Raw genomic sequence first — 115,343 nt, 5'->3', positions numbered from 1 at the left:
CAAGAGAAGGACGTCGTCAAGCAGACCTTTACCACGGCTGACCTAACATCCGTGGAGCAACTCCGCCAGGTGTTGCACGAGCAAGTACCGGCAGGGGCGCGCGTTCATCTGAATATAGAAGGACGCGGTGTACTCCCGAAGTCGGCTACGCCGGCAGCAGACATACGCCTGGACGTGTTGCAGAAACAGCTTTTTCCCATGATCCGCGAGGAGGATTTCGTAGCCCAGCGGTATCGCTCCGGCGCCGAGCATTTCCTGCTGATCCTGCGCAAGGATGTGCTGACTGCACTAATGCCGGCTTTTGCGCAGCATTCATTGATATCGTTTTCCCTGGGAGCGTTTGTTGTTGCACCGGTGCTCCCGTTGCTTCCGCCCGGAGAATTCGTAGCGCTGCCGTATTACACTTTACAGCGCCGCGAGAATCGAATCACGGCGGTACACGCGCGTGAAGCGGGTGCTGTCGCCACCTTTTCACTGGGAGAGGAACGTGTGTCTTCCGATATATTTCTGGCGTATGCCGGAGCCTGGTCTCTGCTGCTCGGCCATGCCGACCTGGACGTCGCCGGCTGGCCTGCGCTGCACGAAAATAACGATCGTTATCAGCGACAGGCACACCTGCATACTGCCGGTAAGTGGGCACTGGTAGCACTGTTGGTGCTCCTGCTCGTCAACATGGCGGTGAACTTCTGGCTGCAAGGAGCAAATGATGAAATGGAATTACACGCGGTGCAGGTAACAGACCGCCAGCAAAAGAATAGCCGGGAGCAGCATCAACAGACGAACCTCACGAACTTCCTCGAGCACGCAGGCTGGGAGTCGAACATCCTGCCGTTGTATTATGCCGACCAGGTAGGACAGCTCACAGGCGATGGCATCGAGCTGACGAGCCTGGAAATCGGAGTGATCGACGACGGAATCCTGAAGAGCTTACGCAAGCATGTATACCGTCCCAGCGTGCTTCGGGTGAAAGGCCTGGCCCGCGACCCACTGGCCTTACAACGGATGCTCCAGGCATTCATGCAACGTCCCTGGGTAAAGGCTATCACCGAGCAGCGCTACCAGCATGATGCGCGGTCGCAAAAAGGAGTGTTTGAATTTTACGTGCAGTTGCCATGAACGTGACATCGCTACAGCAAAATCCGAAACTTGTGTACGGCATAGCCGCTGCGATCGTCTGCCTATTGGTGTTCGTACCGTTGCGCAGCACGTGGACGCTATGGCAGGATCATCAGAAGCTAAGCCGGTCACTGGCGCAACACACGCCGACACGTGTTGCATCGGGTAAGCAAGCAATTGCCTGGGACGGGCCGCCCGAAGATGTGTTTGCCTCGGTAAGCCGGGCTGCGCAGGCGCACCACGTTATCGTAAAACGTTTTGATCCACCCCGCGAGACGGAGGAAGAAGGCGTAACCGTGCAAACCTGGCAAGTATCCCTCGAGGGTAGATTTATAGATCTACTCGGCTGTCTGCATAACACAGGCGAAGAATTGAAACGGGTAAAAGTCGTTTCGTTAAAATTCGACCGGGAAGAAGTCAATAAAAAGGCCGTGTTGATTGCACGTGTCGTATTTCAGTCTGCTAAACCGCTGGAAATCCATGAATAAATATTTAGTGTCGCTTTTGCTGTTTGTACTGACTTTGGCGGTGACATGCTGCGATGATATTTTGGAGACAGACTTGTCCGATGACACGGTCACGCTACGTCTGCCCGCCGACGGTGTTACACAAACCGACTCGGTCGCGGTGTTGTTCTGGTGGGAGGAATTGGAGGGGGCCTCGACGTATGAGCTACAAGTCGTATCACCGGACAATACAAATCCGCAAAGCCTCTTGATCGATACCCTTGTTACAAAGCCGCAGTTCTCGATGACGCTACCAGCAGGACAATACCAGTGGTGCGTGCGCGGAGTTAACAGCGGTTACAAGACAGAATTTGTGTGCCGCACAATTACCATTACCGAAACGGATCCCATACCGCCAAAAGAAATTGTAGTGCTTCAGTACCCGGCAAACAACGTTACGCTGAAAGGCACACAAAAGATAAACTTTACATGGAGCCCCCTGGTCGATGCCAGCGAATACAATTTGCTGATCGTATTCCCTAACCGTCAATCACAGCAACTCCTCAAGCTGGACTCCGCGCTCACCGGCACGAAAGTTCTCTGGGAGCTGACTCCCGGAGAGTACGAGTGGTGTGTAAAGGCAACGCACGAAGGGGGAGAGACTGACTACGTGTGTCGCACGCTCACGATCGAATAACAAAGGCATGGAGTTCCTCAAGAACAAAAAACTGTTGATCCTTTCCGTATTGGTGGTCGGTATCTGGGGCATCATCGGCTACCGCATCTACGACCAGATGCAGGATGATGCACCTGTAGCGGTACGGCCTTCGCGTACGCCGGTGCAGACCGTCGCAGAGACCAATACGTACACGTTGTCACTCTCGTATCCGGATCCTTTTCTCCGGCAACAGGTAAAGCCTGTCGTAGCCGTAAAGAAATCCGTTGCGCCGAAGGTTCAGCGCCCAGTAGTGGCAACTGCGCCGAGTGTCATGATCAATTGGAGCCTGTTGCAATATAGGGGCATGATCAGCAATGCCACACGTAAAAAGAAAACTGCGATCGTACAGTATAGTGGCAAAGATTATATCGTCGGAGAAGGAGAGGAGATCGATGGTTTCAAAGTATTAGAGGTTCATGCTGATTCGATCCGGTTCGGCATGGACTCGCAAACAAAGTATATTAAGAAAAAAGTTAATCCATAAACATTCGCTATGCGCTTACAGAAAATTATCCTGGCCGGTATCATTGTCCTAATCGTGGGAGTGGCAGCCCTCGCCGCCTACGTGTATCAACACCAGGCACCGTCGATTGTTTATATCCGTTCTCAGGAGCTGATCGAAAAATACCGCGGTACGATCGAAGCGCGCGCGGAATTTGAGAAGCGGAAAACACAGATGATGGCAAATGTCGATTCACTGCGTCAGGATTTTCAACGAGCGGGTTCGCGTTACATGAGCCAGGCCGCCGGCATGAGTCCTGCGAAACGGGCCGAAGAGGAACGCCGGCTGGGACAGCAACAACAACAGGTGATGCAATACGAAAATGCCATCGACGGGAAAATAAATGAAGAAGATCAAAAAATGATGCAACAGGTATTAAATCAGGTCAACAGTTTTGTTGAAATGTATGCCTTGCGCGAGGGTTATGACTATATCCTGGGCACGACACTGTCCGGAAACCTGCTTTTTGGCAATAAGTCGCTGGATGTTACGGATGCCGTCGTAAAAGAGTTAAACGAACAGTATAAAGGAAAATGAAAAAACTGTCTCTTATAGCAGCCCTGAGCCTGTTCGTGTTATTGTCGTGCGATCGCACACCCGGTACGTTGGCGCCAGAGGAATATGGCGCCTGGCTGGCCGATCCGGACAACGGATTGTATAAATCGCGGAAGATCAATGGTATAACGCTGGATGCCCGTTTTCTTCCCGCTGAATACCAGGCCTACCGTTCCTACCGGCCGGAGCAAGGCGTGCCGTTTGATTCTGTGGTACAATCGTATAAGTGTGGGCTGGCGTTCCAGGTGACGCTGCAGGCAGAAAAAAGTAATGTGACGTATAGCGACTTGATGTATTATAACGTACCGGATCAACAGGAACTATCCAATCGTATGCGTTTTCTGAGTTTTAACATCCAGGAGTTTATCACGCTGACCAGCGATAGCACCACGTATGAGCCGGTGCTTTCCAATTTCGAGGGATATAACGCACTGGCTAACAAGATAAGTTTTATTGTGGCATTTGTTTTGCCGGAATATCACTGCGGCACATTTGATAGTGTACGCGAACCGTTGCAATTGACGTTCCAGGATCCATATTGGGAAATGGGTACGAATCACTTCAGTTTTGAAAAAAAAGTAATCATGAACCTTCCGAAGTTGTCGAGGTAATGTTACTTTTGTACGTCTAGTGTGGGATTTGATCGACGAGTTGAAATTATTGTATACTTACAAAGTATAACAATGAGATAATTTACCGTTGATGCGCAATGATTACGTGCATATACACCAGATAACATCACTCTTTGTGTAATTACGGAGTGCCCAACTCTGTCAGGCTCTTATAGTTATAGTATAATTTTAATAGTATGATACACAATTCCAATATTGTGCACGATATACCTATGCGTTCTATTTTATATTTTAAGGTCATAGCGCTCGCGCTATTTACATTTCTAACCGGAGCAGTTGCCGCGCAGACGCTCTATAAAGCGAACTGGGTCGACCCGACCAGCAACATCACCATTAACGCAGACCTCTCCATAACCCGAGCCGTTGGTGCATCGACGTACAACGGCGGTGCTGTCGGCGACAACATTCTTCCTGCGGGGCAGAATGGGTTTGTTCAAGTCACCTACGTGGCCAGCACATCAAACCGTTTCTTCATGGCCCTCAATATATTGGAAGAAGGGGTTTCCTACACCAGTAGTCAATATGCGATACAGATCGACGGTGCGCAGGCCCGTGTTTTCCAGTATGACGTCGGTGCCATAGCAACAACGACTGCCGCAGCAGGCGATGTGTTCAAGATCGAGCGCGTGGGTACATCTGTCACGTTCTACAAGAATGCGGATGTGCTCATTACGTTGAATGGCATACAAAGTCAATTCAGCTTGCGACCAGAAGCCATACTCCGCAGCGGTACGATGCCGCCAGTGTATTGCTCATTCGACAGGAAAGTCCTTGCCAAGCCAACAATACAGTTGCCGACATACACCAACAATAACGGTGTCATCGCGATCACGCCGGAAGGTGGCCAGGCCCCCTTCACGTACAGCTGGACTCCTATTGAACTGCAACCGACGTCGTCGATTTCAGGCAAACCACGCGGCATCTATTCCGTTACGGTAACGGACGCTGTCGGACGCGAGGGGACGGCTACGTATGAGTTAGGATATGAGATGGCCTGGAAGAACCTCGTCAATACCCAGATCAATGCCAACAACACGCTGCAGGCCGTTACCGGTACAGACAGCTGGGAAGCGGGGGCTGCCGCCGCCAATGTACTGCCGGCCAATACAAACGGCTGGGTTGAATTTATAATGCCCGAGCTGACTAAAACTGCCTTTGCCATTGGCCTGGCAACAATGGACAGGGGCACCACGTATACCCCGTTTCCGTACAGCATCTATGTACATCCACTCGGCTATGTCAAGGTATTTGAAAACAACGTAGACCGGGGCTCGCTGACGAGCGTCGTTAAAGGCGATAGATTCCGCATCACCCGTAACGGTACCAGCATTATATATTCCAGGAATGACATCCCTTTTCGTACAGTAACAAACGTCACCGCTTCCCCGGAATACTTCGTAGATGTAGCGATCCATGCACCCGCCGGGCCGCTGCCGTTGGTCACCGCGAGTTTTCCTCCCAAGCTGACGCTGGGCGCAACGCTCGTGCCGGTCAATGATAACAATACCGGCGGCAGCGTAACCGTAAATGTGAAAGGGGCACTGGGCACACCGAAATTCCTGTGGACCACCGGAGAGACCAGCGCTACGCTCAGCAATAAAGGACAGGGCACCTACACCGTTACGGTCACGGATGACCTCGGCCAGACCGCTACAAAAACTTTCTACCTTGGCTATGCTGCTCAATGGACCAATCGCATAAACCTACGGGTCAATGAAAATGCTACTGTAACAAAGACGCTCAGCAATGTCTCCGCGTGGGATACCGGTGCCTTATCGGCAAACCGACTACTGGCCGGCGAGAATGGCGATGTTTCGTTCACTGTAGACCGGGTATCGCCCTCGGACGTTTTTATGGTAGGTCTCACTTCTTACAACATCGATGCAGCCTACAATTCCATGGACTACTGCTTCTATTTCCTAAACGATGGCACTGTGTCCGTACGCGAAAAAGCTGCCAATCCCGGGATTTCGCTTTTGCACCAGGAAGACAATATTTACCGCATCGAGCGGAAAGATCTTTATGTGCGGTACTACGTCAACGAACAAATCCTCCGCACGGTGACACTCGCAGATAATAACAAAGAACTATATGCCGACGTCTCCATTAAGGCAGCGTCTGCACCACGGGTTCTGACCTCCTTCAATTATGTTCCGCGCACCTTATATGCCGTGAAAAACGGAAACTGGACAGGACCGGATGTATGGTCGCTGTCGGAGGGAGGTACGTCATCCGGAATTACTCCGGTATATGGCGACAACGTGCGGATAAAAGGATACGCTGTTGCCATCACCGGTGAAGTCGAGTGCAAGTCAATTCAGATTATCGCGCCGAGTACGAACACCAACCTCACCGTTGACGGTGCCGCTGCAGTGCTCACGGTAAAAGAGCACGTGAAGGTAAAAGGGGAGGATAACCAGGAACCTGTAAGTGCTTTCCTGGTAAAGAATTTAGCAAAGTTCAAAGTTCAGTAGTCGCCACGGCGAAATAATGCAGTGTGTTTTTGAATTAGTTTAAGCCTATTATATGATACGGAATCCCAGGATTGTACGCGGTATTGCTGTGTATCTTCTTTTTCAGTTTGCGAGCTCAATCGTTGTGCCATCGGCCTCGTACGCGTTGACGTCTGGACCCTCGCAGCCGGAGTTCTCCAGCTTCGAGCCCGTCGCAACGACCAATATGGTGGATGAGTTCAGCGGAGATTTCACCTATAATCTACCACTGCTCGAAGTGCCAGGACCGAATGGAAGCGGTTATCCGGTATCCTTGTCATATCACAGCGGTGCTTCACCGGAAGAGGAAGCCTCCTGGGTGGGATATGGCTGGACACTGAACGCGGGGGCGATCAATCGCTCGTTGCGCGGACTGCCAGATGACTACAACGGTCAGAATATCACGTTTCACAACAAGATGCCCAAGAACTGGACCGGTACGGTTGGCCTGGGGGTAGCATTCGAAGTTTTTGGAAAGGATCTGGGACTTGCTGACCTTAGCTTGAATGTCGCGTTGCGTTATAATAATTACCGGGGCTTCGGGTATAATACAGGCGTTGGATTGAGTTTGGGTAAAGGGGTTGTTTCGCTTGGCTACGGCGAATCCGATGGTGAAAAGCGAGTTTCAGCGTCCGTAAACCCGTATGCAGCTTTGAACTGGGTGCATGGCGCGGGGGCCACGGCCGTTAACGGAGATAGGATGGTCCGCATACTTAAGAAAGGCGGACACCAAAGAAAGAATAATCACGCGTATTCGCCAGGCGTTGGCATGTTCGGCAGCACCTATGGTATGTTTTCCTATACGGAATCAACCTTACCGAACGTTGTCGGGAAGTATAATGGGAAGTCGTACAACGTTACCATTGGAATTGAAGGCAACCCGATTCCGCTGCCAGTTGGTGGAACCACAAACATCACGGGAAGCTATGCGTATCAGCAGAACGTTCCAATGCAGGATGTGCCTGCATACGGGTTTATGTATTCAGCAGAGGGTGCCGGGAACACGGCTGCGTTAATGGATTATCACGTCGAACAGGAAAGTGATTTTAATAAACGCGAGGTATTCCTGGGGGTGCCCTTTAACGACGCCGATAATTTTATCGTCACCGGCGAAGGCATAGGCGGCGGTTTCAGGCTTCATAATAAAACAGCGGGTCACTTCGGACCACGACACGTCGAAAGCCAAACCGAGTTGTATAACGTCGGCGGCGAGATTGGAGCTGGTTGGACGTTTGGCCCCGGTGCGGACGTTGGCAAAGGTAAACATACACTGACGGCGCGAGACTGGACTCCTGATCGCGATTTGTCGGTGTTTCAAAGTGCTTCGAACAAGCAGGTCGACGAACCGGTATTTTTTCGCTTCAGCAGTGATCTCGCGGGCGAGTGGGGGACAAACCATACAGACAAGCCCATCCGTGTGAAGCTGGATGACCATGATATTTCGCTTGACCCCAACTACGCGCGGTACAATCAATCGGATGAACGCGTTGGACGATCGTCGTATATCGGCTATCACCTAAATGGTGAAATGCAATACGCAGACGGCCGCCCCAAACGCGAAGCCTATTGCCGCGACAACCGCGTTAACGCCATACTGCAAAGAAATGCCGAGGAGTATAGGGGCCTCGTCGGCGAGATGTCCGTTACCAACACTGCGGGAAACCGATATGTATACGGGCTACCCGTATATGCTAAAGGCGAGCGTAAATTAAGCTATAGCGCTGCGTCTGGCGTGGGGCATATCGAAGCCGACTACCTGGCAGATGTTTCCTCACGGCCCAATGATGATATTAAGGTGGGCGAAGAAAAGCTCAGCCCTTATGCGACCACATACCTACTAACGGAGATTACTACACCGGACTACGTAGACCGCGGCACAGCGGATAACGGTTATTGGGGCTCCAGCCCGGATGACCTGGGGGGCTATACTTATTTCAGCTACCTCAAATCTGGCAGTGAATGGTATACCTGGCGGGCCCCGTATGCGGGAATGTTGTACCAAAAGAACTCCCATTCTGACCCGCTCGATGATATGGTAAGCTATGCGGAAGGACAGAAAGAATTGTACTACCTGAAATACATCGAAACAAAAACACACGTAGCTATTTTCGAAACATCCGAGCGCAAAGATGGATATGGAGCCAGCGCGAATGCTTTTAGTACTAACAGGAACCCAGGGCCAGGCCGAACCGAGAAACTTGACCGAATTGACCTCTATCTTTTAGCAGATTGTAAGCGTAATGTTGCCGACGGCAAAATTACAGGTCCCAAAAGCGGAAGGAAGCCTATCAAGTCCGTGCTTTTTGACTATACAAATGACCTGGCAACGGGTATTCCCAATGGTCTGACTGAAACAACCGGAAAGTTAACATTGACACACGTTCATTTCGAATACAATGGGACCAATCCCACTAAAATAAGCCCGTATGAGTTCGAATATGCATATCCCAAAGATAACACCTACGGACTGTATCCGGACCACTATAAAAATGGCGCGGACAATGTCGTAAGCTTCTACGCCAACATGAAGGGCAGTGAAAATCCTGTCTATGATCCGTTGATGACCGACGCCTGGGGCAATTACCAATTCAACGGTCGCGAGCGTTTCGCAAATGATCGGCCCTGGCTTAATCAGAAGGCGGTTGATACCTTCGATCCGGCAGCCTGGCAGTTAAAGGTAATACGGCTGCCGTCGGGAGGAGAAATTCACGTACAATATGAGCAAGACGACTACAGCTATGTGCAAAACCAGGAGGCACATGTCATGGTCGCATTAAAATACGATCCGAACGAACAGAATTCACCTACAAGCCAACTATTCCATCGCTACTACATCGACCCGAAATCTATTGGGATTGACGATTCCGACGCCATGGCCTTAAAGAACATGCGAGATATGATCGGAAAGCGGTATGTCGAGGGAAAAAAGAAAATATATTTTCGATTCCTCTACAGTTTGATAGGCAACGACGTGCCGAATATGACCACCTGCAACGCCGAAAAAGTATCGGGATATGCGTCGGTAGTATCTTGCGGTGCGAATGAGATCGGTACGTATATCGAATTGCTGAAAGAAGATAATAATCGATTGCCGCGCGAAGCATGTATAGACTTCGTAAAGTCGCAACGATTGGGTAAGGTTGTGCCATCCAATGATTGTAGCCCGTCAGGTATGGATGATCCTTCTGATCCGGGCGACCTGGTGAACCAGCTGTCGAATATGGTTCTGTCACTCGCCCTCCCGGGAGACGACAACCTCTGTGTTCACTTAAACGAGCAGTACTCGTATTTCAGAATTCCGACACCGCTCGCAAAAAAAGGTGGCGGCGTACGGGTCAAGCGTCTTCTGATGTTTGACAAAGGATTGGAAAACGACGCAGTACTCTACGGCAACGAATATATCTATCAAATGAAAGGCGAAGCGGGAATGATCAGCAGTGGTGTCGCCACGAACGAGCCCTTGTCTATGCGCGAAGAGAATATATTGGTAGACTTTGTCGCCCGCAAAGTACAGAAGTTTGGAAGTAAGCTGGTCGCCGGTGAGGACAAAGAGCAGTCGGAAGGGCCGATCGGTGAAACGATTCTTCCGGCGCCCTCGGTGGGATACGCGCGCGTGGTCGTCAAGAATATTTACTCGGGAAATACCGCACCGGGATATAGTATAAGCCAGTTTAACACGGCACGTGAGTATCCGATCCGTCAGGCGAACCCAGACGATGGCGAGACGATGACACCGATCGCCGCAAGTGTCGATAACCCCAAGCCTCAGGCGTTCCCTTTTTATACGAAGATACGCACAAAAACAAGTGCAGTTCAGGGCTTTAGCTTTGTCGTCAATAGCATGCATGGTCAGCCGCAGAGTGTGCTGAACTACCAGGGTACGTATTCGCCAAGCCAGGACCTCAGCGGAATTACGCCGGTAAGCGGATTCGTCAACACATACTTTAGTCCTGGCGCTAACATACCGGTCATGTCGTCCCGATACAGCGGCATCACTGGCAAGAAGCTGGGACGCGAAGTGGACCTTACGTTCGCCCAGCGGCAAGTCGTTGAAGATTCCGACGATGTAAATGCCGAAGTGGATTTACAAATCACAATCATTCCACTGGCGTTTATTGTCCTGGTTATTCCATATCCCACGGCTATTCCGACATTCAGTGACATACGCGGCGAGTTGAATACACACGCTACTACTAAAGTGGTTCATTATCCGGCGATTCTGAAGAAAAGAACACTTTTTCAGAACGGCATCAAACACACGGAAGAAAATCTGGCCTTTGATGAGCATACGGGCCAGGCAGTTGCCGTACGCGCCTCGGATGAATTCCAGGGTGCATACCTCACGCAGACCATACCGGCCAGTTGGGAGTATTCGGCGATGGCAGGAAAATGGAAGACAGAGGGTAAACGCGTCACAGGCACCTTCCTGTTCACGGACGATTATCTTACGCTAGGCGACGATCCTTGTAATCTCGCCTTCTTTACAGACGGCGACCAGGTTCGCCTGGGAGATGCGTCATCTGAATCGTATTACTATGTGACAGGGAAAGATTACCTGGGGAATCGACTTCAGTTAGCGCTTGCACAGGGCGCGACGGCAGCAACAGCTTCTGTTTCCGAAATTGAAATTATCCGTGCGGGGCGCACTAATCAACTCACCGCCCAGGCGGGCACCATTCAGTCGCATTACGAACGCGCGGAAAATGCAGCGTTGAACCCGGTAGACCAGGCCAATCGATATTCGGACGAATCGGATAAAATTCTAGCCGGTGCGCAAAGCTTCGCGCAAGACCTCCGGGACGCGGCAAAGGTGCTTTCCGGAAAAGGTGACTTTACGTTGCCTGGCCCCTATACCGAAATGGACATGAGCGCGTTTGCTGCGCAGGCTGGTACATGCTCGAAAGATCTCTCGAATATTACCATCCGAGAAGTGACGTTCCGGTATGAGGTGGGCGACGACAGCCAGGCGAAGATCGAGCTGATGGAGTTCTGGATGGATTGTTCCGGAATAAGAGACGGTCACGTGAAGGCCGAAGGATGGAAGGAATAACACGTACGGAGAATTGCATGAAAATGAAAACACAGAATCGATACGGCATAGTGGCAGGTCTACTCGCGTGGATGGTATTGACATGGGAGCCAGTGGCCGCCCAACAAGTCGATCAACTGCGGGAGAAGGCCACGAGCTTCGGCTTCATTGAAAATAAAGGGCAGATTATCGACCAGCAGCAACAGGGCAACCGTGAGGTGTTGTACATGTTGATGTTACCCGGTAACAATGTTACCCTGCGCGCAAATGGATTCAGCTACGATACATACCGCGTAGCGGAGGTTGATTCCGTTCGTAACACAAATAAGGATCTTCCTACACGTGGTCCCCGCATCCGTTCGGCCCGATATAAATTTCACCGTGTGGACGTATCGTTTGTGGGTGCCAGCCCCACCATGGAAATTGTCAGCAGCGAAGCGTCGGCGGATCCTATCGAGTACTCCACGATAGCAGGGGTAATGGTAAACCACTACGGTAAAGTGACGTACAAAAATGTATATCCCGGTATTGATATCGAGTTTGTAGCGCAGTCGAGAGATGACGGAAAACCGATGGAATATAATTTCGTGGTACATCCAGGCGCCGACGTCAGCCAGATAAAACTGCACTATGCAGGGGCGCTGGAGTACAATCTGTCAGGAAAGAACCTCACTTGCACGTTAGAGCATGGAACGCTTACCGAGCATATTCCGGCGAGCTTCCTGGAAGAGAGCCATACACCGGTCGACATTCGGTATGAGCAGATCGCCCGACGGTCGGATGGCATGGTTGTCGGATTCTCTTCACCGGAGAGGTCTCTGAAGGAGACATTGATCATTGACCCGGAGCCTTTTCTCGATTGGGCCACATATTATGGCGGTCCCAGAATGGAGGATAATGCGTCGGTTACCGTCGACAATCAAGAAAATGTTATTGTCGCGGGCGCAACGAGCTCCATTAGCATGATTGCCACTACTGGCAGTAGTCAGGCGTATTTCAGCGGTGGTGTCAGCGATGGTTTTGTCGTAAAGTTTAATAAAGAGGGGGTGCGGTTGTGGGCTGCCTATTATGGCGGTTTGGGTGAGGACTACTTCGTAGACGTCGCGATAGGTGACAATAGTAATATCTATTTGGTGGGCACAACAACTTCCAGTAGCGGAATCGCTTTTAGCAGTCCCGCGCAGCCAACCGGCAGCCCAGCCAGGAGCACATATTCTGGCAATAAAGATGTATTTGTAGCGAGCTTCAAACCGACCGGTGAGCGTCGTTGGGGTTTCTACTATGGCGGTGCCGGGCTGGACGAAGCAAATGCGATTGAAACAGATGGCGTGAACTATTTCTACATCACTGGATACAGTAATTCAGCTGGACTTTATGACGGCAGCATGAATGCCGGCGTAGTGCAGCGAAATCGTACAGATGGCGCAGAAGGATACGACGCATTCATCGGGCGATTTTTTATGATGGAAGAGAATAGTAATAGTGGGAAATTTCAATTTGGTACATACTACGGCGGCCCGGGCAATGACTACGGTGTTGATATAGCCCTGGATCACAACGAGAGCGTGATTTGGTTACTGGGGACTACCAGGTCCACTACAGGGATTGCCACATCGGGGGCCTACAAGACGCAACTGTCAGGGAGCGGCGACGATGCCGTCGACCTGTTTATGCGGAAACTTTCGATCAACCTCATAGATGTACCCGGTAAAACCTGGGGAACCTATTATGGTGGTGCTGCTGTCGAAAAAGCGTCGAGCATTAGAGTCGATCAGGGGTCGGATAATATGTATGTTTGTGGCACCACGCTTTCCACTGATGGAATCGCGACCACGGGCGCGTGGCAGACGACGAAAAGCGCTGGTAACGATGGCTTTATTCTAAAAATGAGTCCGACCGGGAACCCAACATGGGCCACCTACCATGGCAGCAGTGGCGATGACCAGTGCCTGGCACTTGCAGTAGGATATAATGGGTTTGTTTACGTCGCCGGATCGACGACCTCGCCGGATTACTTCTCGACACCGGGCTCGCACCAGCCCGATGCACCCGCATCGGCCACCGGCAACGCCTTCTTGTCAAAGTTCAATCAAAATGGAAGCAGAGTATGGGGAACGTTTTATGGCGGGACGGGGATGGACTATGCCTCTGGCATTGCCACACACAGCGGATCGAATAGCGTCTTCATCGTGGGTACCACGGAATCTACAAATGGTATTGCGAAGGGAAATATAGTCTATGGAGATGCTATTTATCAGGTGTCCTACGCTGGATCGAAAGATATTTTCATCGCCAGGTTCATGCAGTTCGACCCTTGCGAAGAAGCTTTTCCCGATCCGCATCTGACGGTGTCGGCGACCGAAGTGTTCGACGGTAAGTTGGTCACGTTCGCGGTTGCCACGCACGGCAGCGGGCGGTCATACGATTATTACTTCTACTATGGGCAGGGACCTTCGCGGAAAGAAGAAAAGATCGTGACAACCGACCCCACGCTTCAGTATAAATTTGTCGATCAAGACAACAATCACCCTGCGGTAGGGCGACACGAGGTTGTGGTCATTTTACATGGCCCTCAGAAATGTCAACGGAAGGAAATGTTTACGATTCGCGTAAAACCGATCCTTCCACTATGCGAAACCATCGTCCTCGTGAACCCTGTCGCGAATGTACGGCTTGATAAATTCTCTGGAAGCTATGTCATGCAATTAAATCAGGCCTGTGCAGAGGATATCGCCTTCGACTGTGTATATGGAAAGGTCGATCTCCCCAAGACTGCGAACATTGTCGCGGCGTCTGCCACAACGTATTCGGATTCCTGGAAATATGATTACCTGTCGTCGGCACAGATGAGCGGTAATGCGTTCGAAAGGGGAGAAGCCGGCAAATGGCGAGCCAGGGCACAATACGTTTATAATGGTGGGCGTGTTAGCGTGGATAAAAACTATAACTCCGGCACATTTGTCCTGCCGAACTTCGTCTGGCAAAGACCCGATGCCACTGTAAAGGCTGGCTGGCTGAATACCGCGGAGTTCACGCGATATTCTCCCAACGGCGACGTAATCGAGGAACGTAACGCGCTGGACATTCCCAGTACGGCGAAGTATGGGTATAACGGCACCCTTCCATACTTGGTGGCACAAAATGCGGATTACAATGCCGTGTTTTTTGAAAGCTTCGAGAATCGCTACGGAACAGTACTCGAAGACAATACGCCGTTGACCGGCACGCCGGATAAAACAACCTCGCACTCCGGACTCTATAGCCTGCGGCTGACGCAGCGATTTACTTCCCGCGCCTTTAACCCGGATCCGCAGTTATTGACCAAGGGCCTTCTTGTACGGGTATGGGCCAAGGGCAATAACCCGACAGGAGCGATAAGGCTGATTGTAGCATCGGATACACGCCAGGCAAATTTGTATGAGGCTGACTTCAAGTTCGTAGCCCGTTCGGGCGAGTGGGCGCTGCTGGAAGCAAGGATCACTCCCGGCGCTTTTACGCTGGACCCGGAGGAGACGTTTACCATTAACCTGGACAAGAAAACAACGGATGCGCCATGGATTGACGACATCCGCATTCAACCAGTAGACGCCGAAATGATTTGTTATGTATATGATCCCGCCACTTTACGGGTATTGACCATTCTCGACGATCAACACTTTGGACTCTTCTATCAGTACAACATGGAAGGGAAGCTTGTTCGGAAGATGCTGGAGACCGAAAAGGGAATGAAGACAATCCAGGAGACACAATATAACACTCCGGAGAAGCCGAATCCCTTTAACACACATTAAGCATAGTAACAAAACGATATGAAGAGTTTATTGGCAACTGTTTGCCTGATCCTTGGCAGCCTCTGCACGACGATAGCCGTACATGCACAGACACAGGCCGAATGCCAGGAATTGTTTACGAAAGCAACGGACAAAGTCAGATCGTTGCGTCTACTCTCAAAAAAGAACGCTTTTGAAATGACTGCTTCCGTTATCGTAACACCTGAGAAAGGAGTCGTTGTGCGAGAGCGCATCGAAGTGGTATCTTTGGGTGACAAATACCGGTATAAAACAAATCAGATGGAGCTGTACCAGGATGCAAAGACCATGGTTGTTCTCCAGCACGATCAGAAAAGTGTATTCATGACTCGCCCCGTGGGAGACAAGCAACGGCAGAACCAGTTTTCAGAGATGATGAAATTACAAGACTCCCTGCAACAACATCTTACTATCCGCCAGTGTACGCGTGAATTTGGAACCGTGCAGGCGAATGTGGGTTACACCAAAATTGTATTCGTGCCGGGCAAAAAGCTGGAGCGACTGGGCTTAAAATCAGTTTCGTATTGGATCGACGCCGGAACTGCCGAGGTGAAAAAAATCTCCATGGACTATGCACCCGGATCCAGCTATGGCATGAAGCGGTATGAGCTGGTGATCGAAAAGATGAATGCTCAAACCGAAACCGAGCCATTTAAGGGAACGGCGCTGGAGCAGGCGATGCAGCAGGACAAGCTCAAAAGTCAATGGAAGGCTTATCAGTTGATTGATAAGCGTGGTTAGTGATTCTCAGCGTGCCCATCTAAAAACTAAATCGTCCGACTCCTGGAGTTTGACGAGGGCACACCGCAATTTTAACGATATAGTTTTGAAAACGACAGTTCGGAATATGTGCATTTTTTTAAGAAGCAGTTTTATCACTAAGATTATCATGCTGTTTACCGGTATTTTACTATGCGGAGCCGCATTTGCTCAGGGTACAATAACCAAGTCCGTATCCCCCTGTCCTGACAGCCGTGAACTTTATATCGATATTTTATGGGATTCTCCGATCAAAAATATCGATGTGGACCCTAGTCCGAGTAATGGCTTTGAAGGACCTGCCACTATAGAAGTGATAGACGAAGGTCACACCATAATACACCTCACTTGCTCTCCTTCTGTATTGCCGAATCAAGTTATCAGGGCTGAAGTTACCTTCAACTATCAGGTTCCAAAGACTTCTGCATGGGTAATTTATGGTGACTCCTTTGCCTGGACATTTTCGCCCACTACGACAGTACAACGAAGTCTGGTGGTTCCTACGGGGTCGATCATAACCGGTATATCGTATCCTTTTAGTGCGCCCGGACCACCACTCACAACTGATGGACTTGCTGGCTTTAACTGGTATATCGATGGTATTATCCAAAATGTTACTGGAACTCCAGTCAATCTCAGCTTTGCTACGCCAGGGAATCATTTAGTAGTATGTAAGCCATTCAACCGCTGTGGACGGGAAACGTCGAATGGTCTTTCTCTCCAACGAACCATAACTGTAAAATGTCGGCCTACCATTTTTGCCATAAAACAACCTAGCCCTAGTGCGATTTGCGGGGGAGATCCCATTTCGCTTACAGCAGAGTCCACGTTGACACCACAGTCGATCGTTTGGAAAAAAGATGGTGTGACCATTACCAACGCCACTAGCAACACACTATCTATCAGTCAGGTCGGAAGCTATGAGGTAACTGCAACGTTCTCGGACGGCTGCATTGGACAGGACACGCGCGTGGTAGCGGCCAGCGAGTATCCCGCCCAGGTGATTACCAAGATCAATGGTCTGACCCAAGGCTTTAGCGGAGATCCCGTAGTCCTGGAGGTTGTCGGAGGGGGTGATGCAACCGATTTTCATTGGGAAGTAAACGGAGGCGGTAATCCCTTTACCGATGCCACCGGTACAGGCTCTTTCCGACGTGTGATATTCCGACCGGGTGCGGCATCGGATGTGCCGTATGAGATCGAGGTAACACCGCGACGAAATACGTGTCCCGGTGTTCCGTTTAAGCGACTCTTCACCGTACTGAGCCAGGCAAAGAAAATAGTGGATACTGTGAAGATGTATCATCCCGACCTGTCCGGCACCCCACTGGGCTATCTCTATTTGCCTAACCATACCCCTGAACGCAACAACGGTTGTTTCGGACAGCTTGGCCCTGTCACCATCAATGCAACGCTGGACCTGGGCAAATATTATAACCTGGGCAAGCATGCATTCAGTGCCGATGTCAAGCTGAAGATTGTCGCCCATGTCGATGCTCCCGCACAAAACCAGGAATGGATCTTCCCCTTACATATTGATCAAACTGCGCCGGAGCAGATGTTCTCCAAGCGCATTGATATCAACCCTGAACTAATCCGCTTTTTCACCATCGAGCGAGAGGGCAACAGCTACGTTTGCAACAGCACATCAGCCGCCAGCGCGATCCGTCTGATAGTCACCAGCACCGAGGAAGATGTTGTTGATATTTGGAATGTAAACGTATATCCGGACGCAGTTACTCAAGATCAAGCAAACAAGCGCTGGGAACAAACGTTTACCTGGACCACGACCTGCCCGGACGTAACCGACTATCTCTTCCTGATGGTAAAACAATACGGGGAGGTTGCTCCCAATAATTTGAAGAGCCCCGCCTTATGGAAAAATGCTCTCCGCATTCGTACAGAAAGCAGCGACCGGTCTGTGACGATCTCGATGGGAGAGGGCAGTGGCAAATACTATTGGCGTGTGATGCCCCTCGGCAGTCACGAGGGAGGTCTGGCCAATCCTGTTAACCTGGGAGATACTTCTGTCGTAATGTCGTTTACGTATACTCACCCTGAAGAAGACAAGAACTGGATCTATAGTCGCTCCTTTACTGAGGGGAATAAAGTTTCCGAACAGGTTGGCTATGCCAACGGATTGCTCCAGGCCAATCAACAGATAACAAAGATTCAGGGCGAAAATAGAATTATCGCCGCGCAAACTATTCCGGACTATGTAGGACGAAACGCCGTTTCGAGCTTACCCATTCCGGTGACCGATGTACGATCGCTACAGTATGTGGACAAATTGCTGACCGACAGTATCGGTAACCTCTATCGTGCTCCCGATTTCGATGGTCGGCAAAGTCCGAAAATGGCGACCGCGCGGGGTGGCTACTACAGCGGCGCGTTAGTCGAAGACGCGCAAAACGACAGAGTGCCTTCTGCCGAGGGATATCCGTTTACGCAAACTGACTTTTTAAATGACGGCACTGGACGCGTGAGTAAGCAGGCGGGTGTGGGGTATGCACACTCCAAGAAAGGCGGCCACACCATGCGTACTTTCTATACGCAAGCGAGCGAAGCGGAGTTGGTTGCGCTATTTGGCAACGAGGCTCCACAGGATTCCAGCGTGGAGAAGATTACGACATACGATGCCAATAATGTCGCCGGCATAGCATTCCAAACCAAGGATGGGAAGATTATTGCTTCGGGCCTGGCCATCACCGGCACGGATGGACCACTGGAGGAACTCTCTACAGCACCCAGTCCGCTTCCGTCCTACTACCAACGAGTTAAAAACAATCTGCGCATTAACGATGCTACGGTCGTAAGCCGCACACCACTATTTCTCACCATGCCAGGAGATGTTTCGGTAAACTACGAGATTACACCTGCGCAGCTACAGGAAATTTGCACTGGCAATGGTAACGCCGACCTCGTGGCGTATTATCCCTTCGAAGAGAATGCCCAAGATGTAAGTGGCCATAACAACCACGGCATCGTAGGACAGGGCGCTACAATCGGCAAGGATATATTGGATCGCAACAGCGCCTATGCGCTGACGGGAAGCTCAACCAGCTTTATCCAGGTACCCCACACTCCGGATATGAGGTTTGACGCACGCGACTTCACGGTTTCCTTTTGGGTAAAACGGTCGAATAATACCAACTCCACCTGGGCGAATGCACCTGGTGTAGGCAAGTGGAACAACTTAGCCACCACCGCACCGAGCCCCGGAACCAACGAGTGGGCCTTGATTTTACATTCAGAGGGCGGTAATACCCCTGCCTTTATGATCGAAGGTGGTACGACCCGCCACAAGGTAGTCGCTTCCAATGCCCCGCTTACGGCCGGCAACTGGTATCACCTGGTGGGTGTACGTCAGGGCAACCTCTTGAAAATTTACGTGAATGGTCGTCTGGAAAATACGCTTAGCACCGGCAGCACGCCTGTTAGCATCAATAACAAAGAATTACCCTTGCAGATTGGTCGAACTGGGACCTTTGGCACGGCTGCGATCTTTGACGATGTGCAAATCTATCGCCGGGCGCTCAGCGCTGAGGAGATTAATCAACTACGCGACCGCAGCACACTGTGCACCACGTGTGACTATACTGTCAGCTTCAAGCTATTGAAGAATGGTAGTGTCGTATCTGGCGCCCCCTTACCGGAACCATTCACTATCAACGCGGGATCGTGCAGCACGCAGACAAGCCGCAAGTACGTCATGCCGCCCACTATTTTAACGTTGGAGGGGGGCGTGAACTATACGCTAGAGAAATACCTAACGCTCAATAATAAAACCCGTGACAGCGCAACTGTTACGTTTATCGACTCAGCTACAGCCAAGGTGGAAGCGTTCTATCGGGCAAAAGCTAAGAGTCGTCTGGACGAGATTAACGGTTACATCAACCGACATGAGTATGATTTGTTGGAGCAGTACCTCAAAACGAATGCTACGGACGACGCCGCCAACAAGCAATATATATTGACACTGCTGCCCGCCGGGGCCGGTGGCTGCCAGCAAATCATTTATATTCCAAAGTGGACAAAATGCCCTGTTGAAATTAAGACAGGCAACAACTGCGGTCCGGACGGGTCGTCGTTCGAACAATATTTTGAAGACTATTATAAAGATCGCACAGATCTTTTAACCGTTGTCAACGGGGAAACGATTCTGAATTATGCTTACTTCACCAATCAATATCCTGGTGCCGCGGAACGTGAACAGCATTATAAACGCGGCGAGCTTAATGCGATGATCCGCAATCTCATAGCAGCCAATCCCCAGCTAGGTACCGGTCAAGCCGCCTGTGACAGCGTTTGGAAAGTATGGAAAAGCGAGGTCATGCGTTATGAAGCTGGTATCACGTACACCCCTGAGCCGCAAGAGAACACAATCGGCCTGGAGCCGGCTATTCCCGCAAAGTATACTTTGTTGCAGAGTTTCCTGACATCACTGGATGCACATCTACAACGCGAAGCAACAGAAGAAGAAGCTGATCTGTGTGTAGGAACAGGACGGCCTCTGTTTATTGAGCGTACCACGCTGTATGGCAAAATGGGTGATGCAATCGTCGCCCCCGACCTGGCACATGCCTATGCCCTGGTATATTACAACAGTGATGTAGCCGGCATGAAGGATATGCTGCGTTTTTACGCAAACATCCGAGATCCCGATCCCCAGCATCCCCGTGAGCCCGTATTACAAGATTTTGATGGTCTGCTTGCCTGCGATAAATATAAGATGAGTCAGTCCACCAGTATGGGTGATCTCGGATTTTCACAACAAGATTCGCAAGATTCGGAAGCTCTGGCGGAGCAGCAGATGAATGCACTGCGCAACCAGTGTGGTGAAGCTTGTGAGAATAGGGAGTCGGAATTCCGACAGGCCGTCATTGGTAAGTTAATGGCTATACCCGACACGAAAATTCAGCACTACAACGTTTATCGTGATGCTATATACCAGAATAACACCTGGGTAGGAATACTGGACAGCAGTCGCAACGTTACGTCGTACACTGTCAGCCAGTGCGACCTGGATGCCCTTACAACGGCGCTGGTGCAAAACTGTAGAAACAAATACTGCAACGTTACTTTAACGCCGCGTGACACGGTGATAACCAGTGCGGGGAGGAGTATCACCTATCGTACCTATGGCACGAACGAAGAGATCAGAAAGATTCAGAAGGCCGTCATGTATGATTTCGACCTTAGCCTCAGCGACGGCGAGCCGACATGCGATACTGGATGGGATTTGATTTCAAAAGCATCGGCCTCGAACAATACCTCACCCCGAATTGAATGGATGGAACCCCTAGAATTTCTATCTAATAGTAGTAGTGGTCTTGGCAGCGGTAGCGAGCAATTTGTCATGAACGCGGATCCGTATGGTAACCTTGTTTACCTCGGAGAACACAACGCAGAAATGATCAACATATACAAGCGTGCGCCGAATGGATCAATTGTTATGAAAAAAGCAATTCGAAGGATTGCAACGTTTGATCATGCAAGTCAAAGATCCGGCTTCTCGTTCTCTTTAGATAAAAATGGTAGAATTATCATCGTCGCGAAAACAGCGGCGGGTGACGTCTTTGACTTTGACCCAGGGGCCGGTATTACCGCTCTTGGAGATACCACCGGTTCCAGTCTGGTGATCGCCATATATGATATTAATGGTAAATTATTAATGGCAAAGAGTACGCCATTTACCCACAATGACGTTGATGCTCCTAGAATCAATATCGATCAGTATGGAAATATATACATAGTTTGTGGATATTCAACCGCAGACCTGGACTTCTCAATCACTGAAAAAAGTATCCAAAGTACCGTGCCGTTCGGTTTTGTTCTTGTGAAGTATGACGTTAACTTGACATACCTGTGGCACATCACGATAGATAATCAGCATTCCGAGTTCGTAGCTTTAACGGTTGATGAAACCGGCGCTCCCATTATAGCCACAGGCTATCGACGCCCGTTTAGCGTACGAAATTCCTCCGGCGACTTACTTGTTCCATCCGAAATGATTCCCGATGAAAAGTCAGCCGTTATCAAGTTCTCAGCGCAAGGAGCGCTGGATTGGATAAGGACGTTCAATTCATATCGGTATAGACAGTCACACTTGACAATTGGGGATAATAACAATGTATATATCACTGGAGCAATAACGGGGAATGTAAATGGTGGATTTGATTTTAATATTATCAAACTGAGCCCATTGGGAGACGTCATCTGGAATAGCACAGTAGGAAATGGTTATTCATTGAGCAAAGTTGGATATGACGCCAAAACAAATAGTTTAGTGATTGGCGGTTATCTTTCATCTGGTACAGATATCAATTTTCTAGAGGGAGAATTTTTATTACATGGTAATGAACCATATAATTCCTTCATTGCTAATTACTCGACCGACGGGCGCGTTATAAGTGCCGAGATTATACCTGGTAAAATCAGCTGGAACACCTACATCGTCGCGCAAGACGGCTCTGCATTTGTCAATAGCCTTTCCAAGCCTCCGTTCGATACTCGGTTATGCTTGAAATATACGCTGAGCTACAGCCGTTGCCCGATTTCAAAGAACCTCTGCTTTAAATTTACAGGTCCGCGTATCCAGGAGATAAAGCTCCCTAAGAACATGGAAGCGTACGCTTATGCTCCGGCATTCCCTGACTGCGAAGCGGAACTTGCCTCACGCCTGCACACGGCAATCGATCGACAGGTCGAGCAGCTCATCACGGCAAGGGCAACCGCTTACCGCGAACAGTATTATGGCACCTGCGGTAATCCATCCAGGATCGACGACAAGCTCACTATCCTGAAGAACGATGGACAATATCATTATACACTGTACTACTACGATCGAGCGGGCAACCTCGTCCGCACTGTTCCCCCTGAGGGCGTTGCAAAACCGCTCCCGGTAGGAAACGCTACTGATATCGAAGCTTCGAGAAAAGTGTTGCCCGACCATAAAATGGTGACAGAATACCAGTACAATACGCTTGGACAGCTCATCCGCGAGCATAGTCCCGATGGAAATTATCTATTGTTACACAATGAGCCAGGCACGACGGGAGAGCTTGCCCCTGGCTTTACCAAGCCAGCAGTAAACGACGAAACTGCATTAAATGCCTCCAAGTACTACAACACCCTTATTTATAACGACAAGGGGCAAATCCGCTTCACACGAGATGCTAAGCAAAAAGTTGATGGCTCATACTCATATGCCAAATATGATGCGCTTGGGCGTATTATAGAAGCAGGAGAGGGCACGACATACGACGCCGCCGCTCTTCTGGCCAGTCGAAATGAAATCGGATTGGATGCATACCCTAAACAATCCACCCGGTTTATTACGCGTACAGTCTACGACATATTGTTTGAGATCCCTGGCAGCATTGAGTGGCCGCAAGGGTATCAACAGCAAGGAGCTAATCTTCGAAATCGTATAAGTTATACATTTACGGACAAAGATGCGCAGGATGGAACAACGGAAGATAGGACTTACTCCGTATACGACTATGACGTACACGGCAACATACAATGGTTAGTTCAGATCCTTTCGGGTCTGGATCCGGTAGGTATGCGGTACGACTACGATCTATTAAGCCAAAAGGTAACGGCAGTTCAATATACTCCAGAGAACCAGAATACGTCCTTCTATCACCGATATGAATATGATGGCCGTAATCAATTAAGAAAGGTTCAAACCTCTCGTGACGGGCACCTCTGGGAGACAGATGCCGCATACTACTATTACTTGCATGGTCCGCTTAAACGTATGGTTCTGGGAGAGGATTTACTTCAGGGAGTAGACTATACCTATACGATTCATAGTTGGCTGAAGGGGATTAATCATGGTTTACTCAATAAAATCAGCGATCCCGGAAAGGATGCTGAAGGAACATCGTTGGTGGCCCGAGACGCCTTCGGTATGGGATTTTCCTATTACAACGGAGATTACACGTATGAAAATTCATCATTTTCAGGTGCTGGTAATCTTGCCCCCAACGCGGGGCGTGACTTGTACACCGGTCATGCTTCCAGTGGAACGTCGAATATGTTGTATCCAGCCAACAGCGTCACATCATATCCACAGCTTACCGGCCATCACTACAGGTATGATAAGCTAAAACGTTTGTTAAGCAACGATCTCCAGGTATATAATGGCGCCAATTTTGAAGGTTCTGCTGAATACGGGAATATATACTCCTACGATGGTAACGGCAATATCGAATCTGCAACCAATCGTGCAAATACGTCTACGCCAGTTAGCACCCTGACATATAAATATCAAAAGGGCACAAATAACAGGCTGAACTCGACTAACGCTCAGGTCGCATATAATTATCAGTACGATGCTATTGGAAATCTTGTACGTGACAAGGAGCAGAGCACATCCATTTATTGGAATTCTGCCGGCAAGGTCGAAGAAATACAGCGGCAAGACGGAGCGAATGCTTATAAGACCTTTTTCTCCTATGACGCAGATGGCAATCGTGTCGTAAAGACGCAGGTTAACCCAAGTGGTCTATCAACGACGAACTACTATATACGAGACGCCAGTGGCCAGATTATGGCAGTGTATGAAAGAAGAACGCAGTCGGGCTTGCCACCGGAAACGAGGCTATCTGAGCTTTTCATTTATGGCAAAGACCGAATGGGAGCACATATCCGCACGTTACCAACCAATGGTCTTGAAAACGAAACAGAGCTTGAACCCAATGAATGGCGAATTTCCGAAAATGTGACTAAAAATCACTATGAAGAAGTTTCTTATCTTGTCAATTCTGGCAGCGAGCTGACTATCGCATCTGGCTTTAGTTACAATTCAGCTACAGATGCAGGAAATACGTTTCATATCAGAGTAGCCAGTGACGAGGGTGATTCTGAATGGCCTCAGAACGACATCTATACCCGAACCCTAAATAGCCGGCGTTATGAATTGCACGATATTCTGGGGAACGTAAGAACTGCAATAACGGATATTAAACTAAGCACGTGGGCAGGAACATCCGCTACTGATTATCAACCTGAAGTCGTGGGAGTTTATAACTACTATCCCTTCGGGTTGGACATGCCCGGCAGAACATGGGAGAAGGCAGCAAAATATCGCTATGGGTTTAATGGCAAGGAGAAAGATCAATCCGGTGAATGGGGGAGCATAAGCTATGACTATGGGCTTCGAATTTACAACCCTGCCATCGGAAAGTTTTTAAGCGTAGACCCGTTGGCAAAGTCATTTGCTCATTGGAGTCCATACCAGTTTGCGGGGAACAGTCCTATAAACTTTATAGACCTGGACGGAGCGGAGATTCTTAATCCCTTGATGGATTTTATAATACAAGACGCAGCAATCACCATGAGTGAAAACCCTAATAGTGCGAAAGCGAAAGCGTATGGTATTGCCGCAGGAGTTGGTGGGGCAATATGGGCGATACCTGAGGGGGCGGTTATGCTGGTAAGTCACCCTATTGAGAGTTTAAAGGGTATTGCAGCGCCTCCATCAATGGTACCCGGGCACAGATATTTCTCATCATTATGGAGTCGATATCGCGATTTACCGCCCAGCGTACGAGATTATGCGATTAAGGCCCACTTAACAACTGATATTGCGTTGATTGCTATCCCAGAGCTAAAGGCCGCTACCGTGCGTCCTGCAGCAATAGCCGAAAGAACGGCGATTGCCACTCTCCCCGAACCTCCGGGTGCGGCACCGGTATCTATGGCCGTAGAGGAGGTCGCTGCAGCGAGCGCATCTGCTGAAAAAGGGACTACAATAGGCTTAGGAATTTTTGACGACTTGTATAACCATCGAGGCACAGGAGCAATAACTCATTTAGACGGAGGATGGCAAAATGCCGGCTTGACTGTGCGTGACTATTGGAAGGGAGTATACGATAGTTATTACTTTAGTACAACTTTTGAACAAGTTGCAGAACGTGTAAGTGCAATCAGATTCGATGTAACCAATTTTAATCCAGCAATGAAAGGATTTACCCAAATGGAATTTCAAACTATTTTAAGGAAACCTGAACTATTAAAAAAGACGACATTTATTAAAGATGGAAAAACGGTAACTTGGGATGGCTCCAATTTTGTTCCAAAAGTAGAATAGATGAACATGATAACAATCACTGATATAAACGAAGCCAATAGTCTTCTGAACAAATATATGGGCGGTAAAGCCGAGTTATTTGGTATAAGCGTTGGACATCAGCGTTTAGCAATACGGTTGTCAAAACTTGATCTTACCACTAATGTGGCCGTTATTGTTGTCGCTCAATGTCGACATATTAAAGGTCCTTTTCGCTGGACAAATGCCCAGATGTCTATTAGTTGTCAGGTAACAAATGGCGAGCGGGAAACGCTGATACATGACGACGGAGCTGATTTTGTCGCAATCGCAGATGGTGGCTTTGGTGTACTGTATGGAGAATGGAACGAGTTTGGGATGTTTTTTGATAGCTCATCCGGTAATATTGAGTGAAGCTAGTTAAATATCATGACCTACTTGTGATTTGCCCAACATATATAAGATGGATTGTAAACAAGAGAGTAGCAATATAATATGCCCAAGTTTTCAGTTTTGCAGTCCCCTCATGAAGGTTGTTTTGCTGTTCGAAAATATCTACGGCAAGTCGCGAATGATGCGTATAGGGAGGGGGGGTATGATCGTAATCATAGGCCTTTTGATTTTACTTGGATTCTTTTGGATTCGTGCTATTTATAGAGAGAAAAAAGTTGCGCTGGATTATCTTAAAACCACCGGTAGGATAGTTGGTTATTATAACAGCGATCCATCGGTGGAAGGTAGGGGACGCTCAATCACATACGAATACACAGTCGACACTAAAGTATATTCACGGGGATTGCATACAAGTATGGCAATCCCCGTTTGCGAAGATGTTGATTCAGCGCCCTGTAAGGGATTGCGTTTTGTCGTAATTTATGAGAGGGGCAATCCGGGAAATAGCTTGATCAATTTTAATGTAGAAGGTCGCGATTCGCTTAATTACAATATTAACACTGATGATTTTCAATAGGTGGTGAACCAAATGCTCCTGCTGCGTTTGTGTGCAATAGCCAGACTTATGTTACATAAGAATACTGTGCACTATTCCAATTCGTAACTTCGCTCAGATTTCATCACTATGTCCGTAAACCGCTTTTTCGTCTTATTTGTCCTGACCTCTGTGGCCACCGCTGCTTTTTCGCAGGAAAAAGCGCTCCGCGGCCCCTTATTCGACGATCTTCAGGTCACCAACGCCGTCACAAAAGCCTACGGCGACAGCACGTTCACTTTTCACGTAAATATGCAGGACGAGCGCCCAGAACCGGTTTCAACCAAACGCTATTACTGGTTCCACCAAGGGGCTATGACCAGCACCCAAGGCAACTACAGCGGCAAGTTGCTTCATGGCACCCTGGAAAAATTCGACCGCAAAGGCCGGCTCATTGAAAAGGGTATCTTCAAGAATGGCCTGAAAGAAGGGGAATGGATGCGCTGGCACACCAATGGCAACATCAGTAGCCAGTACCGTTGGAACAACGGCTGGCGGGTCGGCGACTTTCAGGAGTTTGCAGATGATGGATCACTGCTACGGAAAGGCTACTACCGGCAAAACAAACTCCATGGCAAGGTCTGCTATTACGCCCCAGGCGGGGAAACCACCCGCGAGGAAAAGTATCGCCGTGGGGAACTTGTAAAGGAAAAAGAAAAGAGAATTAAAGAGAAAAAGGTCAAGGGTAAGAAAAAAGGCGAAGATCAGCCGGGCGCTACAACCTCAGCCGGTACGACCGTAGTCCAACAGCAAACCGCGCCAGGAACAACGTCAGAACCAAAGAAGAAAGGCTTGTTCAGCTGGCTTAAGAAGAAAGATAAAAGCGCCACGACGATAACGACTACATCTGCTCATGAAAAGGACAAAAAGAGAAAGGCCAAAGAGTCCAAGCCTCCAAAGGAAAAGAAGATAAAGAAGGCCGATACCTCTACTGCTACCCCGGCTTCGTCACAGCCTGAAAAGACGAGGAAGAGAAGAGAGAAAGAAAAGAAAGAACGCTGATATGCCCCATTGCCTACACCATCTGGCCGAAGGTTGGCGTGGTCTACTGCGTAAAAAAGCCAACGCCGGCATTCTGCAGTTGACATTAGGCATCGCCGTGGTCATTGCGCTACTCTGCGCCGCCATGATCTTGTTGGCGTATTACAGTCGGTTATCCTTTCTTCAGCAAAACATCGACCTCACTTTACGCGATAATACCTTATCCGGCATCCAATACGTCATGGCGCACCGTCAGTCGTTGCCCTTCAACGAACCCGGACAAAGAGACCTGTTCGGCGAAGGCATAGACACTGTTATGGTCATGCGCAAGCCCTGGGGCATATTTGAAATCGCTGTTGCTCGGGCACAACGCGGTCGCCACCATGCATCGCGCACCGCGATATTGGGAGCCGTGCCCGACTCGGTCGGAAAGTCAGCCTTCTACACCCCAGACAACAATGCTCCGGTCTACCTGGCTGGCCATGCCAAACTGGTAGGAACCGTCTATGCCTCCGAGCGAAAGTTCTCCAGCGGCTACGTCGACGGCAAAGGCTATTCACGCCCCCGGTTTGTAGACGGCACCGTAAGAAAGAGCGCGCCCGCCATGCCACTGCCCGACACAATCTTGCTGCACGAAATCCGCAAGCTGCAACACCAGCAACCTGGCGCCTACCGGCTAAAGATCTCCGACAGACTTCCCGCGGGAAGCGCCGTTCCGTTTGACACGCCGGAAACCCCTTATTACTACAGCCAGCAAGTCATCGACCTCGACGACTCTGTACAAGGTCAGGTAATCATCCACTCCGCCTTTCGCATCCGCGTGACCGCTTATGCCGTATTGAACGGCGTGATCCTAATCGCCCCCGACATAGATATCGACAACGGCTTTCGCGGCACCGTGCAGTGTTTCGCAGAACGGACCATCACCGTAGGCGCCGAAAGCGAGCTGCGATACCCGAGCGCGTTAGTGCTATTAGGCGGTGAACGCGACAGTACCATCGTTGTGAAACGCGATGCAAGAGTGTCTGGCGTCGTGATCATTCCAGGCTACGACCAGACCATCGGCAGCAGGGGAGTGTTCCGGGTAGAAGAGAAAGCATTCTTCCACGGCATGGCCTACATAAACGGCGCCACCGATATACAAGGTACCGTGTGGGGCCACATCATGACACGCACCACGCAAGCGCGGGTAAAAGAATCCGTCTATGGCAACACCATACTCGACGGCGAGATCAACGGCCGCAATCGGTCGGACTACATGCCTGCGACCTTACTTTGGGGAAATACCAACCAACGAGTGATCACGCAATGGCTACCCTAAAACGATATTGCTTCATCGTACGGCGCCTCCGGGCCTCGTCCCTGATCGAGGTCATTGCCGCGATGCTGATCCTCTCGATGGTATTCGGCCTGGCGATTGTGATCTACCTCAACGTCCAGCGCTCCGGCGTCTCGGCACGCAAGCTGACCTGCCTGGTACGCCTCGAAGCAGCCTTTGCAGAAACTGAACAACAACGCAACTACACTTCCCGCGAATGGCAATACGATGATCTGACGGTATACCAGGAAGTGAAGCAGGACTCTGCTGGGTTGACGGTCGTGATCCTGGAAGGACGTGACCCTGCTGGAAAACTAGTCGTCACCCAAAAACACATGGTCTATGCGCCGGCTACGACACGCTGAGCTTCCGTCGTTCTCGCTCGTCGAGATGCTGGTCGTACTGGTGATCAGTGGCATCCTGTTGGGATCGCTGTACTTCGCATACTACACCGTCACAGCCTACCAGCTTGCACTCACCAGAAAGCTCAGCCACCTGGAAGATGTACACGGACTCTATTTCTCGCTGAAACGAGATGTGGACCGCAGCGAATCCGTCCAGTCCACCGCCACCCGGGAGGTGCGCTGCCAGCTCACCGGACAAACCGTGCAATATACCTTTACCGCAGACTACTGCCTGCGCCGGCAAACAACACGCATCGACACCTTCCACTGCAAGGCGTTAACACCCGTCATCTCCTGGCAAGGCAAAGTGCTCGAACCTGCAGACTCAATGCAAACACTCGACGCCCTGCAAGTAACCCTGACAGACTTCGACCCACCGCTGACAATGCAAGTACACAAACTGTACGACGCGGCCTCACTCATAAAATTAACTCAACCCGATACCCTGCGTGAGCGGAATTAACATCAACGACCTGCGTCGCCCACAAACTACCGCCGGCACTCCCAAGCCCGGCGGCAAGAGCCTGCGCGACCTGCTCGAGACTGACATCAGTATCTTCCCGGTAAAGTTCACCGACAAAACCAAGGAGGAGTTTTATCTCGAACTGTCGACGTTGCTGACGTCAGGACTGGACATGAAGTCGGCGCTGGAGCTGCTCGAAGCCGAACAAGACAAACCACAGCGCGCCGCCATCATGCGCAACATCAAAGACAACCTCGTAAACGGCGACATGCTCTGGGAGGCTATGCAACGCACAGGCGAGTTTACACCCTACGAATACTTCAGCATCCAGATCGGGGAGGAGACAGGGCGTATCGGCGAAGTATTAAACCAGCTCTACCAATTCTACCACAGCAAGCTTAAACAGCGCCGGCAGTTTATCGGCGCGCTGTCGTACCCGGTCATTATATTACTCACATCGATAGGAGCCGTCGCATTCATGCTGCTGTTCATCGTCCCGATGTTCAACGATATATTCAAACGTTTCGGGGGTGAGCTGCCGTACATGACGCGCATCATCATCAACTTCTCGGGTTTCATCAAGAGCTACATTCTGCTAGTCGTCGCTCTATTCGGCGGCACGGGGTACATCCTGTACCGCAACCGTGAAAAACCCGGGATGCGCAAATTCTCGTCGCAGGTAATACGCCGCATTCCCGTCATTGGCCGAATCATATACGCTGTGCAACTGGCACGCTTCTGCAGCTCGATGGCATTGCTGCTCGGCTCCAAGGTTCCGATCATCCGCTCGATCAACCTCATCAGCCAGATGATCACGTTCTATCCCATTCAGATCACACTGGAATCCATGGCCGCCGACATCCTCAACGGTGTCAGCCTGCACGAAAGCATGAGCCATTTTCCCGTGTACAGCCGCAAAATGGTCTCACTATTAAAAGTAGGAGAGGAAGTGAACAAGCTCGACGTCTTCTTCGAAAAGCTCTCGCAACAATTCAGCGCCGACGTCGAGCACCAGACCGGCCTGCTCAACACCTTTCTGGAACCAGTCATGATTATCTTCCTAGGGCTCGTAGTAGGATTTATTCTCCTGGCCATGTATTTACCAATGTTCCAGGTGAGCACAAGCATCGGTGGTTGATGGCCCATACACTACCTTGACAAGGCGTGAATTAGATATTGTAGAATGAGTGCAGAAATTTTAAAACAGGATTCACCTAAAAAACGAATACGAAAAATTTTCCTCACGATAATTATATTCTCGGTGATGGCCATTTTTACAATTTTCCAACGAGACCCTCGGGAAAGCCTGTTAACAGAACGGCAAAAGAGTGCGATATTGATACCGGCCAGGGTCAAACACGCATTATACCGGTCACAGGGTGAAAGCAGTGGACGTTGGGAAGTCGACTACTTTTATACTCTGAATGGTCGTGAATTTCTAAAGGTAGGTGAAAAGATCGACGGTATCTATGAGCCAGACCACAGCAAGTTGAACGGCAGATGGTTCCCGCTGCTCATTTCTCGCAGCAACTCCGACCGGAGTGACATCCTCATAACACCAGGTGAATTTGCCTACTACGGATATGAATTTCCGGACTCTCTCTATTGGCTCTCGCCATACCTATTGCAGCAGCCGGTGGAAAAGATCTGTGTAGATAAACCCGGCGGGGGAGTTCTGCTCATCGCCCACCTACCGGGAAGCGATTCAATCTACATAAAAGAAGGACCGAATTGCGCCGAAGTCAAACAAATACTAAGTTTTAAAAACGTTTCGATCTCGGACATAGTTTTACCGCAGGTATCCGTTCGAACCAGGCTTGGCGACGGTCAACAGCAACGAGGCGCGGTTTATTTTCTAAATGACCATGAATTTTATCTGGGAGTAATTGGCGTCAATCACAATCTAAATCTTTACCAGGTATCACTTAAAAGCCATACGGTAATCGACCATGGGATTCACACCTGGAGCAGCACCTTCTACATCGATCCCGCTCAGGGAATTCTCATGACCACCACTGGTTTCGAAGAAGTACAGGACTCACTATTCAGGCTTAAAATCAACCTACACGACCTACAAACCATGGACGTCCGCAAGACATTGTCCTATAAATTTCACCACAACCTGTTCGACAGCGTATTTTATGAAGATGTCTCCATGTTATACCAAGACGCTCTGAATCAGGAGAGGCAGTAACAAAATAAGCCCGACCACAAACCGGTCGGGCCTCGTCATTATTGGGTTGTAATAATTATACGTGATTAGACCCCGTGCGTGTCTGATCCACCAATTCCCCCTGCTGTATCGGCAGCGAGATCGTAAACGTAGACCCTTCACCCGCCGTACTCAATGCCGAGATAAAACCCTTGTGGTGCTCCACGATCTTCTTACACAGCGCAAGCCCTATACCCGTCCCTTTAAACTCACTGTTGTGATGCAGCCGCTTAAACATGCCGAAGATCTCCTCGGCATACTTCTGATCAAAGCCCAGCCCATTGTCCTTAATCGAGATACGCAGGTACTCCTTTCCATTCACCGGCAACACTTCCGTATTCGGGAAGATCGTAGTGATCTGAATGGCCGGTCGCAATTCCTTCTTACGATACTTGAGCGCGTTGGTGATCAGATTGTGAAACAATAACTTGATCAGCCCCGCGTTCACACGGTATATCGGCAGGTTTTCGATCACGATGTCTGCCTCTTTAATATCAACCTCGTCGTCCATCTCCGACAGCACCTCGTTCAGCAGCACCGAGAGGTCCGTCGGAATAAACTCCCCGGCGTCGTCGGAAATACGGGAGAAGGTGAGGATGTCACGAATCAACGTCTGCATCCGTTCGGCCGATCGTTGAATGCGGTTGAAATCGTCCGTACCGCTATCATCCAGCATATCCTTATACCGAATGAAGAGCTTGTTACAGAACAAGCGGATCTTGCGCAACGGCTCTTGCAAGTCGTGCGAGGCCATAAAAGCAAACCGGTCCAGCTCCTTGTTGACAGCTTCCAGACGCTCGATGTTCTCCAACAACTGGCTGTTGAGCTGACGCACGCGTTCTTCGGACGCAATGCGTTCTTTGATTTCCAGTTGCAGGCTTTGGTTAATGGAGATCAGCTTTTGCTCCTGGATCTTCAGTTGATGGTTCTTACGGTAAAGATCCACCAGCACGGATACTTTGGCCCGCAAGACATCGGCATTGATGGGCTTAAAGATGTAATCCACCGCACCGGCCTGATAGCCGCGGAACATGTTTTCGTCGCCGAAGTTGTTGGCCGTGATGAAGATGATGGGAATGTGCTTGAGCTTGTCGCGTTCGTAGATCAGCGAGGCAGTCTCAAAGCCATTCAGGTTCGGCATCTTCACGTCCATGAGGATCATGGCGAAGTCGTACTCGTTCAGCAAAATCTTCAGTGCCTGCCGTCCCGACTGAGCTTTCACAAACTGGTAGCCACTGGGTTCCAGAATGGTTTCGATGGAAAGGAGGTTATCCTCACGGTCATCCACTAATAAAATCTTAGGTCGCATCCAAAAAACAATTTTATTTACAGAACCAGAAGCGCATCAGCGACAACAGTTGATCTATTTTAACAGGCTTGGTGATATAATCCGAAGCACCTGCTTCAATGCATTTCTGGCGATCGCCCTTCATGGCCTTGGCCGTCACGGCAATGATCGGCAACGAGCTGTTCTTATGCTCACGGCGGATCTTCTGTGTCGTTTCATACCCGTCCATTTCGGGCATCATGATATCCATCAATACCATATCGATCTTCGGATCGTCGTTCAGGATCTGAATAGCATCCCGTCCGCTTTCTGCGGTAATAACGTTGATATTATACCGCTCGAACACCGTCGTCAACGCAAACAGGTTTCGTACGTCGTCATCCACCACCAGGATATTCTTACCACTCAGGATATCCTCCTTGCTGCGGATCGTCTCGATAATGCGACGCTTCTGTTGCGAGAGATCCTTGTGATTGATGTGCAGGTGGGAGATCGTCTCTTCCAATAGCTGTTCAATGGAGTTGGCATTCTTGAGGATCACCGCGCTCGAGCTTTGGCCGAGGTGCGCCAGCTCGCCCTTGTCGAAGTCACGCGCCGAGTATACAATCACCGGCGTCAGCTTCTTTTTCAGCAGGCTTACCTTGCTCACCAGGTCCGATCCGGAAATATCGGGCAGTGTATAATCGAGAATTATACAATCCGGGTCTTCCGCCTCCAGAAAGTCAAAGGCTTCTTTACCGGTGGTGGCAATCGATACCATCACATGCGTATCTTCCATTACCTTGGCGATTTGCGACGAATCGATCTCGTTGTCTTCCACGATCAGTACCGTACGCGACGGACGATGGTTGTAGGAGAGGACATCGCGGAACAGCTCGTCCAACGCCGCGTTGTCGATCGGCTTCAGCAGGAAGTCGCGGGCGCCCCGGCGCATCGCCAGCGCGCGGTTCTCTTCACCCGAGATTACATAGATCGGAATGTGGCGATAGTTGAGGTCGTTGCGCAGCAGGTCGAGCACCTTCCAGCCGCTCGTCGACGGCAACTTCACGTCCAGCGTGATCGCGATAGGAGTGAAGCGGTTGATGAACTCGAACACTTCGACATAGGTAGAAGCAATCACTACTTTCAGCCCGTGGGAGTGTGCTTTCTCCAAGATGATCTTACCAAAGCGGTAATCATCTTCGACAACAACGATCACCTTGTCGGTAGCCGATATGTTCGTGCGGTCGTCGCCTGCGTCGTTCGTCAGCTCGTTCACGATTTCCAGGCCCCGGGCCTCGACGCCGTCCTTCGTTACGCGCAGTGTGTTCAGCAGTGAATCGATCCCGCCCGTGTCGTCAGTCAGCTGTAGCTGATCGATGGTTTTGATGCTCTCCGGCTTCTCGCGCGCGAAGGCGCTTGACACGGCGTTCACCGGCAGGTACAGCGTAAACGTGCTGCCCTGGCCCGGCTCGCTCTCGAGCTCGATCGTACCGCCCAGCAATTCCGCCAGACCCCGACTGATAGAGAGGCCGAGGCCCGTGCCACCATATTTCCGGCTGGTCGAACCTTCCGCCTGCTGGAAGGCCTCAAAAATGATAAGTTGTTTCTCTTGCGGGATGCCAATCCCTGTATCGGTAATGGAGAAGCCGATCACTCTGCGTGCGGCTTCCAGTCCCGGGTTGCCGGTCTTCCACGTCTTCTTCGCTTCGAAGATGTTCAGGCTTACTTCGCCCTTCTCCGTGAACTTGAAAGCGTTTGACAACAGGTTCTTGAGGATCTGGTTGAGACGCTGAATATCGGTATCCATAGACGCCGGCAGCGATGCTTCCGTTTCGATCCGGAACTTGAGGCTGCGGGCTTCCGAGATCGGTTTGAAGGTAGTCTCCACAAACGACGCGATCTCCGAAATAGATACCAGTGAAATGTTGGTCGAGATAAAACCCGACTCGATCTTCGACAGGTCGAGGATGTCGTTGATCAGCTGGATCAAGTCGTCGCCACACGAGTGAATCGTCTTGGCATACCTGATCTGTTTGTCGTTGAGGTTGCCTTCCGCATTCTCATACAGCTGTTGCGCAAGAATGAGCAAGCTGTTGAGCGGTGTGCGCAGCTCGTGCGACATGTTCGCCAGGAACTCTGATTTATACTTCGAAGTAAGCGTCAGCTGCTCGGCTTTTTCTTCCAGTGAACGACGCGCTTCTTCCACCTCGTTGTTCTTGGCTTCCACTTCGTCCTTCTGCTTCACCAGCAACAGCGCCTTGTCTTGCAGCTCGTCGTTGGTGCGGCGCAGCTCTTCCTGCTGACTCTTAAGCTCGCCCGCCAGCGACTGCGACTGCGACAGCAACTCCTCCGTACGGGTGTTGGCTTCGATCGTGTTCAACACGATACCGATACTTTCCGTCACCTGGTTGAGGAAGTCAAGGTGAGTCTCGTTAAAGATCTCCAGCGAGGCCAGCTCGATCACCGCCTTCACGTCGTTCTCAAACAACACGGGCAGAATGATGAGGTTCGCCGGACGGATTTTGCCCAGCGCAGAGTTGATCTTGATATACCCCTGCGGCACGTTGGTTAACAAGATGCGTTCTTTCTCCAGCGCGCATTGCCCCACCAGCCCTTCGCCAATGGAAAACTCGCGTGGTATATTTTTTTCCTCTTTATAGGCATATGCCGCAAACAACTGCAGGTTGACGTGCGAGGTCTCTTCATTGTGCTTGAGGATATAGAACGCACCATAGTGCGCCTTGACCACCTGGGCAAGCTCAGAGAGAATGCGCCGGCTCACGGTATCCAGGTCACGCTGCCCCTGAAGCATTTGCGTAAACTTCGCGAAATTCGACTTCAGCCAGTCTTGCTCCTGGTTCCGCAGCGTCGTCGCGCGCAGGTTGGAGATCATCTGGTTGATGGTATCTTTCAAGGCTTCCACTTCGCCCTGCGCTTCCACGCGGATTGTACGGGTAAGGTCACCCTTCGTTACCGCCGACGCCACCTCCGAGATCGCACGCACCTGCGTGGTCAGGTTCTGCGCCAGCTGGTTCACGTTCTCCGTAAGATTCTTCCAGATACCCGACGCACCCGGCACGTTCGCCTGGCCACCGAGTCGCCCGTCGACACCTACTTCGCGCGCCACGTTTGTTACCTGGTCGGCAAACACCGCCAGCGTCTCGATCATCTCGTTGATTGTATCCGTCAGCTGCGCCACTTCGCCCTTCGCGTTGATCGACAGCTTTTGGCGAAGGTTACCCGTCGCCACCGAGGTCACAACCTTCGCGATACCGCGCACCTGGCTGGTCAGGTTCGACGCCATCATGTTTACGGAGTCCGTCAAATCTTTCCACGTACCGGCTACACCCCGCACCTCGGCCTGACCCCCGAGCTTTCCTTCCGTTCCTACTTCCCGCGCCACACGCGTTACTTCGAAGGCGAAGGAGTTAAGCTGCTCCACCATCGTATTGATTGTATTCTTCAAATCCAGGATCTCACCCTTCACGTCGATGGCCACCGTTTTCGAAAGGTCACCAGACGCCACGGCCTTCGTCACCTGGGCGATGTTCCGCACCTGCGCCGTGAGGTTACCCGTCATCTGGTTCACCGAGTCCGTCAAGTCCTTCCACGTACCGGCTACACCGGGCACGAATGCCTGACCCCCGAGCTTACCGTCCGTACCCACTTCCCGCGCCACACGCGTTACTTCCGACGCAAACGCGCGCAACTGATCCACCATCGTGTTGAGGGTCTCCTTCAGCTGGAGAATCTCTCCGCGCACGTCCACCGTGATCTTCTTCGACATATCGCCGTTCGCCACGGCAATCGCCACTTCGGCAATGTTCCGCACCTGGCCTGTCAGGTTGGACGCCATCTGGTTTACGGAGTCCGTCAAATCTTTCCACGTGCCGCCTACACCCGGCACGTTCGCCTGGCCACCGAGCTTACCGTCGGTACCCACTTCCCGCGCCACACGCGTTACTTCCGAGGCAAAGCCCCGCAGCTGGTCCACCATGGTGTTGATCGTATTCTTCAGCTCCAGGATCTCGCCTTTCACATCCACGTCGATCTTGCGCGACAAGTCTCCGTTCGCCACCGCCGTTGTTACTTCGGCAATGTTCCGTACCTGGCTCGTCAGGTTCGACGCCATCAGGTTTACGGAGCTTGTCAAATCTTTCCATGTACCACCCACACCCTGTACGTCGGCCTGGCCGCCGAGCTTACCTTCCGAGCCCACCTCCAGCGCCACACGCGTTACTTCCGACGCAAAACCCCGCAGCTGATCCACCATCGTGTTGATAGTGTTTTTTAACTCGAGGATCTCACCCTTCACATCCACCGTGATCTTCCACGACAAGTCACCCTTCGCCACGGCCGTTGTTACTTCGGCAATGTTCCGCACCTGGCCTGTCAGGTTCGACGCCATCTGGTTTACCGAGTCGGTCAGGTCTTTCCACACACCACCGACACCTTCCACCGTCGCCTGGCCCCCGAGCTTGCCTTCCGAGCCCACTTCCCGCGCCACGCGCGTTACTTCCGAGCCGAACGAATTCAACTGATCCACCATCGTGTTGATGGTGTTCTTCAGCTCGAGGATCTCGCCCTTCACATCCACCGTGATCTTACGCGACAAGTCCCCATTCGCCACGGCCGTTGTTACTTCCGCAATATTCCGCACCTGGCTGGTAAGGTTACCCGCCATTTTATTTACCGAGTCCGTCAAATCTTTCCACGTACCGCCTACACCGGGCACGTCCGCCTGGCCACCAAGCATACCTTCCGAGCCTACTTCCCGCGCCACACGCGTTACTTCGGATGCAAACGAGTTGAGCTGATCCACCATCGTGTTGATCGTATCTTTCAGCTCGAGGATCTCACCCTTCACATCCACTGTGATCTTACGCGACAAGTCACCCTTCGCCACGGCTGTTGTTACCTGCGCAATGTTCCGCACCTGGCCCGTCAGGTTCGACGCCATCTGGTTTACGGAGTCGGTCAGATCTTTCCAGACACCACCGACACCTTCCACCGTCGCCTGCCCCCCCAACTTACCTTCCGAACCCACTTCCCGCGCCACGCGCGTTACTTCGGAACCAAAGGAGTTGAGCTGATCCACCATCGTGTTGATCGTATCTTTCAGCTCGCGAATCTCACCCCGCACGTCCACCGTGATCTTACGCGACAAGTCGCCTTTCGCCACGGCCGTTGTTACCTGCGCAATGTTCCGCACCTGGCCCGTCAGGTTGGACGCCATCTGGTTTACCGAATCGGTCAGATCTTTCCACACGCCACCGCCACCTTTCACCGTCGCCTGGCCACCGAGCTTCCCTTCCGAGCCCACTTCCAGCGCCACACGCGTTACTTCCGACGAGAAGGAGTTGAGCTGATCCACCATCGTGTTGATGGTGTTTTTCAGCTCGAGGATCTCACCCTTCACGTCCACCGTGATCTGGCGCGAAAGGTCGCCCTTCGCCACGGCCGTTGTTACTTCCGCGATATTACGTACCTGGCCCGTGAGGTTCGAGGCCATCTGGTTTACGGAGTCAGTCAAATCTTTCCACGTGCCGGCTACGCCTTTTACTTGTGCCTGGCCACCGAGCTTCCCTTCTGTACCCACTTCGAGCGCCACCCGCGTTACCTCCGACGAGAAGGAGTTCAGCTGATCCACCATCGTGTTGATGGTGTTTTTCAGCTCGAGAATCTCACCCTTCACATCCACCGTGATCTTCTTCGAAAGGTCACCCTTCGCCACGGCCGTTGTTACTTCGGCAATGTTCCGCACCTGGGCCGTCAGGTTACTCCCCATCTGGTTTACCGAATCGGTAAGATCTTTCCACACCCCTGCGACACCCTTTACTTTCGCCTGACCACCGAGCTTCCCTTCCGAACCCACCTCCCGCGCCACGCGCGTTACTTCCATCGAGAACAGGTTCAGCTGTTTCACCATGTCGTTTACCTCGCGGGCAATACGCGCAAACTCACCTTGCAAGGTGTAGCCACCAATTTCCAGCGGCATCTCCTGCGAAAGATTACCCTTTGCCACCGAGCTGATTACGTGCGCGATCTCGATTGTCGGGTGTACCAGGTCGGAGATCAGCGCGTTCAACGAAGAAACGCCCGTCGCCCACGAACCTTGCGCGCTCGGCACTTCGATGCGTTGTGTCAGCTTACCCTGTTTACCGATGGTATTACCGGCACGGGTAAATTCCTGCATCATCTTCTCGTTCAGCGCTATAATTTCATTGAGCGTATCACAAACCTTACCCGGCAGGCCTACCTTATCAAAAGGCATCCGAACAGAAAAGTTGCCGTTGCGCATCTCGGTTAAGACGCGCAGAAGCTCACGGTTGTCAAGCATATCGTCAGCGCTACCCGCAGCATCAGTAGCGTTCGGAGCAGTGACATTGCGCACCGGTGGGGTCTTCGACTTCTTGGCCGGGGTCTTGGTCTTAGGGCGTGCGAGGGTAACGGCTTCGGTGGAAGCTTTGGCAATAGGAATCTTTTTAGCCATGGTTAGAGTTTATGTGTTCAAGGTAGCGAGAAGGTGGGATAAAATAATACAGCGAAAACCGGAAAAATGCTATTGAAAACAAAGATTTCTATAAACGGAAAAACCCTGAGGAAATTAATCCCCAGGGTCTATATCCCAGATATGTGAGGTCTATACGAAAAAATTATGCCAGCCAAGTTGGCGCCGGCGCTAATCCGTCAAATGGCGCGCCCACTATCTTTCTCCTGCTTTTTTGCCTCGCGTCTCTCCTCACGCTCGCGTTTCTTTTCATCACGTTTCTTTTTACGCTCGGCCCTCTTCTCGTCCCTGGACTTGTCATCCTTATCAGACTTGTCCGAGTCAAATGCTTTTGCCAGAAACCCTTTCTTCTCTTTATTCTCCGGCGAATCTACCGATGCCAGGTTGATCTCGTAGTCGATCGAAGGCTGAATGGCCTGGATAAAGGCGTTTTGCAATACATTGATAATCGCTGACCAGGTATTGGTGCGCGGATTTTTTAAGTCGCCCCGGAATTGGAGCTTGGTCGCCACCTGGTCCTTGCGTTGGTTTTCAAAGATCTCACCGACGCCGCCCGCGACCGCCTCCCACATTTTGCGAAAGACGTTATCATCGCGATCTTCTTTGCCCAATACATCGAGGTCTTGAATCAACGGTTTTACGTAGCCGTTAAACTGTCCTTCTTTCGCCGCCACCTCGGTATAAAGTCCAAACCGACCTTTGTTCACATCGATTTTCGCATACGCCTGAAAGAACTCGTTTAGCTTCACAAGATTGGTGTTTTTTACCTCGGCATTCATATCAAAGGTGGGATCGTCCGCCAGGGGATTAATCTTCATATTAAAGTCCAACGATCCTTCATATATATCGGCACTGGCCTTGACAGTCGCAGGCAGTAAAGCTGCAGAGTCGTAGCTGTTACGCAGGTTCAGCGCCAGGATGTTGGTGTTGGTCATCGCAATATCCACCGGGGGACTGGAGTGTTGATCTATATAGCGAATACGCCCATTGTTTACTTCAAAACGGTTCACCTGCAGCGGCATGAAGTCGTCCAACAGTTGCCGGAAATCCGTGGAATCGTTCCGCACATCCGTAGGCTCCACCTTGTCCTTGGTGAAACGTATCATCGGATTCTCAAAGACCAGCTCGCCGACAACCGATCCATGCAGCAGCGCTTTCCATTCAATGGACAGGTCGATAGCGGAAGCCGCGAAGAACTCCGTTTGTTTTTGGGTAACGGTGTCCACCTGGTTGAGGTAAATACTATCCATACGGTACGCACCGCGGATCAGCGCCAGGTCAATATCGGTAATATGACCATAGTAGCCTTTCATATTGGCGAGGGTCTTGTTGGCATAGCGCAACACGACGTAGGGGAGGATAAGCCGTACCACCACCAGTACGATTACAACCGCTAGCAGAATTTTCCAGATGCGGCGACTTTTCCCGTGAGGAACACGTTTCGTTTTCATGATTTAAAGAGAGTTGTCTGATACAGTAGAAAAAAAATGGTGCCCGTATGCCAGCGCCCGGGTTTTGCGCGGGTGGTTTCACGATATTGTCTAAATTGATTAAGAATCTCCTGACGCGTAAAAAACCACGTCGCAGGTCTTAAGAGCATTGGCCAAATAATGTGATCAAACGTGCAGCTGGCGCAAGTTTAATCCCGACAAGTCGGGAGGAACTTGCGTTAGTTCCGATCTTATCGGGGTGACTGCCACTGTCTGCGGATGAATCGTATAGCCTGATGCTGACGGTGGGTGTACGGTATGGTTCGCCGATGGAGGATGATGTGGTGAAAGATGTGAACCGCGCCGGCGTCGCGAGCCGAAATAAAAAGCTCTCCCGAAAAATCGGAAGAGCTCATAATAACGGAAGTATCGTCTTTATTTGAACGTAATCGAGAGATGGGGCTAAGACCTACGCCCGATAATCGAACGTTAGAAGCTCACGCGTCCCTTGCGTTTCAGAAACATCACGATGCCGGTGGCGGTAGCCACAACGAGCAACAAAGGCCAGATATAGACAAGTCCCAGCAACAGTCTGGCGACACCTTGCAGTCCGGTTGAGAAAGCGTCGGAGAAGCGTTCGCCCCAGGCGGGTGTTTCTTCGATGGCAACGGTGGGTTGTATGTGCTGGTATAATTCGAGCTTGAGCGTGCTATAATTTACTTGTTCGCGGAGATAGTTGACGCGGCTGATAGTGGCTTCGATCTCTTCGTGTAAGATGCCGATCTGCTTTTCAGTCTCGAGCAGTTCCTCGATCGTGCCCGCTTTTTTGCGCAGGATGTCGCGATAGCGTTCTTCGACCTCGCGTTTGGTGCGCAGGCGTGATTCCAGGTCGACGAAATCTTTGGCAACATCTTCGGTGCTTACGTTACGGAACTCCACCGCGAGGGCCTGGGCGTCGATGTCGGTGAGCAGTTCGTGGAAGTATTCGTTTTGCACACGCAGGATCACATGGTTCTCCACCAACTGATACTCTGTACGCAGGTTGGAAGACTCCATATAGGCGGGGTACTTTTTGAGTGCTGCTTCGATGGCTTCGGTGCTCTTTTTTATGTTGGCCACTTCGAAACGGTAGTGCAGCGTTTTGATCAGCTTGGAATTACCCTGGTAAGGATCTTTGAACGCCATTGCGGGCGAAGCTTGCTGTGGATTCGCGGCCTTGCCTGCCGAAGCGGCAGTCTCGGTCATGGCCGCTTCTGCAACCGACTCGACGCCAATGGCATCGGCACTGGACATTTCAGATTTTTTAGACGAGCAGGAACATAGTCCCACAACGCAAAGGACGGCGATGAGCTTTTGCATGGTTACAGATATAATAAAGTGAAGCGATCGTTACCGTCCGGACAGACTTATTCACTGCTGATCTGTGCACGATCAGCGTTTATAACAAGCTAGTACGATTTACTGTAGGGACGGGGAAAGAGAAAAGGAGAGAGGGAAACCTTTGTGAGCCGGACAGGGTCCGTGGTGCTCACAAAGGTGTAGTTTACAGGATAATAGTCGTTTCGAATTAGTGTGCTGGAGCAGCAGTCGCCGTTGTGTCAGTCGCTGTTGTATCAGCAGCAGCTGGTGCCATCGGCTCGGGAGCAACAGTTTCAGTTGCTGTGGTGTCTACTTCAGTTGCAGTTTCAGCAGGTTTTGAAGAGCAAGCAGCGGCTACAATTACTACAGCTACTGCGAAAAATGATGCGATCTTGATTTTCATAGTCAAATGGTTAAAATTTTCCCTTCATACAAAAAGGTCCCCCCGGTAACCCAATATTTTTCAGGTTTGAAAAGTTTTTTCCATGGGTTACCTTGGGGGTTCGTTTGTATAAAGTCCACCTTATTAGCATAAGCAGTGTATTATTTTGATGAGCTGATTGTCTCGGAGATCAGAAAGAATAACCGGATCGTGCTGCAGGAGCTGTACAAGGCGCATTACCCAATGGTTTTACACCTTATTTGTTCAAACAGCGGCACGGAGCAGGAGGCAAAGGACATTTACCAGGAGGCGGTGATCGCGTTCTATGAAAAGGTTCAGCAACCGGACTTTGTCCTACACTGCAAGGTAAAAACCTTTCTTTATGCTGTAAGCCGCAGGCTGTGGCTAAAGCGCCTGTGGGAGAAAAAACGGTACCGTGGGCAAATTGAAGAAGGAGAGCCCTTAGCAGGAATTGACGAGGAGATGGTCGACATCGAAGCCAAAGAGCAGATCTTTCACAAGATGGCAGCTTCGCTGGATGAGCTCGGCGACCCCTGCAAGAGTCTTCTGGAGGCCTTTTACCTGCAGGAAAGCTCGATGGAGAGTATCCGCGATACCTTTGGGTATAGTAACACGGACACGGCTAAGAACCAGAAATACAAATGTTTACAACGCTTGAAAAAGCTTTTTTTTACGCTGCACAACCAACCCCCTCATGAATCCTGACCGCGCTTTGATCGATTTGCTGGACCGCTACGCCAAGAACGCGCTGCCACCCGACGAAAAGGCAGCCCTGGAACAGCGTATGGAAGGCGACCCGGTGCTTTCGCAACAGGTCCAGGAACACCTGAATCTGATCGAATCCATGCGTTTTTACGGACGGCGCCACGACCTGAAAGCCTCCCTGGACGAGATACACGACACCATGACGACCTCTGTTCAGCACGAGCAACGTCCACCGGTAATGACCGTAACCCGTACCAACCTGTGGCGCAAGTACTGGCCGATGACGGCCGTGGCAGCTTCCGTCGCACTAATTAGTATTCTGGGCACTCTGCAAATGACCCAGTCGCTGGAAACCAAACAAACCGCCTATTATAAGGAATTGCGCCGGAACGTGGAGCAGATCCGCAAGTCCCAGAGCCGCCTCATGGCCGACATTGCCGAATCCAACAAAGAAAAGACAGGCCCCGTGCCCGAGACCTATGCCGGCACGGGCTTCATGATCTCCGCCAACGGCTACGTCGCCACCAGCTACCACGTCATTAAAGGTGCTGACTCGGTTTACATTGAAAATGAGACCTTTGGCCGTCTGAAAGTAGATATTCTCTTCAGTGACAAAGAAAACGATATTTCGATCCTCAAGATCGCGCCCGAGCTGCTGACGCCGGTCAGGTCACTGCCATACACGGTCAGCCCGTCAGAAGCCAATCTCGGCGAAGAAGTCTTTACGCTGGGTTTTCCGCGCGAAGACATCGTCTTTGGCGAAGGCTCCGTGAGCGCCGCCACTGGCTACAAACAAAACCCCAATGCCTACCAGGTATCCGTACCGGTTAACCCCGGCAACAGTGGTGGCCCGCTGTTTAACGCCAAGGGCGAGCTGGTAGGTATCATTAGCGGTTTGCAGACCGAAACATCGGGTGCGGCCTTTGCTACCAAGTCGACAATCCTGCTGCACGCTATTATGGACATGCCGATCGACACCGTGAATGTACCCCTGGCCCTGCCGCGTATCAATACGCTCAAGAACCTGGGCAAGGTACAGCAAGTGAAGAAGTGGCGGGAATATGTCTTTATGGTGCGCGTTTATAACGCCGCGAAATAGAAATCTTTGTTGTTTTGACCGGAAGCGCGGGTGTACAAAAGTATGCTAGCGCTTTCGCGTTTTACGAGCCCTGCCGCCGGATTCGAGGAACTCGCCCAGGGCGTCCAGCCGGGCGGCCCAGAACTTTTGGTATTGAGCCGTCCATTCCGATACTTCGCGCAGTGCGTTGAGGTGGGCTTCGCAGTAGCGCTCACGTCCCTGCTGATGTACGACAACCAGCCCGCATTCCGACAGGATACGAATGTGTTTTGAGATCGCCGGGCGGCTGATCTTAAAGTTCTCCGCGACCCCGTTTAAAGTCAGGGTTTTGTTGGCTAACAAGTGAATGATCTCGCGGCGGGTGGGGTCGGCAATCGCTTGAAAAACGTCTCTGCGAAGGGTAATGCTCATGGCGTAAATATAGTTTAAATGCTACGGATATAGGAAACCTGTCGGTTACGCTAGTGGGCGGCCACGCATCTGCATCCAACTGACACACTGCTGTCACTCCGCACCTTATATTTGCTCCCGCTGTGCGAAAGATCATTCACATCGACATGGACGCTTTCTATGCGTCGATCGAGCAACGCGACTATCCGGAGCTGCGGGGAAAGCCGCTCGTTGTCGGCGGGCCGCCCGAGGGGCGGGGCGTGGTGGCGACGGCGAGCTATGAGGCGCGGAAGTTTGGGGTGCGGTCGGCGATGTCGTCGCGGCAGGCGCGGCAGCTTTGTCCGGAGGCGATCTTTGTGTTCCCCCGGTTTGACGTTTACCGCGGCGTGTCTGCGCACCTGCGGGAGATCTTTTCGCGCTATACAGACCTGATCGAGCCACTCTCCCTGGACGAGGCATACCTGGATGTGACCGAGGATAAACAGGGCATCGGCTCGGCATTGGATATTGCTCAGAGGATTAAAGATGCGATCCGGGACGAGCTGCACCTGACGGCGTCGGCGGGGGTGTCGGTGAATAAGTTTGTGGCCAAGATCGCGTCGGACATGCAGAAGCCCGATGGGCTGACATTTATCGGGCCGTCGCGGATCGAGACGTTCATGGAGAATTTGCCGGTGGAAAAGTTCTTTGGCGTGGGACGCGTGACAGCGACGAAGATGAAAAATATGGGCCTGCATACGGGCGCCGACCTCAAGAAACTAACGGAGGCACAGCTGGTGCAACACTTTGGCAAGACCGGCCGTTTCTTTTACCAGATCGTACGCGGCCGCGACGAGCGGCGCGTACAGCCCGACCGGGAGATCAAGTCGGTGGGCGCGGAAGACACCTTCGCGGAAGACCTGGCCGTAGTAGACGATATGTATGTGGAGCTGGAGCATCTCGCCGAGGTTGTACATGTCCGGCTGTATAAACGCAACCTGCGGGGCAGGACGGTAACGCTCAAGATAAAATACCACGATTTTAAGCAAATTACGCGTAGCCAGTCGTTTGCGCAGGGGGTGAACGAAAAGGAGACGCTGTTTACAGTAGCCTGCCAGTTGCTCAACGCGGTGGACCGGCAAGAGAAGCGCATCCGGCTGCTGGGCATTTCTGTCTCTAATTTCGGGACGGCAGAGCCTGATGATCCAGCGGATCAGTTGACGTTGTTTTGATTTTTCACTTTCAACTTTCTCAAAATGGGCGGTTGCGGCATGTACCGCTATTTGTAAAAACACCGTTGTACAGAAGGGAGCTACTGTATAAGTACCTCGCATGCCATAAAGATTGCCGCTGATGTCAATTGCACGATGTGTTTATTCTATTCCAGAATTGAGACGATAATATGGTGTTTGGGAAACACTTCGTGCGCATTTCAATCGGTTGAAAAGAAAATCAGGCCAGAAAATCGCTTACTTTTCCCACTTACCTGAACAATCCGAATATGGCATTGTTTTTCGAATAGCCCATGTATGTATACTTCATGAAAATCCATACGTATTAAAATCCTTCGGGCGAAGTTTAGTCGTATATGATTTATCGTATTTAACTCCTGAGTACATGAGAAAAGTGTTGGTCAGTTTGCTGCTTGGGACTGCGTCCGTATCCATCGCGTTATTGTTCTGGTCCCAAGAGATGAAGTACGTGATGCCGACTCCCGTCCCTCCGCATTTTGTGTCGCAAGCTCTCACAAGTAAAGTAGATTTTACACTGCTCGCAGGTTACCGCGCGGGCAAACCTGTGTATATACACTTCTTCAACCCCGACTGCCCATGCTCTCGCTTCAACCTGAAACACTTTCATTCGCTGGCCAGTCAGTTTGGCAACCAGGTGCAGGTATTTGCCGTTATACCGGCGTACGCTGACCTCGCGCGTGCGCAGGACATGATCGGAACCGATAACCCCTCCGTGGTAATTGTGCAGGACCATGCCGACTCGTTGGCCTCGGCCTGCGGCGTATACGCAACCCCTCAAGCGGTGGTGATCGACGCTGAGCGCCGGCTGTTCTATCGCGGCAACTATAACAAATCCCGCTACTGTACAACGAAAGACAGCAACTATGCTGAGATTGCGTTAACCGCGCTCGTGGCCGGTAAGGCTTCGCCACAGTTCGGACCACGGGCTACGCAACCCTACGGTTGCCAGTTGCCGGACGCGGAAAAGCCGAACCTCTTTGTTAGCCTCTTCCAGTAACATCACCTTGAACTCGTCAAACCTCCAATATTAAATGAACCCGTCTGAAAAAACGCCCGTGAAGTTTACACCCCAAGCTTTCGCGGATATTAATGCGAAGTCCGACGTAAAGATCAACATCGCCCTGTCGGTGTACTTCGTGGTCGGCATCGTGCTGGCATTCTTTTACGATACCTACCTGATCGCGATTGGTGTTGGTACGCTCTGTCTGGCTAGCTATTATGGCACCAAGCTGCTACTACCGCACTCGCCGCTATACCGCTATGTGCTGGCAGTGGTTGTCGGTGTGTTCTCGGCGCAGTATATCTACCAGATGCACGGCATGTTTGAAATGCACTTTATGTTCTTTGTAGGCTCGGCCCTGTTGATCACCTACCAAAACTGGCGCTTGCAAATACCGCTGCTGGTCTTTATCGTGCTGCACCACGGAATTTTTGCCTATTTGCAATTTACAGGCATGAAAGATGTGTACTTCACGCAGCTGGAGTTTATGGACCTGGAGACCTTTCTATTTCACGCCACCATCGCCACGCTCATTCTCTATATCAATGCGCTCTGGGGCTATAGTCTGGGTAAACGCACCCGGAATACGGCGGCGGTTGCCGAGCAACTGGGTGATCAGCTGAAACACATAGGCCGCAACATCGCCTTCGCCGACGAGATCAGCAAAGGCAATCTGAATACGCAGTATGTCGTGACGGAAAACGACGATGAACTGGGCAAATCACTGCTCAAAATGCAGCACAACATTGTCCAGGCAACCGAGCGTGAGCGCGCTGACAAATACATCACGCAAGGTGTTGCATCGATCGGCGAGATTCTGCGCCGTCACGCCGACAATGTCGAAATATTATCCAATGAGCTGATCAGCGACCTCACACGCTATACGCAATCGAACCAGGGCTGTATGTTCCTGCGCGAAGAGGATGAGAACGGCGAGCCATACCTGAAGATAACCGCCGCCTATGCATACGACCGCAGGAAGTTTATGGAGGGTCGCGTGGAAATAGGCGACTCGCTGGTAGGACAGTGTTTCCTGGAAAAACAGATAATCATGCTAACCCAGGTGCCGAAAGATTACGTAAAAATTACCTCCGGCCTGGGCCTCGCGACACCTTCTTGCGTGATTATCATTCCGCTGTTGGCCAACGAAGAAGTGACCGGTGTACTGGAGTTCGCTTCGTTCACCAACTATACCGAAGGACAGGTTGAGTTCTTTAAGAAAGCCAGCGAAGCCATCGCGATTTCATTACTGTCGGTAAAAACGACGGAGCGAATCAAGAGCCTGCTGACCGATTCACAACAGCGCGAAGAAGAGATGCGTGCACAGGAAGAAGAGATGCGCCAGAACATGGAGGAGCTGTCGGCAACGCAGGAAGAAATGCGCCGCAACTCCATCGAGATGGAAAGCCGCGTCGATGCGATCAACAATAGTGGTATCGCGGCAATCGAGTTCGAACTGGACGGCACCATCCTAACGGCGAACAACACATTCCTGAAGCTCATGGGCTACACATTGGAGGAGATTCAAGGTAAGCACCACCGCATCTTTGTCGACAAGGAATATGCCCAGACAACCGAGTATCGTAAATTCTGGGAATTGCTCGGAGCCGGTATACCGCAGCCCGGGGAGTATGAGCGAGTGAAGAAGAATGGCGCCAAGATCTACATCAACGGTAGTTACTCGATCATCACCGACCAGAATGGTAACGCTACTAAAATCCTGAAACTAGCCACCGACATTACCGAGGCAAAAGTACAAATGCAGATGGTGAGCCAGCAGGAAGAGGAAATGCGGAGACGTGCCACCGAGTTAGAGAATCGCATTCAGGCGATCGCCGACTGCGGCATTGCTTCGATCGAGTTCGCGCTGGATGGCACCATCATCGACGCCAATGTGCCCTTCCTCGAAATGATGGGCTATGCGTTGCACGAGATCCAGGGCAAGCACCATCGCATCTTTGTCAAACCTGAATATACCATGACCGATGCCTATCGTAAATTCTGGAACGATCTGCGCCAGGGTATTGCTCAACCGGGCGAATACGAGCGCGTGTCGAAGAAGGGGGAAGAAGTGTTGCTGCGCGGCAGCTACTCGGTGATCCGCGACCATAAACAAAATCCGTTACGGATCTTAAAGATGGCCACGATGGTGACAAACAAAGAGGTCGGCTCGTACCAATAGAAACAGCGTGAGTGTGAGCGCGAAGAAATACAGCGTAAGTATGTTCGCTCTTACTCTCACTCTGCCTTCACATGCTCCCGGAATTTCTCCAGGGTAATCGGTTTATAGATGATGTCGGCAAAGCCGGCGCTGCGTAGCTCGCGCGCCTGCTGGTCGTCCACATAATTGGAGAGCACAAACGCCTTGAATGTATCGCCTTTAATGGCCCGCAGATCTTTCAGCACATGGTGGGCCAATATCGTAGGGGTGAGGTAATAGTCGATCAGCACCACGTCGAAATGATTATCCCTGGCCCAGCGCAGCGCCTCCTCTACGGAAGTAAAACCTTCCGCCTCAAATTCAAGGCCTAGCAGCTTTTTGGTTACAAACAGGTCCAGCTGCTCATCGTCGACGACCAATATCTTCACGGGCAATTTTTTCTGCAAATAAAGCCTTCAATTGAATAATTGCTAAAAACCGCCGCTAAATTATTAGACACCGATTGGTTTCCACACTTATGTTAGCACGGGCTGTTTAAGCTGGTCGCCGAGCAGGCGCATGCCAAAAGACGGAGTGTCCAGCTGAACAACATCGCTGGTATCACCGAGCACTTCGTCGATCAAACCAAAATCCCGTGCCTCCGGAGCGGTTAAATACCGGTCACGTAAAAAGTACTCTTCGATCTCCTGCCACGTGTGGCCGGAATGTTTTCCCATGAGATGAAAGAGCTGTGTCTGAATGCGCTCTTGCTCACGCGTGGCGATGCGCACGTCTTCGGTATAGCCCTGCGAGCCGGCGCTGGTGGGATGCATGTGAATGGTGGCGTGGGGCAGCGCATAACGCTTGCCTTTGGCGCCGGAAGCAAGCAGGGCTGTACCCATGCTGGCCGACACGCCTACCGCCACCGTCGACACCGGCGCCTGGATCATCTGCATGGCATCGTAAATGGCCAGACCGGCGTAGACACTGCCGCCGGGGCTGTTGATATATAGGCTGATGGGCTGCCGTTGGTCCAGGCTGTTGAGGTACAACAGCTGCGCCACGATGACATTGGCCACGGCGTCGTTGATACCTGTGCCCAGGAAGACAATGCGCTCCTTCAGCAGGAGACTATAAATATCATAGGCCCGTTCGCCACGGCCGTCAATGACCATGGGGATAAGATTTGCTTGTACCATATGCTGCTAGTGAAAAAGTTGATGAATCGATTGTTGAAAATCGGCATGTACCGGATCGGTAAACAATTGCCGGTGTATTGCCTCGGCCTGCTGCAATACCTGCTTGCGTTGGTATAGCCGTACCAGCTCGTATACCCGTTGCTGGGCACGCACGTTGGCGCGGAGCGTGCCGTTGGTCAGCATCCGCGCTTCAAACAGCAGCCGCTCGCCCGTCGACAACTGCCGGTGCAGATAGCGCTCAATTTGCTGTGTGTCCGTGCAGGAAGTCATCATAGTCCATCGATTTTTGTTTGACTACATTCCGTACCTTCTCCAGGCATTTATACTTCTGTACGGCGGCAGCGTGCTCGTTGGCATAGCCCAGGGATTCAGCCACGCGCTTGCCGTTGAGGCCGTCGTAATACCAGGCACGCAGCAAGTCCATGCATTTTTTTCCCGTCACTTCCAGGAAGCGTAGCAGCCGGGTAGCGTCGGGCACGGCGGTGGTATGCTCGGCAATGGACAGGCCGGCCTCGAATGTATCGAGTGACAGCTCGTGCAGATCCCGCTTGACGGCGCGCAGCCAGAGGTGCTTAGCGATCCCCACCACGTAGGCCTCGGGGGTATTTGCTACCTGTAACGTGCCGGCGGCGCGTTTTTCAAGATAGATCACCAGGGCGTCGTGAAAGATATCTTTCGCACCCTGGAAGGTACCGCGCGTGCGGCTCACAAAGCTGGCAACGACCGGAAAAGCCTGCCGGTACATCTGTTCGAAGAATACCTCATCGGCAGCCGTATCGGGTGCACACAGAACGGGTTCCGTTGTGATCATACAGTGTTGTTTAGCAGTATGTGTCTTTAACCGGCATAAGATCACCCTTTTTAACGGATTTTTTTTCCGAAAGTGCCACCGGGGTGTTCGGTCGCATATTAAATCAGTGTTAAACAGACACTAGCGCGCATAAAAAGCGACAAACGGCCGCACTGTGCTGCCTTGTTTTTCCGTATCTTATACGAGCGAATCTAACCCCTCATGAATACCATCGTTTTTGACGCCCCCTACGCCACGGTGACCTATTTTCCGGAGAAACGTTCCATGATCCTGATCTGGAACGGCAGCCCCAGCACCGAAGAATACAAGAAACCATTTCTGACCATGATCGAATTCGGCCGTAAGGTTCCGGTCGACGGTATGCTGTCGGACATCTCCAACCAGGGGGTGATCAACCCCGACAACCGGAAGTGGTTTGAAAAAGAAATGATGCCCCTGGCAGTTGCGGCGGGGCTCAAGCGCGGGGCCATTGTCACCAACGGAAATGCCTTCAAGCTTTACTACATCAACCTGATCCTTTCCACTGTTAATAAGTTTCCTATACAGACCAAGCTGTTCAATAACCGACAGGAGGCCATTGCCTGGCTCGACAGCTTTTTAGTCGAAGTACCGGCGACGTTTTAACGCCCGGATATAGTTTGCAACGGCGCGGCCAGGGCAACGTTAATCGGGTGCGGCGAGCGTTGGCCGACTACGTAAGTTTTACGGCAAACTTCCATTGAATATCTCACTGCTTTTTCTTCACTTTTGAGGAAATTTGAGGGATGCCAATCCGGGGGAAGTATTTTTTAATCGTATCCATTTTTTTGCTGTTCTGCTGTACGAAGGCCCATAGTCAGGATATCAATGCCGACCTGACCTGGTACGACAGCTTTCCGGAAGCCGGGGAGAAGGTACAGGCGGAGCGGTTACTCAAAGAAGCAGACACAAGATTCCAGCAAGCACGGCAGACAGGCGATGCCGCGGGGCAAGCCAAGGCGCTGACGGAGACCGGGCTGATCTATTTATCCTATTACGACTTTCAAGCATTTGACTTCTTCGAGCAGGCCCTGACACTCGAAGATTCCCTTGGCTTGGACCAACGCAAGTTATTTACGTACCTGGCGATGGCCAGGGCGTCGGAAATGACGGGCGACTACCAGAACAGCCTTGAACGTCTGATGCTCGTGCTGCAGATGAGCACCGCATTTAATAACCCGCACCTGGAAGCGCGCATTCGTATCGAGCTGGGCAAAGTATATACTGCCATGGGGAATCACGACCAGGCGTCGCAAAACTTTGAACAGGTAATCCACAAGGCTGATGACCTGGGGCAGACCAAGGTAGTAGCACAGGCGATGTTTTACCTCGGCCGCCTGTATGCGTCCATGAACAACTATCAGGAGGCATTGAAGCGGCACAAGGAAGCCTTGACAGTATGGCGCGCACTGGGTGACCGCAAAAACGAAGCTATCTCGCTTAATGACATCGGGGAATTATATACCTTAACGAGGAACGATGACCGTACACTAGCCAACCACATGGCGGCGCTTAAGATCCGGCAGGGCCTGAAAGACAAAAGCGGCATTGCGCAGTCGTATAACAACATCGGTATGCTCTATCTCCGGCAGAAACAATATGAGAAGGCCATTGCCAATCTTTTGCCGGCGCTTGACGCTGCACGTGAAGTCGAAGCACTACGGGAGCTTTCCAGCAGCTATGAGTCCCTGCGGGACTGTTATACCGAGTTGGGCGACCATCAACAGGCACTAAAGTATAGTAATTTGTTACTGGCCCTGAACGACATGATGCAACCTGAACGCACGGACCGGCGCCCGTCGGAAACCGACACAAAGTTGCGGAAGGAGCAGATCAAGAACCTGAAACAGGAATCGCTCCTGCGCGCGCAGCAGCTCCAGCAACAGGAAGAACGACAACTATACCTCTATGCCTTCATTGCGCTGGCGGGCGTCATCATTCTGCTGGTGTTATACCAGTACATGATCAAGCGCCGCACCAACCGCATGTTGGAGCAAACAAATACCACCATTCAACAACAGAACCTGGCATTGCAAGACCTGAACGCCACCAAGGACAAATTCTTCTCCATCATCAGCCACGACTTAAAAGGACCGTTGAATTCGCTGACGTCGTTTTCGGGACTGCTGATCAATCACACCGACAGCCTCAGCAAAGACGAGATTCGCATGCTGGCGCAAGACCTCGACAAGTCGGTGAAGAACCTGTTTGCCTTGCTGGAAAACCTGCTGGAGTGGTCACGCTCGCAGACGGGCAACATCGAATTTAAGCCGGAGGTCTTTGACATTGCCACAGTGATGGAAGAGAACAAAGCCCTGTTGACCGCACAGGCGCAGGCCAAAAAGATCGAGATCGCCTATAAAAGCGAAGGTGTGCGCATCGTGAACGCGCATAAGAATTCTGTAACGACGGTGGTGCGCAACCTACTGTCAAACGCCATTAAATTTACCCCGGAAGGGGGCAGCATCTGGCTGACGGCCGAAGCACGGCAAGGGCAGATACAGGTGGCTATTGCCGACAACGGGGTGGGCATGAGTTCCGAAGTGGTGCAAAAGCTCTTCCGGATCGATACCAAACACTCCACCAAAGGCACGGCCAACGAAAAAGGCACGGGCCTGGGGCTCATTTTGTGCAAGGACTTTATCGAAAAGAACGGCGGCCGCCTCTGGGTAGAAAGCGAGCCTGGCAAAGGGTCGGTGTTTGTGTTTACGCTGCCGCAGCCGCTTGGAAGCGTCGTTTAGCGAAAATCTTACAGTCCGTTCACATTCAGTGATTTAGGTTTTGACAGGCGTCTTTCCATACGCGCCGAATTTCCTATCTTGCACGATTTTTCAACCGGCCCGCGACATCCTGGAACAAAGCGACAGCAAGACTCTGTTTTTTGTCCCTGGCATCGACCGGCAACCACCGAATAGACGTACGTGAAGAACCCGCTAAGCATCAAAGACCTTGTCAACCTCTTGTACCAAAACAAGGAGGTGATCGAGATGCTTTTTGGTAATAAGGATTCCGTCAACAAGTCGGAGATCCTGGCCCGGGAGGACATGACGGACGAGAAGCTCGAGAAGCTGGTGGTCAACGAGCTGATCCACGAGAACAACAACATCATCAGCCTCGACGACCGGATCATGACCTTCATTGAAGAGTTTCTCGAGATCGGCGAGGTAACGACCAGCTTCATCAATGATAATATCCAGGCGTTGAACGAAGGCCTGCGTTATTACCACATTGACAACAACATCAAGTTTCTACGCAACATCAAGCGGTCGTTGAAGAGGATCAACTCCACCACCTCGCGCGAGGTGATGAAGCTGCACAAGAACATTGACGATACCTATAAGAACCAGGATAACTATGTCATCAAGCTGCAGGAGCTAGAGAAGTATAAACGCAAGCGTGACGACATCATCAACCTGATCCGCGAATCGGAACAGATCGTTTCCGATGCCCAGGGATTTTTTAATACCATTGTCGATGCCGAGCTGAGCTCGATCGTACTGGAGCTACGGTATACGCTGGTGCGCAACCGCGATTACCTGAACGAGATCCAGTCGCAGATCATCGACTACATCAACCGGATCCAGCACCAGTCCGCGATCTATAAAAAGATCCAGCGCCTCAAAGAATTGAAAGATTATGAAGAGCTGAAGTATAAAACAAACTACGTCGATGTGGTGGCCGGCATCCAGGCGATGTTCTTCCACAAGCGTATACCGCTCAAGTCGCGGTTGTCGCTCGACTTCCTGCATACCGACCACGGCTATCAGCTGACGCAAAAGGTTGCCGGTAAACTACACCTGCTGCGCAATTCGCATCGCAAGCCGGCCGGCCGGATGGTGGCCGGTTTTGACGACCTGAACCAGGAGGAATCGTCGAGTCTGAACATCGCGGGACTGGTGGAAAAGTTTATGGAGAGCCAAACCGATTTGTTTCAGTTTGTGCTGGACTACAAATTTCCGGAGAAAGCCGGCGATCTTACATTCGAGAAACGCATATCGCTCTATGTGGGCATTACCATCGACTATGACACGCAGCTGACCTTCTCGGGCAAGTTCGGGTCAATGAATTTTATCAACGAGAAGAAACAAAAGCAGCGGGTAGGCTACGCGATCGTGAAAGCAAACACGAAACAACGCGCCGCGAAGCAACCGTCGAAGGAGGAGGCAGCAACATCATGAACATTCCCAAGCAGACATCGGAGATCTTTAGCATCCTGAGCAAGGGCAACTTTATCAGCTCAAATGGCAGTCGCGGTAAGTTGTTTGATGTCATCAACTTCGAGGACAACTTCCAAACGCTAAAAGAGTTCTTTGCCCACACCGGCTACCACCTGGAAAAAGGACATAATTACTATTACTTCAGCCAGCAGGAAGAGACGAACACGATCATGGAAAAGAAGCTGGAGCAATTTGCCTATTACATCGACGTGATGGACTTTTTTTCTTCCATGGACGTAAAGCCCGTGGTGGGCACGCGGTATCGCGTGACGCAGATTGCCGAGGAGTGTTATGCCAACGAGCGGCTGAAGCAAAAGCTCTATGCGCTATCGCGACGGGAGAAGATGGTGGACAAGGTGGCCGAGATCGCCAACGACCTGACGGCAGGAGGTTTTTTTGAACAGGAGGACGAGGACACGTACAAGGTCATGGATGCGATCCATTACCTGGAGCAAGTGATCACGCTCATAACAATTGAGGAAGAAGATGGAGAACAGGCGGATTCTTAACCGGATTATATTTATCAACATCGGTAATACCGATTATGCCAGCATCGAGATTGCGGGCAATACCTGCTTTGTGGGCACCAACAACATGGGCAAGACCACGCTGCAACGCGCGATCCTGTTCTTCTATAGCGCCAATACGCGGGGGCTGGGTATCTCCAGCTCGCAGAAGTCGTTTGAAGATTATTACTTTCAATATCCCAACTCGTACATCGTATACGAGATCGCGACGGAGGATGGATTCTTTCACGTGATGCTCTACCGCCGGGAGAAGATCTTTTACCGGTTTGTAGACCATGCGTTCGACCAGGATCACTACATCGTCGACAGCGAAGCGCTGTTGCCAAAAGCGCTTCTGACGCGGCTGAATGAGCACAAGATCAACTACAGCGATCAGATCGAGACCTTTGAGCGGTATCGGAATATCATCTACGGGGCGGACCCTGATAAGCGGTATAAAAAGTTTTCCCTGATGAAGGGCAACGCGAACTATCACAATATCCCGCTGGCCATTACGTCGATCTTCCTCAGCTCGGAGTCGGTGATCCGCGCGGAGTTTGTGAAGGAATGTATTGCCAACTCCATCGGCACGAAACATACCAACATCGAGCTGAAGACAGTAGAGCGCCAGTTGCGCCAGTTCAGCGAGCGATACCAGGATATCGAGATGTTTTTCCGCAAGGAAAATGCCACGCGGGGCGACCTGATCAAAGACAACTTTACGCAGATCAAAAACCTGAAGTTGAAGCAGCGCGCACTGGCCACCGAGCTGGGGGGCGCGTTAAAATATGCCAACGAGCAACAACAGGTATTAGGACAGCAGGTATCACGTCACCGCGAAGAGATCGAATGGCAGGAGAGCGAATTCCGGAAACAGGAGCAAGGCCAACAGGAAGCTAACCGGGAGATCAACCAGGAGATCGGTGCCTTCAAATCAAAGATCCGGGAGGCGGATAAGAAGCAGCGCGAGTACGACGAGCGCGGCATTGCCGATGCGCTCAGGCAAATGGACGAGCGTGCCCAGCTGGCGTTGGAAGTACAGGCCCGCGAGAACGAATATGCCACGCTGACAGCGGGCTTTAGCGATGTAGAGCTCCAGTTCAAGACGTTGTTTGACGGCCTGGAAAACGAACGCCGTGAATTTGAGAACGTGCTGCGTGCCGAAGGCCTGCAGCTGGACCGTAAGTACCAGGACGACCGGAATGTGTTGCGCGACGATTTCCGCAAAGAAGAAAGCGAGCTTAAAGAACAGCACCAGGCAGAGGTAGGCCGCCTCCGGCAAGCATTGAATCAAAAGGAGCTGGAAAAGAAAGACGAAGACTTTCGCGAAAAGGAAATCCATCGCAAGCGCTATTTTGAAAAGGAGTCGACACAACTGCGCGCCAACCTGGAAGAGATCAGCCGGCGAAAGCTGGAGCGGTCGTCGGCGTTTACCGTCAAGAACAGCCAGATCGAGTCACTGAAGAAAGAAGGCGACCACATTCGTGAAAAGAACAAGCTCACGTCCGAGCAATACATCGCCCGCAACAACGACGAGGTATCGGCGCTGGAAGAGAAGATCAAGGCAATCGAGCAGAAGCTGTCAGTACACCAGCATACGCTGTTCGGTTTTTTACAAGAGAACTACCCGGACTGGTATAGCACCATCGGCAAGGTGTGTAATGAAGAGATCCTCTTTAACAAAGCGCTCAACCCAAAGGTCATCAAGAAAAACCTGGACACGCTCTACGGCATCCAACTCGACCTCAGCCAGGTGCAGGTACTCTCCAAAACGCTGGAGCAATACGAGCTGGAGAAGCAGGGGTATATCGACAAGATCGCCGCGTTGAACCTGGCGTTTTTAGAATTCCGGGAAACGCAGGCCCGCGATGAACAGAATAAGCTGGCATCGATCAGTAAAAAGTCGGCGCACCTGAAGAACGAGCTGTCGCAACTGGAATACGAAGCCGGTCAGGACGAGCACAAAGAGAAACAATACACTCTCGACCTGAACGAGTGGAAAGCAAAAGGCGAAGCCCTGCGCGAGAAAGACTTGCTGGAAAGCTACCAGTTGCAAGATGCCATCAAGAAGGAGATTGCCGGGCTGACCGAAAGCATGGCCAACCTGGATGCTGTCTTTGCCAGGAACCGGAAGAAGCTCGAGGGCCGTTTTAACGAACGACACGCCGCCCTCACGGCTACGTTCGAGCAAGAGTCTGCACGCTTGAAGGATGTACGCGATGAAAAGCTCTCGTCGTATGCCGACCACAAAGCGAAGCTGCAGAAAGAGAAAAGCAAGGTGCTGAAGAATAAAGGCATTGACGACAGCCGTATTAAAAAGCTTAAAGACGAGATCGAGACAGCACGCAAGGCGGTACAAACCATCGACAAACACGCGGAGCTGGTCAACGACTACCGCAAAGACAAACGCGAGCTATTTGACAAAGTAGACGAGTTTAAGCGAGAGAAGGAGCGTTTCGAAGAGCGTGTACAGCAATCCGAGAAAGAGTTCGCCGCCGTCAAGCAGGCTTTTGCGAAAAAGAAGAGCCAGTTGGAGGTGGACATCCGCTCGCTGGCCGAGGAGTTGAAACGGTATACAGAGGGAATGGAGCACTTCGAGCGGCACTTCCGCGAGCGGGCGCTCTTCGACAGGCTACGCCACATCGTCGAGCCCGCACAGGCAGCGCATTCGGACGCCGGTATTGTTGGGCTGTGCTCACAGCTGCTGGCCAACGACACCGAGTATCACAACCAGTTTGAGAAATTCCGGAACAACGTAACCGAATTTGCGGGCCGCTTCCGTCCGGATAACCACCTGAACTTTAAGGTCAACCCGCAGGCGGGGGAAGGTGAGTACGAGCGTTTTGCAGCCTACCTGCAAGAGTTTTACAACGAGAATAAGATCCAGACCTCCATTGCCGAGGTGGCCAAGAGTCACGGTATGTTGATCGATGCCATCTCGAGCAAGATGAAGGCATTGGCAGAGCACAAGGGCCGGATTACAAAAATGATCAGCAAAATGGAAGCGGACTTCGGACGCGCCTCATTTGAAAGCTCGAAGCTGATCGAATATATCAAGCTCAAATCGGAGGATAGCGAGAACAAGGTATTGCGCAAGCTCCAGAAGATTGCAGAATTCCGTGAGCAGAACCCGTTCCTGTATGGCGAAGTAAACCTGTTTAACCAGTCGAACAAAGCCAAGGCGGAGATCGATAAGCGCTCGGTGGAGCTGCTGAACGATCTGCAACGAACCATCAGCGAGGAGAAATACGAAGAGATACGCGTGCAGGACCTGTTCGAGCTGCGCTTTCGGATCAAGGAAGGCAAGAACGACACCGGCTGGATCGAAAAGATCGACAAGGTGGGCTCTACCGGTACGGATATGCTTGTGAAAGCGGTAATCTATATCACGCTGCTAAACGTGTTTATCAAAGAATCGACCGAGAAGACAGCCCGGAATTTCTCCGTACACTGTATCATCGACGAAGTAGGGCAGATCTCCGCGGCCTACCTTAAGGAGCTGATCAACTTTGCCGAAGAGCGCAACATCTGCCTGATCAACGGTCTGCCGAACGAGAGCAAGCTGGAGACGCACTACAACTACACGTATAAATTCCGGAAGGACCAGCATGGGTATGTGAAGGTAATTCCGTTGCTGACGATGACGATTGAACCCTAGCGCGTAGCCCGTTATTTATTCGTGACGCACAGTGTCTGCGGGGTTGGCGCGTGCCGCGCGCCACGTTTGTGACAGCGTGGTGACTAATCCCAGGAGAAGCAGGAGCCCAATGCTGATGACGATCTCGGCTACGCCAATATCGATGTGGTAATATTGAATGCGTAGAAACACCTTGTCAAACAGCAGGTAGGTGATGGGTACAGCAATCATGATGGCGACCGCCAGCAGACGGAAGTACGACTTCGACAACAGCACCACCAGCTGTACCGTGGATGCGCCCATGATCTTGCGGACGCCTACTTCTTTGATCCGGTTTTCGGTTGCATAGACCACCATGCCCAGCAACCCCAGGCAAGAAATAGAAATGGCCAGTACGCCCAATGCTGAACAGATCTTTACCATCGAGAAATACCCGACGTAGCTGTCCTCGATTTCATCTTCAAAGAACCGGGCTTCGAACGGAGCATCGGTGCCTAGTCGTTTCCATGAGCTTTCCATGTCGGTAAAGGTCTGGAAGATATCATTCGAGGCGATCTTAAGATTTGCATAGGCAACGTCTTGCATACTATAACGAAAGAAGAAACTCTGAACGCGTTCCGTTAACAGCAGGTAATAAAAGTCCTTTACCACACCGCGTATGGATACCATGCCCTGGCCCGGCAGGATCAGCGTTTTGCCTACTGCCCCGGTGGCGGTGCCGAGCTTAAATACGCGCAGGAACTCTTCGTTGACCAGGATGTGGTGTGCCTGCTCACCGGGGGCGTCACCGAAATTCTCGCCCGCGACAAGGGTTAGCCCCAGGTTGCCGAGGTAATGTTGATCGATCGACATCGCAAACACCTGCGTCGAGTCGGCCTGGTCGGGTTGTTTGACCCAGGTCTCTTCCGGGTAGGAGGTGCCGAGCACATTCGACGACAGGGATATCGTTTGTACGGCCGAGAGCTTCAAGAACTCGTTGCGAAAACGCTGCGGGTCGACGCCTTGCAGGTTTACATCGACAATGTTGGCTTTGTCGAAACCGAAATCGAAGGTTAGCGACGACCGGTATTGTTTCAGCACGATGGCCACGCTCATGATAAAGCCCAGCGACAGCGCGAACTGAAATACCATGAGGCACTTTTGTATCCACATACTACCCCAGGCCCCGTGGGGTATGGTGTTGCGCAAGGCTTGCACCGGGTTGAGCCTGGAGAAATACGCAGCGGGCAGTATCCCTGCCACGAAACCGACACTGGTCGCAAAGATCAGGAAACATAGGATTGTGGGCAGATCGGCATTCAGCTCGAGGGCGTCGGAGGATACCAGCATCGAAAGGAACTCCTGGCGCATGAGCAGAAAAAGTCCGAAAGCGCCTATCAGCGCCAACAACGCGATGAGTACGGTTTCGGTAATGAACTGTTGGAAGATCTGTGCGCGCTGGCCGCCCATGGCTTTGCGCAACCCGATCTCCCTGGCACGTTTCAACGCACGGGAGATGGACAGGTTGGTATAGTTAAAGCAAGCGGGCAGCAAGATCAGGAGGCACAGCGCACCAAAGATATAGAGCGAGGCGTAACCCCACTCGGGGCCGATTTCGTTGAAGTGCTCTGGCCCCGGCACGATATCGTTCAGCGCCTGCAGGTGGAACACTGCCTGAAATTTATCGGGTTGAGTATAGATAGACGGTGTTGCCTTTTGAAGATACGCCTCGACGTCGGTGGAGGGTGCATGGTCGGCCAGCAGAAAATATATATAGTTGCCGCGAAAGTCCTGCCAGGCGTCGGTGATGGGCTGTGGATGTACCTTCTGCCAGGCAAGCAGGGTTTCATACGAGGTGATGACCTCAAACTGCATGTGTGAGTTCTTGGGATGATCTTTTAGTACACCGGTAATCTCGAAGTCACCGTATTCCTTTAAGGTAATGATTTTGCCAAGCGGATCTTCGTCGCGAAAAAGCTTATGCGCGGCTTTTTCGGTAATCAGCAGGCTATTGAGTTTCTGCAGCGCCGTGGCCGGATTTCCCTTGAGCAGCGGGAAGGTAAAGACTTGCAGGAATGTTGGATCGGCAAAATATCCTGCCAGGGGCACTTCGTTCTCTTTATAGCGCGCGTTACTGGTCAGACGGTTTTGAATGCGCACGATGGTGCCCGCCGCGGCACACTCGTGCTGAAGCTTTTCGGCCAGGGGTGCGGGCGCGGATGCGTACGTGCGGTTGTTGTCGCCGTCCAGCACCTGTGTGGTGACACGGTAAATTCCGTCGCGGCGTGCATGAAAGGTATCGTACCCGCTGACATACGTCAGCATGGCAATAAAGAGCAAGCTGATGGACATGCCAATGGCGAGGCCGGCAACGTTCAGTATCGTAAAAAATCGCTGCTGTGCCAGGCTGCGCGCCGCAATGGTGAAATAACTTTTTAACATTATAAAAGGGTAAGCATTAGACGATAGGGGATGATGGGCTGCATGTTGTTTGCGCCGCTTGACAGCGTAGGAGAATAACAACACCAGGGCGTTGCGCCAATACAAGCGCCGGGCCTTTCGTACGGGCATACAGGTGAGGTGTTGCTGGTATATTTCCTCGAGGTCGCCCAGCAGGTCTTCTACCTGGGCACTGGCGCTATACCACCGGAAGATACGCTCCGGCAAACGCGGTGGGCGTGGAGGAGTCTTCATTTGGGCAGCGCCAGGTTGACTTTGGAAATACGCCAGAGTTCGTCGCGTAGCGCCTTGACATGGTGCAGCGCTACCTTGCCTTCTGCTGTCAGCCGGAAGAATCGCTTGCGGCGACCGCCGCGTTCGAGCGTAGGGTCGCCCAGCCACGATTCAATAAAACCTTTCTCTTCCAACCGCGTGATCGTTGCATGCAGCGCGCCGATACTGATATCCCGGTCCGTGCGCTGTTCGATGTCCTCTTTTATACCGACGCCGTAGGCGCCCTCTTGTAAGGCAGCGATGGTCAGCAAGACCAGTTCTTCAAATTCTCCCAGGTAGCCTTTCATATATGCGGTGTACGTGTGGGAGCAAAGATATGTTTCTATTTTTAAGAAGAAATAACAAAAACGTGTTATATTTGTGGGGTAGGGTGGTTGGACCGGGTCACATCATCGGCTGGGGTGTATACTCTTTGGCGATGGGCAGTCGCACTTGTACCTGTGTGCCTTTGCCTTCCTGTGCACTGACGGTAAGCTGCCCGTTGTGGAGGCGAATGATGTTGCGCGAAAGCGGCAGGCCGATACCATATCCTTTATAACTGCGTGTATTCGAGGCGCGGAAGAAGGGATCGTAGATATACTTCAATTCATTTTCTGGAATACCAATGCCCTGGTCGGCAACCGACACGATCACTTCGCGGTCGCTGGCGCCAATCGCTACGGACACCGGGCGGTTGTCCGAATATTTGCAAGCATTCATAATGATGTTGCCAAACGCCATGTGTAGCAGTTGCTGGTTGCCCTCGATGGTGAGTAACGACTCGTCTTCCGGAAACAGCTTATGGTCAATGCATATCTGGCTATCGGCGTGAATGTTATGGATGGTATTAAAAACCGTAAAGAGAAGCTCGTCAATGCGGATACGCTCCCAGTTGACTTTCTTGCCATCAAAGCCGGTCTGCGCCAGGCTGAGCAGGCTGACGGTGATGTGTTTGAGCCGGTTGGCTTCGTCGAGCATGACCTTGATCGAATTGCGATAGGCCTCTTCGTCGCGTGACTTGCGCAGGGCGTATTCGGCTTCACCGATGATCGCGGTAAGCGGTGTGCCCAGCTCGTGCGAGGCATTGCTGATAAAATTCTTTTGCGATTCGAACGACGTTTCGAGGCGGTCAAGCATGTTGTTAAAGGTACTCGAAAGCTGCGCAATCTCATCGGTTCCGTCGTGATCGTCGAGACGCATGTGAAGGTTGGTAGAGCTGATGTTTTGCACCTTGGTGGTAATGCGGCGGATCGGCGCCAGCACTTGTTTGGAGAACAACATGCCGACGGTGAAGGCCACCAGCACCGACAGCGATGTGCCGACAAAAAAGATGTTGCGCAGGTTTTGTGTGTAGGCGTCGCTGTATTCGTTCGTGGCCGATACGATCACGACGTAGCGGCCAGCGTGGCCGGTATAAAATATACCGGTATAGAAACGATTGCCATGCCGGAATGTACCATACCGCTCTCTGATGACATCGCGGTAAAATTCAGAGGACAGGGGCAAGGTATATTTCGGATTGGATATAACCATCCCTTCGTCGTCTACCTGTAGAAAAAATTCTTCCTCGGTGGGTAATTTCTCCAGGTGTTTTTGCCGGATCTCTTCGTAGGTGCGGGTATCGGACTCGCCCTCTTCAAAGGCGGCCTTTGCGGCGATAATGGCGCGGATATCGAGGCGGCGGTAAAAGTCCTGGAATGCGTGCTGGCTGGCAAAGTAATATGCAAGCAGGCTCAGCAGGGCGATAAAAGATGCCGTCAGCAAGCTGAACAGCAGTGCGATCTTAGTTTGTATTTTCATGCGCCTCTTTCAATACATAGCCCATGCCGATAACGGTATGAATAAGTTTGGGCTCAAATTCCTTATCAACCTTTTTTCGTAGGTAGTTGACGTAGACATCCACGACGTTGGTGCCCAGGTTAAAGGTAATATCCCACACATTCTCGAGTATATCGACACGTGACAAGACACGCCGGCGGTTGCGCAGGAGGTATTCCAACAGGCGGAACTCGGTCGCCGTGAGCTGGATGTGAATGCCCTGGCGCGTCACGGTTTTGCTTTCGATGTCGACGGAAAGATCTGCCAGCGAGAGGACCTGGCTGTCGGATGCCCGGGGATTTGCACGCCGCGAAACGGACCGTATACGGGCCATGAGCTCGTTGAAGTTAAACGGCTTTACGATGTAGTCGTCCGCACCACTATCCAAACCGGTCACGGTGTTTTCAGCTGAGCCCAGCGCCGTGAGCATAATCACCGGCATGGTTTTACCTTCCTGGCGCAGCTCCTTGCAAATCTCTATGCCACTTTTGCCGGGCAGCATGATATCGAGCAGCACCAGATCGAAGACGTTCTGCCTGAGCATCTCGGAAGCGGAGAGGCCATCCATGGCTACACTGACGACATGGTTTTCTTCTTCCAACCCACGTTTGATGAACGACACGACATTCAGCTCATCCTCAACCAAAAGAATCCTCATACCTGCAAAGTTAGTCACCTTCTATGGACAGTTTCAAGCGAAGCGTTTGCCAGGGCGGGGCGGGCCCGACTACATAATGTAATAGTCGTGCTCCTTGCCCTGGTCCGCCAAAGATTGGTGGTGGTCGGAGTGCAGATCGTTCAACGCCTGCCGCAGATCCCGTTCGATGGTTGCCGCAATCGCGGTGACGGGCGTGTCGGTCGGCCGGTTCTCAAACGGATCCTGGAGGTGGATAGCCATCTTTTCGATCAGCAGATACGAAGAGGCAATCCCCACGACCATGGGTATCTCCATCAGGCCGAACATCTCGATCAAGGCAAACGGAAGCAATATAATGAAAAAGTACATGGCAAAGCGTATGTACAAACTGTACGTAGACGGGAATACCGTGTTCTTGATCCGCTCACATTGGCCCATGGCATTACACAGCCGTGTGACGGTGCCATCGATCTCTACCTGCTGATATTTGTTCAGCCATTTCTTCCGCATGGCAAAGTTCAGATCGCGCCCGTGCAGCTCCAACAGGGCGAAGGATTTGTTATCGTAGCGTTCGATGTAATGGCGCTCTGTGTCAACGAGTAAGTCCTCTAATCCTTTAAAGGCACGCGCACCCCGTAAGGATTGTCCCAACACGTATGCCCAGGCAATCTGTCGTTTGACGAAGCGATCGCGAAAGATGTCGAGCGCTTCTGTATCGTATTCGGTATACGTCATAGTGGTGATCTGTCGTGCCAGCGTACGCGATTCGTTTACAATCGCGCCCCAGATGGTACGGGCTTCCCACCAGCGATCGTAGGCCTGGTTGGATTTGAAAGCCAACAACAATGACAGTACAGTGACCATGACCATCGGTACCGACAGGGGTATGGAAATGCGCGTAAAGTGAAACTTGTCGTATATCAGTGCAATGAGTACAGCGTATGCCGTGACGAGAACGATCTCTTTGCGGATTTTCCCCAAGGCATACGTAAGCGGTATTTTATTCTTCAGCAGCATCTGATCCTGTTTTCGTTAATAATAATGTTCCATCGAACGGGTATAGGCTACGTGCCCGACAAAATGGTGAACAGGTCGACCTGCCCTTCATGTTGTGTGGCTGTCTGGCTGATGTCCATAAGCGGCTTGTGACAGCGGCGGATCAGTGCATACGGATCTACGCTACGGGCATCGATCTTTTTCAGTACCAGTGACTTATTATACATGATGACGTCGACGTTGCGGGCGTCTACATAGTTTTCAAAGACCGCCGCGGTACTGCCATAAAAGACCTCGCATTGGATATCAGCAACCGATGATGCATATTTATTCCGGAGTACGGCGCAGGCGTCTTTAAAATCCTGGTTGATGAGCTTTTTCCGAAGCTGCTCCTTAGAAAAGAATAGCAGATCCGTAATCGAATGCGGAATGTCGACCATGTGGAACAAAAGAATGTTCAGCTTGGCTGTCCCTGCGTCTTCCAACGCGTAGCGGACTACTTGTAAGGACTTTACGGTAAAGTCGGTGGGAATGAGAACATGCTTGATCATCTTCTTTTCTGTTAAAGTGAAAAATACTTTCTACCTCGTTGTCTTCCCCAAAGCTGAGGTGACCCGATTAAAACAGTTTAAGAAGCGGATTAAAATGCTATTAGAGCGGCTAGACGCCCGCCAGGGGCGTATCTCTACTGCCGCTCACGAGCATTTCCAGGGCGGCCGAGCGCATGCGCTCGCAGCGCAGGAGCTCTTCGTAGAGCCGTTTGTTTTCATGGGCCATCGCCATGCAGTGATCTAAGAACGAACGCAGCGAGGCGTTTGTTACGGTATCGCTGGGGGCGGAGGCTGCCGACGGCGCGACGACCGGTCCTTCGGGCCGTTGCTCAAACGACTGCAAAACACACTCGCGTGCAACCCGCTCGCTGAACAGCCGGATGATCTCGGGAGACACTTTTAATTTGAATGACACCTCGCGCAGGGTGGGGTCATCAATGAGCTCTTTCCCTTCTAACAACGATATTCTTTTCTGAGACCAGCCCGGCCCGAGCTGCTCAGCCAGGGATTCTTGTTTGACTCCTACCATCTCGCGAAAGCGCTTTAAATTTCTGCCGTGGTGAATGGGTTCTTCTTTTTCAGACGCCATAAATTATACATAAATTGCTAACAGTGATGGTAAAATTCTGTTGTTTTTATCAGTCTCACAACGAATGCCCGGAATATAGTATACCCACGTGAGCGTCAGCAGAATACCTTAAAAATACATTTCCAGAAAATTTGCATCGTAACGATTATGCAAGTACTTTGGTTAAACCGTTAATCGTTATTGGTATGATCCCCGTAGAAGAACTCCCCGCTGTTTTATCCGGTATATGGGCCGGCTACTCCTTCCGCAGCAAGCTTTCGCACACCCCCGGCGGCACTCTGCACGTGCTGCAAATGAAAGACCTGGAAGAGCACTATACCGCCATTGGCTCGTCGCTCACCTGTATCTGCTTTGATACTATGCCGGAGAAATTCCTGCTGCAGGCCGGCGATGTACTGTTCCTGGCGAAGGGTGCGAACAACTATGCGACGGCGTATACCCCGGTCTTGCCCCGCGTGGTACCGGCCTCGGCGTTCTTTATTCTCCGCCCCAACATCCAAAAGATCGACCCCGGCTACCTGGCCTGGTATATCAACCAGGCCCCCGTACAACATTACCTGAAAACGCACGCTGCGGGAAAACATACACCGAATATCAATAAAAACGTCATCGAACGGATCACGCTGCCGGTGCCACCCCTGGCACGGCAACAAGCCATTGCCACCATCGACCGGCTGCGCCGGGAGGAAATGCGCCTGTTGCGTACGATCCAGGAACGACGCGCCGAGCTTATCGCCCGGCAACTATTAACCGTTGTGCCAACACCCGCCCTGTATGAACCTTACGCATGAGCTCACGCCCGATACGGTGAAGCGCCACCGGCTACTCTGGCATGTGTATAAAATGATGGCGCGAACCTACACCTTTGCCGACAGCCTGCAGTATACAGCAGGGCTTTTGTTACTGCGTACGATCAGCACCGGTTGGCACACACAATGGGAGGTGTATAAACAGCGGTACGGTGCCGGCAGCCCCCAGGTGGCGCGCATGATGATGTTCCACCGTTTTCAACTGCCTGAGAAATGTTCATTTGAATACCTGTTGCTACACCGCGAAAAAAACGACATCGCTGCGCGTGCAACCCGGGCATTGCGACAACTGGATGCATGTAACCCCGACACGTTGCAGAGTATATTTCGGGACGTCGATTTCGACAACTGTAAACCTGGTGCAACGGGTGGTGCGTCCGAGACGATCCGGCAATCGTTGAAATACCTGTCGCGTGCGGCGTTTGACACCGAAGCAGGTGCGGCGTTTCACTATCTGTTGGAGAAACTGGCGAACGCACGTGAGAACCATTATAAGGCGTTGTTTGTGCCACCGGCCATCAGCCACCTGGTGGCGTTATTGGCCGCACCACGCGCCGGAGAACGCATAGGCGACCCCGTATGCGGCTGTGGCGCACTGCTGGTTCCCACTGTCCTGCATACGCGCGCCCGGAACGCGCGTCTATCGCCCGACTTCTCGGCGTTTGGCCAGGAGCATCACGACGGCGGCTTCCGGCTGGCACGTATACACACGCACCTCTATGGGCTGGCCGGCGTACGGCTGGAGGTCGCCAGCAGTATTACCGATCCGCGCTTTCTCGAAGAAGACGGTACGTTGATGAAGTTTGACGTGGCGGTAGCCAACCTGATGATATCCCTGGAACATTGGGGCTACACCGGGGCACTGGCGGATCAACACCAACGGTTCCGGCACGGGCTTCCACCCCGGGGCAAAGGTGACTATGCCTATGTGCAGCATATACTGGCCACGCTGGCGCCCGGTGGCCGGGCCGTGATCCTGATGGCGCTGAACGCGCTGTCGCGGCAGGGCACCGAGGCGAAGATCCGGCAGGCGCTGGTAGAAGCCAATGTGATCGATGCGGTGATTGCCTTGCCGGCGAATCTTTTCGCTGATACGGCAGCATCGACAGCAGTCCTGATCCTTCGGCCATCACGCACACGTAACGAAGTACTTTTTATCGATGCCCGGCAATATTATCAATCGGGACGAAAGCAACACCTGTTACGCCCGCAAGATATCACCCGCATTACCGCTGCCTATGCCTGCTACGAAAACCTGGAGGAGCTGGCGGTTTGTATTCCCCGGGAAGAGATTGCCCGGAACAGCTTCAACCTCTCCGTAGCTCCCTATATCCGTCGCGCCGCACCGGCGGGGCGTGCCGACGTGGCATTGCTACGACAAGAAATCGACCAGTTGAACCACGCACTGCGTCAAACACGTGTTACCCTAGACACGCTTCTGCAGGCGCTACAGGATAGTAACAACGATACCGATGCACGAACCGTGCCGTACACATATCCACCAACGAGTGACGTCTTCGAAGACGCTCTTGCCGCTTACGATATGACGCCGGAACATTCCTTTTGTGCGGCGATACGTCACGCTATTCCCTACATTTCAGACGTCTTTGCTGCGGCTGCCGGGGAGGGGATCCAGGCCGTATACCGGCAACGCATCATCCGGGATTGGAAAACGAATACCGACTGGCAACGCGAAACGGACCGCGATGTAGAGGACCTATTATACACGTTAACGTCGGGTAAAAGCTTGCCGATAACCGAAGCCATGCGCGACGCGATCCGGTTCGCCTGCCGGGAAGCTGCGGCACGCATATTTCAATAAAGCACTGGCATAGTTTTTTACTTCTTCTATTCGTCAGCCGACTGTTCTCAAAAATCCATGAAAATACTTTTTGTAATCAATCCTGCCTCCGGAAACAAAAATATTGACAAGGCCATCTTGCGCATCCATGCGCTGGCCGTGGAGCTGGGGTTCGACTTTAAATTTATGTATACCACCGGTGTGGATGACGACAACGCTATTCAAGAGCAACTCAACGCGTATAAACCCGACCGAATCATAGCCGGGGGCGGTGATGGCACCTTGCAGATGGTCGCGCGCAACATACTCGATCGGAAGATTCCGTTTGGGATACTTCCGTTTGGATCGGCCAACGGCTTCGCCACGGCGATCGGTATTCCAACGAACCCCGTCGATGCAGTCGAGGCGGTCGTTCGCGCCGAGCGCACACATCCCCTGGACTTGTTAAAGTTCAACGACAAACACCTGTGCATACATTTGGGTGATATCGGTATCAATGCGTTGATGGTAAAAGAATATTCCGAGGATGAATCGCGTGGTATGTTGGGATATGCCAAACACTTGATTGCCTCTACGCAGGCCACGCCGCTGTTGCATTACACCATTAAAACACCCGAGCAGGAGTATAATAAGGAGGGATATATGCTGGCGTTTGCCAACGCGCACAAATATGGTACGGGTATTCACATCTCAGAAGGATCGGTATCGGATGGTAAGTTTGAGATCTGCAATGTAGAACGCATCGCACTGGACTCCGCAATCAAAGCCGGACTCACCGCCTTGAACATGTTTATCGACAAGGATATGTTTGCCGATGTTATCTGTTGCCGCGAGGCCGACATACGTATTAGTGAAAAGGTCCATTTTCAGATCGATGGCGAATACATGGGCATGACGGATCATTTGACCGTCCGGATACTGGCCTCGGCCATTCCTCTGCTGATTCCATCATGAGTACTAAAAAGATACCCGTACTACTGAGTTTCTATGCGCTTTCGAATGGAAAGGAAGCGCTGATGTTTGGTCAAATCGCCACAACACGGTTAAACGACCTGAGCTTTGCGGCGTACAGCCCACGACGAACGTTCCGCACATTGTTTGCCTTATACCGTACGCGCCCGGTGGCGCACATATCGGTCAGGTTACACTTCGGCTCGGTCTCGATACCGGCAAAGACCGATGCTACGGGGGCGTTTTTCTTTAAACATCCGGTAGAACAAGTATTAGGTACGTTGCAACGCGTTACGTTGGACGCCGGGGGAGAAGTGACACTATTAGAAGGCTTATACCTGCGCACCATACATCATGTCGTCAGTCCCATGGTAATGGTGTCGGACATTGATGATACGCTGCTACACTCGTTCATCCGTAACAAGCTCCGAAAGCTTCGAACATTGCTTTTTACGCCTGTCGAAAAACGTGGGGCGGTTAAAAACATGCGTGAGTTAATGTTCGATGCCGTACAGCAAGGCGGAACGGTTTTATACCTTTCCAACAGTGAACAAAATTTATATCCGTTGATATACCGGTTTCTATTGCACAACAAATTTCCGGCGGGGCCGTTATTCCTAAAACAGTTGCGCAAGCTCCGGGACGTGTTTCTATACCGGAAGGTAGGTGTGCCCGGCATTCACAAGTTGAAGATGTTAGATCAAATTCTGGCATTGTTTCCCGATAAACAATTTGCCTTGGTCGGTGACAACACGCAACTGGATCTCCCGATCTATCTGACTGCCTCGGAGAAATACCCGGATAACATCCGATATATATTAATTCGGAAGGCGCGGCGGTCCTCCTCCGCACAAGCCCTGGTTAAAAAGACAGAAGCCCGGCTACGCGAACAAAATATTACGCTATACTATGATGAAAATTTACCGACGTCGTTGAGCTGGTAATACTTATCCCTCTTCGTGACGCAATGCGACAATGCTCTGCAGACATTCGTAAATAAGTATCTTGAGCTGGGTGAAATACACAGGCTTCTGAATATACCGAAAAGCCCCGCCATCGAGTGTTGCCCGGCTTACACTGTTCTCAGACGAAGTGGAGATCATGACCACCGGAATGTCTTTTAGACGTGGATGCTGTTTAATCTCCTGCAAGCATTGAAAGCCATTCTTAACAGGCATGTTCCAGTCGAGAAAAATAACATCTGGAAGCGTCGGCGTAGTGCGTAAAGTAGCGAGCAACGCATGCCCACTGTCGGCGAGCGTAAGTTGTAGTGAAATATCGATCTCGTTGAGTACTTCCTGGAAAAGAAAACGATCGTCAGGATCGTCATCGGCATAGTAAACATGCCTGATACTATAGAACGATTTCATGACATGTATTGTTGACATATACGTGCGCTGTAGCGGCGCTTCGGACAAGCTGGGTTGATGGCACAATTTTTACATATAAAAAACGGTAGCACTACTATTCTATAATTCAATGCACGAACAATTTATGTATGTTGTGAAGTCGTCGGTAAATACTTCCAATATTAGACGGTTACCCTCTGACATTCTATCAGGGATTTCCCTGATTTTTACAACTATTTGATCTATCGCTTGATCGAATTATCTCTACGATTCTACCTTTAAGGTTGTAACAAACAGTACGATGCCCGAAAAGATCAAAGTATTCCATCTAGAAGATTATAAAATTATCCGGGACGGTGTCCGGTTTTTGTTAAATCAAGATAGTGAGCTGGAGGTAGTAGGAGAAGCAAAACAAGGAGAAGAGCTTCTGAAAGTAATTGACGAAAAAGATATCGACATCCTGCTCCTGGATATTTACCTGGATGGGATGCAGGAAGTACGAACCATAGACGGATTTGAGATCTGCGAGATCGTCAGCAAGAAATACCCCAAGATCAGGATCGTAGCGCACTCCGTATATGACGATGCCGACCGGGTGGCCAAAATCATGAAAGCCGGCGCCATGGGTTTTGTATCGAAGAAGGCAGGATATGAAGAGCTGATCAAGGCAATCAAAGTCGTGCATGCGGACAAGAAATATATTTGCACTGAAACCTCCCGGAAGCTCAAAAATATTAATAAATTCCTAGCAGGTATTGAAGATACCTTACGCGGTGAGGACGAGTTCTTCTCCAAGCGCGAGCGCGAGGTGTTGGAATTAATCGCAAAAGGCCTTTCGTCCCGGCGGATTGCCGAGCAGCTTTTCATCACCGAGAAGACGGTGGAGTCGCACCGAAAGAACATGGTGTTGAAAGCCAAAGTGAAGAATACGGCTGAGCTTATTGCGCACGCTTCTGCCCGTGGTTTTTTGAAAGTCTAATGAATTAATTCTATGCAAGTATCACCCGAGACACAACAGGCGGAGCGGTTTTACGACATTAAACGCATCGGCGGTCTTTCACAGGACGGCGTTTTTGTTTACAAGCTTCCGGAAGGTTCATTCGACTATCTCAACGCGGCATTCACCGGCATTTTTGGTGTAACACGAGACAATGTGATGGCGCAATCGCGGTTGCTGCTGGACTTTGTCATGTCGGAAGACCGGCACTACCTGCAACAGCGCTTTGCCGACCTCATCTCGACAGGCTGTATAACCAACACCGAGTTCCGTATCCGCCTTTCCAGCGGTATAGTCAAACACATTTCGTGTGATGCGTATTTATTAGAGGAAGGCGAATATGTGGCTGGTTTTGTGAAAGACGTGAGCCGCATGAAAGAGCATGAGAACTACATGATAAACTACGGGGCCAAGAAAGATACGTTGCTGGATATGATTACACACAACCTGCACGGGCCGCTGAGCCTGTCGGAGAATCTCATTCAGAACGCACAGAAATCCTATCAGGGTCAACAATATGACGCGATACACAACCACCTGCGCATGATTCAGGACGTCACCCGCGAGTGTATCGAGATCGTCAACAACCTGCTGCGGGAAGAACACCTGGAATCGGAGCACATTTTTGTTAAAAAAGGGCGCTTCGACATCCTGGAAAAGATCGGTTCTACATTGGAAAAGCTGGTCGAAACGAACAAAGACAAACAATTCCGCCTGATCACCAAACTGGAGAACCTCTATATCAATATCGATGGCGTGAAGTTCTTTCAGGCGCTGCACAATCTGGTCTCCAATTCGATTAAGTTCACACCCGAAGGTGGGCAAATCGATATTATGGTAGAAGAACTGGAAGATCACTTCACGATTACCGTAAAAGACAGTGGCATCGGCATACCTGACGATCTGAAGGCTTTCCTGTTCCAAAAGAATACCGGCAAGGGCCGGATCGGATTAAAAGGAGAGAGGTCGGTCGGAATGGGACTGCCCGTAGCGAAGAAGCTTGTCGACCTCATGGGCGGCGAGCTATGGTTTGAAAGTGTCGAGAACCGGGGCACTGCTTTTTTTGTCAGACTTCCCAAAGAATAAGGCTGACGGCTACACCACCGCCGATTTGCGCCTTACCGACGGGTGTGCGATAATTGCACCCGTATGAATACTACGCCCGTTCACCCCATTCGCTTTGGAACACCCTTCGCTTCCTCTGCCATTAAAGTCATGCTGCTCGGCTCTGGCGAGCTGGGCAAAGAAGTTGTAATTGAGTTGCAACGTTATGGTGTCGAGGTAGTTGCTGTGGACCGCTACGAGCACGCCCCTGCCATGCAAGTGGCTCACCGGGCGTATGTCATCCCGATGCTGGACGGCCAGGCACTGCGCACCATCATCGAGCAGGAGAAACCAACCTTTATAGTACCCGAGGTAGAAGCAATTGATACCGCGACGCTGGTAGAACTTGAGCAGCAAGGTTTTAACGTTGTTCCTACCGCCCAGGCGGCACGACTCACCATGAACCGCGAAGGTATTCGTACCCTGGCGGCCAAGACTTTACAGGTAAAGACCTCTCCTTATGCGTTTGCTGAAACAAAAGAAGAATTCCTGGCGGCGGTGCAGGCATTGAGTTTCCCATGTGTTGTGAAGCCGATCATGAGCTCGTCGGGTAAAGGGCAAAGCATTGTGCGACAGGCCGACCAGGTAGAAGAAGCCTGGCAGTATGCGCAGGCGGGTGGTCGCGCCGGCAAAGGCAAGGTGATCGTAGAAGGGTTCATCGACTTCGATTACGAGATTACCCTACTAACGATCCGCCACAAGGATGGTGTTTCGTTCTGCGCGCCTATTGGTCACCGGCAGGAGCACGGCGACTACCAGGAGTCGTGGCAGCCGCATCCGATGTCGGCCAGAGCATTGGAGCAGTCACAAACCATCGCGCGCCAGGTTGTTGACGCCCTCGGCGGGTATGGTCTGTTCGGCGTAGAGTTCTTTATCAAAGGAGACACCGTATACTTTAGCGAGGTATCGCCGCGCCCGCATGACACAGGCATGGTAACGATGATCTCGCAGGATTTGTCGGAGTTTGCTTTACACGTACGCGCCATCCTCGGCCTTCCCATTCCCGTGATCCGTCAGGTAGGACCGTCGGCGTCACGCGTGTTGCTGGTACAAGGTCACTCAACAAATGTCGTATTCTCGGGCGTTGCCGAAGCGCTGGCCGAACCCGACACACAACTGCGCCTCTTTGGTAAACCCGAAGTACAAGGCGAGCGCCGCATGGGCGTATGTTTAGCCAAAGCCGATAGCATCGAGGCAGCGCGCGCGAAGGCTAACGCCATGGCGGAAAAGGTTCACTACAGTCTGTAATCCCGGGCTCTGCGCCCACCTGCATAAAAATATCGTACTTCGTTGTAAGAAATTCCCGGCCTTCCTGACTAATCAGAATCATGGGGACTGGTTTAGAAAATGCCTTTATACAAAACATCCAGGATCACCGCGGTGTGATCCTGAAGGTATGCCGGATCTATAGCGATGATCGTGACGACTTCGATGACCTGTTTCAGGAGATCATCCTACAACTCTGGAAGTCATATTCATCTTTCCGCGGCGAGTCGTTGGTCAGTACGTGGATGTACCGCGTGGCGTTGAACACCGCTATCACCAGTCTGCGGAAGCGCAAGCGACGTCCCGATCAACATCCCTTACAGGCCTTTCATCATAACCAGGCAGAGGTTACCGACAACCGTGTCGACCGCGTGTATGCTCAGGAACTACAACGGGCTATCCAGGCGCTGAACAAGTTCGACCGGGCGCTGCTGATGCTTTACCTGGAAGAAAAGAGCTATGGCGAGATGGCACAAATCCTGGACATCTCGGAAAATTATATCGGTGTCAAGCTGACCCGTATCCGAAACAAACTGAAAGAACTTTTAACACCCTGATTATGGATATAGATGCATTAAAAGCCGGCTGGAAAAAGACCAGCGGCCTTTCGGCGGAAGAGCAGTCCCACTTCGATCGTCTGCCTGCATTGTTGCAAGGCAAGACGACGGACATGATTACCGTTACCCGGCGGCAATACGAACGTGTCATTACCGTGTTGCTGGGCAGCATGGTGGTCGCCACCCTGGCCATGCCGCTGCTGACAGATGGCTTTACCTATCCGGGATCGCCACAGGGTTTTGTGAAGATGATGTTCCTTTATCAACTGATCGTCCTGTTCTATTGGGCCAAACTACGAACCGTCAACCACCTGACATTAAGCGATAGCATTCCCGAACGGCTGGAGCAGCTTCTGACCATGTTCCGCCGGGGTTTGCGCACGGAGATCATATTTATTGTGTCTTTGTTGCTGGGCATTGTGTTTGTCGGACGGTTCTTTTACGGCAAGGGCCTGTCGGGACTCCGGGCGCCGGATGTAGTCACGGCCTTTGCGCTCAGCGTTGTCTTTACCGGTGCCATGCTGTGGTTCGTTCGCAAGCGTTACCGGGCCAAGATCGAAGAGCTGAAAACCTACCTGCAGGAGTACCGGCAGGCACAGGTGTATGGCGTTGTGCTGATCGTTAGTACATTTGCCTGGATCTATGGAACATATCTGTGAGCAGAGTACTAATCATTGACGACGAAGAAAACCTGCGCAAGCTGATTGCGCGGGTTATCAGCCTGGAAGGATATACTGTACAGCAGGCCGCCACGATGAAAGAAGGCCTACAAGTGATGGAACGCGAGCCCATCAACGTGGTGGTATCGGACGTTAAGCTACCGGATGGGAACGGCATCGAGCTGACGGCGATGTTGAAGAAACAGTATCCTGCGGTGGAAGTCATTGTCCTTACGGCCTATGGAACGATTCAGGATGGTGTCACGGCGATTAAGAACGGCGCATTTGACTACCTGACCAAGGGCGACCACCAGGAGAAGATCATTCCCTTGCTTAGTAAAGCATCGGAGAAAGCCCTGCTGCAACAGAAGGTGCAGCACCTGGAAGCCCGGTTACAAGACCGTTTTGGTTTTGGCCACATTCTGGGTCAAAGTAAACGCATCCAGGAAAGCATCGCGTTGGCCAGAAAAGTAGCGCCCACGGACACTACGATACTACTCCTGGGCGAGACCGGCACGGGTAAAGAGATATTTTCACAGGCCATTCACTACGAGAGCGATCGGAAGGCTAAGCCCTTCGTTGCTGTCAACTGCAGTGCTTTTCCAAAGGACCTGCTTGAGAGCGAGCTCTTCGGCCATGCAGAAGGTGCGTTTACCGGTGCGACAAAAGCCAAGAAAGGCTATTTGGAAGAAGCACAGGAGGGAACGCTGTTTCTCGACGAGATCGGCGAGATGCCCATTGACTTGCAGGCCAAGCTGTTGCGGGTATTGGAAACCGGTGAATTTTACCGGGTGGGAGAGAGCAAGGCACGGCGGGTAAACGTGCGTTTTATTGCCGCCACCAACCGTAACCCTGAAAAAGAGTCGGAGGCAGGTAACTTCCGCAAGGATCTTTTTTACCGCCTATCGGTATTTAGCATTCCGCTGCCGCCGCTGCGGGAGCGGAGAGAAGATATTCAAGCGCTCGCCGAATACTTTGTGCGTCAGTTTTCGCAGAAGACGAAGAAACCGGTGGCCGCCATGTCCCCCGCCTTTCTGCAAGCGTTGCGCGTACACCCCTGGAAAGGAAACATCCGCGAGTTGAAGAACGTCGTGGAGCGTTGTGTCATCCTGAACGATCTGAACGTCCTGGAAGCCGACATGCTGCCCTACGATTTTAATGCCTACGATTCTACCGGCCTGGAAGAAGGCGTTTGGACGCTGGCGGCGGCAGAGAAAAAACACATCCGGCAGGTACTGGCATTCGCTCGGGGAAACAAGACGCAGGCGGCAAAACTGTTAGGTATTGGGTTGACAACGCTGTATCAGAAAATTAAGGACTACGCTTTACAAGCCGACGCACCGGAGGCCAGGCAATAAATTGTTTCTTTTACAAGTACTTACAGCCTGTTTTCTGCGTGATTCTAGTATCTTTAAAACACTTGTTATCCTGTCTGAACCCCTAGACCTATGTTAGACCACATCAAATTGGCGCATTTCCGGAACCTCATTTCGTTGAGTGCAGCAGACGGTAAGATTGAAGAGTTGGAGCGGGTTGCCCTGGCTAAGATCGCCTATGAAAAAGGTATTCCACTCGACCGGCTCAATCTTATGCTCGACCGTGCAGATGAGTATAAGTATCTGATTCCACTGGACGACTCCGAAAAGGAACAGCAGCTGGAGGACATGATCGAGCTGGCCCTGGCCGACGGCGAGTTTGCCCCGGCGGAACGCGAGCTGATCAACATTGTCGCGGACAAGCTGGGCGTTTCCAAATCCGCACTCGATAAGCTGATTGAAACCGCGACGTCAACATCCCGGCAAGCGAACAGCCAGTAAGTACAGGCAATAATATTCGTATAGTCAGATGTTCGATAAAAAAACTGTTCTCATCCTCGGCGCAAATTCGGATGTCGCTAAGGAGATGATCATATTATATATTCAACAAGGGTATAATGTCGTAGCAGCGTCACGAAGCACGACCGCGCTGCAAGACTTTCTGCGCGCGCACAACATCGGCGGCGACAGCGTGCAGGTGGCATACTTTGATGCTACCGCCTTTGCCACACACCGGAGCTTTTATGAATCGCTGCCCACGAAGCCGGCAATCGTGGTGTACGCTGCTGGATTTCTGAAGAACAATGAAGAAGCCTTGCTGGACTGGGAGGGGGCATACCAGATGATGAATGTTCATTACTGCGGCGCCGTGTCGATCCTCAACATCATTGTGATGGACACCAACAACAAAGCGCTGGAACGTGTCATCGGACTATCTTCGCTTTCGGGTGTACGTGGTCGAAAAAGCAATTTCATCTATGGCAGTACCAAGTCTGCTTTTACACAATATCTGGCAGGCATGCGGCAGTATCTTTTTGACCGGGGCATCCGCGTGCACGTTGTCGTTGCTGGCTACATCCGTAGTAAAATGACCGCAGGCTTAGAACTGCCCGAGTCGCTGATGTTGGAACCATTGTTTATCGCCCGGGCGGCCGTCGGTGTACGACGCGCGTTTATCATCGTACCGGGATTCAAGTGGAAAATGATCTACCACATCCTCCGGCTGCTGCCTGAACAACTGGTGGCCAGGCTTCCCTAATCGTAATCGTCGAGAAGTTCATCCACTTTTCGTATTCCCCGGCATCCTGGCTTCTGTGCGGATGTAACCCGCGCGCAAACGTTGTATCTTCGGGTATAAACCCTGAGCCAACATATGTCATGCGTTACCCGTCTGTTCTCACTGCTATGTTGTTGTCTGGCCGGCGTAAACTGGTGCGGGGCGCAGGAACTTGATGTTAAGTTTCACCATCTGACAGCCGAAGAAGGATTGCCCAGCAATACGGTCAATGGAGTGATTCGCGACAGCCGGGGGTTTATCTGGATCGCTACGGAGAATGGTGTGGCCCGTTACGATGCCTATTCCTTTGTCAGCTTCCGTGCGAAGGAAAATGACACCATTAGCATCAGTAGTAATATCACCTATACATTGCTGGAGGACACCCGGCAGCGTCTTTGGATTGGCTCAGAAAAAGGATTGGACCTTTACAACCGCGAGCTGGACCGATTTGACAAACATTTTTTTAAAGGCATTCCCGTCCGCGCCATCTACCAGGACCGCAAGGGCAGACTGTGGGTCGGCAGTGACCAGGGACTGTACCTGTACCAGGAAACAAGCGGCACGTTTATCAAGCCGTATGCGCGAATCTTCGACGCACACGAGATAGTGTACAATACTATTCCATCGATCCTGGAAGACCGGCACGGAAATCTGTGGGTGGGCACATCCAACGGTATCCATGTATTAGAGGACAGCACCGGCAACTTCCTGCACTTCGTATACCGGAAAAATCAGGTAGGCTCGTTAAGCGGGAATAATGTCCGGAAGATCGTGGAGGACCCGTCGGGACGTATCTGGATTGCTACGTATGGTGGCGGGCTGAATTTATACCAGCCGAACGAGAAAACTTTCAAAAGCTTTCGCCACGTATTCGGCAGCACGGCAGGCATCTCGAGCGATTTGTTACCAACGCTATGGGTACAGGACAACGGCAAGATCTGGATCGGCACTGACGGCCGGGGCATTGACATCTTTAACCCTGAGACCCACGAATTTCAGCATATTGTACATTCACCGTATAACTCCAAGAGTCTCAATAACAACGTAGTGCGGTCCATTAGCAGCGACGAGCGCGGGGGCATCTGGGTGGGAACTTATAATGGTGGCGTGAACTTCTTTAACCAGAATGCCGAATCGTTTTTCCATTACAAAGTGCCGACGCTCAACGGCAACAGCTCGGTCACATCGTTTGCCGAAGAAAAGAACGGCAACCTGTGGATTGGCACCGACGGTGGCGGACTGTGTTATTTTGACCGGGCCACCGGACAGTTTGCGAACTTTTACAACGACGAGCAAAACACCAACAGCATTAGCGACAACCGTATCCTATCGCTGATGCTTGATCATCAAGGTCAACTTTGGATCGGCACGTATCTGGGCGGGCTCTGCCGGTATGACCCTGCCCGCAAGAAATTCACGCGGTATATGTATGGTGACGGCTCAGGCCTGAGCGACAATGTGGTGTGGGTGTTACTGGAAGACAGTCAGCGGCGAATTTGGGTGGGTACCAATAACGGCATCAACCGGTATGATCCGCGTACGAATACGTTTGCCTGCATCAACATCAATAACTCGAACCTCAGCAACAACATGATTCGCTGCCTGTACGAAGACACCAAACGACGTCTTTGGATCGGGACGCAAGAGGGGCTCAACCTGCTGGAAGAACCGTACACCCATTTCACCGTGATCAAGAGCGATCAGCAAAACAAAAACAGCCTGAGCAACCATTGGATACGGTGCATCAACCAGGATCATGAAGGTAACTTGTGGATCGGTACATTTGCGGGGGGACTCAACTTATACAATGAAGCCTCTGGTACGTTTACTTCCTTCCATGAATCGGACGGCTTGCCGGACAACATCGTTTCGGGTATTCTGTCTGATAAACATGGGCACGTATGGATGAGTACGGGGCGCGGGCTTGCGTATCTGAGCCTGAAGAACCGCGTCTTTAAAAGTTATTCGACACACGACGGTCTGCAAGATTATCAGTTCAACATCAACGCCAGTTATGAGACGCGACGAGGTGAGTTTTTGTTTGGGGGTACCAACGGCTTCACATCGTTTATACCCGAGGTGATACGGGAGGTGAAGAACAATCAATTTCCGCCGCCGATTGCCTTTACCAGCTTGAAGATCCTCAATAAGGAAGTGTTGCCGCATCCGCGCAATGCGCTGCTCAAGGCGCAACTGAACGAGACTAAAACCGTGGTGTTGTCGCACGATCAATCGGTCATCACGTTGGAGTTCGCGGCGTTGAATTTTATCCAGCCGGAGAAGAACCAGTATTCTTATCGCCTGGCCGGCTTTGAAGACGAATGGAACATGGTGAACGGAAAGCGCTCCGCTACCTACACCAACCTGGAGCCGGGAGAGTATACCTTCCAGGTGAACGCATCGAACAACGATGGCGTATGGAACGACCAGGGTGTTGCCTTAAGGATTGTTATTCTGCCCCCATTTTGGCAGACATGGTGGTTCTCGGCGATGCTGGGTATGACCGCTATCCTGTTTATCGGGTTGATCGCGAACGTCGTACGCAATCGCTTCCGCGAGAAGATCCGAATCGCCAAGCTTATTGCTGAGCTTGAGCTTAAAGCGCTGATTGCCCAGATGAACCCGCACTTTATCTTCAACTGTCTGACGTCTATTCAGGAATTGATCATTGTGCATAAACAAGACGAGGCCATGCATTACCTGCATCAGTTCTCGAAGTTGCTCCGCACGGTGTTGCAGAGCTCTGAAAAGAACTTCATCTCGCTCGATCAGGAGCTCACGTTGCTGGAGCTATACCTCGAGCTGGAGTCCATGCGCTTTGACAAACAATTCCATTACGAGATCCATGTAGACAGCGACATTGATCCGGAGGAAGTGATTATTCCTTCGTTCTTGTTGCAGCCTTTTGTAGAGAATGCTTTGTGGCACGGGCTGATGCATAAGAAGGGCGAGCGCAACCTGCGCATTGCGTTTAACCTGGAATCGGAAGACGTGTTGCTGTGCAGCATTGCCGACGATGGCATTGGACGCAAGCAAGGCACACTGATCCGGAAGAGCAGCATTAAAAAGACATATCGCTCGATGGGCATGAAGATCATTCGTGAGCGCATGGCGTTGATGAAAAAACAAAATGATGTATTCGACCTTCGCATCGTTGATCGCGTGCATCCGGACGGCACGGCTGCGGGTACCACGGTGATTGTTCGCGTGCCTCTTGGTAGGACAGAATTCATACCGGAAAAAACAGGTATGACTTCTATGCGGCGTGCGTTGGAACGCTAGAAGTGTAACATTTAAAGTTCCCTTTCTGCATCGTGTATATCGTGCGTCCTTTGCTCATAACTGATGTATAAAAGTGCTCTTTGTAGCAAGTCGGGTAAAAGGACAGGTTATCATATTAATCAGAGGGTTGGACCAGTAAGTATCTTTATTTTTTGTACTTTGTTATACCTTGACCGCGTGCTGCTATAGATGCAGGCAACGCTAATACCTTAAAAATAAGGTATTTCGCTACCCACCTATCTCATGGCAGTACACACTAGCAGAGACGTTAATACTGGTTCACCGAAGTTTTAACAATGATTAGAGCGTTGATTATCGATGATGAAAGTAAAGCCCGGAACCTACTTAAGGTAACGATGGAGCGAATCTTTCCAGGTCAGTTTTTGCTGGAGACAGCAGACGACAGCGAAGACGGGTTGTTAAAGATTCATTACTTCAAACCCGATCTGCTATTTCTCGATATCGAGATGCCGATGATGAACGGCTTCGATTTTCTGGCAGCCATACCTGAAATAGATTGCAAGGTGATCTTCACCACCGCGCACGATCAGTATGCGATCCGTGCCATTCGGTACAATGCGTTGGACTATCTGCTCAAACCGATCAATCCTATTGAGCTGAAAGAAGCCGTGGAGCGCTATCAATCACACCGGGGCAGGAAAGACGTCTACAGTCGCCAGATCGAGAACTTCTTTGAACATAAAGAACGCAACCTCGCCATTACGACCTATGATGGTGTGGTGTTTCTGGAGGTCGACACAATCATTCGCTGTGAAGCGGATCTGAATTACACACGTTTTGTGCTAACAGACAATAAAACATTTGTGTCATCTAAAACGCTGAAGGAGTATGAAGACCTGTTGACGGTCCACAACAATTTTCTACGCATACACCGTTCGCACCTGGTGAATCTGGACTATGTATTAAAATTCAAAAGCGAAGGGCTGTTAGTCCTGAAAGACAGCTCATCGGTGCCAATCTCGCGGCGGCGCAAAGAAGAAGTCGTAAGCCGACTTTCCGTTCGGTCGACAGCCGTACATTCCTGAGCCTGCGCGCACACAAGACACACGCTACGTTTCTGCACCTTTTAATAAGTGCACACGGCCATTCAATAACTACTTTTCTTTTTCCTATTGGTTATCCCAACATTTAGCCCGCGATGCAGTCAGCCCTAGTTCTCAGGGCCAGGCTGTGGCAAATGTTCAAACCAATAACCAATTACTATGTCAACTTTTACGCTAACTAGCATTAGCTTCGGCAACACATGCCGGCGGGTATATATCCTGCTGCTGTTGTTGCTGGCGAGTGTAGCGGCGGTCTTCGGTCAGGTCAATACCGGAGGCAGTGCTACAACAGCCAATCACCAAAAGCAAATCGTGGGGTACATTACCAACTGGGATGCCTGGAAAAGCTCGGCACACGGTGTGCCCGGCGCGGGTGCCTACACGCACCTCAACATTGACTACTCCAAGTACACCATTCTGAACTTCTCGTTCTTTGGTGTGGCCAAAGACGGCTCGCTGCATAGCGGCGACTACCGTAACAAGCTTATCTACCAGCAAGGTGCTGTGCAAGAGCCCGCGCCCATCCTGCACGGTGGCGTGTATGACAGCTGGGACATGCACCTGATGTTTGGTGAGCTGGAGTACAAATACGACTTCGCCGACGCTCGTGTTGCCGCCGCAGGTTTTGTGGCGGATGGTGCCGGCTGGAGAAATACCAAAACTACACTGACCGGCCCGATGCCGGTACCGCTGAAGAAAGAAGGCGGTGCAAAAGGCATCATCGAAATGGCGCACGAACGCAACGTTAGGGTTGTAGCGTCTATCGGTGGCTGGAGCATGTGTAAGCACTTTCCTGAAATGGCAGCCGATGCCACAAAGCGTGCGCGCTTTGTAGCAAACTGCCAGCGCCTGATCGGGTTAGGCTTTGACGGTATCGACCTGGACTGGGAATACCCGGGTCCGTATTCTGGCATGAACTTTACCGGAAGCCAGGCTGACTTCGCTAATTTCACGACACTCGTACAGCAGATCCGCTCTGCCATTGGCCCGGATAAGTTGATCACGGCTGCGTTTACGGCTGATCCCGCTAAGCTAGCAGGCCTTCAGTGGTCAACGCTGGCCAACGTCATGAGCTACTTCAATATGATGACGTACGACTACAACGGCGGCTGGTCAGGTAAAGCTGGTCACAACTCGCCGTTGTATGACTACCCGAATCAGGAGTTTGCCAACTTTAGCTGGGATGCCTGTTACCGTGCCCTGGTAGGGCTGGGTGTACCCGCGAACAAGATCAACATGGGTGCCGCTTTCTATGGTCGTGGTGTTGTAACACAAGGCACTGCTGCTCTGAACGCACCTACACAGAAAGTACAACGCACAGTTGATCCCGATGGTCCGATCAGCTCAGCAGCAGACTTCACCAATTGGTCTGCACACGAAGGAACTCCGTATTACGAATACATCCGTCAAAATAAAGCCGGCTGGACCGAGCACTGGGATGACAACGCCAAGGTACCGTACCTCACCAAAGGAAATTACTTCCTGAGCTACGACAATGAGCAGTCTATTGGTCTGAAAGCCCAATACGTGGTAGACAAAGGACTCAGTGGTGTAATTGTATGGACTGTGTACGAAGACCTCGAGATCAGTGGCTCTGCCACGGCCTTCGGTCCGAAACTGGCGCGCTACTCCTCTGTGAAATCGCCGCTGGTCAACAAGATCAACGAAGTATTTGCGCTGGGTAACACCGGCATGCCTACCGTTTCTATCACTGCGCCTACGAACAATGCGGTGGTAGCACCCGGTTCATCAGTTGTTGTAAATGCTACGGCAAATGACTCGAATGGCAGCATCACGAAAGTAGAATTCCTGTTAGACGGTACGAAAGTAGGAGAGGATGCAACCTCACCGTACAGCTTTACCATTAGCTCACTGGCAGCAGGGACACATACCATCCAGGCGAAAGCAACAGACAATAGCGGCAATACAGCCACTGCCTCTGTATCGGTTATTGCCGGCACAGCGACTGCTCCGACGGTGTCGATCCAATCGCCGACTTCGGGCTCGAGCTATACTGCAGGTGCATCTGTTACCATCACGGCATCGGCCACCGACGCGGACGGTAGCATTGCCCGTGTTGAATTCTTCCAGGGAGCAACCAAACTTGGTGAAGCGACTACACAGCCATACAGCTATACCTGGGCCGGCGTGGGTGCCGGCACGTATTCATTGACAGCGAAGGCTACTGACAACAGCGGTCTTTCGACTACCTCTTCTGCCGTAAACATCACGGTTACCGGCTCAAGCTGCTCCACTCCTGAGTGGGTGGCTGCTACGGCGTACAATGGTAGCGCGGAAGTATCACGCAATGGGAACAAATATCAGGCGCGCTGGTGGACACAAGGGGAGGACCCTGCGCTGAAGAGCGGTCCGGATGACGTGTGGAAACTGATCGGCCCTTGCGGTGGTGGTCCTACCAACGCTAACCCGGTTGCTACACTGACAGCACCGAACAACGGTACCTCGTATACAGCACCTGCAACCGTTACGCTGACGGCTACGGCTACAGACAGCGACGGCACCATCAGCAAAGTAGAATTCTACAACGGCTCAAGCCTGATTGGCACGGCCACGAGCAGTCCGTATAGTGTAACCTGGTCAAATGTTGTAGCCGGCACGTATACACTTTCGGCCAAGGCAACCGACAACGCTGGCGGTACAGGTACTTCATCTTCCGTGTCCATTACAGTTACGGGCGGTACCAGCAACAACGGTTCCTTCAAAGTAGTAGGCTACATGCCGTCCTGGCAAGGTACGGCGGATGATATCCAGTACGATAAAGTTACACACATCAACTACTCGTTTATTCGTCCGACCACCAGCGGTGGTTTAACAGCCGTTGACCAACCTGGTAAACTGTCTCAGATCGTATCGCGCGCACATGCCGCGGGTGCAAAAGTAGGGATTGCCGTAGGTGGCTGGAGCGACCTGAACAACACTGACTTCCAGGTAATGGCGGCCAGCGCTTCAACACGCAATACATTCAAAAACAACCTTCTGGCACTCCTGAATACGTACCAGTTGGACGGTGTCGATATCGACTGGGAATATCCGATTGACGGACAGGATCCCGCAAACTTCGCTACGCTGATGACCGAGCTGGGTAGTGCCCTGCACGCGCAAGGCAAGTTCCTGACGGCAGCAGTATCGGCATCTGGATATTACGCAAACGGTGTTCTGCCGGCAGTATTCACAGCCGTTGACTTCCTGAACATCATGGTATACGACGGCGGCAACGGTGCTGATCACTCTCCGTATAGCTACGCGGTTTCTTCGCTTGACTACTGGGCGGGTCGCGGCCTGCCGGCTGCAAAGACCGTATTGGGTGTTCCGTTCTATTCCCGTCCTAACTGGAAGACGTTCCGCGACCTGGTGGCCCAGGGTGCGAACCCGAACCTGGATGTTTTCAACGGCGACTACTATAACGGTATCAATACCATCAAGCAAAAGACAAACCTGGCGTTTGATCGCAACCTGGGCGGTATGATGATCTGGGAACTGTCGCAAGACGCTACGGGCAACAACTCGCTATTGACGGCTATCCGTCAGGTGATCGATGTCCGCAACGGTGGCAACAACAATAACACACCGCCGACGGTCAGCATCACGGCTCCGGCCAATGGTACGTCTGCCGCAGCCCCGGCTACTGTAACCATCCAGGCAACCGCTTCGGATAACGGATCTGTTACGAAAGTCGAGTTCTTCCGCAATGGTACGAAATTGGGTGAAGACACATCCTCTCCATACGCGTATACCTGGAGCGGTATTGCAGCGGGTACATATACGCTGACCGCAGTCGCTACCGACAACCAGGGCGCGTCTACTACATCTGCCGCTGTTAGTCTCACCGTCACCGGTGGCACATCCGGTTGTGGCGGTGTAGTACAGTATGTAGAGAATGGCGGTTATGTTGCCGGCAGTATCGTACAAAACCAAGGCAGCCAGTATGAATGTAAGCCTTATCCGTTCTCGGGTTGGTGTAATGGCGCTGCGTGGGCCTATGCTCCGGGCACCGGCACTTACTGGTCGGACGCATGGGTACTGAAGGGAAGCTGCGGCGCAGCCGCGCGTACGGCAGATGCTTCTGCCGCAACCCTGACGGTAACGGAAGAGAAAGGTTTAACGCTGTATCCGAACCCGGGCAAGGCGGGCGAAAGCGCAACGGCTTCGTTCACGTTCGAATCGGCACCTGGTGCAGTACAGGTTACGCTGAAGAATGTAAACGGCACCGATGTACACCGCCAGCACTTCGGCGACAAGGGTAACAGCCAGGTAACGGTGGCCCTGCCGCCGCTGCCAAGAGGCCTCTACATCTTCCACATAAAATCAAGCCAGCGAGTCTGGACGAAAAAATACATCATCGAATAACATTCACTAAAAAGAAGAGGGATTATTCCTCTTCTTTTTTTTATAAACACATAAACCCCACAACATCTATGAAACGTAAAATTTTACTGGTATGCTGGTGCCTGCTGGTGACGGTGCTGGCCTATGGGCAGTATTCGTTCCCGAATTGCTGGACCCCCTGGACACCAAACGCCGCGGGCTACCCCGGAGGCACGCAGGTGTCGCACAAGAGTGGTAACTATCAAGCAAAATGGTCGACTATTACCGAACCCGGTACCACGGGCGACTGGACATTAGTGAGCAAGTGTGGAGATGGTGGTATCGGCGGTGACTATACTGGCCCGCAGCGCATCATCGGCTATTTACCGTATTGGGTACCCGACTTTGATTTCAAGACCTATGATCCGGGTACTGTCAATCACATCAACATTGCCTTCAACCTGTTTCAACAAAACAACAATAACTACAATAGCAGCAACTTCGCTTCCATTGCGTGGGGTTCGTTTCACAACCGCAAGGTGGACTCGATCCTGTTTGACAACGGTGTACTGGCGCGCGCGCACGCGAAAGGCACCACGGTGTCTGTTGCCATCGGCGGTGCTACCGACTTTGCATTCCTGTGGCTGTTGACGCAGTATTATAACAACGACGCCAAGCTGGAAGAGATGGCCACCTTTATTACGAATTATGTCAATGCCAAGGGCATCGACGGTGTAGACCTCGACCTGGAATGCTGGTGGCCCGATGCAACCATCTCGGGTACAACCGAGCAGGGTGGACGTGTACGCGGCGACAAGTGGGGTGGACCCGACCAAGGGCCACACCCAGCGGCGGTAGGCTTAACACGTCTGGCCCAGAAGCTGCGCCAGAAGATGCCGAGCAAATTGCTGTCGGCTGCGGTGTTTGGCACTTCCTACTACGGTAACAACTATGACGATGCGCTGGCGCAATACCTTAACTGGGTTGGTCTTATGACATACGACTTCACGGGTTCGTGGAATACGTCGCCGATCGGTCCGCACGCGGCCCTGTACAAAGTACCACTGGGAACATACCAGGGCCAGACAGCTGACAACCCGATCTACTCGGCCGAAGACGCGCTCGAATATTGGATGGGCATGGCGCCCGCCGCCTGGAACCACGATGGTGGCTTTAACGTACAGAAGGCCAAGCTGTGTATTGGTGTACCTTTCTATGGATATGACCTTGCCACCCGCAAGCCCGACAATGCCAACGGTTTTGTTGCGCCGAAGTGGAAAGAGATTGTCGCAGCCTATCCGAACGCTGCCACCAGCTTCGATCCGCAGGACTCTCGTCAGCTGGGTGGCTATATTGGTGCCAACGGCAAGAAGATTTATTATGAAACGCCGAAAGGCGCAGCCGAGAAGATTAAGTATACCAAGCGATTTGGTCACCAGGGCGTTATCATCTGGGAGCTTACCGGTGACACGGGCTACCACAGCGGCACAAGCTTGCTAAAGGCCATTAATGATGCAGGCGGTGTTGTGGTCGACCCGGCGCCGACGGTAAGCATTACCAGCCCTGCGAACAACGCTACGTTTGCCCCCGGCGCGACCATTACTATCACGGCGAACGCTTCGGACAACGGTACCGTGACGAAGGTGCAGTTCTTCCAGGGCGGCACGCTGCTGGGTGAAGACGCTACTGCTCCGTATTCGTATACCTGGAACAGCGTTCCACAAGGTTCGTACACGCTGACGGCTAAAGGTACCGACGACAAAGGCGGTGTAGGTACGTCGACTGGTGTATTGATCGGCGTGGGCAATGCCAATCCTTCGGTGAGCATCACTGCTCCTGCAAACAACGCAACGTACACTGCACCGGCTTCCGTGACCATCACAGCTACGGCAACGGATGCTGACGGCACGATTAGCAAAATAGCGTTTTATCAAGGCACAACGTTGTTAGGAGAAGATGCTACCTCACCTTACACTTATACATGGGCGAGTGTTACGGCTGGTAGCTATGCCCTGACAGCAAAAGCGTATGATAATGCAGGCGGTGTCGGGACTTCCACTGGCATCAACATTACTGTTTCATCTGTTAATACCTGTACCGTGCCCGCATGGGTAGCGACTACCGCATACAGCGGTAACTCCGAAGTATCGCGCAACGGCAACCGGTACCAGGCCCGTTGGTGGACGCAGGGAGATGACCCGGCGTTGAAAAGCGGACCGGATGATGTGTGGAAACTGCTGGGCCCTTGTGGTTCGACCAACGTCAGCCCGACTGTTGCCATCACCGCTCCGACGGCTAACGCTAGCTTTACGGCACCCGCTACGGTGTCTATTGCGGCCTCGGCCAGTGATTCTGACGGTACCATTACAAACGTAGAGTTCTTCCAGGGTTCGGTAAAACTGGGCGAGGACGCCTCTGCTCCATATACATTCTCGTGGACAACCGTAGCAGCGGGTACTTACTCGCTTACAACACGCGCTACCGACAATGCCGGTGGTGTGACAACCTCTGCCGCCGTGAGTATTACTGTCAACGGCACACAAACCAATACTCCGCCCGTGACAGCGATCACGGCTCCGGCGCAAGGAGCATCGTTTACCGCTCCGGCATCGATCACCATTACGGCAACCGCCACGGATAACGATGGTACGATCAACCGCGTGGAGTTTTATAACGGCGCCACACTGCTCGGCACGGACAATAGCAGCCCGTATAGCTTTACGTGGACAAATGTCGCTGCAGGCTCCTACACGCTTTCGACAAAAGCTTTCGACAACGGCGGGGCCGGCGGAACATCATCGTCGATTCCCGTTACAGTAACGGGTGGCACGGATAACTGTGCATCGCTTCCACAATACACGGAAAACGGTGGGTATGTTGCGGGCAGCAAAGTGAAGAATGCCGGCGCGCAGTATGAGTGCAAGGAATATCCATTCTCCGGTTGGTGTAACGGCGCGGCCTGGGCATATGCCCCGGGCACCGGCACGTACTGGACTGACGCCTGGATTTTGAAAGGAAGCTGCGGTGGCGGCGCACGGACTGCATCTGTTGCTAACGATGTAACGGTGGCCGTTTCCGACACGGACGCAGCCGGGCTTATCCTGGCACCGAATCCTGCAGTGGAAGGCGGGCGCCAATTGTTGACGCTAAGCTTTGACGCCATACCGGGTCATACACGTATAACCTTAAAAGACATGAACGGTCGTGCGATGGCGGACTTCGAGCCAGGCATAGTACGTCAGTACTTGCACACGGTTGAATTGCCGGCATTACCTGCGGGTTTATACGTAGTACGTGTTCAGACTGAACAAAAGATCTGGCTAAAGAAATATCTGGTAAAGAAATAACAGGACTTAGCCCCTGGACAAAGGGCAAACGGCCATAACCCCATCAAGGATACAAGCCGTTTGCCCTTCATTTTGATCCACCCAGCGACCAAGCTTATGGGGTGTGCATTAAATAAGAAAAAATTGTACCTTTGCTCAGAAAAGTTTTCAACATTCGGAACTTCTTGGGCCAATTATTCATTCTCATACTACCCACCTTTACCGCGCTACGGCCTATTCGACAGGTGTCGGCAATCCACGGAGTAAACCTTTTTATTGAACCACCGTTCTTATGAACGAGTCATTTTATTTAAATTCAACGAAATAAACAACATACTACACAGGCTGCAATGAGACAATTAAAGATCAGCAAACAAATCACGAACCGTGAAAGCCAGTCGCTCGACAAGTATTTACAGGAAATTGGGAAGGTGGATCTGATTACATCAGACATGGAGGTAGAGCTTGCCAAAAGAATTCGCGAAGGCGATCCGTTGGCGCTGGAAAAGCTGACCAAAGCAAACCTCAGGTTTGTGGTCTCGGTGGCCAAACAATATCAGAACAACGGTTTGACGTTGGGCGACCTGATCAACGAAGGCAACCTGGGCCTGATCAAAGCCGCCCAGCGCTTTGATGAGACTCGTGGTTTTAAATTCATTTCCTATGCTGTATGGTGGATTCGTCAATCCATTATGCAAGCGCTGGCAGAGCAGTCGCGCATTGTGCGTCTGCCGCTGAACCGCGTAGGCTCACTGAACAAAATTTCGAAGACCTTCTCGGACCTGGAGCAAAAATTCCAGCGTGAGCCTTCCCCGGAAGAGCTGGCGGAAGTGCTTGAAATCAGCTCAGAAGAGGTTTCGGACACCCTGAAGATCTCTGGCCGTCACGTATCGATGGATGCCCCGTTTGTGCAAGGCGAAGAGAACAGCCTGTTGGACGTTTTGGCCAGCGATAGCGAAGAAACCCCAGATTCGGGCCTGATCGTTGATTCCCTGCGCCGCGAGGTACAACGTGCCCTGGCAACCCTGACACAACGTGAAGCCAACGTTATTGAGTTGTATTTCGGCCTGAATGGCGAGAATGCGCTGACGCTGGAAGAAATCGGTGAGAAGTTTAATCTGACCCGCGAACGCGTACGGCAGATTAAAGAAAAGGCTACCCGCCGTTTGCAGCATCACGCTCGTAGCAAAACATTGAAAGGATACCTGGGCTAGTTTCCAGAAAATATAGAAAAGGCCGTTTCAAGTAATTGGGACGGCTTTTTTGTTTCCACCAAGGGAACGCTAACTTTCAGATTATGAAACGCACGGCCGCGTTAAACGACACACCGCTTTACTGTTTAGATGCTTTTGGAGAAAGAGCCGAACAGAGCCTGTTTTACATCGAAACCTTAAAAGAACACCTGCAAAAGCACCCTTTTGTCAGTAAATCCCACCGTCACGACTTCTACCTGGGTTTGTACGTCAGTCGAGGCATCGGCACGCATACGATCGATTTTGTCGATTATCCCGTTAAATCCAATTCGTTTTACCTGATGACCCCTGGACAGGTGCACGCCTGGAATCTCTCACCAGAAACAGATGGGTACTTCTTCTTCTTTGTTCCGGCCTTTTACCAAATGGGCCAGCAGGAATCCGATTTGACGGCTTTTCCGTTCTTTCAATCATTTCATCCGAGTCCTTACATTCAACTTCCTGGTTGCGACTCGGTTATCGATTTGATTATTCAGGAAATGTTGAAGGAGTACAAAACACCCGCCCAGGCCAGGCCCGACCTGCCGTTGCTGCGCAGCTACCTGGAAGTGGTCCTGCGCAAGCTGGCCCGGGAACGCGATGTATCGGTAGGAGGGGATAGCACCCCGAACGCTACGCATAAGCTTCGCAAGCTGGAAGAGCTCATCAACCATCACTATCGAGAGTTGAAACAACCGCATGAATACGCGGAGCTGATGAACCTGTCAGCCTCTTATTTAAACAACGTATGCAAAGCCGTCGTGGGTAAAACCCTGAGTGATCTTATTCATGCGCGGATCATTCTCGAAGCCAAGCGCTTTTTCTCGTATGCCGATCTGACCATCAGCCAGGTAGCGGTGAGACTCAATTTTGCGGACCCGTCATACTTTATCCGTTTCTTTAAGAAACACACGGGCCTGACGCCGGAGCAATTTCGTGAACAGATAAATCGTCCGCTATAAAGCGCGAATTGTGCGCTATCGTGTGTGCCTTGAACGCCGTTATTAGTGGTATAAAACAGGCATCAGTATGTTACGAAAAGGAACAAAATTGTACAGTGTGGTCAATCTGAAATGCCCGCGCTGTCACGAAGGCGACATGTTTTCCCATCCCGTATGGAGCACCAAATTTGCCAAAATGAACAAGCAATGCGAGGTATGTGGCTTTGACTTTATCCAGGAGCCTTCTTACTACTTCGGTGCCATGTACATCAGCTACGGTATGCAGGTGGCCGTGTTTGTAGCGGTGTATCTGGGACTGCGGTATACGATTAATCCGGATACCTGGACCTATGTGTGGGCGATGATCGCGGCGTCTATTCTGATCCTTCCGTTTAACTTTCGTATATCCCGTGCCGGATGGATCAACTTGTTCTTCTCCTACCGGAAGAAGGAGGCGTCGTAATCCTTTGAACTTACTCTTAGATCGGGTAGTTTAGGGCAAAACAAGCTGTGATTTGACCTTAACCCATTACCCGTTAGAGACGAACCCCGAATTTCTGGATTATGAGTTTTTGAGCATAGGTCCGAAAGGGAAGATTCGTAAACTTGTACGTTTTACCAGGATGGAAGTTGCCGATACATCGTTGGACATCTACAACCTTGCCTTTGGTGATTACGACAAAGTCGGCAATACAATTGACGACGATATCATTACCGATAACAAGGACCCTAACCAGGTCTTGCTTACGGTAGCGGCAGCAGTGCTGGCGTTTACCGAGCGCCATCCGGAGGTACTGGTTTTCGTTCAGGGAAATACACCGGTGCGCATGCGTTACTATACCATGGGCGTGGCCACACACCTGGACGGCACATTAAAGGGGTTTGACATTTGGGGAAACATTGACGAGGAGTGGGAGTTGTTCCGGCCTAACCGACGGTATATCGGACTGCTGGCGCGACGCAAGGCGGAGGTGGTGGGGGTTTGAAATCCAAGAAATAATGAATATCTTTGGATAAGCAATCAACCGAAATATGGCGATTCTTAGTAAAAAAGAAAGTACTAACTATTCCGGCGTTAGCGTCAGCAAAAGGATAAAAAGCCGTGCGCAAGATCCTTTTATCCTCAAGAAGGTAAAAGAAGCCGAGGCCTTTCTCAACAAACATGGCCTGCCTGCTGCCCTGACACGATAACTCCGGATACAAAAGATTATAAAACAAAGAAGCCAGTTTTCACTGGCTTCTTTGTTTTACGCTGTGGTCAATGACTTACATGTATGACAACCACCAATAGCCATTCTCTTTCCGGTAGCGGCCAAACCAACGACAGGGGAAATACAATACAGCAACCACTAATACCCAAGCCAGGTAAGCACGGAGTAAGTTAGGATGGTACCCGGCTGGGCATTCCGGCATCATGAACGACAAGTTACTGGGTTTCCCGAAGGCCAGATACGTCCAGAGGAGTGCACTGATGTTCATGAGCGGAAGATGAAGCAAATAATAGAAGAACGGAACCTGACCATATACCTGGAAAAACGATGTTATGCGGTTTGTCCAATGATTAAATACATAGAGCAGCAATAACCCGACGCCTACTGTAAGACTAATGAACAGTAACGACGGCGGATATTTAGAGACGTTTATAAATGACAGCACCGTGTATCCAGCGCCACGGGACTGTATACTCCACCGCACAGGATCGCCGTATAGATTTATTCCGCGTAATACTACAAACAATACCAGTAACGCTATACCGGCCGTTACCAGCAGCTTGTCGCGCCGGGCCGGCTCATATAAAAACCAAGAGCCGATGAGGTATCCCGCCAGCATCACACCCACCCAGGGGAAAATAGTATAGGCCACCAACACAGGCTGTTTGCCCAGCTGCAATACAAAAGGAGTGTTATGCAGAACCGCAGCCAGCGCGTTTTGAGGCGTTACGGTGGTGATATCGGGCACAGCGTTATGCCCGCCAATGATCACAACGGCCAGCGTTATCAACAGCCACCGTGGAAGCCAGATCAAAGCAGCCATAAACACCATCGACCAACCGATCACCCAAAACACAGTGAGTAAAATGAGCTGATAACCAAACTGCACAAAGAAGGTGATCACCACAACCTCCAATACGACAAGCCACAGTCCCCGTGTCAGGAGGAACAAGCTTACCTCGCCCCGGATGGACCTTCGTTGTTGGAATAAGAAAATGCTTATGCCTGACAAGAAGACAAACGTCGGTGCGCAAAAGTGCGTTATCCAACGGGTGAAGAACAACGGTACGGAAGTCTGCGTCAGGTCTTCGGGGCGGAAGGGGGTGGCACTAAAGAAGTCGCGAACGTGATCGAGGGCCATTACTACCATGATCAGGCCACGTAATATATCAATCGACGGGATGCGATGTGTGGCGGATAATGTCTTTTCCATAAAGCAATATGTTTGTTAATGCCTGTTCGGGAAAGGCCTTCAGGCTGAATGACGAATCAAACGGGCTCAACCGGTCATTTTGATGTCCCAGCACATGAGCGAATCTGCTTATTTTCCTAACCATTCTTTAAAGGGTGTCAACCGGTCGCCACTGACAAATACCATTTCCTTCGGCAACGGCTGTAACTCGAGCTTAAGCTTTCCTGTGGAATAATGATGCGCCGCCCGGATTGCCCTGTGCGCAATGTAATACTGACGATTCACCCGAAAAAAGTCATGAGGATCAAGCACTTGTGATAGCAGATCCAAACTATAATTAATAGGCAGCCTGGCGCCTTTATCCGTCACAAGAAATGTCATCTTCTCTTCCAGGAAAAAGTAAGCGATGTCATTCGTGGGAATACTCTGGATCTTATTGCCGAGCGTTACCATAAAACGATCTTTATATTCTTTGACCTTCAGTTGTGCGAGCAAGGACGCCATATCGGCGGGCGACGTGCGTGTGAAGTGTCTTTCAAGTGTGTAGTACTTATCGAGCGCAGCTGCCAGAGCCTCGTATTGAATGGGCTTCAGTAGATAGTCGATGCTATTAACCTTAAATGCCTGAATGACATATTCGTCGTATGCGGTGGTAAAGATTACCGGCACTGTCAGGTCGATCGAATCAAACAGTGCGAAAACGAGATCGTCCTCCAGGTGAATGTCCATCAATATCAGGTCGGGCGACGGGTGTATTCCAAGCCAGTGCAGCGCATCCTGTACGGAAGGTATGACCGACAACACTTCTGCGGGCTGCGGATATTGTTTGACCAGCCCCTCTAAGTGGCGAGCGATAATCTCTTCATCTTCAAGAATAAGAACCTTCATATATGTATAGTCGGCTACCAAGTCGTCACTCGGTTAAAAGTGGCACGTTTACGCGAAAGATAGTGTCAGAATCTTCAATTTGAACAAACTGCGCGGTCAGGAGGTGATACCGGGCAATGATGTTTTGTAAACCTGTTCCACCTGCCTCTGACCGGCGGAGGCGCGCGTGCAGGGTGTTGCTAACCCGGAGCCGGCCAAGGTGGATGTCTACATGAATTTGCAGGGGAGCCTTATCGGACATCTGATTGTGCTTCACGGCATTCTCAATAAGCAGCTGGAGGGTCATCGGCACGATCCGGTACTTACGGGCTTCTTCGTCGGATATCGCGAGGGTCATCTGAAGCTTGCGCTGAAAACGGATGGTCAACAGAAAGATATAAGACTCCAGAAAGACCAGCTCTTCTTTTAGAAGGACAGTATCGACCGCCTTCTGCTCGAGGATATACCGGTAAGTTTTTGCCAGCTCCTGAATAAATTTCTCCGCCAGTACAGGATCTTCTTGTACCAGCGAGGAGAGGATGCTGAGGCTGTTGAATAAAAAGTGTGGGTTCACCTGGCTTTTCAGCGCCGTGAGCTGTGCTTTTACATTCTCTTTTTCCAATGTCTCCGTGCGGGTAAAGATATCTTTTATGCGGAGTGTCGCCTTACGGTTGGCAATGAGATAGAAGGCCGAGAGCATCAGCAAGACAAAAAAGCCGGAGTTGGCGCGTTTGTATAAATCCCAGAACGGCGTGGTGCGATCTCCCGGGAAAGGAATAATCAGCGGGGTGTGAAAGAAATGAAGTGCCAGGTTGTTTAGCCCATCCATTAGCTCGCCCGTGACGACGATAAAGGCAAATGACAACAGTACTGCCAGGACGAAGGTCATCAATTGGACGGGGAGTTTAAACTCCAGAATAAAGTCGTTGCCAAAGTAATGCGCGAGTCTATCCAGGCACCACTCTGATATATTAATCCAGACGAAAAGAATAAGCAGTATTACAATGCCGGTAATAACCTGATAATATAGAATCGGAAGGGTGAATGCCAAGTCGACGCTATAGACGGGAAAGTCGAGGTATAATAGTACGGGATAATACAACACGAGCAGGCTGAATGCCAGCTGCCAGCGGTGGTGGTGCGAGAGCTTATCGTTTTTGATCGATATCATGATATGTGAAAATAGCAATCGTCGCTGAGTTCCTCAAGCAGCCGGAGACGTCCGTACATCGGCTGTATCCTGCCGTTTGGAGAAACGGGGTGTCCCCCGATCAAAAATGCCTGCATGACGCGGCAAAATTCGGTACCTTACAATGCTTATTCATCCGGTTATGGCACAATACACATTAAACATCAACGGCAAAAGCTATCAGGCCGACGTCGATGCGGACACCCCGTTACTGTGGGTGCTGCGCGACACGCTAGGGTTGGTAGGGACAAAGTATGGTTGCGGCATTGCTCAGTGCGGTGCCTGCACGGTACACCTGAACGGCAACGCCGTCAGGTCATGTACACTGCCGGTATCGGCGGTGCGGACCAGCAACGTCGTGACGATCGAAGGCCTGTCTGAGAAAGGCGACCACCCCGTGCAAGCGGCGTGGAGCGAGATAGACGTAGCACAATGTGGCTATTGTCAAGCCGGCCAGATTATGTCGGCGGCGGCATTTCTGGGTAAGAATCCCAGGCCTACTGCTGAGCAGATTGACACCGCCATGCAAGGGAACATTTGCCGCTGTGGTACATACCATCGCATTCGTGAAGCTGTTACGTTGGCTGCCTCTAAACTTAAATCGTAAGCCCATGTCGATCCTACCAAAAACGAGTCGTCGTGATTTTCTGAAGCTTGCCACGGCTGCCAGCGGTGGCCTGCTACTGGGTTTCTATTGGAACGATACCACTGCGGGTGCGCCCAATGTCGTGGGCAATGTGTCGTTGACACCCGATGACATTACATTTAACAGCTACCTGTCCATCGCGCCCGATGGTATTGTTACGATCCTTTCGCCCAATCCCGAGTTGGGTCAGAATATAAAGACCTCGTTCCCCATGATCGTTGCGGAAGAGCTCGATGCGGATTGGTCGAAAGTTCACGTGCTGCAAGCAGCGCTCGACACGCAGAAATTTGAACGCCAGGTGACCGGTGGAAGCGGCGCCATTCCCCATTCCTGGGAGCGCCTGCGCAAAGCAGGAGCCTCGGCGCGACAAATGCTGTTGGAAGCTGCCGCAAAACGCTGGCAGGTTACAACGGACTCGCTAACAACATCACAAAGTGTGGTAACCCACGCGGCCAGCAAACGCACGGCCACGTATGGTGAGCTGGCGGCCGAAGCCGCTACGTTACCCGTGCCTGCCACGGTAGCGCTAAAGGATAAAAAGGATTTTAAACTGATCGGCCAGGCCATCCGCAATGTGGATAACCACGAGATTGTCACAGGCAAGCCGCTCTTTGGACTCGATTTTTACCGGGAGGGAATGCTCTTTGCCGTGATCCAACGGCCGCAGGCGTTTGGTACAAAGATCAAATCGGTCGACGCTGCGGCGGCGAAAGCGATGCCTGGCATTGTCGACGTCGTTACATTTAAGAATAACGTGGCCGTGGTTGGTAAATCTACCTGGCAGGTAAACAAGGCGCGCAAAGCACTTAAGATTGAATACGAACAGGACGGAGCGTCCGAAAGCACGACAGATCACGATAAGCTTTTCAAGACATTACTTGACAGCTCGGAGGCAACTGTACGCCGTAAGGACGGCGATGTAGACGCTGCATTCAAACAAGCCGCCACTGTTATTACGCGTGAATATCAATGTCCGTTCCTGCCACACGCGCCGCTGGAGCCAATGAATTTCTTTGCCCACGTGCGTGAGGACGGTGTGGAACTTGTTGGCCCATCGCAGACGCCGGAGATGGCGCGTAATGAAACCGCGAAGCTATTGGGCATTCCTGCCGAAAAGATAACACTTGAGCTCACCCGCCTGGGCGGCGGCTTTGGTCGCCGGTTGAAAGCCGACTATGTACTGGAGGCTGCCGAGCTCTCAAGCATTATCAAAGCTCCGGTAAAAGTAGTCTGGATGCGTGAAGACGATATGACGGGTGGAAGTTACCGGCCCGCCGTGCGGTACCGGTTCAGCGCTGCCTTGAATAGCCAGGGTGAGATGATCGGCTATAAACTGCGCGGTGTTGGCATCAACGCCGGCAACTGTACACGGGAGGATAACTTTCCTTCGGGCGCGGTGGATAACTTGCTGATCGATTCAGTCGAACATAAATCGCCTATTACTACAGGTGCCTGGCGGGCACCGATCACAAATTTCCTGGCGTTTGCCGAGCAGGCATTCATCGATGAAGTGGCGCATGCCGCAAAGAAAGACGCAGTAGAGTTTCGTCTGGGCTTATTAGACAAAGCCAAACGTACGCCCACGGGTGCGATCAAATATGATACGGACCGCATGAAGACTGTCATTCAACTGGCGGCAGAGAAGTCGGGGTGGAGCAAGAAACCAAAGGTATTCCAGGGTTTCAGTGTGTACTTTTCACACCGCTCATATGTGGCGCAGGTAGCTGAGGTCAGCATGAAGAGCGGCAAGCCGGTGTTGCAAAAGATCTATGCTGCCGCCGACTGTGGTATTGTTGTTAACCTTAGTGGTGCATATCAGCAGGTGCGGGGTGGTATTGTCGATGGGCTCGGGCATGCATTCTTTGGAAACCTGACCTTCAACGGAGGAGCAGCAGAGCAAAAGAATTTCAACACCTACAAGCTGATCCGCATAAAGGACGTGCCGGAGGTCGATGTTCACTTTGTCAATAACGGTATAGATCCAACGGGGTTAGGAGAACCAGCGTTGCCGCCGACGGGTGGCGCTGTTGCCAACGCTTTCTTTGCTGCCACGGGCAAGCGGTTCTATAACCAGCCGTTTGACAAGCAACAAGAGGCAATCCCGCAAGCGAACATTGAACGGATGTAACGACTGGCTTAGCGCTGTTTGCTCAGCCAGTTGTCGTGGGCTGCACGCGCATATTTCTTTTCATCCTTTTCCCACTTCAGGCGGTTGTTGCTGCCATTGAAGTTATAGAAAAGATAGAGCTTGCCGTCTACGATCTTATAGGTAGATGGATCGATCTTTACGCGTTGACCATCGATGGCCATGGAATATGCATCCCACCCGCCGCAAGCAGGTTCATATTTCTCGGGCGTTTTTTTAAACTCTTCCTGGTTCTCGGTGTTGGCGAAATAATACGTGATGCCTTTATAGCTATACTTAAAGCTGTCATTGCCTTTAGCGGGGTATCCCTTAAAATAGCTAACCGGGTCAAAGTCGCGTAGTGCGACGCCGTTGTCGGTGAGGTTAAAGTTTCGAATGCGCTTCGCGCTGTTGTCAGTCTGGGCCAGCAGTGTGAGGCAGAACAGGAATGCAAAGAGTGTAAAACAACCTTTCATAGGACTATCGATCTTAGATGATTGATACCAAAGATACAGTCCTTGAGAACGGGCCAAATTTCTTTCACCGAGGATTTACGCCACATGTAGAAAACAGCGCGAGGGTGAGCATGAGCGCGAAGACGGTTTACGACGTTCTTTCATCGCTCTCGCACTACATGCCGGTGGGAGGGGAGACCCCTACCATTTTATTTGGCCGTACGCTCTATTTCGCGCAAGTTTTCCATTTTCTTATTGCGCAGGAAGCCGCTGATGCCTTCGAAGTGCTCACGAATTCGCTTGTTCCCGAACTCAAACACTTTGGTGGCCAAACCTTCTAGAAAATCACGGTCGTGAGATACTAGAATGAGCGTTCCGTCAAAGGCCTTTAGCGCATCTTTCAAGATGTCTTTCGTCTTGATATCGAGGTGGTTAGTAGGTTCGTCGAGAATCAACAGGTTAACTGGCTGTAGCAGTAACTTGATCATGGCCAGGCGGGTCTTTTCACCACCCGACAGGTTTTTTACCTTCTTATCAATGGCTTCGCCACTGAACATAAAGGCACCTAGAATGTCTTTAATCTTAGAGCGGACGTCGCCTTCCGCAATCTGATCGATCGTCTGGAAAACGGTCAGATCTTCTTCCAGAAGGGCAGCTTGGTTCTGCGCAAAGTAGCCGATCAAGCTATTATGACCAACCTGGAGTTTGCCATCAAAATCGATCTCACCCATGACGGCTTTTACAAACGTCGATTTACCTTCGCCGTTCTTACCCACCAGAGCTATGCGCTCGCCACGAGCAATTGTGACGTTCGCATCGTTAAAGACAACGTGGTCGCCGTAGCGTTTGGTCAATCCTTCGGCGATCACGGGATAGTTACCCGAACGAGGCGCCGGAGGGAATTTGAGGTTCAAATGGGAGGTATCTACCTCGTCAACTTCTACAATCTTGATCTTCTCCAGCATTTTCACACGCGACTGTACTTGCAGCGTCTTCGAGTACGTTCCTTTAAAACGTTCGATAAACTCCGTAATATCAGCGATTTCCTTTTGCTGATCATCAAATTGCTTTTGCTGCTGCTCGCGACGTTCCTTGCGCAACTGTAAATATTGGGTGTAGTTTACCTTATAGTCGTAAATACGGCCCATCGTCACCTCGATGGTACGGTTGGTGATGTTGTCTACAAATGCTTTGTCGTGGGAGATTACAATGACGGCCTTAGCATTGTTAACCAGGAAGTCTTCCAACCACTGAATGGATTCGATGTCCATGTGGTTCGTCGGCTCATCCAGCAGGATCAGGTCGGGCTTTTGCAACAGGATCTTCGCCAACTCGATGCGCATACGCCAGCCGCCGCTGAACTCACCCGTAGGGCGCGTAAAGTCGGAACGCACGAACCCCAGGCCCATGAGCGTCTTCTCGACCTCTGCGTCAAAGTTGATCTCTTCAATTGAATAGTACTTTTCGCTCAGTTCAGAAACCTCTTCAATTATTTTAGAATAAGCATCTGATTCATAGTCTGTACGGGTCTCCAACTCAACGTTTAGTTCATCCATACGCTTCTTCATATTCAGGATCTTGGAAAACGCCTTGGAGGCTTCCTCAAATACAGTCGCGTTATCTTCAGTAAGCAAATGCTGTGGCAGGTAGGCGATTATGGCATCTTTCGGCGCGGATACTTTGCCCCGTGTCGGCTTGTTCGCGCCTGCAATGATCTTCAGGAGGGTAGACTTCCCTGCACCGTTTTTGCCCATGAGAGCAATCCGATCGTTTTCGTTGATGTTAAAGGTGACGTTACTAAACAGGGCTGAGCCATTAAACTCTACACTAACCGCGTCGACAGAAATCATGCTTATAAAAATAAGCCGCAAAGATACTTTAATTTGTCGTCCCTGACATACATCACCTTGGGAGAATAAAAGTTAGGAGGTACGTTTGTGTATGACTTTCCTCCAGGTGTCCGGCGTACGTAAAGACAGCAACGAAGGCGCCGTACTACAGCCGATCAGTTTTTCACAACAAAAGCACGAAAAGATTGCTATTGCTGGCGAAACAGGCTCAGGCAAAAGCACGCTGCTCAAGATCGTGGCTGGATTGGTGGCTTCCGACGCCGGTGAAGTCATTTTTGAAGGATTCAGAATTAAAGATCCCCGTGACGTATTGGTGCCCGGTCAGGAGGGTGTTGCGTATTTGTCGCAGCATTTTGAGTTGCCCAAATTCCTGCGGGTGGAACAAGTGCTGGGATATGCCAATGTTCTTCCAGAAGATGATGCAAACGTTTTATACGCGATTTGCCGCATCGAGCATCTGCTGAAGCGCCGGACAGATCAACTGTCAGGAGGGGAGCGCCAGCGTATTGCCCTGGCCAAATTGCTGATTACCAAGCCGCGCCTGCTCCTGCTGGACGAGCCGTTTTCCAACCTGGATCTGGGTCACAAAAACATCTTGAAAAGCGTTATTCAGGATCTCGGCGACCAGCTTGACATGACATTTACGATGGTGTCCCATGATCCAGCGGATACGTTGCCGTGGGCGGATAAGATTTTGGTGCTGCGAGATGGTCAGCTTGTGCAACAAGGATCGCCGCAGACCGTTTATAAACAGCCGGTGAACGAATACGTGGCTGGATTGTTTGGTACGTACACAGCTGTGACTGTGCGGGATCAAACCGTGCTTTTTTTGCGTCCGGAGGATTTTAGTTTGTCTGTTACTGAGATCCCAGGTACTCGAAAAGGTGTTATCGTAAAATCGTTGTTCTTCGGGGGCTTTTGTGAGTTAGAAATTGCTGTATCAGGAATGACGTATTTGGCACGATCCGAGCGATGTGACTGGAACGTTGGTCAGGTTGTCTGGATAGAGCCAAAGGTTTAGCCATTAGGGTCGATAACGACATAATACTGTAATTCAACGGATTACAGTCATATCCGGATATCTCCGTCAATCTTCAGTTACATAATTTACATTATGTTAAATAATAAATCACAGCTTTAAAGCTGGCTCGTATGGTCCCTAATCCTATTTGCAGTTCGCCCTTGTTAATTCTGAGCAGCCCATTACCGTGAAGCCAACACCGAAGTGTTTGGTTGACCTTTTACAATTGGCTATTATTAGATTCCATTAACTCTAAACCTGAAACCTAGATAGCATGAATCGCCTATTATTCTTGTTGGCCATCCTAATGTTTAGCGGAATCGCTTCGGCCCAGCTGCATGATTCTGTGTACGTGAAACGAAACTACGATAAATTGGAAGTTCAGATTCCGATGCGCGACGGCGTCAAGCTCTTTACCTCCATTTATATTCCCAAGGACAAGTCAAACACCTACCCCTTTTTGATGCAGCGCACATGTTACAGCGTAGCACCCTACGGCAAAGACCGGTACCGGAAAATGCTTGGGCCCTCCAAATATGAATTGTACGACAAGTACATCTTCGTCTACCAGGATGTACGGGGCCGATGGATGTCGGAAGGTGTGTTTGATAACATGACTCCCAACATTCCCGGCAACGACCGGAAAAATAGAACGGCCACCGATGAGGCTTCTGATACCTGGGATACAATCGAATGGCTGCTCAAGAACATTAAAGGAAACAACGGTAAGGCTGGTCAATGGGGGATTTCTTACCCGGGTTATTATACCGCGGCCGGCATTCCGGATGCACACCCTGCCCTGAAAGCATCATCGCCGCAGGCCCCTATCGCCGACTTCTTCTTTGATGACTTCCACCACAATGGTGCGTTTCTGCAAAGTTACCTGGCGGCGTTCGCCGTATTTGGTTATCAACACGATAAGCCCACCGACAAAGCCTGGTACGAAGAACAACTGAACCGTTTCAGAAGCAAGCCGGTGGCGGATGGTTATGACTTTAACCTGGCGCTTGGTCCGCTGAAAAATGCTACCGAAGTTTATCACAATGACAATTTCTTCTGGAAACAGATCGTCGACCATCCGAACTATGATGATTTCTGGAAAAAACGGAATATACTCCCCCACCTCAAAAATGTTAACCATGCGGTCATGACGGTGGGTGGCTGGTTTGATGCTGAAGATCTGTACGGTCCGCTAAACATCTATAAATCGATCGAGAAATCCAGCCCCGCAGCGCGCAACGTCCTTGTGATGGGACCCTGGGCACACGGTCAATGGTCGCGCCCCGATCAGGGAGCCACGATCCACAACCATATCGACTTTGGCGATAGTATTAACACCTTCTACCAGCGCGATGTAGAGCGTCGATTCTTTGCTTATTACTTAAAAGGCGAAGGGGCTGGTACCTTTCCAGAGGCACTAATGTTTGACACAGGTAGAAAGGAATGGAGGAAATTTGACGCCTGGCCGCCAAAAGAGATCCCGCCTGTGCGTTTGTATTTTGGCGAGCATGGGCAACTGTCGATCAATAAGCCTTTGAACGATAAAGCTGTATTTGAGTATGTGAGCGACCCGGAAAAGCCGGTGCCCTATACATCTCAGACAGAAGGCATGGTCTTTACGCCGCGTTCGTTCATGAGCGATGACCAGCGGGCTGCAAGCCGCCGTCCAGATGTACTGACGTTTCAAACAGAGACGCTTACCGAGGATGTATTAGTCGGTGGTGAGATCATGGCCAAGTTGAAAGTTGCTATGAGCGGTTCGGATGCCGACTTTATTGTCAAAGTAATTGATGTGTATCCGCCTGATCACCCGCAGTATAAACACAATCCAGCGAACATTGTAATGGGCGGCTATCAACAGCTGGTACGCCACGAAGTATTTCGCGGGAGATTCCGGAATAGCTTTGAAAAGCCGGCTCCCTTTAAACCGCAAGAGCCTGCCGATGTGAATTTCCGGCTTCAGGATATCCTGCACACCTTTAAAAAAGGACATCGTGTTATGATCCAGATTCATAGCACATGGTTCCCCTACATCGATCGGAATCCGCAGAAGTATGTTGACAACATCTATAAGGCAGAGGCCGGCGACTTTATGAAGTCGACTATTCAGGTGTTTGGTTCGTCCGTGGTAGAAATTGGCGGTGGAGAGAAGTTAGATACAAAGCTTGAGCTGTTACAGAAATAAAAAAGGGGACTAGTTCCCCTTTTCATAACTTACTTTCCAAATCGTATTGCTGACGTCATCGGTTATCAACAACCCTCCCGATGGGGTAACCACGACGCCTACCGGGCGACCGTATACCTTTTCCTTATCCAGGTCGGCAATAAAGCCGCCCAGGAATTCTTCGGGTTTGCCGTTTGGCTTTCCATTTTTAAATGGTACAAAGACTACACAATAGCCCGCCAGTTGCGATCGATTCCACGAGCCGTGTTGTGCAACAAAGGCGCCTTCGCGGTATTTGCTGGGAAAGGCGTCTTTATTATAGAAGGCCAATCCAAGTGATGCTGTATGCGATCCCAAGTCGACGTCGGGTACGCGTGTGTCTTTGACCTGGGCTGGATGAAGGAGCTTTACGCGGTTGTCACGATGGTGACCGTGGTAGACGTAGGGCCATCCATAAAAGTCCCCCTCGGCCACGCTGGTAAGGTAATCGGGGACAAGGTTATCTCCCAGCTCGTCGCGTTCATTGACGGAAGTCCATAATGTATTTGTACCTACAGCCCAGTCCATACCAACCGGATTTCTCAATCCACCGGCATACACGCGCAGGCCTGAACCATCAGGATTGATTTCGAGAATAGTCGCGCGTAAGAGTTCCTTGTCGATGCCCTTCTCAGCAATATTGCTCCCTGAGCCCACTGCTATAAAGATCTTTGTACCCTCTTTATTGGCAATGATGTTGCGTGTCCAATGGCGGTTTACTTTGCCGGCGGGCAAGTCGACAACCATCTGTCCTTTTGATTTATCGATATGTATTTGTCCAGGCTTGTAGGGATACCGCAGCAGCGCATCTGTGTTTGCTACATAAAACCACTCCCCTAGCACTAACATTCCAAATGGCTGGTTTAATTCATCAAGAAAGGTTTCGCGTGTGTCCGGCGTGCCATCTTGATTAGTATCGCGTAACAACGTGATGCGATCAGCGCTGCTGCGCATGCTATTGGATTTTGAGGCGCCGATAAAATGAGCGCCAAGTTTCTCCCACCAGGGATGGTAGGTGTTACTCTCGGCTACGAGGACGTCACCGTTGGGTGTGATATACATCCACCGCGGATTATCAAATCCCGTGGCGTATGGCAAAACTTTAAAACCCTCCGGTGCTTTCGGGGTACGGCTTCCCTCCCAGCCTAGCACGTTACTGAAGTTCAGCGAGGACTTCGTAGCATGTGGCGGCGGAAGAGAATCGTGCTGACCAAACACAGTGGTCTGATACATGGCGGCCAGCAACAAAAGTGTAAGGCGCGGCAATCGTTGCCGCGCCTTTGGTGTTATGTCGCTCATCTCACTTTTTAAAGATACTCGCACCAAATGCGAGCACAAGGACAAAAAGTACGATGAATACGAAGAACAGTATTTGTGCGATGGTAGCGGCACCTTCTGCGATGCCTCCAAAGCCAAAGATTGCCGCCACAATGGCGATGATGAAGAAGATTGCAGCCCAGCGTAACATAAGATTAGTTGTTTTGTGTTCAGCCAGTGTTGTAAATACTATGCCCGATCCGTTGCCCGAAGGCGACTTTTCTGGCTGTACATTCTATTCACCGCGCACGTGCAAAATGCTCTACAACTTCTATTGGACGCCGGTCAGGACGCTCTCGAGCTTCGTTGGCTCTACCGCTGGTTCATTCTTCTTCATCAGCATTTTTATACCGCGCAACGGAATGATCACCCAATCCGGACGATTGTTCAACTCATAGTTCACCTCATAGATTGCTTTTTCCAACAGAAAGGTGGTCATCATGATTTCAAAGCTCTCGTTGTTTTGCGGAATATAGGCAGCGCCTTGTGAATACTTGAGGTAGGCATCCATAAAAAAGCTACTCATGTAGTGATACCATTGCTCCACGTACGGGATCAGCCGCGGAAAATCCTCCTTCCGAATTTGATTGTCGAGGAATAAACTTGCGTATGCGGCATAGTGAAATGAGCGTATGATACCGGCCACATCCCGCAACGGCGATCGTTTCAGCCTGCGTTCGCTATAACTCCGGGCGGGCTCACCTTCGAAGTCGGTAAGGATAAAGTCTTTGCCTGTATAGAGCACCTGCCCCAGGTGATAGTCTCCGTGAATACGGATTTTAACGACGTCAATCTTATCCTTATAAATCCGTTTTAATACTTGAAGAATCTCTCCTTTCATAGCCAACACTTCTTCGGCCTCCTGGCGAACTTCCGGATCAAGCTTATCCAAAGAACGGCTCAAGTTCTGGAAGGTACTCCGCACAAGCGACTGGAGTCCTGAGAATAGCGAACGCTGATAATGCAATGAGTATTCTTCGAATCTAAAGTCAGCAATATCAGGTCGCGATAACAGGGCCAGGTGCATCTCAGACGTACGCTTACCCAGCAGGGCTGCGTTGTCTGCTACAACACTTTCCAGCAGGTCCTTCATGACGGCCGGAATATGATCGTAGGTGACGGGGCGCAAAAGGTTTCCCATCGGCGGTGGTGGTGCGGCGATGTCTGTATGCGTCAGGATACGCTCGTTGAAGTGATCCAGCCGGTCTAACATATACGACCAGGTGTCAGTGCTGCTTTCTACCATTTGCTGCATCATGCCCAACACGATGGAACCGCCGGCGGACTTCCATTCGATTGTTCCAATAAATCCCGGCACATGCGCAAAGTTTGTATACTCCGTCAGGAAATGTGTTATCTCTACATCTGGATTAATGGCTTTATCGACTTTTCGAAAAAGCTTTAAAAAGAATTTGTTATCGAAGGTGATGGAAGTATTACTTTGTTCTCCTCCCAATACTTTCGGTTTAATCTTCTCTTGTTGCTGTACATGGGCCGCCAGTGCTTCGTTGCCGGTAAATATAACTTCGCCGTGTGCCACCTTTACACGTTCCTGCCGCGCCATTTTAAACAGTATCTCCTCCTGGAAAGCCAGGCCATAGATCGCATCATATAAGATGCCTTCGGTTCCTTCGCTGGTTCGTACCTGGGCAATGACAGACTGTGGACAATTCTCTTTTAGCTTGGCCGCAAAAGCATCTTCACCAAACGCGACCGGCAGTTGGTACGTATCGGGTAATCCACTGGCATAATTAATTTCGAGGAGCAGAATATAGGCCGTCGTCTTCGCAGCCGTCAGTGGGACTGCGGCATGGTCGACGATCTTTATGCTTTCGACTACGCGGCTCTTACCTCCAAACCAGCGCAACTTGCGTAAATAGATTGGTAAAATATAGTTCTCAAGCTCGTTAACTACAGCGCGTTGCGCGAACTTGTCCCACTGAGCAATGTTCAACACGGGCAATGCCTTGCTCTCCGTCAGCATCGATTCCACTTTGTGCAGTACAAACCATTCACAATCATACGCGCCCAGCGTGAAGAAGTAGGGGTTGTTTTCTTTAATAGATGGGAATCGATTCTGGCTGAAGACTTCAATGGGTACATAGCCTGCAAAAGAATCCAGATTGAGCTCCGCTGCTTGCGTATAGCGCGACAGGTTTACGATGACCAATACAGTCTCCTCTTCGTAAGTTCTTGTGAACGCCAGGATTTTGGCATTCTCCACCGATACAAACTTTAAATCACCACGCCCCAAAGCTTTGTATTGCTTACGTTTACTGAGCACGCGTTTCATCCACCACAGTAACGACGATGTATTGCTGGATTGCATATCCACATTAACCGACTCATAGTGATATTGGGGATCGAGGATGATGGGCAAGTATAGTTTATGGGGGTGAGCTTCCGAAAAACCCGCATTACGATCGGAGCTCCATTGCATAGGTGTGCGAACCCCGTCGCGATCACCCAGGTAGTAATTGTCGCCCATGCCTATCTCGTCTCCATAATACAATACCGGGGTACCTGGCAACGAGAACAGCAGGTAATTCAACAGCTCGATTTTTTGCCGGTTGTTGCTCATGAGGGGTGCCAGGCGGTGGCGAATGCCGAGGTTTATACGCGCGCGCGGATCTTTGACATACGCCTTGTACATGTAGTCGCGTTCTTCGTCGGTTACCATCTCAAGCGTAAGCTCATCGTGGTTGCGCAGGAAAATGGCCCACTGACAGTTTGCGGGAATTTCGGGGGTTTGATCAAAGATGTCCGTGAGCGGGTACCGATCTTCCATTTGCAGCGCCATATACATGCGCGGCATGACAGGGAAATGATAATTCATGTGGCACTCATCACCATCGCCAAAATAAGATGCAGCGTCTTCAGGCCACATGTTGGCTTCGGCCAATAACATAGTGCCCGGATAGTGATCGTCAACATGTTTCCGAAGCTTCTTTAAAAAGACATGCGTCTCGGGAAGATTTTCGCCATTAGTCCCCTCGCGTTCGAACAAATAAGGCACGGCATCCAGTCGGAAGCCGTCAACACCCATGCTACACCAGAAGTCGAGGATTTTGAATATCTCCGCTTGTACCAGCGGGTTATCGAAGTTTAGATCAGGTTGATGGTGAAAGAACCGATGCCAATAATATTGGCCGGCGACCGGGTCCCACGTCCAGTTGGAAGTCTCGGTATCCTGAAAGATAATACGTACGTCACGATATTTGTTCGCATCGTCGGTCCAAACGTAAAAGTCGCGTAACGGCGAACCGATCGGTTCCTTCCGGGCGCGCTGGAACCAGGGGTGTTGGTCGGACGTATGGTTGATGACCAGCTCCGTAATAACTTTCAGGTTTCGATTATGGGCTTCGTCCAGGAATTCCTGGAAATCCGCCAGGGTACCGTACGCCGGATTAACACTATAGTAGTCGGCGATGTCATACCCATCGTCGCGCAATGGCGACGGATAAAATGGCAATATCCAAATGGCCGTTACGCCGAGGTCCTGGAGGTAGTCCAGTTTCTGAAGCAGTCCTTTGAAATCGCCTATGCCATCGCCATTTCCATCGCGAAAGGCTTTGATGTGTACTTCGTACAATACGGCGTCCTTGTACCAATGAAGCTTGTCGTCCGTGATACCTTGTTGCATACCTAAAAGGATTTTGAAATTGAGCCTATCCAACGGCAACACGAAACGCATTGGGCGATTCCGGGAGCCTCACGAGGTGTTACTACAAAAGCGTACCAGGCTCCTTTTTGGGCACCAGACTCCCTGGTTTTTCGAAAAAAATCAGAAAATCGCACTTAATTTTCTCTGGACGTTTGCGGAAATACATTCTTCCATTATTTTTGCAGCCTCGTTTAGCACTTCAACGAAGTTTAAACAGGCCTCCTTAGCTCAGCTGGTAGAGCAACTGACTTGTAATCAGTAGGTCGTTGGTTCGATTCCGACAGGGGGCTCTCCTAACAATCAGGCAGTTACATGAAATGTAGCTGCCTTTTTTTGCTTTATAAGCGCAGTTGAGTTATGCCGTGTAGCGTATGAAAATCAATAAAAATCTTCAACCGTTAAATCCCTTCGCGCAAGAGAGCGCCCAGATATACCCGCTCCCTGAACTGAGGTATTAAGACATATTTTTTTGCTTTCGTCAATCCAAAGCCATGGGTTAAAGAATTCTCGTTGACGTTGCGTTCCAATACGGACATCACACACCTGATGGTTCCTCCGGTAACTGGAGAAGAAGAAATGAAAGACGAGACAACCCGATAGCCGCCATTTTGTTTTAAGAATGTAGCCGGGTGCCAGTCTGCTCCATACTCCCAACAACCTGGGTTCACGCTTGATCCGGGGATGTTTCACCCTATATAGTAATAGATGATCCGTGGTTCAACCATGGAACATCTATGGAGGAACGCTGTAGCAGACTCGAAGGAAGGGGGTCTTTGGGTGGCCTTCCAACACCAATTTTTCGACCTGCCGCGAAATTTTTTTCCCCACCCTCACCGCGTTAAAACAACGCAAAAATTCTCTTTCCATCCTGTCATATCTTATACATCATGTGACCTACATGTGATCTCGACGTGACTCCTCACAATGCAGTCATCGCAACCAATTAAATTAGTTTATAAAATCTATTTTAATTAGTTTAAAGGAAATTTTGTAGGGATGTGGGAAAGAATTCAAGAGAAGCTCGAAATTTTAGCCGACGCCGCTAAATACGATGTTTCTTGCTCGTCCAGCGGCAGCAAGCGGGCTAACGCCAACAAGGGCATCGGGAATACGACGGGCACAGGCATTTGCCACAGTTATACGGAAGACGGACGGTGCGTGTCGTTATTGAAGATTCTGCTGACCAATTATTGTCTGTATGACTGCGCCTACTGTGTGTCGCGCCGGAGCAATGACATTCAACGCGCGGGTTTTACGGTGAATGAAGTGGTGGCTCTCACCATTAACTTCTATCGTCGGAACTACATTGAGGGACTCTTCCTCAGTTCCGGTATTTTCAAGAACCCCGATTACACCATGGAGCGTTTGGTGCGCGTAGCCAAGACGCTCCGCACACTGCATCGATTCAATGGGTACATTCATCTGAAGACCATCCCCGGATGCAGCGAGGAGCTTATTCATGAGGCCGCATTGTATGCCGACCGTTTGAGTGTGAACATCGAGATGCCTTCGGAGCAAAGCCTGCGCCACCTGGCGCCGGAGAAGAGCAAGGAGTCGATCATTAGGCCCATGTCGTTTCTACACGACCGCATTACAGCGCTGGCGGATGAACGTAAGGTGATACGCCACACTCCTACTTTCGCCCCTGCAGGACAAAGCACGCAAATGGTTGTTGGCGCCAGCCCTGAAAATGACCTCCAGGTCATGACCATTGCGGACTCTCTCTATAAAAAATTTGGACTGCGGCGAGTTTACTATTCTGGCTATGTCCCTGTTTTGTCCGACCACCGCCTGCCGGCACCGGGTACGCCCGTTCCCATGATTCGGGAAAATCGATTGTATCAAGCCGACTGGCTGCTGCGATTTTATAAGTTTTCATTGCACGAGGTGCTCAATTCCCAAAATCCTCAACTTGATCTCGACATCGATCCCAAGCTGAGCTGGGCGTTTCGGAACCTCGACCAATTTCCGGTTGACATTAATAAGGCGGATTATGAAATGATTCTTCGTGTACCGGGCGTTGGTATCAACTCTGCTCTGAAGATCGTTGAGGCGCGGCGCTTTAAGAAACTAGATCTGACGGACTTGCGTACGCTGGGCGTCGCTTTCAACCGCGCTAAGCACTTCATCTGTACTTCCGACAATCGTCCGCGGGACGTTGTTGCCGCCGTGCTTCGCCAGCAGATTCTACATCAGAGTAAATACCAGCAGACGCTTACGACTCAACTGGATTTGTTCTCATGAAGGACCTATTGGTGTATGATGGAAGTTTTGCAGGTCTGCTTTCTGTGATCTTCGAAGTCTATGAACGCAAGCTGATAGACGTCTCGATCGTTCGAGAGAATCTCTATCACCCCCATTTATATGCGACGGTACAGGCCATCACCCGCGATGCACAGAAAGCCGCGCGCGTATGGCAAGGGCTTCAGAAAAAACTTACCACAGAATCCTCAGATCACTTTTATAAAAGCTTTCTCTCGGAGGAACGGGATATTGAAGATACACTCCTGGCTTTTACGCGCTATGTTCTATCCGCGCCGTCAGGAGCAGAACGAAACTTTGCGCACCCTGCTGTGTTGACTGTCATGCAATTGAGTAAGAAAGTTCATCGCGAAAAGCACCGCATGGAGGCCTTCGTTCGGTTCCAGCAGACCACTGACGGTCTGTACGTTGCAACCGTTGAACCCGACTTCAATGTGCTCCCGCTTATCGCCGGACATTTTAAAGACCGGTACGCCGATCAGTCATGGCTCATCTACGATGACAAGCGCAATTACGGAATTTTATATGATGAGAAAGCAGGGCAAGTAATGGAAGTGACCGGAGAGGCCGGCGAACCTACAACCTCTAACGATGATCAAGATATTGCGTCCAGCACTGTACACGATCATGAAGCTGCATACCAAACGCTTTGGAAAACGTATTTCCAAACCATATCGATTGCCGTGCGTAAAAATAAGAAACTACACCTACGCCATGTACCCACGCGCTATTGGCGCTATCTAACCGAGAAACAATAGCGCCTACTCGTGGCGTTATACGGTCCTCAACAGCTTCAACTGATCCTTCAGTTGTTTGAGGTGATCCGTCGCTTCTTTAATCTTCTCGTTGAACTCGCTGCGAACACTGTCCGCGTTTTGCGACCGCGAAAAGAACTCGAGGTTATTTTTCCACAGTGAGATATCGTTTTCAATCTTGCCAATCTTCTTGCGGATTGCCTGCTCCTTCTGGAAAATCTTGCGATCAGCCATCGGGTCGTTCCTCAGGTCGCTTAACTCGTTCTCTAACAAGAGCTTATTCTTATCCTCTTCGCTGAATCCCTGGATGGCTTCGACAAACTTATCGACAGCTTCGTGATAGCGATTCCGAATGGCCGTAATATCTTTCTTGGGAACAAAGCCAATTGCATTGAATTGATCTTGCAGTTCCTTCAACGCATCTGCCGACGCGGTGCCGTTGGCCGTATGTGTTTCTAATTGCTGACAAACCTGTTCTTTGGCGTGCAGGTTTTCGACCTGCTCGTTTTCCACTTTGCCGTGTTGCGTACGACGTTGTTCGAAGAAATGATCACAGGCCTCTTTAAACTCGGCAAACACTTTCTCACGAAACTTCTCAGGTACCGGGCCGACTTCCTTCCACTTTTGCTGCAAGCTTTTCAGCTCGTTGGAGGTACGC

General features: G+C 51.1%; 83 protein-coding genes and 1 tRNA gene (1 of these 84 running past the window's edge). 57 read left to right on the top strand and 27 right to left on the bottom strand.

Features of this window, described 5'->3' with window-relative positions:
• The 19 genes from KK062_RS20055 to KK062_RS19965 form a co-directional block, all read left to right on the top strand.
• A protein-coding gene (locus KK062_RS20055; protein ID WP_254086128.1) for a hypothetical protein crosses the window boundary here: on the top strand, nucleotides 1–1,116 show its 3' portion. 111 nt of this gene lie to the left of the window's left edge; 1,116 of the gene's 1,227 nt are visible here — the last part of the coding sequence; its start codon lies beyond the left edge, outside the window; the stop codon is at nucleotides 1,114–1,116.
• Nucleotides 1,113–1,604: a hypothetical protein gene (locus tag KK062_RS20050; RefSeq protein WP_254086127.1), complete on the top strand. Its 492-nt coding sequence runs from the start codon at nucleotides 1,113–1,115 to the stop codon at nucleotides 1,602–1,604. The genes KK062_RS20055 and KK062_RS20050 overlap by 4 nt, the downstream gene beginning before the upstream one ends.
• Complete coding sequence (locus KK062_RS20045; RefSeq protein WP_254086126.1) at nucleotides 1,597–2,259, top strand: hypothetical protein; 663 nt, start codon at nucleotides 1,597–1,599, stop codon at nucleotides 2,257–2,259. Before KK062_RS20050 ends, KK062_RS20045 begins: the two co-directional genes overlap by 8 nt.
• Nucleotides 2,260–2,266: 7 nt before the next feature.
• A complete protein-coding gene (locus KK062_RS20040; protein ID WP_254086125.1) occupies nucleotides 2,267–2,764 on the top strand; it encodes a hypothetical protein in 498 nt (165 codons plus the stop codon).
• A gap of 9 nt (nucleotides 2,765–2,773) precedes the next feature.
• On the top strand, nucleotides 2,774–3,319 hold the full coding sequence (locus KK062_RS20035) for an OmpH/Skp family outer membrane protein (RefSeq protein WP_254086124.1): 546 nt from the start codon (nucleotides 2,774–2,776) through the stop codon (nucleotides 3,317–3,319).
• On the top strand, nucleotides 3,316–3,948 hold the full coding sequence (locus KK062_RS20030) for a hypothetical protein (protein WP_254086123.1): 633 nt from the start codon (nucleotides 3,316–3,318) through the stop codon (nucleotides 3,946–3,948). The genes KK062_RS20035 and KK062_RS20030 overlap by 4 nt, the downstream gene beginning before the upstream one ends.
• Before the next feature lie 233 nt (nucleotides 3,949–4,181).
• Nucleotides 4,182–6,443, top strand: a complete 2,262-nt coding sequence (locus KK062_RS20025) for a hypothetical protein (RefSeq protein WP_254086122.1) — start codon at nucleotides 4,182–4,184, stop codon at nucleotides 6,441–6,443.
• Nucleotides 6,444–6,495: 52 nt separating this feature from the next.
• Nucleotides 6,496–11,511: a hypothetical protein gene (locus KK062_RS20020; RefSeq protein WP_254086121.1), complete on the top strand. Its 5,016-nt coding sequence runs from the start codon at nucleotides 6,496–6,498 to the stop codon at nucleotides 11,509–11,511.
• A gap of 17 nt (nucleotides 11,512–11,528) precedes the next feature.
• Complete coding sequence (locus KK062_RS20015) at nucleotides 11,529–15,281, top strand: DUF7948 domain-containing protein (RefSeq protein WP_254086120.1); 3,753 nt, start codon at nucleotides 11,529–11,531, stop codon at nucleotides 15,279–15,281.
• A gap of 18 nt (nucleotides 15,282–15,299) precedes the next feature.
• On the top strand, nucleotides 15,300–16,040 hold the full coding sequence (locus tag KK062_RS20010) for a hypothetical protein (RefSeq protein ID WP_254086119.1): 741 nt from the start codon (nucleotides 15,300–15,302) through the stop codon (nucleotides 16,038–16,040).
• 85 nt (nucleotides 16,041–16,125) lie between these two features.
• Nucleotides 16,126–26,160 carry a LamG-like jellyroll fold domain-containing protein gene (locus KK062_RS20005; RefSeq protein WP_254086118.1) on the top strand — a complete coding sequence of 3,345 codons (10,035 nt, stop codon included), beginning with the start codon at nucleotides 16,126–16,128 and terminating at the stop codon, nucleotides 26,158–26,160.
• Between the two features lie 6 nt (nucleotides 26,161–26,166).
• On the top strand, nucleotides 26,167–26,532 hold the full coding sequence (locus KK062_RS20000) for a hypothetical protein (RefSeq protein ID WP_254086117.1): 366 nt from the start codon (nucleotides 26,167–26,169) through the stop codon (nucleotides 26,530–26,532).
• Between the two features lie 181 nt (nucleotides 26,533–26,713).
• Complete coding sequence (locus KK062_RS19995) at nucleotides 26,714–27,088, top strand: hypothetical protein (protein ID WP_254086116.1); 375 nt, start codon at nucleotides 26,714–26,716, stop codon at nucleotides 27,086–27,088.
• Nucleotides 27,089–27,358: 270 nt separating this feature from the next.
• Entirely contained in the window at nucleotides 27,359–28,108 is a 750-nt protein-coding gene (locus KK062_RS19990) for a toxin-antitoxin system YwqK family antitoxin (RefSeq protein ID WP_254086115.1), read from the top strand.
• A 1-nt stretch (nucleotide 28,109) separates the two neighbouring features.
• Nucleotides 28,110–29,408, top strand: coding sequence for a hypothetical protein (locus KK062_RS19985; RefSeq protein ID WP_254086114.1), 1,299 nt, complete (start codon nucleotides 28,110–28,112; stop codon nucleotides 29,406–29,408).
• Nucleotides 29,396–29,770: a hypothetical protein gene (locus tag KK062_RS19980; protein WP_254086113.1), complete on the top strand. Its 375-nt coding sequence runs from the start codon at nucleotides 29,396–29,398 to the stop codon at nucleotides 29,768–29,770. The genes KK062_RS19985 and KK062_RS19980 overlap by 13 nt, the downstream gene beginning before the upstream one ends.
• Complete coding sequence (locus tag KK062_RS19975; protein ID WP_254086112.1) at nucleotides 29,748–30,272, top strand: PulJ/GspJ family protein; 525 nt, start codon at nucleotides 29,748–29,750, stop codon at nucleotides 30,270–30,272. The genes KK062_RS19980 and KK062_RS19975 overlap by 23 nt, the downstream gene beginning before the upstream one ends.
• A complete protein-coding gene (locus KK062_RS19970) occupies nucleotides 30,259–31,410 on the top strand; it encodes a type II secretion system F family protein (RefSeq protein WP_254086111.1) in 1,152 nt (383 codons plus the stop codon). Before KK062_RS19975 ends, KK062_RS19970 begins: the two co-directional genes overlap by 14 nt.
• A 45-nt stretch (nucleotides 31,411–31,455) precedes the next feature.
• Nucleotides 31,456–32,466 (top strand): hypothetical protein, encoded by a 1,011-nt coding sequence (locus KK062_RS19965; RefSeq protein WP_254086110.1) that lies wholly within the window; start codon nucleotides 31,456–31,458, stop codon nucleotides 32,464–32,466.
• Nucleotides 32,467–32,521: 55 nt separating this feature from the next.
• Here KK062_RS19965 and KK062_RS19960 read toward each other — a convergent pair whose 3' ends face one another.
• The 5 genes from KK062_RS19960 to KK062_RS19940 form a co-directional block, all read right to left on the bottom strand.
• A complete protein-coding gene (locus tag KK062_RS19960) occupies nucleotides 32,522–33,793 on the bottom strand; it encodes a response regulator (protein ID WP_254086109.1) in 1,272 nt (423 codons plus the stop codon).
• A 13-nt stretch (nucleotides 33,794–33,806) separates the two neighbouring features.
• A complete protein-coding gene (locus tag KK062_RS19955; protein WP_254086108.1) occupies nucleotides 33,807–40,247 on the bottom strand; it encodes a HAMP domain-containing protein in 6,441 nt (2,146 codons plus the stop codon).
• 197 nt (nucleotides 40,248–40,444) lie between these two features.
• Entirely contained in the window at nucleotides 40,445–41,716 is a 1,272-nt protein-coding gene (locus KK062_RS19950; RefSeq protein WP_254086107.1) for a DUF748 domain-containing protein, read from the bottom strand.
• A gap of 468 nt (nucleotides 41,717–42,184) precedes the next feature.
• A complete protein-coding gene (locus tag KK062_RS19945) occupies nucleotides 42,185–43,054 on the bottom strand; it encodes a DUF4349 domain-containing protein (protein ID WP_254086106.1) in 870 nt (289 codons plus the stop codon).
• A 208-nt stretch (nucleotides 43,055–43,262) separates the two neighbouring features.
• Nucleotides 43,263–43,457, bottom strand: coding sequence for a hypothetical protein (locus KK062_RS19940; RefSeq protein WP_254086105.1), 195 nt, complete (start codon nucleotides 43,455–43,457; stop codon nucleotides 43,263–43,265).
• A 135-nt stretch (nucleotides 43,458–43,592) separates the two neighbouring features.
• Here KK062_RS19940 and KK062_RS19935 point away from each other — a divergent pair, with 135 nt between their 5' ends.
• A complete protein-coding gene (locus KK062_RS19935; protein ID WP_254086104.1) occupies nucleotides 43,593–44,162 on the top strand; it encodes an RNA polymerase sigma factor in 570 nt (189 codons plus the stop codon).
• The gene (locus tag KK062_RS19930; RefSeq protein WP_254086103.1) at nucleotides 44,152–45,261 is read left to right on the top strand and encodes a S1 family peptidase; all 1,110 of its coding nucleotides are present in this window, start codon (nucleotides 44,152–44,154) and stop codon (nucleotides 45,259–45,261) included. Before KK062_RS19935 ends, KK062_RS19930 begins: the two co-directional genes overlap by 11 nt.
• Before the next feature lie 45 nt (nucleotides 45,262–45,306).
• Here KK062_RS19930 and KK062_RS19925 read toward each other — a convergent pair whose 3' ends face one another.
• On the bottom strand, nucleotides 45,307–45,651 hold the full coding sequence (locus KK062_RS19925) for an ArsR/SmtB family transcription factor (protein ID WP_254086102.1): 345 nt from the start codon (nucleotides 45,649–45,651) through the stop codon (nucleotides 45,307–45,309).
• 122 nt (nucleotides 45,652–45,773) lie between these two features.
• On the opposite strand from KK062_RS19925, the gene dinB reads away from it, so the two are divergent.
• The 3 genes from dinB to KK062_RS19910 all read left to right on the top strand — a co-directional run bounded on the left by dinB (nucleotide 45,774) and on the right by KK062_RS19910 (nucleotide 50,044).
• Nucleotides 45,774–46,841 carry a DNA polymerase IV gene (gene dinB / locus KK062_RS19920; RefSeq protein WP_317195797.1) on the top strand — a complete coding sequence of 356 codons (1,068 nt, stop codon included), beginning with the start codon at nucleotides 45,774–45,776 and terminating at the stop codon, nucleotides 46,839–46,841.
• A gap of 385 nt (nucleotides 46,842–47,226) precedes the next feature.
• A complete protein-coding gene (locus KK062_RS19915; protein ID WP_254086101.1) occupies nucleotides 47,227–47,859 on the top strand; it encodes a DUF6436 domain-containing protein in 633 nt (210 codons plus the stop codon).
• 34 nt (nucleotides 47,860–47,893) lie between these two features.
• The gene (locus KK062_RS19910) at nucleotides 47,894–50,044 is read left to right on the top strand and encodes a PAS domain S-box protein (protein WP_254086100.1); all 2,151 of its coding nucleotides are present in this window, start codon (nucleotides 47,894–47,896) and stop codon (nucleotides 50,042–50,044) included.
• A 56-nt stretch (nucleotides 50,045–50,100) separates the two neighbouring features.
• Here the strand turns inward: KK062_RS19910 and KK062_RS19905 are convergent, their stop codons facing one another.
• From KK062_RS19905 to KK062_RS19890, 4 genes are all read right to left on the bottom strand, one after another.
• A complete protein-coding gene (locus KK062_RS19905; RefSeq protein ID WP_254086099.1) occupies nucleotides 50,101–50,451 on the bottom strand; it encodes a response regulator in 351 nt (116 codons plus the stop codon).
• An 87-nt stretch (nucleotides 50,452–50,538) separates the two neighbouring features.
• The gene (locus KK062_RS19900; RefSeq protein ID WP_254086098.1) at nucleotides 50,539–51,201 is read right to left on the bottom strand and encodes a ClpP family protease; all 663 of its coding nucleotides are present in this window, start codon (nucleotides 51,199–51,201) and stop codon (nucleotides 50,539–50,541) included.
• Between the two features lie 6 nt (nucleotides 51,202–51,207).
• Nucleotides 51,208–51,474, bottom strand: a complete 267-nt coding sequence (locus KK062_RS19895; RefSeq protein ID WP_254086097.1) for a hypothetical protein — start codon at nucleotides 51,472–51,474, stop codon at nucleotides 51,208–51,210.
• The gene (locus KK062_RS19890) at nucleotides 51,440–52,012 is read right to left on the bottom strand and encodes an RNA polymerase sigma factor (RefSeq protein ID WP_254086096.1); all 573 of its coding nucleotides are present in this window, start codon (nucleotides 52,010–52,012) and stop codon (nucleotides 51,440–51,442) included. The genes KK062_RS19895 and KK062_RS19890 overlap by 35 nt, the downstream gene beginning before the upstream one ends.
• 201 nt (nucleotides 52,013–52,213) lie before the next feature.
• Here KK062_RS19890 and KK062_RS19885 point away from each other — a divergent pair, with 201 nt between their 5' ends.
• The 5 genes from KK062_RS19885 (at nucleotide 52,214) to KK062_RS19865 (ending at nucleotide 60,411) form a co-directional block, all read left to right on the top strand.
• Nucleotides 52,214–52,636, top strand: a complete 423-nt coding sequence (locus tag KK062_RS19885) for a hypothetical protein (protein ID WP_254086095.1) — start codon at nucleotides 52,214–52,216, stop codon at nucleotides 52,634–52,636.
• A gap of 182 nt (nucleotides 52,637–52,818) precedes the next feature.
• Entirely contained in the window at nucleotides 52,819–54,771 is a 1,953-nt protein-coding gene (locus KK062_RS19880) for a tetratricopeptide repeat-containing sensor histidine kinase (RefSeq protein WP_254086094.1), read from the top strand.
• Nucleotides 54,772–54,951: 180 nt separating this feature from the next.
• Nucleotides 54,952–56,208: a hypothetical protein gene (locus tag KK062_RS19875; protein WP_254086093.1), complete on the top strand. Its 1,257-nt coding sequence runs from the start codon at nucleotides 54,952–54,954 to the stop codon at nucleotides 56,206–56,208.
• Complete coding sequence (locus tag KK062_RS19870) at nucleotides 56,205–56,756, top strand: condensin complex protein MksE (RefSeq protein WP_254086092.1); 552 nt, start codon at nucleotides 56,205–56,207, stop codon at nucleotides 56,754–56,756. The genes KK062_RS19875 and KK062_RS19870 overlap by 4 nt, the downstream gene beginning before the upstream one ends.
• Nucleotides 56,734–60,411, top strand: a complete 3,678-nt coding sequence (locus KK062_RS19865; protein ID WP_254086091.1) for an ATP-binding protein — start codon at nucleotides 56,734–56,736, stop codon at nucleotides 60,409–60,411. The genes KK062_RS19870 and KK062_RS19865 overlap by 23 nt, the downstream gene beginning before the upstream one ends.
• A 15-nt stretch (nucleotides 60,412–60,426) precedes the next feature.
• On the opposite strand, the gene KK062_RS19860 is transcribed toward KK062_RS19865, so the two are convergent.
• The 7 genes from KK062_RS19860 to KK062_RS19830 all read right to left on the bottom strand — a co-directional run bounded on the left by KK062_RS19860 (nucleotide 60,427) and on the right by KK062_RS19830 (nucleotide 67,672).
• Complete coding sequence (locus KK062_RS19860) at nucleotides 60,427–63,063, bottom strand: ABC transporter permease (RefSeq protein WP_254086090.1); 2,637 nt, start codon at nucleotides 63,061–63,063, stop codon at nucleotides 60,427–60,429.
• Nucleotides 63,060–63,389, bottom strand: a complete 330-nt coding sequence (locus KK062_RS19855; RefSeq protein ID WP_254086089.1) for a PadR family transcriptional regulator — start codon at nucleotides 63,387–63,389, stop codon at nucleotides 63,060–63,062. The genes KK062_RS19860 and KK062_RS19855 overlap by 4 nt, the downstream gene beginning before the upstream one ends.
• A gap of 97 nt (nucleotides 63,390–63,486) precedes the next feature.
• Entirely contained in the window at nucleotides 63,487–64,881 is a 1,395-nt protein-coding gene (locus KK062_RS19850; protein WP_254086088.1) for a HAMP domain-containing sensor histidine kinase, read from the bottom strand.
• On the bottom strand, nucleotides 64,865–65,557 hold the full coding sequence (locus KK062_RS19845; protein WP_254086087.1) for a response regulator transcription factor: 693 nt from the start codon (nucleotides 65,555–65,557) through the stop codon (nucleotides 64,865–64,867). The genes KK062_RS19850 and KK062_RS19845 overlap by 17 nt, the downstream gene beginning before the upstream one ends.
• Nucleotides 65,558–65,626: 69 nt before the next feature.
• Nucleotides 65,627–66,553, bottom strand: coding sequence for a bestrophin family protein (locus KK062_RS19840; RefSeq protein ID WP_254086086.1), 927 nt, complete (start codon nucleotides 66,551–66,553; stop codon nucleotides 65,627–65,629).
• Between the two features lie 47 nt (nucleotides 66,554–66,600).
• Entirely contained in the window at nucleotides 66,601–67,083 is a 483-nt protein-coding gene (locus KK062_RS19835; RefSeq protein ID WP_254086085.1) for a universal stress protein, read from the bottom strand.
• Nucleotides 67,084–67,192: 109 nt separating this feature from the next.
• Nucleotides 67,193–67,672 carry a helix-turn-helix domain-containing protein gene (locus KK062_RS19830; protein ID WP_254086084.1) on the bottom strand — a complete coding sequence of 160 codons (480 nt, stop codon included), beginning with the start codon at nucleotides 67,670–67,672 and terminating at the stop codon, nucleotides 67,193–67,195.
• A 185-nt stretch (nucleotides 67,673–67,857) separates the two neighbouring features.
• On the opposite strand from KK062_RS19830, the gene KK062_RS19825 reads away from it, so the two are divergent.
• The 4 genes from KK062_RS19825 to KK062_RS19810 are packed head-to-tail and all read left to right on the top strand — an operon-like array spanning nucleotide 67,858 to nucleotide 72,177.
• Nucleotides 67,858–68,463, top strand: a complete 606-nt coding sequence (locus KK062_RS19825; RefSeq protein WP_254086083.1) for a restriction endonuclease subunit S — start codon at nucleotides 67,858–67,860, stop codon at nucleotides 68,461–68,463.
• Nucleotides 68,447–70,303 carry an N-6 DNA methylase gene (locus KK062_RS19820; RefSeq protein ID WP_254086082.1) on the top strand — a complete coding sequence of 619 codons (1,857 nt, stop codon included), beginning with the start codon at nucleotides 68,447–68,449 and terminating at the stop codon, nucleotides 70,301–70,303. The genes KK062_RS19825 and KK062_RS19820 overlap by 17 nt, the downstream gene beginning before the upstream one ends.
• Before the next feature lie 57 nt (nucleotides 70,304–70,360).
• Nucleotides 70,361–71,236, top strand: a complete 876-nt coding sequence (locus tag KK062_RS19815) for a diacylglycerol/lipid kinase family protein (RefSeq protein ID WP_254086081.1) — start codon at nucleotides 70,361–70,363, stop codon at nucleotides 71,234–71,236.
• On the top strand, nucleotides 71,233–72,177 hold the full coding sequence (locus tag KK062_RS19810; protein ID WP_254086080.1) for a phosphatase domain-containing protein: 945 nt from the start codon (nucleotides 71,233–71,235) through the stop codon (nucleotides 72,175–72,177). The genes KK062_RS19815 and KK062_RS19810 overlap by 4 nt, the downstream gene beginning before the upstream one ends.
• 3 nt (nucleotides 72,178–72,180) lie before the next feature.
• Here the strand turns inward: KK062_RS19810 and KK062_RS19805 are convergent, their stop codons facing one another.
• Complete coding sequence (locus KK062_RS19805; protein WP_254086079.1) at nucleotides 72,181–72,621, bottom strand: response regulator; 441 nt, start codon at nucleotides 72,619–72,621, stop codon at nucleotides 72,181–72,183.
• A 262-nt stretch (nucleotides 72,622–72,883) separates the two neighbouring features.
• Between KK062_RS19805 and KK062_RS19800 the strand changes: the two genes are divergently transcribed.
• The 17 genes from KK062_RS19800 to KK062_RS19720 all read left to right on the top strand — a co-directional run bounded on the left by KK062_RS19800 (nucleotide 72,884) and on the right by KK062_RS19720 (nucleotide 95,119).
• A complete protein-coding gene (locus KK062_RS19800; RefSeq protein ID WP_254086078.1) occupies nucleotides 72,884–73,561 on the top strand; it encodes a response regulator in 678 nt (225 codons plus the stop codon).
• A 12-nt stretch (nucleotides 73,562–73,573) separates the two neighbouring features.
• On the top strand, nucleotides 73,574–74,665 hold the full coding sequence (locus KK062_RS19795; protein ID WP_254086077.1) for a sensor histidine kinase: 1,092 nt from the start codon (nucleotides 73,574–73,576) through the stop codon (nucleotides 74,663–74,665).
• Between the two features lie 63 nt (nucleotides 74,666–74,728).
• Nucleotides 74,729–75,931, top strand: a complete 1,203-nt coding sequence (purT, locus tag KK062_RS19790) for a formate-dependent phosphoribosylglycinamide formyltransferase (protein WP_254086076.1) — start codon at nucleotides 74,729–74,731, stop codon at nucleotides 75,929–75,931.
• Between the two features lie 80 nt (nucleotides 75,932–76,011).
• The gene (locus tag KK062_RS19785; protein WP_254086075.1) at nucleotides 76,012–76,506 is read left to right on the top strand and encodes an RNA polymerase sigma factor; all 495 of its coding nucleotides are present in this window, start codon (nucleotides 76,012–76,014) and stop codon (nucleotides 76,504–76,506) included.
• 2 nt (nucleotides 76,507–76,508) lie between these two features.
• Nucleotides 76,509–77,165 carry a hypothetical protein gene (locus tag KK062_RS19780; protein ID WP_254086074.1) on the top strand — a complete coding sequence of 219 codons (657 nt, stop codon included), beginning with the start codon at nucleotides 76,509–76,511 and terminating at the stop codon, nucleotides 77,163–77,165.
• Nucleotides 77,162–78,523, top strand: coding sequence for a sigma-54-dependent transcriptional regulator (locus KK062_RS19775; protein ID WP_254086073.1), 1,362 nt, complete (start codon nucleotides 77,162–77,164; stop codon nucleotides 78,521–78,523). Before KK062_RS19780 ends, KK062_RS19775 begins: the two co-directional genes overlap by 4 nt.
• A gap of 90 nt (nucleotides 78,524–78,613) precedes the next feature.
• Nucleotides 78,614–78,982 (top strand): TerB family tellurite resistance protein, encoded by a 369-nt coding sequence (locus KK062_RS19770; RefSeq protein ID WP_254086072.1) that lies wholly within the window; start codon nucleotides 78,614–78,616, stop codon nucleotides 78,980–78,982.
• Nucleotides 78,983–79,010: 28 nt separating this feature from the next.
• On the top strand, nucleotides 79,011–79,739 hold the full coding sequence (locus KK062_RS19765) for an SDR family NAD(P)-dependent oxidoreductase (RefSeq protein ID WP_254086071.1): 729 nt from the start codon (nucleotides 79,011–79,013) through the stop codon (nucleotides 79,737–79,739).
• Between the two features lie 114 nt (nucleotides 79,740–79,853).
• The gene (locus KK062_RS19760; RefSeq protein ID WP_254086070.1) at nucleotides 79,854–83,039 is read left to right on the top strand and encodes a ligand-binding sensor domain-containing protein; all 3,186 of its coding nucleotides are present in this window, start codon (nucleotides 79,854–79,856) and stop codon (nucleotides 83,037–83,039) included.
• Between the two features lie 296 nt (nucleotides 83,040–83,335).
• Entirely contained in the window at nucleotides 83,336–84,085 is a 750-nt protein-coding gene (locus KK062_RS19755) for a LytR/AlgR family response regulator transcription factor (protein ID WP_262899271.1), read from the top strand.
• A 177-nt stretch (nucleotides 84,086–84,262) separates the two neighbouring features.
• Complete coding sequence (locus KK062_RS19750) at nucleotides 84,263–88,471, top strand: glycosyl hydrolase family 18 protein (RefSeq protein WP_254086068.1); 4,209 nt, start codon at nucleotides 84,263–84,265, stop codon at nucleotides 88,469–88,471.
• Nucleotides 88,472–88,539: 68 nt separating this feature from the next.
• Nucleotides 88,540–91,776, top strand: coding sequence for an Ig-like domain-containing protein (locus tag KK062_RS19745; protein WP_254086067.1), 3,237 nt, complete (start codon nucleotides 88,540–88,542; stop codon nucleotides 91,774–91,776).
• Nucleotides 91,777–92,105: 329 nt separating this feature from the next.
• The gene (locus KK062_RS19740; protein ID WP_254086066.1) at nucleotides 92,106–92,969 is read left to right on the top strand and encodes a sigma-70 family RNA polymerase sigma factor; all 864 of its coding nucleotides are present in this window, start codon (nucleotides 92,106–92,108) and stop codon (nucleotides 92,967–92,969) included.
• An 83-nt stretch (nucleotides 92,970–93,052) separates the two neighbouring features.
• Complete coding sequence (locus KK062_RS19735; RefSeq protein ID WP_254086065.1) at nucleotides 93,053–93,949, top strand: AraC family transcriptional regulator; 897 nt, start codon at nucleotides 93,053–93,055, stop codon at nucleotides 93,947–93,949.
• Nucleotides 93,950–94,016: 67 nt separating this feature from the next.
• Nucleotides 94,017–94,391 carry a DUF983 domain-containing protein gene (locus KK062_RS19730; RefSeq protein WP_254086064.1) on the top strand — a complete coding sequence of 125 codons (375 nt, stop codon included), beginning with the start codon at nucleotides 94,017–94,019 and terminating at the stop codon, nucleotides 94,389–94,391.
• Between the two features lie 52 nt (nucleotides 94,392–94,443).
• Entirely contained in the window at nucleotides 94,444–94,914 is a 471-nt protein-coding gene (locus tag KK062_RS19725; protein WP_254086063.1) for a DUF6934 family protein, read from the top strand.
• Between the two features lie 46 nt (nucleotides 94,915–94,960).
• Nucleotides 94,961–95,119 (top strand): hypothetical protein, encoded by a 159-nt coding sequence (locus KK062_RS19720; protein ID WP_254086062.1) that lies wholly within the window; start codon nucleotides 94,961–94,963, stop codon nucleotides 95,117–95,119.
• Between the two features lie 75 nt (nucleotides 95,120–95,194).
• Here the strand turns inward: KK062_RS19720 and KK062_RS19715 are convergent, their stop codons facing one another.
• From KK062_RS19715 to KK062_RS19705, 3 genes are all read right to left on the bottom strand, one after another.
• Nucleotides 95,195–96,352 (bottom strand): acetyltransferase domain-containing protein, encoded by a 1,158-nt coding sequence (locus tag KK062_RS19715; protein ID WP_254086061.1) that lies wholly within the window; start codon nucleotides 96,350–96,352, stop codon nucleotides 95,195–95,197.
• 108 nt (nucleotides 96,353–96,460) lie between these two features.
• Entirely contained in the window at nucleotides 96,461–97,219 is a 759-nt protein-coding gene (locus KK062_RS19710; RefSeq protein ID WP_254086060.1) for a LytR/AlgR family response regulator transcription factor, read from the bottom strand.
• A gap of 25 nt (nucleotides 97,220–97,244) precedes the next feature.
• Nucleotides 97,245–98,369 carry a sensor histidine kinase gene (locus KK062_RS19705; RefSeq protein ID WP_254086059.1) on the bottom strand — a complete coding sequence of 375 codons (1,125 nt, stop codon included), beginning with the start codon at nucleotides 98,367–98,369 and terminating at the stop codon, nucleotides 97,245–97,247.
• A gap of 160 nt (nucleotides 98,370–98,529) precedes the next feature.
• Between KK062_RS19705 and KK062_RS19700 the strand changes: the two genes are divergently transcribed.
• Complete coding sequence (locus tag KK062_RS19700) at nucleotides 98,530–98,994, top strand: (2Fe-2S)-binding protein (RefSeq protein ID WP_254086058.1); 465 nt, start codon at nucleotides 98,530–98,532, stop codon at nucleotides 98,992–98,994.
• Nucleotides 98,995–98,998: 4 nt separating this feature from the next.
• On the top strand, nucleotides 98,999–101,161 hold the full coding sequence (locus KK062_RS19695; protein ID WP_254086057.1) for a xanthine dehydrogenase family protein molybdopterin-binding subunit: 2,163 nt from the start codon (nucleotides 98,999–99,001) through the stop codon (nucleotides 101,159–101,161).
• A gap of 8 nt (nucleotides 101,162–101,169) precedes the next feature.
• Here KK062_RS19695 and KK062_RS19690 read toward each other — a convergent pair whose 3' ends face one another.
• Both KK062_RS19690 and KK062_RS19685 read right to left on the bottom strand, forming a co-directional pair.
• The gene (locus KK062_RS19690; protein ID WP_254086056.1) at nucleotides 101,170–101,634 is read right to left on the bottom strand and encodes a YHS domain-containing (seleno)protein; all 465 of its coding nucleotides are present in this window, start codon (nucleotides 101,632–101,634) and stop codon (nucleotides 101,170–101,172) included.
• A gap of 188 nt (nucleotides 101,635–101,822) precedes the next feature.
• Nucleotides 101,823–103,463 carry an ABC-F family ATP-binding cassette domain-containing protein gene (locus KK062_RS19685; RefSeq protein ID WP_254086055.1) on the bottom strand — a complete coding sequence of 547 codons (1,641 nt, stop codon included), beginning with the start codon at nucleotides 103,461–103,463 and terminating at the stop codon, nucleotides 101,823–101,825.
• Nucleotides 103,464–103,554: 91 nt separating this feature from the next.
• Here KK062_RS19685 and KK062_RS19680 point away from each other — a divergent pair, with 91 nt between their 5' ends.
• On the top strand, nucleotides 103,555–104,484 hold the full coding sequence (locus tag KK062_RS19680; RefSeq protein ID WP_254086054.1) for an ABC transporter ATP-binding protein: 930 nt from the start codon (nucleotides 103,555–103,557) through the stop codon (nucleotides 104,482–104,484).
• Between the two features lie 274 nt (nucleotides 104,485–104,758).
• On the top strand, nucleotides 104,759–106,669 hold the full coding sequence (locus KK062_RS19675; RefSeq protein ID WP_254086053.1) for a CocE/NonD family hydrolase: 1,911 nt from the start codon (nucleotides 104,759–104,761) through the stop codon (nucleotides 106,667–106,669).
• Between the two features lie 9 nt (nucleotides 106,670–106,678).
• On the opposite strand, the gene KK062_RS19670 is transcribed toward KK062_RS19675, so the two are convergent.
• From KK062_RS19670 to treS, 3 genes are all read right to left on the bottom strand, one after another.
• Complete coding sequence (locus tag KK062_RS19670; RefSeq protein WP_254086136.1) at nucleotides 106,679–107,920, bottom strand: PQQ-dependent sugar dehydrogenase; 1,242 nt, start codon at nucleotides 107,918–107,920, stop codon at nucleotides 106,679–106,681.
• 67 nt (nucleotides 107,921–107,987) lie between these two features.
• Complete coding sequence (locus KK062_RS19665) at nucleotides 107,988–108,155, bottom strand: DUF1328 domain-containing protein (protein WP_254086052.1); 168 nt, start codon at nucleotides 108,153–108,155, stop codon at nucleotides 107,988–107,990.
• 120 nt (nucleotides 108,156–108,275) lie between these two features.
• Nucleotides 108,276–111,647, bottom strand: a complete 3,372-nt coding sequence (gene treS / locus KK062_RS19660) for a maltose alpha-D-glucosyltransferase (protein ID WP_254086051.1) — start codon at nucleotides 111,645–111,647, stop codon at nucleotides 108,276–108,278.
• A gap of 238 nt (nucleotides 111,648–111,885) precedes the next feature.
• On the opposite strand from treS, the gene KK062_RS19655 reads away from it, so the two are divergent.
• The 3 genes from KK062_RS19655 to KK062_RS19645 all read left to right on the top strand — a co-directional run bounded on the left by KK062_RS19655 (nucleotide 111,886) and on the right by KK062_RS19645 (nucleotide 114,688).
• A tRNA-Thr gene (locus KK062_RS19655) sits at nucleotides 111,886–111,958 on the top strand.
• Between the two features lie 706 nt (nucleotides 111,959–112,664).
• Nucleotides 112,665–113,912 carry a putative DNA modification/repair radical SAM protein gene (locus KK062_RS19650; protein WP_254086050.1) on the top strand — a complete coding sequence of 416 codons (1,248 nt, stop codon included), beginning with the start codon at nucleotides 112,665–112,667 and terminating at the stop codon, nucleotides 113,910–113,912.
• Complete coding sequence (locus KK062_RS19645) at nucleotides 113,909–114,688, top strand: TIGR03915 family putative DNA repair protein (protein ID WP_254086049.1); 780 nt, start codon at nucleotides 113,909–113,911, stop codon at nucleotides 114,686–114,688. The genes KK062_RS19650 and KK062_RS19645 overlap by 4 nt, the downstream gene beginning before the upstream one ends.
• Before the next feature lie 15 nt (nucleotides 114,689–114,703).
• On the opposite strand, the gene KK062_RS19640 is transcribed toward KK062_RS19645, so the two are convergent.
• Nucleotides 114,704–115,343 (bottom strand): DUF349 domain-containing protein (locus KK062_RS19640; protein WP_254086048.1); only part of this gene is annotated, 640 nt, incomplete at its 5' end.

This window comes from Dawidia cretensis (genome assembly GCF_018598175.1).
GTDB lineage: Bacteria > Bacteroidota > Bacteroidia > Cytophagales > Cyclobacteriaceae > Ohtaekwangia > Ohtaekwangia cretensis.
Note: the sequence above shows the minus strand (reverse complement) of the source record. Positions and strands in the feature narration are given on the sequence as shown.

Coding starts and splice junctions, on each gene's coding strand:
- KK062_RS20010 (WP_254086119.1), top strand. CDS start 15,300: ATGAAGAGTTTATTGGCAACTGTTTGCCTGATCCTTGGCAGCCTCTGC.
- KK062_RS19805 (WP_254086079.1), bottom strand. CDS start 72,621: ATGTCAACAATACATGTCATGAAATCGTTCTATAGTATCAGGCATGTT.
- KK062_RS19890 (WP_254086096.1), bottom strand. CDS start 52,012: ATGATCACAACGGAACCCGTTCTGTGTGCACCCGATACGGCTGCCGAT.
- KK062_RS19840 (WP_254086086.1), bottom strand. CDS start 66,553: ATGCTGCTGAAGAATAAAATACCGCTTACGTATGCCTTGGGGAAAATC.
- KK062_RS19755 (WP_262899271.1), top strand. CDS start 83,336: ATGATTAGAGCGTTGATTATCGATGATGAAAGTAAAGCCCGGAACCTA.
- KK062_RS20035 (WP_254086124.1), top strand. CDS start 2,774: ATGCGCTTACAGAAAATTATCCTGGCCGGTATCATTGTCCTAATCGTG.
- KK062_RS19895 (WP_254086097.1), bottom strand. CDS start 51,474: ATGATGACTTCCTGCACGGACACACAGCAAATTGAGCGCTATCTGCAC.
- KK062_RS19750 (WP_254086068.1), top strand. CDS start 84,263: ATGTCAACTTTTACGCTAACTAGCATTAGCTTCGGCAACACATGCCGG.
- KK062_RS19760 (WP_254086070.1), top strand. CDS start 79,854: ATGTCATGCGTTACCCGTCTGTTCTCACTGCTATGTTGTTGTCTGGCC.
- KK062_RS19910 (WP_254086100.1), top strand. CDS start 47,894: ATGAACCCGTCTGAAAAAACGCCCGTGAAGTTTACACCCCAAGCTTTC.
- KK062_RS19810 (WP_254086080.1), top strand. CDS start 71,233: ATGAGTACTAAAAAGATACCCGTACTACTGAGTTTCTATGCGCTTTCG.
- KK062_RS19675 (WP_254086053.1), top strand. CDS start 104,759: ATGAATCGCCTATTATTCTTGTTGGCCATCCTAATGTTTAGCGGAATC.
- KK062_RS19940 (WP_254086105.1), bottom strand. CDS start 43,457: ATGAAAATCAAGATCGCATCATTTTTCGCAGTAGCTGTAGTAATTGTA.
- KK062_RS19930 (WP_254086103.1), top strand. CDS start 44,152: ATGAATCCTGACCGCGCTTTGATCGATTTGCTGGACCGCTACGCCAAG.
- KK062_RS19730 (WP_254086064.1), top strand. CDS start 94,017: ATGTTACGAAAAGGAACAAAATTGTACAGTGTGGTCAATCTGAAATGC.
- KK062_RS19820 (WP_254086082.1), top strand. CDS start 68,447: ATGAACCTTACGCATGAGCTCACGCCCGATACGGTGAAGCGCCACCGG.
- KK062_RS19945 (WP_254086106.1), bottom strand. CDS start 43,054: ATGCAAAAGCTCATCGCCGTCCTTTGCGTTGTGGGACTATGTTCCTGC.
- KK062_RS19645 (WP_254086049.1), top strand. CDS start 113,909: ATGAAGGACCTATTGGTGTATGATGGAAGTTTTGCAGGTCTGCTTTCT.
- KK062_RS19665 (WP_254086052.1), bottom strand. CDS start 108,155: ATGTTACGCTGGGCTGCAATCTTCTTCATCATCGCCATTGTGGCGGCA.
- KK062_RS19885 (WP_254086095.1), top strand. CDS start 52,214: ATGAATACCATCGTTTTTGACGCCCCCTACGCCACGGTGACCTATTTT.
- KK062_RS19850 (WP_254086088.1), bottom strand. CDS start 64,881: ATGAAAATACAAACTAAGATCGCACTGCTGTTCAGCTTGCTGACGGCA.
- KK062_RS19900 (WP_254086098.1), bottom strand. CDS start 51,201: ATGGTACAAGCAAATCTTATCCCCATGGTCATTGACGGCCGTGGCGAA.
- KK062_RS19985 (WP_254086114.1), top strand. CDS start 28,110: ATGCCCCATTGCCTACACCATCTGGCCGAAGGTTGGCGTGGTCTACTG.
- KK062_RS19825 (WP_254086083.1), top strand. CDS start 67,858: ATGATCCCCGTAGAAGAACTCCCCGCTGTTTTATCCGGTATATGGGCC.
- KK062_RS19835 (WP_254086085.1), bottom strand. CDS start 67,083: ATGATCAAGCATGTTCTCATTCCCACCGACTTTACCGTAAAGTCCTTA.
- KK062_RS19700 (WP_254086058.1), top strand. CDS start 98,530: ATGGCACAATACACATTAAACATCAACGGCAAAAGCTATCAGGCCGAC.
- KK062_RS20000 (WP_254086117.1), top strand. CDS start 26,167: ATGATAACAATCACTGATATAAACGAAGCCAATAGTCTTCTGAACAAA.
- KK062_RS19800 (WP_254086078.1), top strand. CDS start 72,884: ATGCCCGAAAAGATCAAAGTATTCCATCTAGAAGATTATAAAATTATC.
- KK062_RS19915 (WP_254086101.1), top strand. CDS start 47,227: ATGAGAAAAGTGTTGGTCAGTTTGCTGCTTGGGACTGCGTCCGTATCC.
- KK062_RS19720 (WP_254086062.1), top strand. CDS start 94,961: ATGGCGATTCTTAGTAAAAAAGAAAGTACTAACTATTCCGGCGTTAGC.
- KK062_RS19975 (WP_254086112.1), top strand. CDS start 29,748: ATGCGCCGGCTACGACACGCTGAGCTTCCGTCGTTCTCGCTCGTCGAG.
- KK062_RS19960 (WP_254086109.1), bottom strand. CDS start 33,793: ATGCGACCTAAGATTTTATTAGTGGATGACCGTGAGGATAACCTCCTT.
- KK062_RS19965 (WP_254086110.1), top strand. CDS start 31,456: ATGAGTGCAGAAATTTTAAAACAGGATTCACCTAAAAAACGAATACGA.
- KK062_RS19925 (WP_254086102.1), bottom strand. CDS start 45,651: ATGAGCATTACCCTTCGCAGAGACGTTTTTCAAGCGATTGCCGACCCC.
- KK062_RS19685 (WP_254086055.1), bottom strand. CDS start 103,463: ATGATTTCTGTCGACGCGGTTAGTGTAGAGTTTAATGGCTCAGCCCTG.
- KK062_RS20015 (WP_254086120.1), top strand. CDS start 11,529: ATGAAAATGAAAACACAGAATCGATACGGCATAGTGGCAGGTCTACTC.
- KK062_RS19690 (WP_254086056.1), bottom strand. CDS start 101,634: ATGAAAGGTTGTTTTACACTCTTTGCATTCCTGTTCTGCCTCACACTG.
- KK062_RS19780 (WP_254086074.1), top strand. CDS start 76,509: ATGGATATAGATGCATTAAAAGCCGGCTGGAAAAAGACCAGCGGCCTT.
- KK062_RS19765 (WP_254086071.1), top strand. CDS start 79,011: ATGTTCGATAAAAAAACTGTTCTCATCCTCGGCGCAAATTCGGATGTC.
- KK062_RS20025 (WP_254086122.1), top strand. CDS start 4,182: ATGCGTTCTATTTTATATTTTAAGGTCATAGCGCTCGCGCTATTTACA.
- KK062_RS19950 (WP_254086107.1), bottom strand. CDS start 41,716: ATGAAAACGAAACGTGTTCCTCACGGGAAAAGTCGCCGCATCTGGAAA.
- KK062_RS19980 (WP_254086113.1), top strand. CDS start 29,396: ATGGCTACCCTAAAACGATATTGCTTCATCGTACGGCGCCTCCGGGCC.
- KK062_RS19680 (WP_254086054.1), top strand. CDS start 103,555: ATGACTTTCCTCCAGGTGTCCGGCGTACGTAAAGACAGCAACGAAGGC.
- KK062_RS20020 (WP_254086121.1), top strand. CDS start 6,496: ATGATACGGAATCCCAGGATTGTACGCGGTATTGCTGTGTATCTTCTT.
- KK062_RS19955 (WP_254086108.1), bottom strand. CDS start 40,247: ATGGCTAAAAAGATTCCTATTGCCAAAGCTTCCACCGAAGCCGTTACC.
- KK062_RS19990 (WP_254086115.1), top strand. CDS start 27,359: ATGCAGGACGAGCGCCCAGAACCGGTTTCAACCAAACGCTATTACTGG.
- KK062_RS19650 (WP_254086050.1), top strand. CDS start 112,665: ATGTGGGAAAGAATTCAAGAGAAGCTCGAAATTTTAGCCGACGCCGCT.
- KK062_RS19695 (WP_254086057.1), top strand. CDS start 98,999: ATGTCGATCCTACCAAAAACGAGTCGTCGTGATTTTCTGAAGCTTGCC.
- treS (WP_254086051.1), bottom strand. CDS start 111,647: ATGCAACAAGGTATCACGGACGACAAGCTTCATTGGTACAAGGACGCC.
- KK062_RS19855 (WP_254086089.1), bottom strand. CDS start 63,389: ATGAAAGGCTACCTGGGAGAATTTGAAGAACTGGTCTTGCTGACCATC.
- KK062_RS20045 (WP_254086126.1), top strand. CDS start 1,597: ATGAATAAATATTTAGTGTCGCTTTTGCTGTTTGTACTGACTTTGGCG.
- KK062_RS19715 (WP_254086061.1), bottom strand. CDS start 96,352: ATGGAAAAGACATTATCCGCCACACATCGCATCCCGTCGATTGATATA.
- KK062_RS20050 (WP_254086127.1), top strand. CDS start 1,113: ATGAACGTGACATCGCTACAGCAAAATCCGAAACTTGTGTACGGCATA.
- KK062_RS19870 (WP_254086092.1), top strand. CDS start 56,205: ATGAACATTCCCAAGCAGACATCGGAGATCTTTAGCATCCTGAGCAAG.
- KK062_RS19740 (WP_254086066.1), top strand. CDS start 92,106: ATGAGACAATTAAAGATCAGCAAACAAATCACGAACCGTGAAAGCCAG.
- KK062_RS19670 (WP_254086136.1), bottom strand. CDS start 107,920: ATGTATCAGACCACTGTGTTTGGTCAGCACGATTCTCTTCCGCCGCCA.
- KK062_RS19745 (WP_254086067.1), top strand. CDS start 88,540: ATGAAACGTAAAATTTTACTGGTATGCTGGTGCCTGCTGGTGACGGTG.
- KK062_RS19995 (WP_254086116.1), top strand. CDS start 26,714: ATGATCGTAATCATAGGCCTTTTGATTTTACTTGGATTCTTTTGGATT.
- KK062_RS20040 (WP_254086125.1), top strand. CDS start 2,267: ATGGAGTTCCTCAAGAACAAAAAACTGTTGATCCTTTCCGTATTGGTG.
- KK062_RS19705 (WP_254086059.1), bottom strand. CDS start 98,369: ATGATATCGATCAAAAACGATAAGCTCTCGCACCACCACCGCTGGCAG.
- KK062_RS19845 (WP_254086087.1), bottom strand. CDS start 65,557: ATGAGGATTCTTTTGGTTGAGGATGAGCTGAATGTCGTGTCGTTCATC.
- KK062_RS19830 (WP_254086084.1), bottom strand. CDS start 67,672: ATGGCGTCTGAAAAAGAAGAACCCATTCACCACGGCAGAAATTTAAAG.
- KK062_RS19865 (WP_254086091.1), top strand. CDS start 56,734: ATGGAGAACAGGCGGATTCTTAACCGGATTATATTTATCAACATCGGT.
- KK062_RS19815 (WP_254086081.1), top strand. CDS start 70,361: ATGAAAATACTTTTTGTAATCAATCCTGCCTCCGGAAACAAAAATATT.
- KK062_RS19795 (WP_254086077.1), top strand. CDS start 73,574: ATGCAAGTATCACCCGAGACACAACAGGCGGAGCGGTTTTACGACATT.
- KK062_RS19735 (WP_254086065.1), top strand. CDS start 93,053: ATGAAACGCACGGCCGCGTTAAACGACACACCGCTTTACTGTTTAGAT.
- KK062_RS19770 (WP_254086072.1), top strand. CDS start 78,614: ATGTTAGACCACATCAAATTGGCGCATTTCCGGAACCTCATTTCGTTG.
- purT (WP_254086076.1), top strand. CDS start 74,729: ATGAATACTACGCCCGTTCACCCCATTCGCTTTGGAACACCCTTCGCT.
- KK062_RS20030 (WP_254086123.1), top strand. CDS start 3,316: ATGAAAAAACTGTCTCTTATAGCAGCCCTGAGCCTGTTCGTGTTATTG.
- KK062_RS19860 (WP_254086090.1), bottom strand. CDS start 63,063: ATGAAGACTCCTCCACGCCCACCGCGTTTGCCGGAGCGTATCTTCCGG.
- KK062_RS19710 (WP_254086060.1), bottom strand. CDS start 97,219: ATGAAGGTTCTTATTCTTGAAGATGAAGAGATTATCGCTCGCCACTTA.
- KK062_RS19785 (WP_254086075.1), top strand. CDS start 76,012: ATGGGGACTGGTTTAGAAAATGCCTTTATACAAAACATCCAGGATCAC.